Origin of the sequence: Companilactobacillus metriopterae (assembly GCF_002762335.1) — a bacterium.
GTDB lineage: Bacteria > Bacillota > Bacilli > Lactobacillales > Lactobacillaceae > Companilactobacillus > Companilactobacillus metriopterae.
This window is the reverse complement of record NZ_CP024610.1, coordinates 461,372-576,714: the sequence shown is the minus strand read 5'-3', so window position 1 is coordinate 576,714 and position 115,343 is coordinate 461,372. Positions and strand designations below refer to the sequence as shown.

Below are 115,343 nucleotides of genomic sequence, written 5' to 3'. Positions count from 1 at the left end.
ACTAGTCATGGCTGCTGTTGAACTGGTTTGTAATTGCCAATTTGATATATTCAAACCGTACTTTTGAATAGCAGTTTGTGTAGTAGCCATGATACCAGCCCCCGCGTCTATACCTGTGATTGTGTAATTGACTTGTGGACCTAGCTTTTCATTGGCATCATATTTTTTCAATGTAGTAGTACATCCTGCCAATATAGGTAGTATCAATAATAATAAACCTGATAGAATAATTGCTTTTTTAAATTTCAAAGAATCACCCCACCCATATTAATTTTCTCGTTGCTTGATCAACGATTGTGTCAATCTATCCATAATGATTGCCAAAATAACAATTGCCAAACCAGCAGTAAATCCATTACCAGCATCATTTCTACCAACGGCAAAGTATACTTTGGTTCCTAGTCCCATTGCTCCAATCATTGAAGCAATAACAACCATTGAAAGTGAAAGCATCATACTTTGGTTGATACCTGCCATCAAGCTATTTCTAGCCAATGGCAATTGTACTTTGATTAGTTTTTGCCATTCAGTAGATCCGTAAGAATCAGCGACTTCAATAAGGTCACTAGGAACATCACGAATTCCCATATTAGTCATACGAACTGTTGGTGGCATTGCAAAGATAACTGAAGCAACAATACCTGGCACCATTCCAATACCGAATAATGCAACAGCTGGAATTAGATAAACAAACGCAGGCATAGTCTGCATAAAATCAAGAATTGGTTCTAAGATAACCTTAGCAATGTTACTTTTTGCCATCAGAATTCCTAATGGAATACCTATTACCAAGGCGATAAGACTAGATGTCAAAACCAATGACAAAGTCTGTGTCATATCACGCCAAAAATCCAAATTCCAAATAAATAACATTCCTAATAATTCAAAAATCAATAAACTCCATCTTTGGTGTTTACGATTAACAAAATAAGTTACCCCGATAACTATTATCATAAATAGCCATATAGGTAATAAATCAAATATGAATTGGAAGGTACTATTAATAGCACCTATAAAATTCGTTAGTCCATTAAAAAATCCTGTAAATTGTGTTAACCATGCTACAAATTTATCGATCCAATCTGCTAATGGTAATTTTGGTAAATTATTCAAAGTCACTTACCTCCATTCCTGAGAGTACACCTAGAACAGCACCTCTAACAATAATTCCCTGAAGTTGATTTTTATCATTAGTTACTGCAAAAGGTATTGTAGAAGTAGATATATCATCCATAATATCTGATACTGGTGTATCAACATCGGTTTTTGGAATATCAGTTTTTACAATTGATTTCATGTCTGTACTTTTGGATCTGATCAATTCAATCATATCCGTAGCATCTACAACACCAATTAATTCACGCTTATTATTTACAACATAACCATTGGAAACTTCATTATCACGCATTTGTTTTAATGCAGTTCTTGGTCCTTGTTTATCAATATTGATCATAACTGGTCGAATCATAACATTTGAAGCAGTCAGAACCTTACTACGATCAACATTTTCAATAAATGCTTCCACATAATCATTAGCTGGTTGTGTCAAAATTTCTTCTGGTGTACCAGTTTGAACAACTTCTCCATCACGCATGATCATGATATGATCACCTAATTTCAAGGCTTCATTCAAATCATGACTAATGAAAATAATTGTCTTATTTAAATCTTCTTGTAGATCAATCAATTGATCTTGCATTTCTGTTCTATTCAAAGGATCAAGAGCAGAGAAAGCCTCATCCATCAATAAAATCTCTGGTCCATTAGCTAATGCACGTGCTAAAGCAACACGCTGTTGCATACCACCTGAAAGCTGATCTGGGTATTGATCATCATAGCCATCAATTCCTACTTTGGATAATGATTTTCTAGCTTTATCGTATCTTTCTTCTTTAGAAACTCCTCTTATTTCCAAACCGTACTCAACATTTTGAATAACAGTTCTATTTGGTAACAAACCAAAATCTTGGAATACCATACCCATCTTGGTACGACGAGTTTCGCGTAGAGCTTTCTTATCAAGTTTTGTTAAATTTTCACCATCAATAAAAATATCTCCGTGTGTTGGTTCGATTAAACGGTTAATCATTCTAATTAATGTTGATTTACCACTACCTGATAAACCCATTATTACAAATATTTCGCCATCTTCTATTTGAAAGTTAGCTCTGTCTACACCTACTGTAGCACCTGTTTTCTTTAAAATTTCTTGCTTACTTGTCCCCTTCAGCAATAATTCTCCAGCTGCATTTGAGCGGTTTCCAAAAATTTTTGTTAGATTTCTAACTTCAACTTTTGCAGTCATTAAATCCTCCCACTAAATTTTTTACATGAAAATTTTGATTTCATTTGTAAAAATCTATAACTAAAATGCTAACAAATAAACGGGACACTATCAAATGGAGTACTTGAAAAACCCGATTTTAAGGCGGTTACACGGCGTCAGCCTGCTAGAAATGCCATCTTAAGGAATTCTTAACATTTAACTAGTTCTTAACTTTTTTGTCCCATAATTTGAATATTAACTTGTAGAATGGGGGTAATAGGCGTGAGAGAACGAAATCATCGAGTCACTTACTTTGATATTTTAAAAATTCTAGCAATGTCTGGTGTTATCATGGCTCACGCTGGATCAAATCAGTGGTCCCATCCTTCCTTTAATACTAACTGGATGTTGGCGAATACTTTCATCAGTATATCGCTACCAGCCGTCCCTATTTTCTTGATGGTCAGTGGTGCTTTAATTCTTAATAGTCCACGAACAAAAAGTCTTACTTACCTATTCTTAAAAAGAATACCCAGGCTAGTAATCCCATTTTTAATTTGGTCAATTGCAACATTATGGACCACTATGCAAATCGATCATCATTTTGGCATTATAGATTTTTGGCATAGTTTTTGGCTGATTCTAACAAAACCTGTTACTCCAGCGTACTGGTTTGTCTATCCCTTGATAGCTTTTTATCTGATTTCTCCATTTTTAAAAGCTGCCATAGATAATATAAGTATGAAAACTTTAGACTACATATTATGGTTGTGGTTGATAATTTTTATCCTAATTCCATTCTTCTCCAGTTCATTACCAAAAGATATTAGCAAATACTTCCATATATATACTTTCGGAAGTCCACTTCTTGGTTACTTCCTACTGGGATATCGACTATCAAAGCTTAAAAACACCTATTTCCAAGGTAACTCACATTTAGTTATTAGTTTGATGTTAATAGTACTGATTGTATACGAAAACTTCTTTAAATTTCTTTATCCAGAATTACAATTTGCAACGGTTAGTGTGGAACAAGATCCACTTGTCTTGCTTGCATCTATGGAGATCTTTTTATATTTCCAATCATTGGAAGACTCCTATCCTAATTGGATGAGAAGTACAGGTAAATTGGTAGCTCCTCTGAGTTACGGAATTTACTTAATACATGGAATAGTTATTGAAATTGTTTTATTATTCGTTCATCCAAATGATTTCCTATGGATATTTGTAATTACTCTTGTCATTTCAACAGCAGTAGCATTTATTCTAAGTAAAATACCTATTATTAATAAGATACTCGTATAAAAAAATCATTATTAATATTGATAATACAAATATAAAAATAAACAAGTATAACCATGGCAACCAAAATGTTTTCATTGTTAATTGATATTCATTTTCCTTAAGGTTTTGAAATATGTTTAAAACATAAAATCCAATTACTATAACTAGTATGAACGCAAATGTCATTAAAATTGCAAGATCTAAGCCCATGACACTATCGTCCTTAAGATACATTCCCATAGCCAAAACACTTAAAATAAGTACTATTTCAATATACCTAGTAATTTTTTTCTTCATAAATTTCCCCTCACACATCAATATTAATATAGCTACATATAATTCCCGAAAAATATATAACTATTTTAATATTACTTAGAGCATGTAAAAAAGGATGATCTCAAATTGAGATCATCCTTTTCGTTTACTATACAACAATTAAAAATTGAATTATAAGTGGTAACAACATCATGATTGCCAGAATCACCAAGAGTGGTACTACGATTACTTTACTTACTGCTTGATTTTGTTGAGCTTTATATCTCGGCATTTTACTTATAAAATAAATCCCAAAAACTATAATTAAATTTAACAACATCATAGTTAGTGATATAAGACTTGAACTTAAAACATTCTGGTTCTCAAGATACATCCCACCAATAAATACTATCAAAATTAGCGCCATTGCAATACATCTAATAGTTTTTAATTTCATAACATTACCCCCGCAATGTTAATGATAACCTACTAATCGTTTTCTTCAATATCTAGTTTCTTATCAATTTGTTTTTGTCGTCTATTATTTATAACGTAAACTAACGTGAAGATTATACCCGTTAATATAAATGAACTTAAGAACATGATGCCTAAAACGAACCAAAATGTTGAGAAGTTATTTTGAATATAAAAAGAGTGATACTTTGAATAACTGCTAATACCACCAATAGCTGTCACTAAAATACTGGTTATAAAAATTCCCCCAAATATATAACTACCTTTAACCTGAATTAGATCATTCCCAGCAATCAAATAACGAATAATAATATATAACGTAACGCCTAGTAACATATATAGTTCAGATATATAGCTTTGAAATTCAAAGTTTGTAAAAAAAGACTTATAAAAAATATCAATTACGAGAAAAGCTAACAATATAGATAGCACTTCTCCTGAAACCTTACCCTGAAATAATTTTACTCGTTCATCTATTTTCTTAATCATTATCATTCCCCCAAAATAGTTCATCTAGTGTTCTATCAAGTGCCTTACAAATTGCAATGCACAAATTCAAGCTAGGATTATAGTCTCCCGACTCAATCAATCCTATGGTTTGACGTGTAACTCCAACTATACTTGCCAAATCATTTTGATTTAAATCTTTTTCTAATCGTGCTATTTTCATTTTCTTGTTTTTCATTTGCCCTCCCCACATGTAAGATATATATGTCTTTTTGCAAATTATAACTCACATTGATGGATTGTCAACAAAATAAAAAACACTTTTATTAACTAAAAGTGTTTTAAATAAAATATATAGACTATTTTAATAATCACCATATGAATAAATTAGGAAATGAATTTAATTTACAAGACTCTATAAATTAAAAACCTCTATACAAATGTATAGAGGTTTTTTTATGATCCCTCCCGGAATCGAACCGGGGACCTACTGCTTAGGAGGCAGTTGCTCTATCCTACTGAGCCAAGGGACCAAGTAACAAAGTGAATACTTTATCACTTTGATTCTGTCGATGGTTTACGACGTTTACCTTTGTTCTTCTGATCACGCAAGCGCTTCTTTGCCTTAGGTTTATCACCTTTAGAAGTTTCAGCACGTTTCTTACGTTTTTTGTTATATGTTTCTTTATCACTAAAAGAGCCATCAGCGTTCAAGAATACTTTTTCTATCTCAGAATCTGTATAACTCTTTAAATTACGATAATCATGAGTATTACCAAAGGTAACAACGCTACCTTCTTTACCCATACGACCAGTTCTACCTGCACGATGAGTATACTCATTTTTATCTCTAGGAACCATATAGTTAACGACATTAGTTACGTTATTGATGTCCATACCTCGTGCGGCAACATCTGTAGTTAACATCAAATTCACTTTTTTACTTGTAAATAATTGTAGTGCTTCTTTTCTAGACTGTGAGGACATCTTACTATCTAAAGCTACAAAGTTGGTTTTATTGTGATCCAAACTACTTATCACTTTGTGTAAAGATCGAGAATTATTAAAGAAAACCATACCTAGGAATTTTCTATTATGTGCCATTTGACGAATAAGCATATCCTTCATGCCATCATCAGTTGTGTTAATAAAATAATGCTTAATCCCTGTGGTATAACTTTCGTCACTTCTTTGATCGATTACATTAAAATCAACGCCAAACCATTTCTTCATATCATTAAATATGTCATTGGCAGTGGCTGAGAAAAATGTCAATTGTATATCCTCAGGCATATCAGAAAGTAACTCACGTACTGACTGAAGTTTAGTACTGTTCAACATTTCATCTGCTTCATCAACAACAACAGTCTGAACCGTAGCCAACTTAATTTTTTTTGCTTTAACTAGATCATCTAAACGACCTAAAGTAGCTACAATAATCTCTGGTTTTTCTTTTAGTTTGTCCAGTTGACGTTTAGGATTGGCTCCACCTGTAATTGATTGTACCTTGCAGCCAAACTCTTTAGCTAAAGGAGCAATTACATTACGAACTTGTACTGCGAGTTCCTGTGATGGTTCCAAAATAACAACTTGAAGTCCATCATTCGGTGTAATATTTTGAAGTATTGGCATAGCAAAAGCCAATGTTTTCCCTGAACCTGTGGGTGCCATAGCGACAAAATCTTCACCATTAATAAAAGGTTCGAAAACCGTCTCTTGAATAGTTGTCATTTTTTCAAAATTATTCTGTTTGAAATAATTTTGGAATTTTGTAGGTATTTCCAATTTTAATATTCCTTATCTGATTCAAATATAATTCCTGCAGTAATTCTGGCTTGTTCTAGTAATTTATTAACTGTACGAGAATAACCTAGTAATTTTTCAAATGCAGCTTGATCATTTTCTTCAATAATTCTGGCAAATTCAACTGCTTCTGCATCCATAGGGTTAGAACTCTTTTCATTACTAATTAGATCTTCGCTGTTACCATTTACCAATGTAACATTGGTGATATCTCCACCATTATCCATTAATAATAATGTCTTTTTACCAAAATAAACCTCTGATGGTATGTGAGAATTCTTTGTTTTACCAACGATTAAGTTAGCATCATAATCAGGATAGCTAAGTGTTAGCACTCCACTACCGTCGATTCCACCTTCTAAGATTTCAGCATCATAATTGATTTTATCTGGTCGACCAAGCAATACAACGGCATCATAAACTGCATAAACGCCTAGATCATACAATGCTCCACCTGAGAACTTAGTAGTAAATACGTTAGGAATTTTCTTTGCCAAGAAATCATCATACTTACTAGAGTACTTCATATATGAGAATGTTCCACCAGTTAATTCAGAGCGGTTCTCATTCACATATTTTTCAGCACTCTTAAAAATTGGTTCATGTATATGTCTAGCTGCCTCTAAGAAATAAACATTATTTGATTTAGCTGTTTCTTCAAGAATAGTAAATTCACGAATATTGGCAGTCGAAGGTTTTTCTACAATTACGTGTTTACCATGTTCCATTGCTAGTTTTGATTGTGAATAATGCAATGAATTTGGTGATGCTATATAGACAACATCAAAATCATCACTACTGAAGAATTCTTCCAAATCAGTACTAATTTTGGCGTCAGCTGCGTTAACTGAACCTGCAAAATCCTTTGCTTTTTCTTCAGTTCTAGAATATATATGAGTTAACTTGAAGCTATTTGTTTCATCTGAAGCTTCAATGAATTGCTTTGTAATCCAGTTGGTTCCAATGATTCCTAAGTTTAACATAATATCACCTCATTAATATTTTACTTATTTAAATGATTAATTACCACAAAAAACAATACAGCATTAGCACTTTATATCATATAATTAAATATATTAAAATTTTGGGAGCAATTATATGGAGAATAATCAAAAATTTCTAAAGAAAGAACTTGGTTTCTTTCATGCATTATCTACCGTAATGGGGTTGGTTATCGGTGGAGGTGTCTTTTTCAAAATATCTAGTGTCACAGAAGCAACTGGTTCCGCTAGTTTAACTGTTTTTGTCTGGATATTGGCAGGTTTCATTACTATTAACGCAGGATTAACCGTTGCTGAACTTGCTACAGCATTGCCAATTGCTGGTGGTATTTTTAAATACATCGAACATATTTATGGAAAAGTTCCAGCATTTTTACTAGGTTGGGCACAATCGGTAATTTATTACCCTGCTGGGATTAGTGCTCTCTCAATCATCTTCGCTACTCAAACCCTTAACTTACTGGGTATAACTGATGGCCGATGGACTGTGCCAATAGCTATCGCTATTGCTGTATTTTTATTTGCAACTACCTTACTAGGTGCTAGAGTCAGTGGATCGATTCAATCAATTGCTCTCATTGCAAAACTGATTCCTATTATTTTAATTATTGTAGTAGGACTATTCACTAAATCTACAAATGAATTTTCTTTATTCCCTATTACATCTGGATCACACTCTAATTTCTGGTCATCCCTTGGTGGTGGATTATTAGCTACAATGTTTGCCTTTGATGGTTGGATGAACGTTGGTAACATGGCTGGTGAAATGAAAAAGCCTGAAAAAGATTTATCCAAATCTATTATTGTCGGTATCTTCTTAATCACACTAGTGTACGTTTTTATTAACTTTGTATTCGTAAAATTTTTGCCATTCAATTTGATTCCTGGAAATGAAAACGCAGCTTCTGATGCTGCTGTGAGAATTTTTGGTAACATCGGGGGAAAAATTGTTACTATTGGAATTTTAATATCTGTTTTTGGTTCTATTAATGGCTATTCTATGACTGGTATTCGTGTACCTTTCGTATTAGGAAGTGATGACCAATTAATTTTTTCTAAGTTCTTTTCAAAACTTACAAAGAAAACTATGATTCCTGTTAATGCAGGTATTGTTCAAACAATCATTGCAGTACTGATGATATTGATGGGATCATTTGATTTTCTAACTGATATGTTGGTATTTGTTATGTGGATATTCTCAATGATGTTATTCTTTGGGGTATTTATCTTGAGAAAAAGAGAGCCTGATTTAGAAAGACCTTACAAGATAAACTTCTACCCAATTCCCCCTATTATTGCAATTTTAGGTGGAGCATTTATTCTTATTTCTACTTTATTCAGACAACCTGTACTTTGTATTACAGGAATAGGAATTACATTGTTAGGGTTACCTGTTTACTACATTCATAAATATAATAAAAAAAGCTGACAATATATTGTCAGCTTTTTTATTTTAAATATTCAACAAATCAAATGTCATCTGAGCAGCATTTCTAAGGTTACTTTTTACATTTTTAATTGCTTCCTCTAATGTCGATATATCTTTAACAATTGGGACTATTGCATTAATTCCAGACTGTCTAAATTGTTCGCGGTCCCCTTGAAATGAACCCACAAAAGCAATTACAGGAACGCCATGTTTTTTTGCGTAAGCAGCAATAGATACCGGAACTTTACCCTGAAGACTTTGATTATCCATTTTACCTTCTCCAGTTATTATCAAATCACTTTGTTCAATCTGTTCTTCTAGATGTGTATATTTTGCGAGTAAAATTAGACCTGGTTCAATATCAGCATTTAGCATAACTCTCAGTGCCATACCTAAACCACCAGCAGCACCATCACCTGGTTGCGATTCCTCAGAGTTTAATAATAATTTGCTAAATTTTTCCATATCTTTTTCATATTCTGAAAGTTCTAAATCTGTTATCCCTTTTTGTTTACCAAACATATAGACAGCACCTGTGGTACCTGTAATAGGGCTCTTAACATCTGCAGCTAAAATAAATTCAACGTTCTTCAAATTATTATCAATACCAGATGAATCTAACTTTGAAATAGAACCTAAGTTTTTGGGGATAGGATCTAGTTCAGAATAATTATCATCATAAAATCTAACACCTAACGCAGACATCATACCTAGTCCAGCATCAACAGTCCCTGTACCACCCAAACCAATAATAATTTTATCAGCACCATGGTTAACAGCGGTTAATATCTGCTCTCCTAATCCATAACTGTTAGTCATTCTAGGATGAGTTTGCTCAGTATTATCTAAAAACTGTATACCTGATGTAGCGGAAGATTCAATCACAGCTAATTTTTGATCGGGTATCCACGAGTAACTTGCAGAAATTTTATCACCCTTTAAATCATGACAATCAACAGAAACGATTTCAACATGAAGATTTTGAGCAAATGCTTCAACTGTCCCTTCACCACCATCAGCAATAGCAAAATTGGCAACAGATGTTTTATTATTTTCAAATACATCTTTAATAATTTGATTTGATTCAATACTAGTCATCGAGCCTTTCATTGAATCAATTGCGATCAATATTTTCATGATGATATCCCCTCTGAATTTTAAGATTAATACAGGCTCATAAATATAATTAAACACCGGGTTAATCGATTTACAACATTCATAAATATAATAAGGCAAAAAAGTGTGATTCTTAGTGTCTTTTTAACTTTTAGGATTATAATCAAGTTAGACTGATTACTGGGAGGATAACCTTATGGATGCTATATTTTCAAACAAATTAGAGAAATCAATTGCTACGATTACGATCAAATTGCAAAAAACTTTAATTTATAAAGTATTTAGAAAGTCAATTTTATCTACATTACCCTTTGTTATTTTGGGAAGTTTCCTGAAGCTTTTGCAGATTCTTTTTCTAGAAAAAGGTTCTCTTTTGATGACTTTTTTCCCACAAGTAGATAACTTCAATTGGCTTATAACTTTCGATAGTATAGTAAATCTCATTTATGGGTTAACCCTCGGAATAATCTCGCTTATGGCTACATTCTCATCAGCCAATTTCACGGCAAGTCATTTTGACCGTGATGGTCAGATGGCGGGTACTACTAGTTTTGTATGTTTATTGTTACTTTCATACACATTTCCAAATAATAGACTTATCTCCTTTAATCCTGATATTTTGGGTCTTAGAGGATTATTATTTGCACTGATAGTTGGTATGGTTGTTGGATGGATTTTCTCTAAAACTTCCAAGAAATTAACCTCAGATAGTTCCAAAGATCTTTTGAATCGCTATCTTAACTCATTTTGGTCAGTAACATTAGTCATTGTATTAGTTAGTTTAGTAAGTTTTTCCATAGAGATATCTCTAAATTCAACCAATTTATTTAGTAATCTCATAACCAACAGTATCAATAATAAGTCCCAATTAGCAGAGTTATTTAAGACACTCCTTCTTAGTTTCTTTTCAATCATTGCTGCATTCCTTGGCTGGCGTGGATTTTATACTCAACCAATTGGAATGGGTGATCCTACAGTACTAAAGAATTTAAATTATGCATTCTCTCACCACAGCGCATGGGGTGCACCTAATGTTTTTAATGGCGACACTTTGTATTATGCATTTGGTTCTTTTGGTGGTGTAGGATCAGTTTTAGCTTTAATTGTAGCCATCATGCTATTTTCAAAAAATAAAAATTATAACAAGATTTCTAAAATATCAATTGTCCCAAGTATTTTTAATATAGATGCTCCTATGATGGTAGGACTTCCATTGCTATTTAACCCGATCTTCATAGTTCCTATGATCTTGGCTCCCATTTGCAGTATGTTAGTTGCAGCATTGGGATTGGCTATTCACTTAATGCCTCCATCAGTTTATCCGATACCTGTTGGAACACCAGGTTTCTTAAATGCATTTATTGGAACCAACGGTAGTTGCCAGGCTTTGGTATTTACTATATTGACTTTCATTATTTCTGTTTTAATTTATATACCATTTGTTAAATTAGCCGATAAAATTAATGATTATACAGATTCAGAGGTGAATACTCTTGAATAAAAAAAATCTAAAATATATCTCTTTGGCATTCATTATTATTCTATTGTTGGGGATCCCTATTTTCTCTTGGACTAGACAAAATAATAGTCATCTTGCCTCCAAATTCAACTCTCCTCTTTCTCCTATTATCATGATCCCTGGTAGTAGTGCCAGAGCTAATAGGTTTGAAGATCTAGTTAAAAATGTCAACAAAACTTACAATCAAAAGCATAGTTTACTTGAAGTTACCGTCCATACTGATAATAAATTAACCTATTCAGGATCTATCAAAAATGGTGACAACCGACCTATTATTGTTATCGGATTTGAGAACAACAAAGATGGATATAACAACATTAAAAAACAAGCCAAGTGGCTTTCAATTGCTTTTGATACACTTCAAAAAAGATATCAATTCAATAACTTTAATGCTTTTGGACATTCAAATGGTAGTTTGATATGGACATATTATCTAGAACATTATTTTGATAGCTCTGAATCAACATTGAATCAGTTCCAAACTGTTGGTGCACCATTCAATTTTGAGGAATCATCTAGTACAAAACGAACTCAAATGCTTAATGACTTTATAAAATATAAAAACAATATTCCTAAAAATATTACTTACACATCAATTGCTGGTACCAAAAAATTCTCTGATGATGGTATTGTTCCACTAGCAAGTGTGGATTGTGGTAAGTACATATACGAAGGAAATATCAAGAGTTACACTTTAATAACTTTAACTGGTGGCGACGCTGAACATTCTGATATGTTGGATAACAAACAATTCATATCATTGTTCCACCACTACATTTTGAATAATGGTTCTAATACTGATCCAGAACAAAATAAAAAACCACAATTAAATTCTAATAATTAAAAAAGCTAACTTCGAATTTATTTATCCGTTGCTAGCTTTTTATTTAAAATTAAATATTAGAACATAATTCCCACTATTGAGAGAATAATAGTTGCTACGCTTAAAATAGCAATATATACAGATTTTTTATTATTATTTTTCCTTGCTTGAAGCAAAAAATTTATAGAAATAACTATTAAAAACAGAAGAAATATATATTGAAATATTTTCATTTGTCTTTCCCCCTAGAATGTTGATTAAGCACTAAAAATACTTTAACATCAAAATTAGACGAATGATTAAAATAATTATAAACGTATCAATATTCGATATAAACGTAAAAAACCGTCAGTTAAAATTTCACTGACGGTTTTTTACGTTTATTTTAAATTCAATGATATGACTGTCTCAATGTGATTTGTCATTGGGAACATATCAACTGGTGTTGCGTCTGAAATATCATAATCTTCACTAAGTAATTGTAAGTCACGTGCTAATGTTGCTGGATTACAACTGATATAAACAATACGTTTAGGTTTGATATTTGTAATTGAACTGATCAAAGAATTTGCCAATCCTTTACGTGGTGGATCAACTAGAAGCACATCAATTTTTTTGTTATCTTTTGCCCATTCATTTAGGACATCTTCCGTTTTACCAACGACAAATTCTGCATTCTTAATATTATTGATTTTAGCGTTATCACGAGCATCTTTGACAGCTTCATTGACAACTTCAATACCCGTAACAACTTTAGCGTTATCGGCTAATGATAGCCCAATAGTACCGATTCCAGAATAAGCATCAACAACATTTTCTGTTCCTGTTAGCTGAGCGTTCTGAATAGCTAAATCATATAATTTTTGTGTTTGAGTAGGATTTACTTGATAGAAAGAGTTGGGTGAAATATGGAAATGTTTACCCAAAATTTCATCATCAATATATGGCAATCCTGCAAGAAGCATCATTTTTTTACCAAGAATAACATTAGTTTTCTTCTCATTGACGTTGATATAAAGTGATTTTACATTACTATTAGACATAATGTCGGCAGCAATTTCTTTATAGTGAGAAATATCTTGGACACGACTAACAAGGACAATCATAATTTGACCTGTAAAGTATGCACGACGAATCATAATTGTTCTTATCTGACCTTTATGAGTAGCTTCATCATATCCACGAACATTATATTTACGTAAAATGTCGCGGACACGAACTATCTCTTCATCAATTATAGGATCTTGAATTAAGAAATCTTCCATTGGTACAAGGTCATGCGAGTTTCTTCTGTAGAATCCTGTTGTTAATTTTCCATCAATTTGACGAACAGGAACTTGAGCTTTATTTCTATAGTGAAGTGGATCATTCATCCCTATAGTGTCATTGACCTCGATACCATCAAGACCCATTTTTTCAAAATCAATCTTAACTTGTTTTTGTTTGAATTTTAATTGCTCACTATATTTCAAATGACTTAGTGGAGCAATTCCTGTTTGTGTATAGATACGATCAATATCTTCAACACGATCAGGAGATTTTTTTATAATTTCAGTTGCTTTAGCAAATCCATAACTCTTACCCATTTTTAAGATTATTACTTTGACTACTTCACCAGGTAGTGCATTGTCTACGAATAATGTGAAATTATTAACCTTTGAAACACCTTTTCCTTCATAGGAAAGGTCAGAAATTGTTAATTCTAATTCGTCATTCTTTTTAAAATTTGGTTTATCCATTTTTCACCTTTTGAAAGAAAAAACAGCCCTTCGGACTGTTTAATCAGATTCTTTTTTTATATTTACATTTTCTGGAATAGACTTGTCAGGCATTGAGTCTATATTAGCATAGATAGTTAAATGATTATGTAAATTGACTAGATCCATAGGGGCATCGCCACCATATTCACCATCAAGATTAATCATTATTTTGCTATCGTTGTTTGCCTTAACAGATAATTTCTTAGTCTTAGTATAGATGACTTTAGGATTATCAACATGTCGACCACCATTAATAACCAATGCAATCAAATGTACTAGATCTCGAATATTTGTTTCCTTAACAATAATTAGCGAGAATGTTCCATCTCCAATAACAGAGTCCGGAGCAATCTGTTCCATACCACCAATTGAGTTAGTCAATCCTATCAAGAAAAGAGTAGCTTTGCCATCGAATACACCATCATCGTACTCAATGTGCATATCGATAGGACTATTTTTTGGCAATAGTTCAGCACCCTTTAGCAAGTATGCCAAGTATCCTAAGATAGACTTATAGGCTGATGGAACTTCATAAGTCAATTCAGTCATAGAGCCACCACCGGCGATATTCATAAAGTACTTATCACCAGCTTGACCGATATCAATTGGGAGCTTTTGCTTTTTCAAAATAACCTTAGCAGCTTCTACAACATCATCTCTCGGGATTTTCAGAGCTCTGGCAAAATCGTTAGTTGTACCTGCGGGAATGATAGCAATTTCTGGGCGTTTTTCCAATGGAGAAATACCATTAACTACTTCATTTATTGTACCATCTCCTCCAGCTGCGATTATTAAATCAAAGCCTTCCTCTGCTACACGTCGCGCTTCATGCATAGCAGAATCTTCTTCTGGAGTAGTACGAAAAGCGCTAGCTTCATAGCCGGCTTTTTCTAATATATTTAATATGTCTCCAACATTTTCTCTTAATGTTTCATGACCTGAGGTTGGATTATAGATAAGTCTGGCTCTCATTTATAGCGTTCCCTCTTTTAACTTTTAACGATTGTTTAATTCTTGCATCAAAATACTATTTACGATCTTAGGATTTGCTTGACCCTTTGTCTCTTTCATAATTTGTCCAATTAAGAAACCAACAGCACGGTCCTTACCATTTTTGAAATCTTCAATTGATTGTTCATTGTTATCCAAAATAGCTGTGATAATTGGTGTAAGAACAACGGGATCTGATTCTTGAACCATACCCTTTTCTTTGACCCAAGCCTCTGGCTCTGTACCATTACTTATAGTTTCTTGGAATACCTTTTTGGCAATTTTTGATGAAATAGTACCATCTGAGATTAAGTTGATCATCTTAGCTAGATGCTCTGGTGTTAATTTTGTTTCAAGTAATTCCAAGTGATTTTCATTTAGATAAGCGTTAACTTCACCCATCAACCAGTTTGATACTAGTTTTGGATTGGCATTGAATTTAACAGTTTCATCAAAGAAATCTGACATTTCCTTGGTATCAGTAAGAAGACCAGCATCATATTCAGGGATTTTTAAATCATTGATATAACGTTTGCGACGCTTGTCTGCAGTTTCTGGAAGTTCTGACTTAATTTGTTCAATCCACTCATCAGAAATCTCATAATTTGGTAAATCTGGCTCTGGGAAATATCTATAATCTTCATTACCAGATTTAACACGCATCAAAATTGTTTCCCCAGATTTTTCATCAAAACGTCTTGTTTCTTGTTGAATCTTTCCACCAGTTTTTAAAATGGCAGCTTGACGTTTTTCTTCAAAAGCTAGACCCAAACGAGCAAAGTTAAATGAGTTAATATTCTTCAACTCAACTTTTGTTCCATATTCACTTGAACCAACTGGTCTAATTGAAATATTACAATCGACACGCATTGATCCTTCTTCCATCTTAACATCTGATGCACCAGTAAATTGAACGATTTGACGTAGTTGTTCTAGGTATTGATAGGCTTCTTCTGGAGAATGCATATCAGCTTTAGAAACAATTTCAATCAATCCAGTACCTTGACGGTTAAGATCGACATATGAGAATCCATCGTTACCGTGGGTATTCTTACCAGCATCTTCTTCAACGTGAAGTTCTTCGATACCAATTTTCTTTGTTTCGCCATCTACTTCGATTTCAATATATCCATCATGAGCTAATGGTCGATCATGTTGTGTTAGTTGGTATGCTTTGGGATTATCTGGATAAAAATAATTTTTACGGTCAAAGTGAGTATGATTTTCAATATCTGCATTTAATGCTAGAGCAACCATAACTCCTAAGCGATAACCATTCTTATTGACTGTAGGAAGTGTTCCCGGAAATCCAAAATCAATTACGTTAGTATTTGTGTTGGGTTCTGCACCGTATTCAACTGGTGAAGGACTGAACATTTTTGAAAGTGTTTTTAGCTCAACGTGGACTTCTAGTCCAATAGTTGTTTCAAAGTTCATTAATTTGCCCCTTTCATTGCAGTTGGAATTTGTTCATAAAATTTGTTTTCTTCTTGTAATGCATATGATGCATTAAGAACTTTTTGTTCTTCAAATGGTTTAGCAATTATTTGTAAACCTACTGGCATACCATCTACTAAACCTGCAGGAACAGATGCAGCAGGCAAACCTGCCATATTAGCAGGAATTGTTAGTACATCATTCATATACATTGCCAATGGATCATCAATTTTTGCACCAATACCAAAGGCAGCAGAGGTAGTAGAAGGTCCCATGATGAAATCATAGTCCTTCAAAACAGCATCCATTTCTTGAATAAACATAGTTCTAACTTGAGCAGCCTTTTTGAAGTAAGCATCGTAAGAACCTGCAGAAAGAGCAAATGTTCCTAACATTACACGACGTTTGATTTCATCTCCGAAACCTTCTGAACGTGTTTTTACATACATATCACTGATATTCTTAATATTTTCAGCACGGAAGCCATAACGAATACCATCATATCTTTGAAGGTTAGAAGATGCTTCACTAGATGCCAAAATATAATAAACTTCAACCGCATGTTTAATAGCTGGAATACTTACTTCTTCAACAGTAGCACCCATTTTTTCATATGCAGCAAGAGCTATATCAATTTGTTCTTGAACTGCTGAATTTGTTCCTTGATCTTTAAATTCTTTAGGAACGGCAATCTTCATACCAGACATATCCTTATTCAAGTTAGCACGGTAATCCGGTACTTCCTTTTCAGAACTTGTTAGGTCATGTTCATCCACTCCAGCAATGACAGAAAGCACTTCAGCAGAGTCTTCAACACGTTTTGAAAGAACTCCAACTTGATCCAAACTTGAGGCAAAAGCTATAACACCCCATCTTGAAACACGTCCATAAGTAGGCTTAATACCAAAAATACCATTAAAAGCAGCTGGTTGTCTGATTGAACCACCTGTGTCAGTACCTAGAGCGGCAATAACTTCACCAGAGGCAACTGCTGCTGCGGAACCACCTGAAGATCCACCAGGAACTTTTGTTAGATCCCATGGATTAAATGTTTTTCCAAAGTGAGATGTTTCAGTAGAAGATCCCATGGCAAATTCATCCATGTTTGCTTTACCAATATTGATAGCTCCAGCTTTTTCTAATTTTTCCAAAACTGTAGCACTATAGACTGGTACAAAATTAGACAAAATCTTACTTGCGGCAGTTGTTAAAATACCATCAGAAACAATATTATCTTTGATAGCAATTGGAATTCCTGCTAGACGATCGTTGATGCCACTAGCATCTACTTTTTTTGCATCATCAACTGACTTTTCGTTCACTGTGATGAAAGCATGTACTTTTTCTTCTGTTTTGTTGATATTTTCTAATGTTTGCTCTGTTAATTCTTCAGCCGTAATTTCTTTAGAAGAAAGTTTTTGGTGTAGAGAATCAATGGTTTCATTTAAATAATTCACTATTCTTTCTCCCCATTTCCAAGAATTGACGGAACCTTAATTAGGTTGTCTTTTGTTTCTGGAACATTTGACAACAATTGTTCGACTGTTTGATCGTGCTTACCTTCATCTTCACGGAAAACAGTTAATCTATCTCCCATGCTGTATGTAGGTTCAACGCCTGTTGTATCTACAGATGCTAGTTTGTCTTCCATTTCGACAATTTGACCAATTTGAGTAACAAAACCGTCTACTTCAGCATCATCTAACTCTAGATTTGCCAATTCAGCAACATGTAAAATCTCTTCTTTTGAAAGCATATTTTTCTCCTTTATTAATGTCCATTGTAAACATGGGATGTATATTTATTATTAACTCGCGAAATGAATGATTGTTGTGCATCAACTGTTTGAATACTGATGTCCAAATCTACACCTGATGGCAAATACTTAGAAGAGCTATCCTGTACAAATTGAGTAAAACTACTTATTTGTGATAGTCCATCAAATTGTGTATTGATTGTAATATCCATTGATTTCAAACTGCTGTTTTCATAATGTGCTTGAGCTGTTACACCTGATAAATTAGGGAAATAGCTTTGTATATTTGATTTGAAGTTAGAGAAATTATCAGCATCATTGCTGTTTATAGGTTTTTCATCATTCACAACTGGTAGCATTTGATTTTTATAATTCAGATTTGAGAACTTGTCCAGACTACCACTCTTACTTACACCATATTGGAAATATGTTCCCCCAACCAAAGTGTCTTGAGGAGCTACTGAATACAAGCCAACAAGGATAGGAGTATCATTTCCGACATTCTTCATTTTACGAAGACGTTTAACAACTTCTTTGGCAATACGTTCGCCTTGTTCTTTTTGTTGGTCAGCAGAAATTTTTGTACTATAAGTAGCACCGTATTGTTCTTTTTGATAATAATCAGTTGAATTTATAGCGATACCAATAGAAATTCCCTGAATTTTGTACTTACCATTTTCTTTTTGCAAATAATCTTGTTCCATCACTTGTTGAAGATAAATAGGTGTTCTCTTATCTGGATCAGTGGAATCATTGGCTTTAGGATTTAACCCATCTGGATTTTTTGAAGATTTTCTACCTAACCAATTATTTACAGTATTTGCAGATAACAATTGTCCTTCTTGGAATACATATGAATTAGTTGAAAATTGGTCTTGAGAAAGATTAGTTAGACCACTTTCAAAACTTCGACCATTGAATTCATTAGTATTAGTAGTTGCTGAAAGACCTGAGATAGGACTAGTTTTATATTTTCCTTTACTCATAAGGACATCATAAATACCGGTATCACTGGTTGAACTAGTTTGTACTGAATTATTACTACCACTTCCACCTGAAAGACTAGAATCTTGTAAGTTACCACATCCTGTTAAAATTAGAGATACCATTAGTAATAAGGATGCTGCTTTTAAAATTTTCTTCACTGCTATTTCTCCTATTTATCAACGTCTTCTAAATATGTTGATAATGTTGCTTCATCAATAATTTGAATACCTAGATCTTGTGCTTTGGTTAATTTACTACCAGCTTTTTCACCAGCAATAAGAATATCAGTTTTTTTAGTAACAGACCCTGTTACCTTGGCTCCCATATGTTTTAACTTGTCAGCCAATTCAGAACGCTTATACGAATTTAACGTTCCAGTTATAACAACTATTTTATCAGTAAAATGCTCATTTGTTTCATTAGAATTTGAAGTATCTATAAATTCTGTGTTAACTCCTGCATTTTTTATTTCATCAATCAAAATTAAGACATCTTTATTAGCAAAATAAGTTTTCAAACTATTTACTATAGTCCCCCCTATTGTGTTGACTGCAAGAATGTCTTCACTAGGTGCAGCAATGATATTATCTAGTGAACCAAATTCTTCACTTAACAATGTAGCTGCCTTTAACCCAACATGTTGAATTCCTAAACCAAAAATTAGTCTCTCGACTGAATTTGTTTTTGAATTTTCAATAGCATTTAGTAGATTGTTTATTGATTTTTCTTTAAATCCATCTAGTTGAGATAATATTTCTTCATCCAATTTGTATAAATCCGCAACATCTTTAATTAATTTCTTGCTAAATAGTTGCTCGATTATTTTAGGTCCTAGTCCGTCAATATTCATTGCATTTCTAGATGCAAAATGTGTCAATTGTTCCTTAACTTGGGCGGGACATTTAGGATTGATACAACGTATGGCTACTTCATCTTCTAAATGAACCAACTCCGATCCACAAGATGGACAATGCGTAGGAATTTCCAGTTCCACTGAATCTTTTGGTCGTTTGCTTAATACCACTTGTGATACTTCGGGGATGATATCTCCTGCTTTATGAAGTAGTACTGTATCTAGTAGTCTTACATCTTTTTGGCGAATCATATCTATATTGTGTAAAGTAGCTCGAGAAACTGTAGTACCTGCTAAACTAACCGGATCCATAACTGCTGTTGGTGTTAATACACCAGTACGACCAACTGTCCAAGTTACTTCACGTACTACTGTCTCTGATTGTTCTGGTGGGAATTTATAAGCTATTTCCCACCTAGGAACTTTGACAGTATTACCTAACTGTTGTTGTGTCTCCAGATCGTTGACCTTTAAGACAACTCCATCAATACCATAATCCAGATTATCTCGATTGATTTCATACTTCTCGATATACTCATTTACAACTTCCAACCCTTTAGAAACTTTGGCAGTTTCATTGACCATAAAGCCTAATTTTTCAAGTGTTTGAAGTGCCTGTGATTGAGTAGAAACATTCAAAGTATCAAAGGTAACAATTGTATACATGAAGGCATCCAATTTACGATCTGCTGTAATTTGGGGATCTAATTGACGTAATGATCCGGCTGCGGCATTTCTTGGATTAGCAAATACTTGCTGTCCTTCTTTTTCACGTTCTTCATTAATTCGCAAGAATTCTTTTTTAGACATGAAACATTCACCACGAACTTCAATATTCAGAGGCTGCGGTAATTGCTTAGGTATGCTACCAATTGTCATGATATTAGCCGTTACATTCTCACCAGTTGTACCATCTCCACGAGTTGAACCTTCGACTAATTTACCATTTTCATAAATTAATGAGATTGCCAAACCATCGATTTTTAGTTCGACATTGTAATCTACAGGACTGCCTACGTTTTTTACAATCCGATTATCATACTCTTGTAATTCTTCATATGAAAAGACATCCCCCATAGATAACATAGGAATATCATGGGTAACTTTTCCAAGTTTGTCATCAGTAACATCCCCAACTAATTGTGAAGGAGAATCAGGCGTTACTAAATCAGGATATTCGTTTTCAATTTCCAACAAGCGATTATACAAATTATCATAAACATTATCTTCCACCAATGGTGCATCTTTGGTGTAATAAGCATTACGATATTCATTCAGTTGATCTTTTAATTCTGATAATTCTTTTTCAACTTGTTTTTTAGTCAATCCAGCCACAATTTTCCTCACTTTCGTTTGTTACTGTACTTTTGTAATTGGTGCAAATTCTGCTAAGAGACGTTTAATTCCTTGAGAATCAAATGCTACATCTAATTCAGCACTAGAAGCATCTCCTTGAACTTTAACAACTGTTCCAATGCCCCATTTTTTATGTTCTACTTTGTCGCCAATGGCCCAAGAAACTTTTTCTGCTCCTTGTGCACCACTAGCTTTTTTAGCCATGGTAGCTCTTGGACTAGATATATGAGCACTTTCACGACGGCGTTTCATAAATGGTAATTCAGAATTATTAGTACGAGTTGTTCCTAGATTTCCAGCATTAGGATTAGCTTGTTCCAATTTGTCATCATGAATTTCTTCGATAAAACGAGATACTGGGTTATTTTGAACACGACCGTACAACATACGACTGTAAGCATTTGTTACATACAATTTTTGTTCCGCACGTGTTATTCCTACATAAGCCAAACGACGTTCTTCTTCAAGCTCATTTTCATCCATCATTGCTCGAGATAGTGGGAAAATACTTTCTTCCATACCTACTAAAAATACAATTGGAAATTCTAGACCTTTGGCTGCATGAAGGGTCATCATTGTAACTTCTGTCTGACCTTCTTCCAACTCATCTTGATCACTAACTAGAGATAATTCAGTAAGGAACATGTCCAGTCTAGTTTGATCTGCTTCTTCATCTGGTTCATAAGTTTGATCAAATTGTCTTGTAACTGTCAATAATTCTTCAATATTCTCTAATCGTGATTCTGATTCAAGGGTAGCTTGATTCTTCAATTCAGAAACGTAGCCAGAATCGTCTATCAAATCTTGAAGTAATTCTGTCATAGAAAAACTAGCTGCTTTTTTCTGCAATGTTTCTATTAATCTAGAAAAATCACCTAAAGTTTTTCTAGGTTTTGCAGCTAATGAAGATAGTTCAATATTATTTGCTGCTTCTAATAGTGACCAACCGTGCTCATCTGCGTAAGTTTGTAATTTATCAATGGTACCTGGGCCAATACCACGTTTTGGTGAGTTAATAATACGTTGAAAACTCATTGAATCAGCAGGATTAGCTATCAATCTCAAATAAGCCATAATATCTTTGATCTCTTTACGATCATAGAATTTATGTCCACCAATGATTTTATATGGGATATTAGCTTGTAACAGTTTTTCTTCAAAAGAACGAGATTGAGCATTGGTTCTATACAAGATAGCAAAATCACCATACTTATAATTTTTGGCTTCTAATTCTTTAATCTGACTGACAACGTATAGCGCCTCATCAGACTCTGATTGACCTCGATAATAAGTGATTTTTTCTCCAACCTTATTATCTGTCCATAATGCTTTGTCTTTTCGATTTGTATTATTGTTGATAACTTCGTTTGCTGCATCAAGTATTGTTTGTGTAGAACGATAATTTTGTTCAAGTTTGATAGTTTTAGCTTCTGGATAATCATCTTCAAAATCAAGAATATTTTGCATATTAGCTCCACGCCAACCATAGATACTTTGATCCGCATCACCAACAACACAGATGTTGCGATTCTTTGCAGCTAATTGATTTACTAGCTTATATTGTGCGGCGTTAGTATCTTGATACTCGTCAACGTGAATATATTGAAATTTATTTTGGTAAAACTCTAAAACATCTTTATTTGTATCAAAAAGTATACTTGTCTGCATGATCAAATCATCAAAATCTAGAGATTGATTTTTTTCCATTTCTTTGGAATATGCATCATAACAAGTAGCAACTATTTGTTCAAAGGGTGAACCATTCTTCTTAGCATAATCTTCAGGTGTCAATAATTCATTTTTAGCATTGCTAATAGCACCCAAAATTGCTCGAGGATCATACTTTTTCGGATCAAGATTTTTTTCCTTCAAGATCCTCTTCATAAGAGTTCTTTGTTCTGCAGGGTCTGCAATGGTAAATGATGTATTTATACCTAATTTATCAATGTCTCTTCTTAAAATACGGACACACAATGAGTGAAATGTTGAAACCCAGACATCATTTGCACCATCCAAAAGATTGCCGATTCTCTCTCGCATTTCTTTTGCTGCTTTGTTTGTAAAAGTAATTGCCAAAATACGCCATGGCATAACATTTTCATGTTCGATTAAATACGCAACTCTATGAGTTAGTACTCGTGTTTTTCCACTTCCGGCACCTGCCATAATTAGTAGTGGACCTTGAGTTGTTTGTACTGCTTTTTTCTGCTGATCATTCATACCAGTCAATAGATCATTATCCATTTTTATACAACCTCTAATCCTTATTAAATCAACATTTGTAAAAAAATCATCTACTTAATATATTACCAAATTTTCAATAATAATAACACCAATAGAAAAAGGTTGAAGCAATTGCTTCAACCTTATTTGATGCCTACTCTATTAAAAATGTCATCTACATGTTTTAAATGCCAATTGTAATCAAAGGCATCGTCCAAATCTTTCTCGGATAGTTTTGAAGTAACACGCTCATCATTTTCCAATAATGTGCGGAAATCTTTTTGTTCATCCCAAACCTGTGCTGTCTTTGGTTGAACTAAATCATAAGCTTCTTCACGACTATATCCAGCTTCAACTAACTTCAAAAGAACACGTTGAGAGAAGATAAGTCCATGTGTTTTATTCATATTTTCTAGCATCTGATCTGGGAAAACAGTCAAATCCTTAACTATTTTGGTAAATCTAGTCAAAATATAATCCAACAATGAAGTTGAATCAGGAATGATAATTCTTTCAGCTGAACTGTGTGAAATATCTCTTTCATGCCACAATGGAACATCTTCCAAAGCAGTTATTGAGTTCCCTCGGATAACTCTAGCCAAACCAGTCACATTCTCTGATCCAATAGGATTCCTTTTGTGTGGCATAGCTGATGAACCCTTCTGACCAGCTGCAAAAAATTCTTCAGTTTCACGTACTTCGGTTCTCTGAAGATGTCTAACTTCTAAGGCAAATCGTTCTATCGATGTAGCTATCAATGCCATAGTTTGGACATATTCAGCGTGTAAATCACGAGGCAACACCTGTGTTGAAATCTCTTGAGCATTGATTCCTAATTTTTTACAAATGATTGCTTCAACTTCAGGGGAAATATTAGCAAAACTACCCACTGCACCTGATATTTTACCTGTCTCAACACCCTTAGATGCATGATCAAATCTTTTGATATCACGTTTTATTTCTGAATACCAATTAGCTAAAACCAAGCCAAATGTAGTTGGCTCGGCATGAACCCCATGAGTTCTACCAATCATTACAGTATCTTTATATTCTAAAGCTTTATTTTTTACTACTTCTAAAAAGTTTTGTAGGTCCTCACGGATAATATCATTTGCTTGCTTGATTAAGTATCCATAAGCAGTATCTACAACATCAGTCGATGTCAATCCGAAGTGAACCCACTTTCGTTCAGCTCCTAGATATTTGGAAACATCTCTAGTAAAAGCAACTACATCATGCTTAGTTTCTTTTTCAATTTCCAAAATTTCTGCAACATCAAATTTAGCGTTCTGAGCTACCAATCTTGCATCTTCAGCAGGAATTTCTCCTACCTCACTCCACGCTTCAACGGCGGCTATCTCAACATCTAGCCAAGCTTGATACTTGTTCTCATCTGTCCAAATTGGTGCCATCTTCATAGTAACGTAGCGATCGATCATTTAATCCACTCTCCAAATTTTAGTTGATGAAATATCTGAATCCAAGTCTTCGGAATTATCTGCAACTACTGAGATAAATCCAACATCTCGATTATCTAAATTCATTTCTTTAAAACCGGTGTAATAATTAAATTTCCATTGTTGCTTTGTTTCTAACAATTCCAAACTTTGAGCAAGAGTTCCTTCAATGATTTTTAGAGTAGCAGCGTCTACTCGTGGATATATTTCAGGGATAGGCCAATCACAAATAGCTCGCAAATGTATCTCAAATTGAGAAACTCCTGTAGCCTCATTGTAAACATTGGCTGAATAATTAATTCCAGGATAGATTCTCTTGACATAAAGGACATCATTATCAGAAATAATAAAACCTATCCCAAATATACCTACATAGTCGATGTTCTCTGCAATCTGAATAGCCACTGATTGTATCTCAGCTTCTAGACTGGGATCATTCTTTTGGTAAAGAAGAGAACTCATTAGAGTCTTGCCATCATAAATATCCTTAATCATAGGGAAAGTATGAACTTTTCCATCGATACTCTTACTAATCATGATAGAAAATTCTTCTTTGGTAGAAATCCATGCTTCTAGAATATAAGTTCCAGACTTCAATAAATTATCTACTTGAGACAAATCTTGCTCTCTATATAAGATTACGTTTTTTAGTTTAGATTGGTACTTGCGAATTGGCTTTAATATACACGGAAAACCGATCATCGATACTGCTTTTTGAACGTCATCTTTTGATGCAACAGCAAAAAAAGGTGGTACATTGACGTTCAATTTGTTCAAAAAAGTTCTTTCAATATATCGATCTTGAACAATAGACAATAAATAAGAACCCTGTGCAACATTATATTTTTTCTCCAATTGAGACAATATAACACTGTCAAAGTCTTCATCCATATACAACAAAATATCTGATCTTTGACCTATTTCGTCTAGGTTATTTATATTTTCTAATTCTCCAATTAGGAAAAAATCGGCTCCGGTTGTTGCTATATCATTTTCATCTTTAGTCAAAAGAACAGTTCTAAAGCCCATTCTTTTAGCTTCAATTTCCAATAGATATGTTTCACTACCGCCACCAATTATTCCAAGGGTCTTACCAGGTGTAACAAATGCCATACGCAACCATCCTTACTCTTCTTCAAAAATTACTTGACCATCTTTAAACTCTTTAATTCTAGCTAGAGAATACACTGGTATTCCTTGATCATCAATTAATTTACGTCCGATTTGGAATGTCTTTTCGATTACAATTCCGATCCCAACTAGGTTAGAACCCGCATCTTTAATGATGTCATTTAGTCCATTGACAGCTTGACCATTTGCCAAAAAGTCATCAATGATCAATACATTATCATCTGCAGACAAATATTTTTTAGCAATACTAATATGATTAGATGTTTTCTTTGTGTATGAATACACTTCAGCTGTATACAAATCATCGTTCAAAGTAACAGATTTGTGTTTACGGGCAAAAACTACAGGAACGCCAAATTTTAGTCCAGCCATGACAGCTGGTGCAATCCCTGATGATTCCACTGTCAAAATTTTATCTACTTTTTTATCACCAAAATGTTGATAAAATTCTTCGCCCATTCTTTCCATAAGCATTGGATCTACTTGATGATTTAAAAAACTATCTACTTTTAAAACATCTTCACCTAGTACTTGACCATCTTTTTGAATTCTTTCTTCAAGTTCTCTCAAAATCACATCTCCCAGATTATATTAGTTAAAGTCTATCATACTTTGATTTTCACTTTATATCGACATCATATTTTTTTAAATTATATTTTTGTATCAACCTAATTATCTTAGTTGTATACGTTGGATCTGTTGCATATCCGTCTGTCTGTAACCCTACTGCTGCAGAAATATAGTCCTGTGCTCCGGTCACATGTTGATACTGGTTGGCATTCCATGTAGTTCCATTTGCGAGCAAAATAGCATGAGCTTTCATAGACTCTCGATAGTCTGAATAAACTCTGAATCGACCATTTACTTCTATCCATTGGCCATTTTCAAATTCTTTTGTCTTCAAAACAACACTATCCGAATCCGATGTGCCTTTTATACCAAAATAGTTATTGTACTTACTTGCTAAAGTACTGTTACCCCAGTCACTTTCTAAAATAGATTGTGCAATTGTGATACTCGGTAATATACCGTACTCTTTACCCAGTTCAATCGAATATGGTGCTGTTTTCTTAATGAAAGCATTGCGTTCTTCTCTAACTAACTCTGCTTGATTTTCTTTGTTTTTTTCTTGGTATTTATTAAAGCCAAAAAAGATTAATAAAATGGCAACAAAAAAAAGAACAATAGATATTATTGCTACGTCTTTTTGATGTTTGCTTTTTCTAGTTGATTTTCTTCTTTTAGCCACTTAGTATTTCCTTTTTTCTTTATTGATTTCTATCTATTATAAATGATTAATCAGTTTGATGGGATTTTTTATATAAAAAAAAGACCAACTCTGCGAGTTGATCTTAAAAAACTAAAAATTAGTCTTTATTTACGTTTGAAGCTTGTGGTCCACGATCTGAATCTTCGATATCGAATGATACAGCTTGACCTTCTTCAAGAGTTTTGTAACCATCACCTTGGATAGCTGAGAAGTGAACGAATACGTCACTTCCATCTTCACGAGTTAAGAAACCATAACCCTTTTCTGCGTTAAACCATTTTACTGTTCCATGTTCCATCAGACTATTCCTCCTGGGAAAAAAATAAATTTGTGCATCATACGTGGTACTTTATGGAAGATAGCCATCAAAACCATACAACCCCATCAACTAACCAACTACAATACAAGATATATAATATCATGTGTAACGGGTCTTTACAAACATAAACGCCTAATTTTTTAAATCAATTTTTTTATTAAAAATTAATTTTACTTTTATGAGGTATTGAGTTTTGTGCACCTTGTTCTTGTACCGTGATTGACGATGCTTTACTTGCTATTTTCATAGCTTCCTCAATATTACTCATATTTTTTTCAAGGTTAGCTGATAGATAACCAATGAATGTATCTCCAGCTGCAGTTGTATCAACTGCCTTAACTTTAAAGGCGTCAACAAATCCACTCTTACCATCTTTGAATGAATAGAATGATCCTTTGTCACCAACAGTAATAACAACTGTTCCCACACCCATTTCGTGCAATGCATCAGCTGCTTTTTGCATTGAAGCTTCATCTTCAACTTTTACACCAGTGATGATTTCTGCTTCTGTTTCATTAGGTGCAATAACATCAGACAATGCAATAAGTTCTGCAGGTATTTCTTTTTTAGCAGGAGCAGGATTTAAAATTGTAACAACTCCATTATCTTTAGCAACTTTAAATGCTTCTGTAATAGTTTCTAAAGGAACTTCAAATTGAGCAATGATACAGTCAGCTTCAGCGATAAAATCCTTTGTATCATCAATTTCTGCAGGTGTAATTGCTTGATTAGCTCCACCATATACCAAAATACTATTTTGACCATTTTCGTCTAAGAGAATATAGGCTTTACCTGTACCAACATTCTCATCAACAATAACGTGTTCCATATTCAAACCATCCTTTTTGAATGTTTCAAACATGAAATCAGCGGCGTGATCACCACCAACTTTAGAAATAAATGATGCTTCCGCACCTGCTCGAACGGCAGCAATTGCTTGATTAGCACCCTTTCCACCACCAGCGACTGAACGATCTGTCATTGCCATAGTTTCTCCTGGTAAAGGTAATCTTTCAATATTTAAAATAGTATCAACATTAGTTGATCCTAAAACAACAATTTTTTTCATTATTTTCTCCTTAAAATACTACGCCACTTTCTAGCAAAATATTTGAATATGGTGTTTCTTCACCTGTTCTAATGAAAGCTTTTGATTTGCTCAAATCTTTCTTCATTTGTTCATGTGGTATGAATTCAATTTCTACTTTATCGCCCATCAATTTCTTAACAGCCGCTAATTGTTCTGGGTTTTGTGTTTTCATTTCTTCGGCTAAGAAAATTCTTTGTACTTCTAATTCACTGATTACATTTTCTAAAACTTGCATAAAACTAGGAATACCAGCTTCAACTGCTAAATCAATACGTTCTGTATCATCTGGAATAGGCATACCCGCATCACCGATACCTAAAGTATCGAAGTGGCCCATTTGAGAGATAACTCTTGATATATCTGAATTAATTACTCTTGAATTCTTCATAGTAAAATCCTCCATTGAAATCGTTTACAGTGATAATATAGCATTCGTGAATTAATTAGTAAACACCAATTTTAAAATTAGTACGGTCCAATTCGAAAATAGTTTTATCGCATTGTAGATAAATTTATGGATAAAATAAAAAAATCACACAATTGTGTGATTTTAAAATGACATTGTTACTGATTCTGATCTAACATCTGGAGCTTGTATAAATTCATCTGTTGCTACACGGAAATAATGATGACCTCTTGTGTTCATTAGTTGATCAGAATACCAATATGTATTTGCAGATAACATTCTATTTGGAATCTCTTCTCCCTTAAAGTTATACAATTTTGTAGTATCTTTTAGTGATGTTCCCAAAACTTCAATTCTCTCTTGATACAAATATGATTGCTCAGAGCTTGTATATTCATCTTGCCCTACTTGATAGAAGAATAACCCACCATCTACCAGTTGGTCCCCTAATTTCCACTGAGTATTTGCAGGGATAGTCAAATTTGTTAATTCTTCAGAATGGTCATATATTTGAGATGGAGAACTTACAGTATCTACATAATAATCATCTGAAGTAATGCTTTGAGCTTTCACGGAGGTTAAACTAAATATAAATCCCGCTAAAAGACAAGATATTAAAATTAAATATCTATATCCTTTTTTCATTTTCTTACTCTTTCCGAGATTCCGCCTAAAGTGTACAATCGACAATTTACATTTTCAATTAACTAAATTTATATAATAAAAAAAGAAGCTCTATTCATTAATTTAAGGGCTTCTTTCAAGTATTTTTGTTTAGTATATCTGAACATTTAATGATTTATATCTTTAACAAAGATTAGTTTGCCACCACATTTACCACAAACATATCGCTTAGTATCTATCTTTTTTACACGTAAATACTCTAGACCACAGTTTGAGCAAATATACTGGTGTCTTGTCCTCGATTTAACCGTAGATTTCATAGGTGGTGCATACCTTGATCCACCTACTTTTTTCAAAAGATGTTTAAATTCTTTATCTTTATGTTGTGATGGTAAGCCACTGATATACAAATGATAATGTACTAATTCATGCTTAATCACACCAATCAATTCATCTTTACCATACTTGTCTAAAATTTTAGGATTTATATCAATATGTTTATCTTTTAAATGGAATCTTCCACCAGTAGTTTGTAGTCGATTGTTAAAATTTGCCTTATGAATAAAAGGTTTCCCAAAGTAGTTTTGGGAAACCTTTTTTATTAATTCTGTTAATTCTTTATCTGTCATTAATTACATGTTTTGAGTCAACTTTTGGATTTGATATGAGAACTTGTCCATATACTTATCTTGAGTTGCTTCAGACTCTCCAAATTTCTTTTTATTTACTTTTCTGCCTTTTCCTAAACTCTTAGTCATTTCTGTACATCCTTCAACATATGAACGGAAAGAGTTTACTAGAGACATATGTGTTCCCATCATTCTTGCTGGTGCCTTCGCATCTTCTAAGTTTTGCAAAACTGTTTTGTATTCTTTTGTTCCAGCAGAAAAGTCCTTACGAATTTTTTCGTATTCTATTTCATCCATTTCTGCCAAAGTTCCAGCTTCGACTTCTTTTTTGATAACTTCGAATTCTGGATTTAAGATGTCTTGTTGTTTTTCAATAACAGCAATTGCATCATTGATAGCTTGACCATATTTCATTGCTTTTAGTTGTGCTTGATTCATTTTTTTAATTCTCCATGTTTTTCTTTTCTAAATATATGTCACGTTCAATTGTATAGCGGGGACGATTCTTTACTTCACTGAATATTTTACCAACATATTCACCGATGACACTTATACAAATCAATTGTACTCCGCCTAGTGCCCAGATGGATATCATTAGAGATGACCAGCCCGAAACAACTTGTCCTCTTACTTTGCTAACGATTGTATAGATTAATAATATGATACTTATTATAACAATTGTAAATCCTAGTCCCATGATCATCTTAATTGGAACAATAGAAAACGAAGTAATTCCATCAACAGCAAATTTTACCATTTTACGTAGTGGATATTTTGATTCTCCTGCAAATCTCTCTTTTCTAGCATAATAGACTTTTGAAGATTTAAATCCCACCATGGGAACAATGCCACGTAAAAATAAGTTTTGTTCTTTATAACTTAGAAGAACTTCCACAGCACGTTTGCTCATCAATCTAAAGTCAGCAGAATCCGGAACCATTTTGACTCCCAGCCAACCCATTATTTTATAAAACAATTCTGCTGTATTTCTTTTAAATGCTGTATCCGTATCACGATTATTCCTGACACCATATACTACTTCATTGCCCTTTTCGAACTCGTCAACCATCTCAATAATTGCATTTACATCATCTTGTAAATCAGCATCAATAGTTACAACAGCATCAGAGTCACGATATACAGAATCTATACCCGCTAATAAAGCGCCTTGATGACCAAAATTGCGGCTCAACTTCACGCCAGCAATATTAGGATAATCCCTTGAAAATTGTTCAATCATTGGCCATGTTTGATCCTTGCTCCCGTCATCAACATAAACAATTTTACTATCACTACTGATTTTTTGACTATTTAGTAGTTTTTCATATACACCATTAAGTTCCTTGGTTGTTTCTCCTAGGACCTCTTCCTCGTTATAACAAGGTACGACAATACTTAATTTAATCAATTTGTTTCTCTTTTCTGGTCAAATTATTTTTTATAATCTGTATAATACCTTCAATACCTACACTAGCTATAATAGCCAGGACTGGCACAAATTCTATACGATAACGTCCTTGAACTTCAATCAATAGCTCAATAACAACATATGCCATCAATGGCAAAATCAATAAGTACATCCCTTTATGATTATATCTTAATTTAAATAAGCGCAAAGAGCCAATAAATGAAAATAGAATTATCAAAATACTTCCCAAATACGCAACATAATTAGTCCAGTTAATCGTCTCTAACTTATGACTATCATAATACCCAGTAAAGTCAGTGGCGTTAGATCTTTTGGACCACATAATTGCATTTTTATTCCAGAATAATGGCAACCATTTGTTATTATCGGTCAACCACTTGGATTCTTGCTTTACTATTCTCTTTTCTTGCTTAGCCATTTCTGCACGGCTATCTTTCATATTAAATTGGCTAGCTAATACAGAATCGTATGCACCCGCAGAATTATAATCTAACCCAACTACAAATTTCCATTCTGAATCTCGATTGGATAAACCATATTCATTTAGTCCACTTGATTTTATAAGTGCTGAAGCACCATTAAATATAACTAAGTATAGTAGCAAGGTAATAGCTAATTTATAGAGTGAAGACAAATCGAACTTAGAATCTTTGAACATCTGATAAATTAATACAAATACTACGATTCCAGCAATAATAACTGGGCCAATTGGCCGAACAACACTACCAACTCCAAGAGTTATACCAGCAACTGCATAGCTCCAATATTTATTTTTAAGTATTAGGTAAAAAGTTAATAGGAAAAACATTGTTCCTATATATTGATTGTTAGTTTGACTAGATAAAGCAAGCCAATCAAGATCAATCATCAAAATAAATGTCGCAATTCTAGCCATTTTGATGTTATCAAAGATTTCAATAACCAACAAATATACCAGAACCAGAATAACTACCTGATAAAAAACATTTAACAACTGAATTGCTAAAATATGAGCACCAAAAATTTTAACAACTAACATTACATATGTTAAAAATCCCGTTTGGTATGCCCATTTAGCAAAGTAATCATTATCCATAGAATATAATTTTTCGCCTTTTAAAGCTCCTGGTGCATTTGACCAAAAACCTGCAAAATCACTAAATTGCTGTTTGGGTACAAAGCCTAACCACCAAATAGAAATTCCCACAAAAATTAGCAGAATAATTCCTATTATTGTCCAGTTTAGCCAAACAGAATCAATTCTTATTCTATACAAAAAGTAGCTAACAAATAGTACTGCCAATATAGCAAAGATAAAAACTATCCAATAGTTTCTTGGTGTTGTAGTCAAATAAACTTTATACAGATATTGTGCAGATCTCACTAGAACAGCTGTTGTAAATAAAAAAAGACAAGCTAATACAATATTGCTGATAATATTCTGAGTTTTTTTTAACATTCCCTTGATACCTAACCTTACAATTTTCAGTAACTAACAAAATTATATTGAAAATCTTTATTAATAAACAGTGATTTGTATAAATTAAAATACTTTCTTAAATGATTGCCTTTTCCAAATAAAAAAAGACATCTTACGATGTCTTTAAATATCAAAAACTGTATAGGGTTGATCTCTCTTGTGAGATGTCTTTTGATACCAATTTTCTATAATTTCAGCGTCATGTTCAGAAACATCTTTTCCTTCAAGATAATCATCAATTGCTTTATAACCTACCCCTAAGGCAACATCATCTGGTAATGAAGGGCGATCTTCTTCAAGATCAGCTGTTGGTGTCTTTTCATATAGATATGAAGGAGCATTTAATTTTTCGAGCATTGATCGACCTTGGCGCTTGTCCAAACGGAACAATGGCAAAATATCTGCAGCTCCATCACCATATTTAGTATAGAAACCAGTAATATTTTCGGCTGCATGATCAGTACCAATGACAACACCCTTTGTATCTCCGGCTATAGCAAACTGAGCGATCATTCTTGATCGAGCTTTGATATTTCCTTTGTTAAAATCACTCATATTCAAACCGCTAACTTCAATGGCTTTGACCATTGCATCAACGCTTTCCTTGATATTTACACGTACAGTTTCATCCGCTTCCATCCATTCGATAGCTGCCATAGCATCTGACTCGTCAGCTTGTTCTCCGTATGGTAATCGCATTGCAATGAACTTATATTCAGAATCTCCAGTCTCTTCACGTAATTCAGTTATAGCGATTTCAGCAAGTTTACCAGCTAATGTGGAATCTTGACCACCTGAAATTCCCAAAACTAGTGTTTTGAGAAATGAATTCTTTTTTAGATAGTTTTTTATAAAATCTATTGATCGGCGAATTTCAGTTTCCGGATCAATAGTTGGTTGTGTCTTTTCATAAGCAATAATTTCTTTTTGCATAGGTCTCATTATTATTCACCTGATTTTATATTATTAACAGAGTTACGAATTTTTTCGATATATTTCATTTTGTGACTATACAAGTTAGATGACAAATCTACTGGATATGTTTGTGGATTTAAAATTCGCTTATACTCGTCCCATAGTGAATCCAAGTTTTTAGCGCAATATTCTTTAATTTCTTTAACTGTTGGCAAATCATAAATCAATTTACCATCTATATAAATATCTTGTAGTACTGGTGTTGCAGTGAAATCTTCAACAGTTTTATTGATATATGTATATTGAGGATGGAACATAAATAGCGACTCGTGATCTCTTGGATCTTCATTACCAAATGTAATATAGTCCCCTTCGGATTTGTCGTCCTCCAGGTTATTAGTAATTCTCCAAACCTGTTTTTTACCTGGTGTAGAAATTTTAGCAGCATTACTTGAAAGCTTCAAAGTATCCATCATATTGCCTTTTTCATCTTCAATACTTACAAGCTTGTATACGGCTCCAAGAGCTGGCTGATCAAAAGCTGTGATATTTTTGGTCCCAATACCCCAAACATCTATCTTAGCTCCCTGCATTTTCAAGTTTTGGATAGTATCTTCGTCCAAGTCATTAGAAGCATAAATTTTAGCATCTGTAAATCCTGCTTCATCTAGTTGTTCCCTAACACGCTTTGAGATGTATGCCATATCACCAGAATCAATACGTACACCTTGAAAATTGATTTTGTCACCCATTTCTTTTGCTACACGAATAGCGGTTGGTACACCGCTCTTTAGAGTGTCATAAGTATCAACTAAAAATACACAATTTTTATGAGTTTCAGCATACGCATTAAAGGCTTCATATTCATCTTGATATGTTTGAACTAGAGCATGTGCATGTGTTCCTGAAATTGGAATCCCAAACAATTTACCTGCCAAAACATTACTAGTAGCATCAAATCCCGCGATGTATGAGGCACGACTACCCCAAATAGCTGCATCTATTTCTTGTGCACGGCGTGATCCAAATTCTAAAACAGGGTCAGTCCCACTGACTGCTTTAATACGAGACGCTTTAGTAGCAACCAAAGTTTGATAATTGATAATGTTCAAAACAGCAGTTTCAATCAGTTGGCACTGTGCTAATGGTCCCTCAACTTGGAAGATTGGTTCTTCATTGAAAACCAGATCTCCCTCTTTAGCAGATCGAATGGTACAACTAAAATTAAAATCTTTCAGCCATTTTAAAAAGTCTTCATCAAACTCACCGTATTCACGTAAGTAGTCAATATCTGAATCTGTAAATTTAAGATTCTTTAGGTAAGAAACTACATGTTCAAGCCCTGCAAAAACTGCAAAACCATTACCAAAGGGTATATTTCTGAAATAACATTCAAAGACTGCATTTCTCTTATGTAATCCCTTTTTCCAATATGTGTACATCATATTTAATTCATAATAATCTGTGTGTAGAGTCAAATCAGAATGCTCGTATTGGGTCATCATATCTTCCTTTAAATACAATTATTTCTTGTTATTATAACATTTATCATCTAGATAGTAATTTACTGTACCCTTGATCAAATTTTTGAGCTAATTTATCAATGGAGAAATTATTCTTTACATCATCAAATAATTTAAATCCTTTATTATCTAAAGTACCATTTTGATAGCTAGCATAGGCATCATTCAAAGCTGCAACCAATTCATCAACGTTTTCCGATTCAACTAACCATCCGTTATTGTTGTTAATAAGTTTTGATGTAGCACCAACATTTGTGGCAATAACTGGACGTGCATATTGTGCTGATTCAAAGTAAACTGCTGGCAAACTTTCTGATTTTGAAGTCAAAATAGTAATGTCATTTGACTGATAGTAGTCACCAGTATTTTCGTGGAATCCAGCAAAATCGACCTTATCAGCGATATTCAATTCTTTAGAATATGCTTGTAATTCTGCTAACATTGGCCCGTCACCAACTAAAGTTAGCTTGGAATCAAAATTAACTTTACTCAATGCTAATAATAATAATCTATGATTTTTTATTTCAACTAATCGTGCAACTTCCAAAATACTAAATATCTTTTGTTTAGTAGGCTTAATTCCTAAATTTTTAAATTCAATTGCATTAAATACTTCAAATAAATTATCTTGATTAATACCATTGTCTTCAAAATATTCAACCAGATCAGGATTAATATAGAAAATAAAATCTGCTTTTTTTAGAGCGCTCATATTTAACTTGATCATAATGGAGCCCTTTAATCCTGAAAAATCGATCCTAGGATCAGAATGGACAGTAATCGCCCATTTAGCTGATATTTTTTTAGAAATTCTAGATACTAAAAAATTTGCTCTAGGTCCATGAGTAGTAACAACATCAAAATTATTCTTATTAATATAATCTTTCATACGACTTAATATCGACAAATCAAATCGTTGTTTCTGAGGTAATACAATAACATCTAAGCCATTATCTCTAGCCATTTGAGAAACTGGCCCTTCTTGAAATGTCATCAGAGTAGCATCAACTCCAATATTTTTTTGGCCCTTCATCAAATTAATAATATATGTACGAGCTCCACCGTCTTCATTTCCAGCGTTAATATGTAATACTCTCATGAATTTATACCTCTCATTAAACTTTCTTGTGTATAATAAATGATATCGTAAAGGAGAATTATATGCACAATAATAAAGTAAATATTTTAGGAACTTATTTTGACAATTTTACAGTTGAATCATTCCACCAACAACTAATTGATGATATAAAAAATAAAAATAATCGCTTTATCGTAACTCCTAACCCTGAAATTGTCTTAAATGCTCGTGATGACAAGAATTTTCAAAATATAATTAACCAAAATGCTGACTACGTTATCCCTGATGGTATCGGAATAATCAAAGGTGCCAACAAATTAGGAACCCCTCTACCAGAAAGAATCACTGGTTTTGATACAACAATGTTCTTGATAGAGGAAGCTAATAAACAAGGTCTAAAACTTTACATTCTAGGTTCTACCAATGAAGTTATAACTGCCAGTGCTAACAGAATTAAATCTGAATTTTCAAACGTAAAATTAGTTGGTTACAATGACGGTTACTTTAAAGATGAACAAAAAATCGTTGACGAAATTAAAGAAAAACAGCCAGATATTGTTCTTGTTGCCTTAGGATCACCTAAACAAGAAATTTTCATCAATAATCATCGAGATGTAAGTGACGCTATCTGGATTGGTATTGGAGGATCATTTGATGTATTTTCTGGTACTAAGAAAAGAGCTCCTAAACTTATTCAGAAGCTTGGATTAGAGTGGTTCTATCGTTTTGCAATTGAACCCTCAAGATTCATAAGAATGCTAGCTATCCCAAAATATTTGAGATTAATTAATCAAGAAAATAAAAAAAACATGTAGGAAAATTCCTACATGTTTTTTTTATTTATTTATGATTCAACATCTATAGATATTGGATCTTCATTTTTTTCTCTATAAAGTTTTGCGTTATATAGTGCAAATGCCAAAATCGATACAAAGTAAATACTTACAGAAGGTGCCTCTATAACGTGACCTGTCAACATTGCCATACCAAAGCCTAAACAGACACTAGCAACCAACATCGACCACTTATATGACCACATATGCTTAAATCTACTGAAGAACAAGATAATAAGCATGATTAAACTATAGATTAACGGCAACATATAGATTATAGAACCTAAAATACCAAACTGGAAGAAAATATCAACGTAGTCCATTTCGACCAATTTTGCCTTCTTGGCATTCTTGTAGTTAGTTGCATATCCCATTCCAAATGTCTTTTGGGCAGGAGTAGCTTTAGAAAAATGATTTGCAGCATCTTCAAAATATATCGTACGTCCACTAAAGATATAAGATACAAACTTATTAGTTTTTACGTATCTTTCTTGTTCAGATGTAAGCTTCTTTTTTCCAGCTTTCTTACGATACTTCAACATTTCATTGTGCAGTTCATTTGTTCTAGAAACAGCCATTTGTGGATATGAAACTCCTACTCCTACAAATGTAAGAATCAAAAGAAGAATCATACCACTTTGTAATTTCTTTGATCCGCCATTTTGGAATCTTTGGACAATTGCTGCAATTATTGCAATACCAAGACCCAAAAGAATAGCTATAAATGAACCCTTAGTACCAATTAGGAGTGCTGAATAAAGAGCAATTACTACTGAAATCCAGTAATACCATTTTGACCATGAATTAACTTTTTTCAATGCATACCAAAGCATTATTGGGAACATAATTGAAACAAAGGCACTTAATTCATTAGCAGCATAGAACCAGCCACTTTCCCCAAGATTATAATATGAATATGAGCTAAATCCTGTATGGGTAAAGTGAGCAATTATCATAATAATACTGATAATATTACCCGCAATAAAGATTACCTTTGGAAAATATCTATTGACAGTTCTATCTCTTATAAGTTCTTCAAATGCAAAGTAATATGTTACTAGCATGATTGGATAATACAAACTTTTAGCTAGAGCCTGAACTTCTTCAGAGACTATGAATACTTTTTTAGTTTTATAATTTATTATAAGACTTATTACTGATACCAACGCCAGTATTACAAAATATCCGATAATCAAAAAACCTTTTTTATTATCCCTATTCATTAACAAATAAATTAAAATAAAAACTGCAGATATTGCCATAACTATCATACGTATAACAACACCAAAAGTTACATCCATGTGCATTCTTGCCATTAAACCAGTAACAGAATCAAGAACCGGCTGTATGGCTATAAATATCATCAAAAAGATACTATATCTTTTAATAAAACTCTGCATAAGTGACTCCCATTAAGTAGTTTGTAATTGATTATACTATTATTTTAGCAAAATTACGTATTTATCTCTCTAGATAAAACTCAAATCTATCTCCAGCATACTGAGATCTAACATATTCGAAGGGTCTTCCATCTTCTAGCTCAGTAATTTGACGGAGTCTAAGAATGGCAGAGCCTCTTTTAACATTTAATAGTGTCGCAATTTTTTCAGAGGCTAGCATTGAAGAGACAGTTTGCTTCGCATTTCCTAGCTTGTAGTTTGCCTTAGTTTCAAGAGCTTTATATAACGATGAAGTAATATCTTCTTTGCTTAAATCTTTGATTAAATCAACAGGAATAGTTGTTACTTCAAAACAAATTGGTTGCTCATCGGCGTAACGAATTCTTTCCATTCGCAACACTAAATCACCTTCGTTCAAATTAAGTTGTTCCATCTCACTCACCGTGGGATCTACAAAATGATATGAAACTGTTGTACTGGAAGGTTTTTTACCCTGTTCTTCAGTCAATTCAGTAAAACTAGTAGTTCCGCTCATCTTCTCTTGAACCTTACTACTTGAAACATACGTACCTGAACCTACTTGTCGTTGAAGTATTCCTTCATCAACCAATGTTTGAACCGCTTGACGGAGAGTCATTCTACTTACACCAAAATCATCAGCAAGTTGTCTTTCCGAAGGTATACGTTCACCAACATCCCACTTACCTTTTTCAATTTGCTCTTTAATTTGATTATGAATTTGGATATAAATTGGAACTTTCATATACAAATCTCCTTAAATAAACGATTGCCAATATAGAAAAAGGACCGATGATATCGGTCCTTTGTATATTGGGCTAGCTGGATTCGAACCAGCGCATGACGGAGTCAAAGTCCGTTGCCTTACCGCTTGGCTATAGCCCAATAATGGAGGGGAGAGGATTCGAACCTCCGAACCCGAAGGAGCGGATTTACAGTCCGCCGCGTTTAGCCAAACTTCGCTACCCCTCCATATATGTCTTTTGACCTAAATTATATTACAGAACATCTGTAACAAATTCAAGTTTCAAAAGACATTTTAATTTTAATGTAATATTACAAATTTAATTTACACCTTGCATTTGTCTCTTAATCATAGGTACCAAGAAAATCAACACGATTGAGAATACAATTGCAACAGTACCAACACTAGTAAAGAAGATTATTTCGTTCTTAGGATTACCAGCGTCAAAGTATTTAACAATTTGCGCATTTATTGCTTGTCCGGCAGCATCTGCCAAGAACCACATACTCATCATTTGAGAAGAAAAAGCTTTAGGTGCAAGTTTTGTTGTTGTTGACATTCCAACTGGAGAAATCAACAACTCACCTATCATCATTATTGCCCAAGTAGCAACTAACCATACAGGATTAACTAATTCGTTCTTGCCCAATCCAATAAGTGGGATAGAGATAAATAAGTATGATATACCAGCTATCATAAGACCCATCCAAAATTTAGTTGGTGAAGAGGGTTGTCTTTTACCAAGTTTTGTCCATAAGAAGGCAAAAATTGGAGAATAGATTGTTATGAATAAAGGATTAAATAACTGGAAGTTCGCAGGGTTAATATTGAATGTTCCAAACTGTAGCTGTGTTTGATTAGCAGCAAATAGTGCTAACACAACTGATCCTTGTTCTTCAATTGCCCAAAAAATAACGGCAATAATGAACATAGGAATATATGCACGAACACGTGATTTTTCAATCTTAGTAACTTTGTCACTCCTTAACATAAGAACGAAGTAGGCAATTGGTAAAACAACACCCAAGATTGAAATTAAAGTAATAACATTTTCTATATTAAAGTTTTTTGTAAGAATCAATAGTACAACAATAATTGCTACAGCAATTAATGAGTAAACAAGTCGCTTAATAAATCTTGTTTTTTCTTCACCTTCAAGAGGATCTGGGGCAACAAGGCTTGCTTTACTTAGGTATTTTCTACCATCAATCAAGTAAACGATTAATCCAAAGAACATACCAATAGCTGCCAATGAGAATCCAGCATGATAATTATAAGCTGATTGAACACCACCAACTGCTATCGGTGCAATTAGTGATCCTAAGTTGATTCCCATTACATAGATACTAAATCCTGAATCACGACGTGGGTCATCAGCGGTATATAATCCACCAACCATTTCAGAAACGTTGGGTTTCAACATACCTGTACCAATAGTGATCAAAATAATTGATCCAAATAAACCAGCAGTAGCGATTGGTAATGAAAGTACGATATGACCAAGCATGATCAAAACCCCACCCCAGAAGACAGTTCTTCTTGTACCAAAAATTCGGTCACTCAAAAAACCACCAAGAACTGACGTCATATAAACCAACGAACCATAAATGGCCATAATTGAAGCAGCAGTAGTTTGGCTCATGCCCAAACCACCATCTTTTACAGCAGTGTACATATAGTAAATTAAGATCGCACGCATACCGTAATAACTGAATCTTTCCCAGAATTCAGTTAAGAATAAAGTACGAAGTCCCAATGGCTGACCAAGGAACTTTCTTTCTTTTTTGTTATCCATCAATAATTCTCCTCATAATATAAAACACAATGTAATTATATTAATAGGATTATTCTTTCATGTCAAAGTTTTTTTAATTTTTCTTTACTTACCGTTGATATAACAGCAAAAAAAAATAAGAATCTTTTAAAGAAAAGATTCTTATTTAATATTATTTTGTGTGTTTAAACATCATTGTTGCTTCAACTGCATTTTTCCATCCAAAATAAAGATCATCTCTTTGATCTTCTTTCATAGTAGGAACATATTCTTCACCATGTTTAAATACTGTTCTAATTTCGTCCAAATCTTTCCAGAATCCAACAGCCAACCCTGCCATGAAAGCTGCTCCAAGAGAAGTAGTTTCCATTTCATTTGATTTTTGAATTGGAATACCTAGAATATCTGATTGGAATTGCATCAAATATTCATTTTGAGAAGCGGATCCATCAACACGAATTGATTGAATAGGAATATTTGAATCAGAACTCATTGTTTCGATGATATCTTTAGATTGGTAAGCAATTGATTGTAGAGTTGCTTTTACTAAATCAGCGTCTGTTGTACCACGTGTAAGTCCAAAAATCGCTCCACGAGCCAAATCATCCCAATATGGAGCACCTAATCCTGAAAATGAAGGTACAACATAAACTTCGTTTTGATTTTCTGAATTTTGAGCCATCTCTGATGATTGTTCTGATGATTTAATTAATTCCATTTCATCTTGTAACCATTGCAAAGCTGCACCGGCAACAAAGATACTACCTTCTAGCGCATAATTAACTTTATCACCTATTTTATAAGCAACAGTAGTTAATAATCTATTATCAGAAATAGCTTTAGTTGTACCAGTATTCATAACAGCAAAAGCACCTGTACCATAAGTGTTTTTCACCATACCTGGTTCAAACGCCATTTGCCCGAATAATGAAGCTTGTTGTGATCCCATCATTCCTGAAATAGGAACAGTAGCACCATAAAATTGATTATTTTCTGAGTAACCAAAAATTTCAGAATTTGATGTTACTTCTGGCATCATTGCCTTAGGAATGTTAAACATTTTTAGTAAGTCATCATCCCAATCCAATGTATCAATATTAAATAACATTGTACGACTAGCATTAGAAACATCTGTTTTGAAACTCTTACCATCAGTTAATTTCCACAATAACCAAGTATTGATTGTCCCAAACATCAGTTGACCAGCCTCAGCTTTTTCCTGAGCTCCTGGCACAGTGTCTAATATAAAACGAATCTTTGTTGCTGAAAAATATGGACTAACAACCAAACCTGTTTTATTTCGAATAATTTTCAAATCTTCACTATTTATTTTATTTGCAAGATCTGCTGTTTGGCGACTTTGCCAGACAATTGCATTATAAATAGGTTTTCCGGTTTCTTTGTCCCAAATAACCGTAGTTTCACGTTGATTGGCGATACCAATAGATTTGATTTCGTCAGGTTTAACCCCAGATTCAATCAATGACATTGCAATTGTTGATTGAACCGCATTCCAAATTTGATTAGGATCTTGCTCAACCCAGCCTGGATTGGGCAAAATCGCATCAATAGTTCTTCTAGAAGAAACTATTTTATTGCCGTCATGATCGAAGATAATAGCTCTGGTAGTTGTGGTACCTTCATCAATTGACAAAATATATTCATTCCCCATTATTAATCCTCCTAATTTAAAGTACAAAAAAAAGACATTTCTGTCTTTTTCATTGTACTATGGAAGCGCTGTAAATAGCAATGCCGCAACTACCGCACCACAAATTGGTGCAAATACAGGAACCCAACTGTATGACCAGTCAGATGTACCCTTGTTAGCAATTGGTAAAATTTGATGTGCAATTCTTGGTCCCAAATCACGTGCAGGATTGATTGCATAGCCTGTTGTACCACCCATTGAGAAGACAACAGCCATGATCAACATACCTGTAACTACTGGTGCAAGACCTGCAGAAAAGCTTGATCTTGAGAATGCAAGTACAGTAAACATCAAAATTACTGTACCAATAAATTCACTCAAGAAATTAGATGGGAAGTGACGAATAGCAGGAACAGTTGAGAAACAAGTTCTGATTTCTTCAGCATCTTTTGTTTCTTTCCAGTGAGGCATGTAGTTTAGCCATACTAAAATAGCACCACAGAATGCTCCTAAAATTTGTGCTCCGATGAACGGGATAACATTACTCCATTCAAGTGAGCCTGCAACTGCCATACCAATTGTAACGGCAGGATTTAATAGTCCAGGACTGATGTAACTTACACAGTAAACACCGATCATTACTGCAAGACCCCAGCCGATTGAGATAGCAACCCAACCGTCACCTTTGGCCTTTGATTTGTTCAAGATATGTCCTGAAATTACACCATTACCAAGTGTAACCATAACTAATGTACCTAGGAATTCTCCTAGAAGTTGAATAGGTAAACTATAGCCCATTATGTACTCCTTAATATAATTTTGAATTATAAAATTCAATTGTTACTAAATAAATTTCAGCACAAGTATTAATTATACATAATTTTTAGGCATTATTTGGACCTTTTTTTAAAAATTTAATAAATATCGCATATCCGATAAATAAAATTAATGAAATTAGTGAGACCAACCAGCCTAATTTCAGACCTGGTACTGAGTAATTAAACGATATATTATGCTTTCCTTTGGAAATATCTATCGATGACAAACTATCAGCTGATTTTTGTACTGGTACTTTTTTACCATTGTCATAAGCTGACCACCCCTTGTCATAGGGAACAGATACTAACAATGTAGAATCCTTATCTGCTGTGATTGTTCCAGCAATCTTATCATGATTTAGATCAGACTGAACATCTAAAGAATTATTTTTCAAAGTATCAGCAAATTGAGAAAATTTATTCATATCTAAAGTTTGGAAATACGTCGGATCCGCAAACAAACTATACTTTGTACGAATCTTAATTTTAACCTTCTCATCTGCTTTAAATTTACCCAAGTACATGATTGTAGCTTTATTCATTTGTGAGCCTTTACCCACTCTTTTACCGTTTACAGTAATACTAATTCCCACGTATGACAGTGGTTTTCGGTAGAAATATAGTGGACCATCATCTTGTGGAGTAATTTCATAGGTAAAATTATTTTTCCCATGAGATGTGGTCTGTTGATAATTTGTCATTATAGCTGATGAAAACAAAGTATCTTTATTACCCGTCATATGTTGATACAAACTATTTTGATTATTAAATGGTTTACCTTTACTCATCTTATAATCTTTAATCTTGCTATCTACTAAGTAACCTAAACCTGGAGAGTAAGGATTATTAATTAGTACTTGTTTACCTTTTTTGACAGTAACTCTGTCATGAATTCCTAATATTGATGTTGAAAATTTAGTTCCTCCACGATTACCAATGCGTCGGACATTCTTTGAGAAGAATCCCAAATTATTCAAAAACTCCATAGTATCTTGGTTCAATGTTGAACTATATAGACTAATTCCATTTACATTAAACATTATTGGGTCATTGTAGTTATTATAATTTTCAGTAAAGACTTCATTTAGTCCAGATTGCGTAATCATTGTTCTTTGTGCAGTAGAACGTTGCTTTTCAATTGATTGGAAATATTTTTCTTCTTTATTGAAAGCATTGCTATATTCAGTTTGGTTGCCTAATGGCGCATTCCCCAAAACCGAATTAAAGTTAGCTATAACTTCGAAGGCTATCACTGCAAATAATAAATATCCAAATTTTTTATTCTTACCTATTAGGTAAATAAGGAATCCAGAAAGTATAAATGTTATTAAGGATAGAATCAGATATCTAATATGGTTAGAATTACCTTCTGATATGAAATACATCTTTGTTAGCAACTTAGGAATAGCTAGTTCAACAGCGTAACCAACTAATAGGGCTAAAACCGCGATTACAGAAGCTCTTAGTATTGCCTCTTTCTCTTTATACACTCCTGCATTAAAACTCTTATATGCAATGAAAATACAGATAAAAGAAAAGATAAAACTATCTCTAAACGGAAATCCTGCCGGATTTTGGAACATATGCCAAATTGTATTAAAAATGGTCACTATCATTGTTATAAATAGGAAGAATATTAATATAAATGAATTCTTTTTGTCTTTTGCTTCTATATTATTGCTAAAGAAATAAGCAATAACTAAAATCAAAACTGTAGAAGTCATAAATATTGCAGGACCATGAACTAATCTTTGATTAAAATTATTTGCCCCAATTCCAAATTGAGTCAAAGCTTCTAAACCAAACCTTGGAGTTGGAAGATAGTACCCAATATTGAAAGTTCCTTTTGCCGTTTTCATCATTCCAAAAAGAGTAGGAACAAGAATTACAGCTGAACTCAATCCTGATAAGATTGAAGTCACTGCAAAATTGCGTATAACTTTTTTTCTACGATCACTTTGCCAAACATTGTTTTCAATAAATAAATAGATAAAGAAACAAAGTGAGAAGATACATAGCATATAGCCAAGATAATAGTTAACAATTATAGAAACTAGCAAGACTACATAATACATTATGAACTTATCACGTTTCACTAAATTTAATAGTGCAACGGCGATTAACGGTAACATAATCAAGGCATCTAGCCACATCAAATCATAGAAATATGTTGCTACGAAACCACAGAAACTGTAGGCTACTGTAAATAGATAATTGAAGTAAGAATTATTATTAAAGTACTTCTTCAAAAAATAGGCCATGGTAATACCCATTGTGGAGATTTTGGCCATTATAATAACATTTGCTGCCACAGGAACATTACCTGCACTAAAGAATGTCAAAATAACATTAAATGGTGATAATAAATAATAGCTTAATATTGGGAAAAAATTGTCTCCAAGGGAGAGACTAAATAAGTATAAATGTACATTTCCTTGAGTTAACTGACGTCTAAACTCAGTCAGAAACATTATGTATTGTGTTCCTAAATCACTAGTCAAAAAACTAGAATGTCCAAAAGGTGCCATTCCAGAAATAGCAAAAATTATGGATATTAATATAGCATTTATAAAAAATGCTCCTAGATAGTATAGCCAGTTTCTTATATTCTTCATAATTACCCTCAAGCGTTAATAGTTAACTATAATAATATCAAACTATAGTAAAACATACAGAAGATAAAAATATTTATTTTTTATATAATTCAAAAGAAAATAGATTTTTTTTGAATTATGATCGATTTTTACATTCATCTGTTCTATAATAGGTTTTGTGCTAAGGATTAAGAATGTTTTAACTAAGTTCAACCCCATGGATTTAGTTAACCCCCCCGCATTTAATTCCAAATTTTAAATAATAACATACCCCAATATGTATATTACTTAATCCGACACTAAAACCCCAAATCACTTTTGAGAATATCAAAAGTGATTTTTATTTTACTCAACAAAAAAGATCAGCCTAATGGCTGATCTTTTTTTATTTCTCACTAGCAGCAATTGCTGCTGCACTGACATAATTTATAGGTTTATCAAAGTTTGGTTGGAATAGAAAATCAACCATAGCTAGTTCATCAATAGTTACTTTCTTTTGAATGGCTAATGAAATTAAGTTAGCTGATTGAGAAACATCATACATACTTGTCAATGCTCCCCCTAGTATTTCTCTAGTTTCAGGATCCCATATAAGGTTTATAGTTACCTTTTCAGTGGTAAGCATAAATTCTGGACGATAGTTGTCCTCGTATGTAATAGAATCAACCTTTTTATTTAAAATATTAGCGTGAACTGCTGTTAATCCAGAAGCAGCGTATGTTCTTCCAAATAGTTCAACAGCAGAACTTGATTGTGTACCTATATAAGGAACAACATCTTTTTCAATATTTTTTCCAACTAGAATTCCCTGGCGTACTGAATTAGTTGCAAGCGGAATGTATTGGTTATTATTTGTAGGATTATAGTGGACCGATGCTGCATCTCCAGCAGAAAATACATCAGGTTTACTTGTATGCATGTACTTATCAACAATCAAAGCACCATTATCAAGTGTTTCAAAATTATCTTTGAACATATCAGTATTAGGTTTAAAACCAACACACATGACAGCTATATCAGCAGTGTATTCGCTTTTATCAGTGATAACTTTTACTGAATCTCCATTGTCCTCAAATGAAACAACTTTTTCGCTCATTCCAAGCTTCACACCATGATCTTTAAAATCTTGTTCTGCAATTTTAGACATATTTTCATCAAAGTTTTTTGCAAGAACATTAGGTAGAGCATCGATTAGAGTAGTTTCTTTACCTAAGGTAGAATATCCTTCTGCCAATTCAGCACCGATATATCCAGCACCAATTACAATAGCACTCTTAATTTTAGGAGCATTATCTTTCAATTCTTTGGCATTTTCCCAATTTTTACATAAGAATACTCTATCAGAATCAATACCTGGGATATTAGGAACTATAGGTGCTGATCCAGTTGTAATGACCAACTTATCATATTCTTGTTCAAATTTTTCACCAGTTGTTAAATTTGTAACATTAAGTTTTTTATTATCAAAATTGATATCCGTTACATCATGTCCCATGTACATGTGTGCTCCAAGTTGTGACAAGTCCTCTGGACTTGAGTAAAACATCTTATTAGGATCTGATACTCTATCACTTACCCATAAAGCAATACCACATGATAAAAATGATAAGTTGTCATTTCTTTCAAATACAGAAACTTCCCAATCAGGATGTTCCTTTAGTATATTCATTGCTGAAAATGTTCCCGCGTGTGTACATCCAATAATGCTAACCTTCATAACATTCACCTTCTTTGTGAATTTTTTATTTATATATAAAATTTAACACTCACATATCGAGAACACAATAGTTTTATTTATAATTTTCGGATTTTTGATAAATGTAAATTTAGTTTGTTTATATTGTTGAATTTTTGATAAATAAAAACCTCTACCCTTATGGGGTAGAGGTTTTTAAAATTAGTCCTCTATAGAAATATAAAAGTACTTGTCAATAAGATCTCCCAGTTCCCCATTATAGCTAGTATATTGAGAAATAGACATATATGGAAAATACCAGAAAAAGCTATAAAAGAAAATAATTACATAAGCAACTGTAGACATTAAAAACAAAATGACATTTCCATAACTTATAAGAATATCTATTCCAAACCAAATTAGAAATATCATGACTAAATTAACAATAAATACTGCAATAAATCCACCCCAAAATTCCTTATTCATAAGTTTGGGACGTAATTTTACGCTAACTAATTTACCTTCTTGTTTAGCAAATTTTTTCTTTAATATAAAAGCAGTAATAACTCTTATCATTACTATTATCAATACATAAATTAACATAAAGATATATAAAGTTGTTTGAGGTGAGGATATAGTTAGAACAAGCTTGGACAAATATATACCTATAATCGATCCTATAGCTCCATATGTGTAAGTACTTATACTACTTTTTTTAATATCTACATTAGGAACATTAGTACTTATTACTTTAGCTTTTCTGGGTAAGAGCCAAGATATAAAGAAAAAAACTGTTGGTATCAACGGTATCAATGTGAAAACCTTTAAATTAATATCATCAGATTTAATTGTAACTATTCCTGGATTATTTTGAGCTACAGGTACATATGTAAAGTTATCTAATTTTTTTCCATTGTTTATCCTTAATTTGTTAAATTAAATACATCTTCAGTATAATAACCGCCATTAATATCACCGGTTGTAGCCCTAAACACTCAACAGTAAAAAATAACAATGAAAATCATAAAGAGACAAAAATTAATACCGATTCTTCCTCAGAAACTGAAGAAGAACCGGTATCTAAATATTATTTACCGTTCAAAGATTCTAAACAGATTAAAACTGACAACGTTAAACAACTAATTGGAAAAGATTTAGGTTTTATTTATAGCCAATATGAAGGTGGGTATCTGCATTTTTATGAAGATGGAACATTTGTATTAAGAGATTCTAACACTTTCGGAGATTCGGCAGGATACGTAGAATTGCCATTATACCCTGACAGTAGTCCTCCAGGTCAGACATTTCGTGACACGGTATATTACGGTAAGTATAATATGACCAGTACAGGTTACATTGCTATGGATTATCAATATAGCATATTATTTTTATACGGATTTGATAATTATAATAAGCCAAAGTCATCAATCAATAAAGACATCGCACTAATAACAGTATATGGTAACGCAGAATTATTAAAAACTATCGAAGAAAACTACAGTAATCTACGCATCACCGGCAGTGGTAAAGACGACATAACTTTTAAGGTTGAAATAAATGATAAAAATCAAGCAACTTTCACACAGAGTAACAAATCTAAAAATAAGTATATTTTATTAGAAAGTGATAATAGAAGAATGGTTACTTCACTTGATGACATGCTTCAATTAAATATTTCTAACTCTGATCTTACTATCTATTAGATGCAACTATTCTTTGAATACATATTTTGTTATTAAGTTAACTTTTTTAACAGTATAAATAGCCAAATATAAAACGATAGATAATATAAATACATCAATTACAGTGCATGCCATAGTTTTTAACATCGATTCTGAATCATATATAAGATATATACCGATCAAAAAAAATACAGTAGAACCTAAAATTCCTTTTAAAAAGTAATTTTTATAGGCTTTTCTCAAATAATTCATACGAGTTTTTTCGTCATTATCAAAATACCATTGATTTTTAAACTCTATAAAAGAAGCTATAAGGTTCATCATCATTTATTTTAAAATCAATTTCCCCAGCTCTCTCAAATCCATTTTCAAACCATAAGTGATACAGAGGCGCTACTAAAATACCAGCTACTATAATAAAAATCGTTATTTGATTACTATACCTAGCCCAGGGATTACTACCTAATCTGAATATAGCATTTATCATCATATATCCGCTCTCTAAAAAAATACCTAAAATTACTAGTGCAATAAATACATACTGAGCACTTTTAGTCATTTTTGTAGGTATCTTATATACTAGAATTTTTTTGTGTCGCATATCATATATGTATCTACAATTATTCTTGCTATCATCTGCTAAAAAATATCGTGTAAAATATCCCAATGATTAAATTCCCCTAACTGCTTTGAATTTATTTATTACTCTCTATGTAGTCTGTTAATTCAAGACTATAGATACAACTTTGAACTTCAACTTTATTATTTTCATCTAGACCTAACATCATCTCAAAGTGGAATTTTTTATTCTTCATTTTTTCTCCAAAATAAAACGTCTTATTCAACAAATAGAATAAGACGTTTTTATTTACTGAATTAGTTTTAATCTTATGCCGTCTACAGGAGTCGAACCTGCGACCCACGGTTTACGATACCGTTGCTCTACCAACTGAGCTAAGACGGCGAACAGCACATCAGTTATTGTATTATTTTTTATAATCTATGTAAATAATAAATCTACCTACAAAAGTAGGTAGATTTATTTGTACTCCGGTTGTCAGACTCGAACTGACGACATCCTGATTAACAGTCAGACGCTCTACCAACTGAGCTAAACCGGAATAATAATAGTTCACTAAGGAACCATTAAATTTTATCAATGACAGAAATTATCGTCAAGATATTTTAAACTAAATTGCGTTTTCTTTTGTAATTTTTGTTACTCCACCCATATATGGTACTAGTACTTCTGGGATTGTAACTGAGCCGTCTTCGTTTTGGTAATTTTCCAAAATAGCTGCAACGGTACGTCCTACAGCCAATCCAGAACCATTTAGAGTATGAACTAATTGAGTTTTACCATTTTCATCACGATAACGTATTTGGGCACGACGAGCTTGGAAGTCTAAACAGTTAGAACAACTTGAGATTTCACGATATCTGTCTTGTGCAGGTAACCATACTTCCAAATCGTATGTTTTAGCTGATGAGAAACTAGCATCCCCACTAGCCAAAGTTATAACATGATATGCAAGTCCCAATTTTTGTAGAATATTTTCAGCATCGCCAACCATTTTTTCTAATTCGTTATAAGAATTTTCAGGTTTAGAAACTTTTACCATTTCTACTTTATTGAATTGGTGCATTCTTATCAATCCGCGAGTATCTCGACCTGCTGAACCTGCTTCTGAACGGAAACTTGGTGAAATTGCAGTAACATATTTTGGTAGTTCATCTTCTGACAAAATTTTACTAGCAAAATAATTTGTCAATGGAACTTCAGCAGTAGGTATCAATGTCAGTGGATTTTCATCTACTTCAACTGTGTATACATCTTCTCTAAATTTTGGAAATTGACTTGTTCCAAACATTGCTTGGTCATTAACCAAGTATGGTGTAATCATTTCTGTATAGCCTTCTTGTTGATGTTGATCCAACATAAAGTTATAGATAGCTCTCTCTAATCGAGCACCCATCCCTACATAATAAACAAATCTTGCTCCTGAAACTTTAGCAGCTTGTTCGAAATCAAGGATTCCCAAATCTTCACCAATTTCCCAGTGATTTTTAGGAGTGAAACCAAGTTCTGGAATTTTACCTACCTTACGTGATTCAACATTAAAACTTTCGTCTGGGCCAACAGGAACAGAATCATCCGGAAAGTTAGGCAATCGTACTAAGATATAATTCATCTTATCTTCTGTCTCTTGTAAATCAGAATCCAACGCTTTGATGTCACTACCGACCTTTTGCATATCTGCAATTTCATTATCAGCGTTTTCTTTATTACGTTTCTTCTCAGCAATGGCTTGAGATACAGTATTACGTTTTCCTTTTAGATCTTCAACTTGAACTAATATATCACGTCTTTTTTGGTCTAAACCTATTACTTCGTCAATCTCTTCTGGTTTAACACCACGTGATTCAAGTTTTTGTTTTGCCCAATCTGGATTATTTCTAATGACTTTTATATCTAACATTTAAAATTTCCTCCTAAAATATAAAAAAAAGACTGACTTGTCCCAATAATGGGACGAATCAGTCATTCGCGGTGCCACCCAAATTCAGTAAATAAAATATTTACCACACTCTAGTCAACTATAACGGATTGAACCCGGACAGCATTACCTGTCGCTAGTGTACTAGAAGTTGTTAAGCCTTAACGATTCTCACCAGTTATCGTCTCTCTGAAAGGCTCATTATAGGTACACTTTAAGCGTAATATTATCTACAAATTATGTTATAAGATTCGTTTGATAAATTCAACTATTATGTATATGTTGTTCTCTTATTTTTTCAACATCAATATCATCTAATTTTAAGTATTTAGTTTTGTATCTTAATTTGTAATAAATCCAAAATACAAATAATAGGATAAGACCACTGTAACTTACAATTAGTTTAACAAAATCGAAGTGAATTATTGAAGGAATATCTTGAGCAAAAATAATAATAATTCCCAAAATAATAGCTAGTATTGGACCAAGTGGGAACCACTTAGCATGATACTTCAAATCATCTATTTTATAACCCTTATTTAAATAAGCTTTTCTAAATCTATAATGTGAAAATGCTATTCCTAACCAAGCTATAAATCCTGTTAGTCCACTGGCAGCGACTAGTATTCCGTAGAAACCGTCTCCGAATAAACTAGTTAGAAGTGCTGCACCACCAATAATGGCAGTTAGTAGCAATGCAAATACTGGCACACCGTGATTATTAGTCCTAGAGAAGATTTTTGGTGCCATATCAGTCTTACTCATTGACCAAAGCATTCTACTTGCAGCGTAAAGTCCTGAGTTAGCTGCAGATACAACTGATGTTAGAATAACAGCATTCATAATACCCGCAGCAAGAGGAATACCAACTCTCTGGAAAACAATAGTAAATGGACTGATAGCAATATCTCCAGCACCAGATCCTAATAAATTAGGACTTGTATAAGGAATAATAGCTCCAATAACTGCAATAGAAAGAATATAGAATAAAAGAATTCTCCAAAATACTTGTTTGATTGCTTTTGGTATACTCTTTTCCGGTGTTGCAGATTCTCCGGCAGTAATACCTACCAATTCTGTTCCTTGGAAAGAAAATCCTGCGATAACAAATACACTAAATATAGCAGGCCAACCACCAACAAAAGGAGCATCTCCTATAAAGTAATTACTCAAACCATGTATAGGTTGCGTTAATTCCCGAGGTCCGTGAGGTCCCATATGATGTGGACCCATACCCATTCCTGGATTTACCGGACTCTTACCTAAAATTCCAAGAATAGTTAAAATACCAAAAATCAAGAATACAATTACTGCAATAACTTTAATAGATGATAGTATATACTCCGTTTCTCCAAATGATTTAACAGAAATGAAATTTATAACCAAAAGTAAAATCAAAAATACAAAACTAATTTTCCAAGTTTCCCACATCGGGAACCAATATTTTAAAACAATTGAAATTGTCGAGAGATCAACTGCGAGTGTAATGGCCCAGTTAAACCAGTAATTCCAACCCAATGAGAATCCTAATGCAGGATCAATAAACTCAGTAGCGTACGTTGAAAATGAACCAGATACTGGCATGTAAGTAGCCATTTCTCCTAAACTGGTCATCAAAAAGTAGACCATTATACCAATTGCAGAGTATGCTACCAAAGCACCACCTGGCCCAGCAGTAGATATTGAACTACCACTAGCAACAAATAGACCAGTTCCAATAGAACCCCCTAAAGCAATCATCGAGAGATGTCTAGTCTTCAGACTCTTCTCCATTTCATTATTATTATCCATCACGTTTCCCCTATCCGAATTCAAAAAATCCTTAATAAATCAGAAGGAAACTACTGATTATTAAGGATTCACTGATATATTCAATCAACCGAAATATTCAATAGCTCACCGCAAACACATTGCGACAGTCCACTACCTGTTAAGCAGCAGCCCAACGTTGCAACCGTAGGCTTTACAACATTTCGGCAAATTTCCCTTTTGCAAATTGTCAAAGTACCCTACATACTCAAATTTGCTACTAATAAAATTCGCGCCTCTATCTAATTACGTTCATTATATTAAAAAATATTAAAGCAATCAAGTAATTATAAATTGGTATAGTATAATAAATCTATAACAAATTTAATTTATATAGGGGAAATTATGTTAGAAGAAGTATTTTTAGGAAGACCTGAAGTCGAAAAATACAAGATGCTAACTGTCATTAAGTCCTTGCCAGAACATGAACTTAATTTAAATAACATCAGTATAGAACTAGACTTTACATACCAAAAAACATACAATATTTTTCAATCATTAATCCAAGATTTGATGATTATGGATGAAAAACTTGATGTCGCAAATAACAAAATTGAAGATATAGATTTTGACAATATTTCAATTAATAAATATAGGTTGTTCTTAATTGAAGACTCTGTTGTTTTCCAAGCATTTAATTATGGGATGTCCACAAGTAAACCGAGCTTTGATAATTTTAGTACTTTACATTTTACAAGTAAGTCTACTTTAAATAGAAAAATGGCTGGTCTACGAAAAATGCTTAAAGGATTCGATCTGAAGATTTCTAATTCCACATTAGAAATCAGTGGCGATGAAAAGCGCATTCGATGGGTCGCATATTTGATTTACTGGCGAATTTTTCACGGAGAAATTTGGCCATTTGATATTGTAAACGAAGCTAATATTGAGCAAATTTTACATAGATCAGAACAAATTGTTAATCCTGTTACATTCATTCAAATGAAATATCTAGTTGCTATTTCTCGTATGAGATTAATCAAAAAAAACAACCTTGATAATATGAATTCATACAAAGAAATATTCGATAATTACCCAATTGGAGACGATATAATTTTACAGAGTGATTACCCATTGATTTCTCCTTCAGATATTATAAATGAAAATAAATTCCTAAGTGTCTTCAATAATCTAAACTTTAGATCAAGATCCACTAGTGATGATGACTATAAGATTTTCAGTATCTACGATATTTCATCAGAAAAGATAAAGGGATTAGTTGATTCATTTATCGACAGCTTGCTAGGCAAGTATAAAATTAATGTCCGCGTGAGTATTTCCACCGATATAGATACCATAAATTATTTAAAGGAATACACCGCTAGAATATTTGAATTCTTTTACATTATGTCTGATAGTTCTGTAACTAGCTGGCAAAATTTCAGTGAAGGTGATGACAGCGTTAGCGCATATACTTCACTCTATAAATTTATATCTGATTTTATAAAAGGGATTGATCATGATGAATTTCTAGGAATATCTAACTCAGTTGATACAATTAGTCATGTCCTAACACAAGTCTTACCTAGTTATATCAATGCTATTCCTAAATCCGATAAAATCAAGGTTAAACTAATAGTTGACTCCGGAAGTACTACAGAATCCGAATTACTCAGAAATATCACTATGACTAGTTATGTAGAACTAGCAAATTATAATGAATTCGAAGACGTTGATTTAATTTTAACGACGTTGGATATTTTTCCAACTGAAGAAGAGCTCAAGAAATATCCTAAAAATGTCAAGATACTCTCTTGGAATCTTCAATCAACCAGACTTGATTACTTCTGGCTATTAAAGAGAATTGACGATATACAATATGAAAATAAAAAAAGGTAAGTCATAAATGACTTACCTTTTTTTATTTAGTTAGCAAACAATAACCAAAAAACAAATACTACTATGACTAAAAGAACACCTGCTAACATGACATATGTCCATGTTTTATCGTAGACCAAATCTTTACTCTTATTATTGATTTCCTGAGCTTGTTTTGGTGATATCGTGTACTCATGTTCAAATTTCCAAGCAGCCTTGCCCGATCTAGCCTCGGCTTGAACATGGTATTTACCAGCCTTTATAGGTGACTGTGACTGATTGAACACGAGTGGAATTCGAGAATTAGGTGCAACTTGTGGATATTTTTGATCAGTCTCTTGTTCCTTATCCCCTAGCCCAATTTTGTCCAGCCACGATTCTCTTTTAATAGTTCCATGGATAATCAAATTTTTCATCATCCCTGGTTGGGTGTTAGATAGATTCAAAATAATATTCGGCTGACTATCAATAACTTGTAATCCTAAGGAGTGGATTTTTAGTATCCCACCGATAGACTCATTGCTCTCTGTCAGCCAAACAGGAACGTCTGAATGCGCCTGGTTAGGTTTATTCACATTAAAGACATTGAAACCACCGATTATCACACCGGAGAATTTTTCATTTGGTATTTTAATTTTAAAAGCTACATCTTTTGTTTCTTGAGGACCTAATTCAATAGTCTTAGCTTTTGTCATATCTGCAAATGCATATTTTAGACCAAAATCACCTTTTTTAGTCATATCAGTGAAGGCAATTTTTCCATCTTCAGATGTAGTAGCATTAGTAGGTTGAAGTTTTATTTTGACATTATTATTTTCAAAATTACTTACAGATACTTTTATTTCTCTGGTTTCACAAGGTTTTACAATCAACTCAAATCTGTCAGTAATATCAGAATCTCCAACCAAAGGAGTGACATTGATGTTCTGTATTTCAGCTTGAACAGATGTAGGTTTTATAAAAATTATCGCAAAAAATGATACTAACGATAATATAATGACTGCCGCTCTTTTCATTTTAGACTCCTGTATTCTGAATTATTGATTTGAGAACAAAAAAGCCATCATTAGATGGCTTTTTATTAACGTCTTCTTCTTGGTCTAGGACTACCGTTGCTATTATCGCCGTTGTTGTTCTTATTTCTTCTTCCTAGGTAAATTCCTAGTCCTAAGATAATAATTACTACTAGTACACCTATTAAGATGTATAGCCATGTATAGTTTGGTTTGATTCCTGCTAGTTTGTTGTACTTAGCAGCATCAGCATTAGTTATAGTGAAATCTTTCTCTACAACCCATGATTGTGTTTTATCTTCTGAAGTATAAGTTATTTTTGCGTGATAATCTCCAGCTGTTAGTGATTCATCACCCCAACCAACTGGGTAATTATAATTAGTTGTAGGAGCAATGTTTTGACCATCAGCTGATGATGTTACCTTGAAATTACTGTCGTTTTTCTTGGTAATAACAGCTTTTGATGATAATGCTCCAGTATATGTATTCGCAGCATTGTGAACATTTATGTTTACACCAACAGTTTGTCCTTTATTAGATGCAACTAATTGAGGTACAACTCTAGTAATAGAGTATTTAGGGTCAACTCTTTGATAATTAGTTTGTCTTATTTGAATGGGAATAGAGAAGCTAAATTTATTTTTAATTAATGTACCATTAGATGAAACAGTACCTTTACCAGCTTCTTTGTATGGTTTAACGTTAACACCACCAATTAGAACACCTGAATATGATTCAGAAGGAACAGTTACTTTAACAGTTACTGTTTTTTCTTCCCCTGCACCTAGAGTAACAATTTGAGAGTTAGGACTAAATTGATCTCTTGCTTGGCTCTTTAATGCAGAGTCAGTAACTTTAGTCTTATCAAAACTCAATGTACCACCGTCAGCTGTATAGGCAGTATTAAAGTTTACTTGAAATTTACGAGATTTGTTTTCTTTATTCAAAATTTTTACTGAGAGGTCAAATGTTTGTCCGGGATCACCACACACTATATATGATCCTGAAGAATTGTCTACATTTGCTGTGCTATCACCAGCAGGTGCTACAGAGTAGTCTGCAGCAGTGGCAGCATTAGCCACTGTGGGCATTGCTAAATTAGCTATACCCACAGTGAACAAGGCTGCAATGGCTATAAGTAATTTTGAAAATATTTTGTTCATCTTAACTTTCCTCCGTTAGATATATACGGTTATTATTATAAGCTTATTTACATAAGAAAAGCCACTACATAATTAGTAGTGGCTAATTCTATTCAACAATAAAAGTTTAATTAAATATTAATAATTAAGCCTTTGTAGTATTTGCAGTTAAAGTCCATGTAATTGTTGATGTATATGATTTAGCTGAACCCTTTGTAGCTGCATTATCAGGAACTGAAAGAGAAGCGTCTTTTGAGTCAACAAAGTTAGCACGTGCTGAACCGTATGAGTTGTTTGCAAGAACTGTCTTAGCTGAACCTGCTTCTAGAGTAGCAGCAGTTGTCTTACCTGCAAGAGCATTGTCAACTGAATCTCTTAGGTTAACTGAAGCTAGGTTCAATACGAAACCTGTAGCATCTGCTGTACCGTCATTAAATGCAGACATGTTAGCTGTAACAATATATCCTGCTGTCTTTCCATCAGTAGATGTACGTGAGTCAGTTACTTGTAGAAGACCTTTAGCGTTACCATCGTTGTTGATAACTGAGTCATTGTTAGCAAGTGTAGCAGTTGTACCTGCAGCAACTGTACCGAAACCGAAATCAGGAACAGCGTCAAGTGTTAGCATATCTGAAGCAACTGTAACGTTAGCTTCTGATGTAGCTGTTTGTGGTGTTGTTGAAGCATTTGTAGCTAGAGCTGCGTTAGCTGTAGCTGCTGGAGCTAATGATCCAAGTACGATAGCTGCTGTAGCAGCTGATGCGAATAGTGATTTTTTCATGTGAATATTCCTCCCGAATATAGAAACAAAATATGTAATAAATATTACGTTTATTATAGTAACAAATTCTAACGCTTTAATAATCCACAATTTGTAAATTATATTTTTAGAATTTAAACTAAAACATTATACTAATTAGCAGGCTGTCTCCATACTTTCTTAGTGTAAAAAGTCATAAGACCAAAGATCATTGCAAATCCAAGAACAACTAAACCATACTCATGCACACTTCCCGTTTGTGGATAAGATGACATGTTGTTTAAGTTAACTGACGGTGTAGAAGTGTTGCTAGAACCACCACCAGTATCAGTACCAGTATTATCACTTGTAACAACAAGATGTGATGTAGAAGTTCTAGCATCACTTCCTGAAGCACTAGCAACAACTGGAGCTGACCTAGTGACAGCACTACCAGTTTGGTTATCCAAAGCTAAAGCTTGTTTAACTCCGAAGCCACCAACTACTCCAATCAAGATAACAGCGACTGCAAGGATTCCGATCATACGCTTTTTAGTTTTGAGACTTTTGTTAGCACCTTTTCTCTTAAACATATAAAAACCTCTCATAAAATAAGAATATAATCTCCTTACCTGAATAATATTATCATTTAGCAGGTAGTTATATTTCCAAATTTTCAAAATATTTCTTACATATAGTGATTATAATTTATTTCGTAGATAATAATCAACTAATTTACTTTCATCAAACGGATTTAAAATATCTTCACTCACTTGATAGACATATTCAAAGCCAAATTTTTTAATAATTATCTTAGGTAATTCGTTACCTGGTTTTACCGCTGCCCACAGTTCTCTAATTCCATTTGCATCTGAATATTCTACCATAAGTCTCATAGCTTCGGTAGCGTAACCCTTTTGTCTAAACTTGTCAGCAATAATAAAGCCTATTTCTCTAGTATCTATCAGTCCATCAGATAGTCCCCGCTCGTTTAGTTCAATTATTCCTACCATATTATTATTGGAATCTGCAATTACGTCTGATGTTTCCACTTTTTTATAGGACTCAAATAGTAATCTTGCCTTACTTTCATCTGGTTGATACTCAATACCAGATTTGTCATGATTTTCTTTATTACTAACAATACTGAAGAATATTTCAAAATCACGATCTTCGAAATTTCTAATTTGAACTTTTTTACCTATTAAATGCATTGACAAAGACCTACACAATCTTATTATTAGTTATAAGTATATTATTACATTATAATATATCTATTAAATCATTGGAGAAAGAAGCGTGTTATTATGCAACTAGACTTTGGAGGAAACACTGTTTCAACTATAGGAGAACCACTTAAGGTTACTCAAATCCTTCCCGATTTTACAGTTGAGGGTAAGAATGGTTCTGTATCAATAAAAAATTTATTAGATAAGCCATTGCTGATTAGTGTTGTTCCTGACATTAATACTCGAGTATGTAGCATCCAAACTAAGAAGTTCAATGAACAACTTGATATACATAATGAGATAAACTTCGTAACTATTTCAGTTAATACTGTAGAAGAACAGTCAAACTGGTGTGCTGCTGAAAATGTTAAAAACATGCAAATACTATCTGATGTAAATCATCATTTTGCCAATGCTAGTCACTTACTTATGGAGCCTGCAAACTTACTTGCACGTTCTGTTTGGGTAATTGATACTAATGGACAAATCATTTATTCAGAGATTCTAAAGAGTCAATCTAATGAACCTGACTATGACAAAGTACTTAATTTCCTAGATGAAGAAATTATTTAAAAAGAGAAGCCTTAAGGCTTCTCTTTTTTTAGTTGTCATTGAATTTACCCATGATACCAATAGTTGGTTGTATGTTGATAAAGGCGTTGGGATCTATTCTAGTAACAGTTTGTTTAACGAAGAATAATTGATACTTAGTTAATACTATTGTAATTGATCCAATTTGATCGCCAGAATAAGCACCCTTCAAATTGTGATCCATCGTAATACCACGATTGATTCCTTTAATTAATTCTTCAGAAATTTCGTCAATATGTTTTGAATAGATAACAGCTGTAATTTTTTGTTGTTGAATATACATCTTATCAACAACCAAATTACAAACATAGATAGAAATAATACTATAAAGAGCTGGTTTCCATCCGAAAACAATTCCTGCAATTAAAATGATAACTGCATTTACACCAAAACTGATTTGTCCAACTGTACTACCTGTCGTTTTTTGAATGAACAAGGCAATAATATCAGTTCCACCAGTTGAAAAATCATATCTAAAACAAATTCCAATACCTACACCCGTAAGTATTCCACCAAAAATTGAGGCCAAAACTGGATCCTTAGTAATGGGTGTTAGAGGAATAAACAAAATAAATAATGATGCAGAAAGAACAGCTAATATAGTAAAAATAGTAAATTTCTTACCTAGTCTTTTCCAAGCTAGTATAACTAGCGGAATGTTAATTAAGGCATACCATACATAAACTTCTGAATTTATATTGGCAAATCTTTGAAGTAGGTTGACTATCAACTGTGCCAAACCCATAACACCACCCGTATATAACATTGATGGTTGCAATAACAATTGAATACCAAGAGCTGAAGTAATTCCATAAAATACAGCTATTAGTACATTACGTGTATATTCTTTTCCTTTAGACATCAGAACATACCTCCATTAATCGATAAGTTTAGGATAACGTGATTTTTCATTTTGAGGTAGGCATAGTAATACTACTAGTATTATGAAACCTATCGTAGGTATGAGGAGGAGTAACGCCCACCAAGCATTAAAATTAATATCATGTAATCTTCGGATCACAGCATTCAATAAACCTATCAAATAAAAACCATCAATAGCCACTAAAATTAATCCAAAAAATAAACTAGTTAAATAATCGTCGACTGGAATAATTCTTGTAATAAGTAGAAATAAAAGCCACATTGCAAGACCCATAACTACAGAAAATCCTAGTATTCCCCACCAAAAGTCTTTTCGGCTCATACGTTTTGCACCGACAAATAAATCAGCAAAATATAATCTTGTTGATGAGATAATGTTTGGATTTTCGTTTTCATTCCAAATTGTGTTTTGCATAATTTTACTCCTATACTTTATAACCCATTATAAACGCAAATATTCCTAATATATATGTAAGAATTAAATAAATTGTCCAACGATAAAACTTCTTTTGAAACCACAAATCAGTAGCTTCAAGATTGAATGTACTAAATGTCGTAAATCCACCACAGAATCCTGTTCCTAAAAACAGCAACCAGTTATTACCTGTCTTAACTGTAAAAATTCCTAAAAGAAATGAACCTACTATATTAATTAACATCGTACCCAGAGGAAAATCTAACTCCCTATTACCAAACCAACTACTGATCTCTGTTCTAAGGTATGCTCCCAATCCTGAACCAAGTCCGACCAACATAACACTCCAATACATATTAGTCATTCTCCTGACTACTTAGCTATTAATTTTGTTGAGAGAACAACACTTAGTTCTGCTAGTAAAAATCCACCTATTATTGTCAATAATAGATAAATTGTCAAGCTTAGAAACTGATGATTCAGATACAACATTACTGAATCTTTTGTAAATGTTGAAAAAGTCGTATAAGCCCCCAATAAACCTGAACTTATGATTTTAATATGATCACTATCAATATGAAACTGATATTGAACATAAATCACTACGATCGGTAGCAAAAATGCTCCCGACAGGTTGGCTATAATTGTCCCGATGGGAAATGTTCCAGCTGGTTCTGGTAGAAATCCTAGAGCATATCTTAAATTTCCACCTACAAATGCGGCAATCATAATGTATATAAATTTTTGCAATTTTGTCATTTGATTTACCTCGAGATAAAAATACCTAGAACTCAATATTACATCATATTCATAAGTAATTAAATTAAAATTATCTATTATTATGCAAATATATTTGGTTACTTAAAAGTTCCTATCCCACTTTAAAGTGCGTTATTGTATCCTATTTAACTCTAGTTATAATTCTTACTTGTGACTTAACAAGGGAGAATAAATTATGGAATCAAAAAAAATATCACCTGCATGGACATTAATGGCTTTAGCTATCAGTGCCTTTGCAATTGGAAGTACTGAATTTATAAGTGTTGGTATTATGCCACTGATTGTTGAATCATTCGGAGTATCTTTATCTACCGCTGGTTTGACCGTTTCACTTTACGCTTTAGGGGTAACTATTGGTGCGCCATTATTGACGCTACTGACCAATAGATTAAATCGAAAAACGCTACTCATTTACATCATGCTAGGTTTTGTTATTGGAAACATTCTAGCTGCCAGTGCTCCAAATTTTACAATACTATTAATCGGTAGAATTGTTACTGCACTTTCACACGGAATATTTATGGCTGTATCTTCGGTCATTGCGGCAGATGTTGTTGAACCAAATAAGCGTGCTTCTGCTATTTCTATTATGTTTACTGGACTCACAGTCGCAACAGTTACAGGTGTTCCTCTAGGAACATTTATAGGTCAAACATTTTTCTGGCGTGGATCTTTTATATTCCTAATTGTTTTGGGATTAATTGGATTAATTAGTAGCATTTTGCTTGTACCAAATAATCTTCCTTTACCACTGCATACTGACTACAAAGGTATTTGGAGAATTCTAAAACAACCTCAATTGTTATTAATAATAATTATTACTGCTTTAGGATATGGTGCAACTTATCCTGCTTATACCTACATCTCTGAAATTTTGCACAATAATATGAGCTGGTCTAGCTCTGCTATTGTCGTTATTCTAATCGGATACGGTTTTGCCGTTGCTGTTGGAAATACTCTTGGTGGAAGATTTGCAAACAAGAACCCTCTTTCCGCTCTAATTTACATGTTTGGCGGATTAGCAATAGCATTATTCTTCTTGATATTTGCTATGAATAGTCATTATCTAGGCCTGATTGCAGTATTATTACTTGGTATTTTTGCATTCATGAATGTTCCAGGATTACAACTATACATGTTGCAACTGTCAGAAAATTACACTCCAGAAGATGTATCTCTTGCATCTTCTTTGAACATTTCGGCATTTAATATTGGTATCATGTTTGGCTCCACAATGGGTGGACAGGCAGCTTCAGCCAATTTATTATCTTTAACCCCACTAATAGGAATTATTATGTTGGTAGTAGGAATATCACTTACATTTATTCTAAAGTTTAAAGAACAACGTTAATTCTTGTTTTTAAATTATATCAATGCTAACCTTTTATTACTTAATTAATGGAGGTCGGTGCATGTCTAAGACTTACAATATTGGTGTTGAAGCTGCTATTGATGTTATTGGTGGAAAATGGAAAACAATCATCTTGTGCCACCTAAGAACTAAAACAATGCGCAACGCTGATTTGCTCAAAGCAATTCCAAATATAACTCAGAAAGTTTTGACTGAACAATTACGAGAGTTAGAAAACTCAGATATTATAAATCGCAAAGTTTACAATGAAGTACCTGCAAGAGTTGAATATTCACTGACAGAGTATGGTAAATCTTTGAACAGTATTTTGCACGAACTTTGCTTATGGGGACAAAACGATATTGACCGTCGCCGTGAAAATGGTGAAGAAATAAGACTTATAGATGAAGAAGGTCAACTAGATCCGACCAAATAAAAAACAACCACTATGTGGTTGTTTTTTTGTTTATACAAAAATACTTAAAATTAAAACACATACTATACCAACAATTGAGATCAGTGTTTCTAGTACTGTCCATGTTGCTAATGTTTCTTTAACTGATAGATCAAAGTATTCTTTGAACATCCAGAATCCTGCATCATTAACATGTGATGCTGCAAGTGATCCAGCACCGATTGCCAAAACCATTAAGGCTGGATTAACTCCTGCTGAAGTCATCAATGGTAAAACCAGTCCAGCTGCTGTCAAAGAAGCTACAGTTGCTGATCCAAGTGCGATACGTAGTACCACAGCTATCAACCATCCTAAAAGAAGTGGTGAAATGTTTGCATTACTGAATAGATGCATAACTGAATTACCAACTCCACCGTCAATTAGAACTTGTTTAAATGCACCACCACCACCGATTACTAGTAGTAGCATTGCAATTGATTTAACGGCAGATTCAACGGTACTCATGATTTCAGGTGTCTTAATTCTACGTGCCCAACCCATTGTGTACATTGCAACTAGCAATGAAATAGTCATTGCTATTGCTGGTGTACCTATAAATGCAATTATAGAATCTAATGTTGTTGGGTGTTTTGGAAAGTGTCCTCCATTGAAGGCCATTTGATAAATTGTTGTAATAGCCATCAATATAACTGGGAATAATGAAGTTAAAACACTGATACCAAAACTTGGTGTATCTTCCAGTTTAAATTCCTTTTGTGGACCAAGAGCAGATAGATTTCCCTTACGCTCAAATGCTTCTGGAACAATTCTTCTAGCAAATCTTGTGTATACAGGTCCTGCAATAATAACTGCAGGAATAGCCACAATAATACCAAGTACTAATACATGTCCTGGATTTGCTCCCAAAACAGCACTAATTGCAGTTGGTGCTGGATGTGGTGGTAAAAATCCGTGGGTTACTGATAGTGCAGCTGCCATAGGTATTCCTAGGTATAAAATTGAAACACCTGCTTCCATAGCAATTGCGAATACGATTGGAACCAACAATACCATACCAACTTCGAAGAATAGTGCTATACCAATAATAAATGATGCTAGAACTATAGCCAATTGAAGTCGCTTTTTACCAAATTTTTCAATTAAGGTATGTGCTATACGATAAGCACCACCAGCATCTGCAACCAAACGACCTAACATAGCTCCAAAACCAAAGACTATAGAAAGTTCCCCTAACTGACTTCCAATACCATCTTGTACACTAGTAGCAATCTTATCCAAAGGCATTCCTAGCCCTATACCCACTAGTATAGAGGTAATAATAAGTGATACAAATGTGTTCATTTTAACTTTTATTATTAAAAATAGCAGTAGAGCAATACCTAAAACTAAAATTAAAAAATCCATAAATTTATCCCCTCTTCATAATGTTATCGCTTACTTAACTTTTGAAAATAAAACTCGTATATTTACGAGTTAATTTTTCATATATTTATTTTGAAAATCTGCAATACTCTTATATTCAGGTTCCAAAACTTTTGATAAACGGATCCAGATAGGTAGCAATTCACGATAAACTTCAAAATTTTCAGAATTTGGTTTATGTACATTTGTTACACCAACCATATTCTTAACTTCTGATAAATCGTCAATATATCCCAATGAATACATCCCTAATACAGCAGCACCTAGACATGAACTTTCAAAACTCTCTGGGATTGTAACATCTTGTTCAAAGATATCCGCTAACATTTGGCGCCACAATTCTGATCTAGCAAATCCACCTGTTGCTTGAATGCTCTTAGGTTTGCCCGCAACTCCTTCTATCATCAGCATAACCATGTACAAATTGTAGACAATACCCTCCAAAGCTGAACGAACCATGTGAGCTCTAGTATGTTGTCTAGTTAAGCCAAAGAATGATCCTCTTGCATAAGCGTTCCAAATAGGTGCACGTTCACCACCTAAATATGGATGGAATAATAGACCATCTGATCCAGCTGGAATCTTTTCAGCTATTTGGGTCAAGATATCATAACTCGATATTTGCATTTGCTCTGCAGTAATTTTTTCAGGGGCAAATAATTGATCACGAACCCATCGGAAGACAATTCCACCATTGTTAACTGGACCACCTACAACCCACTTATCTTTTGTAAGTGCATAACAGAACAAGTTACCATTAGGATCAACTACTGGCTTATCAACTACTACACGGACAGCCCCACTGGTACCAATAGTTACCGCCAGAACACCCGGATCAATAGCGTTAACTCCTAGATTTGATAAAACACCATCGCTTGCTCCATATATAAATGGAACATCTGCTGTGATGCCGGTAACCTTTCCATAACTTGGATCAATTCCAGAAATTTTATCTGTAGGTTCAACTAAGTTAGGTAATTTATCTTCTGATAAACCTAACATTTCTAGAGCTTGTGGTTCCCATTTTAGTTCAAAGATATTGAACATTCCTGTTGCTGATGCAATAGAATATTCCATGTTATATTCACCGAATAACTTGAAAAATACATATGTCTTTAAATCAATAAATTTCTTAGTTTTAGCAAATAATTCTGGTTTTTCATTTTTGATCCAAAGTATTTTTGATAGCGGAGCCATAGGATGAATTGGTGTTCCTGTTTTAGCATAAATTTCTTTGCCAAGTCCATTCTCTTTTAGCTGATCGCTATACTTTGCGGCTCTGTTATCTGCCCATGTGATGGCACGTGTTAGTGGTTCATCATTTTCATCCATCAATATTAAACTGTGCATCGCTGAACTAAAAGATACACCCTTCAATTCATCTGGTTTAACTTTACCCTTACGCATAACTTGAGATAAAACATCGATTATCGCTTCAAAAATATCATCAGGATCTTCTTCAGCCATGCCCGGTTCATCTTGATACAACTGGTAACCCTCATTTGCGTATGCAATAACGTTACCTTTCATATCATATAAAACTGCTTTTGTACTTGTTGTTCCTATGTCAGCACCTATGATATATTCCATTAATCTATCTCCTATTTTTTATCAACTTCATGACCACCGAATTCATTGCGCAATGCTGCAACAACTTTACCAGTGAATGTATCATCTTCTTGAGAACGATATCTCATAATCAATGACATTGCTATAACAGGTGCAGCAACTTGTAGATTTAGAGATTCATCTAATGTCCAACGCCCTTCACCTGATGAGTGCATAACTCCTTTAATGTCATCTAAATTACCATCTTTTGCAAATGCAGATTCAGCTAGTTCCATTAACCAACTTCTAACTACAGACCCATTTGACCAAACTCTAGCAACCGCTTCATTATCATAGTCAAATTGGCTTTTTTCCAATATTTCGAATCCTTCACCTATTGACTGCATCATGCCGTATTCAATACCGTTATGAACCATTTTTAAGTAATGACCACTTCCAGCAGGTTCTGTATATAAATATCCATTTTTTTGAGCAATGCCTTCAAAAATAGGTTTCAAATAAGTCTCGAAAATTTCTTCTTTATCTCCACCAATCATAAAGTTACCATCATGATTAGCACCACTCATTCCACCAGATGTCCCAACATCAAAGAAATTGATATCCTTTGCTGACAGAATATTATTATGCTCTAATGAATCTTTATAAAATGAATTTCCACCATCAATTACAATATCGTCTTTTGATAATAACTTGCTTAAAGATTCAATAGTATTGTTAGTTGGTGCTCCGGCTGGTAACATTACCCAAACTATCTTTGGAGTTTCTAACTTACTAATTGCGTCTTCTAAAGATTTAGCAGTAATTGCACCTTTCTGACCTGCCTCTTCTACTGAAGATTCATTTAGATCAAATGCTACAACTTCATTATTATTTCTAATCAGATTTTCTGTAAGGTTGATTCCCATTTTACCTAATCCAATCATTGCTAATTTAGCCATTAGTTCGCCTCCGTGTTCTTATAGAACTTATTATTATATACATTTGCAAAAAAAGAAAGCGCAAACAATTATAATTGTTCACGCTTTTAGACTATTTAAGAAATCTGTCCCACCAGCGACCCTTTTTTTCATCGCTCACTTGCATGTTTACTAAAGTCTTCAGATGGTTGACTCTAGACTGTTCAGCGTCTTTAGGATCTTCTTCTGAATTTTCAGGACGTTCAATATTTTTTAATTTTTCAATATAATTTTGATATTTTTCATCATCAGCTTTTTTATCATTTGACATCATAGATAGATTGTCATTTTCTTCTCGAAGCTTTTCATTTGCTGCTTGAAGTTCTTCAATCTGTGCCTTTAGCTCCTTGACTGTTGGTGATTTCTTCTTAGGAGCAGATGTAGTTTCTTTTGAAGGCTTAGCAGCTGCAGCTGATTTTTTGGCAGTTGTAGTTTTCTTAACTGCTTTCTTTTCAGGTTTTTCAGAAACATCATAAACTTTTTTGGCAGCATCTTCTAGCTTAACCTTTGGTTTGTGACTTTCCTTGATAAGTTTCTTAAAGTCTGAAATATTTTTCTTTGAATATAAACGATTTCTTTGACTGTTTCTTTCGAAATAGTTTTCATTATCTGTAACTTTTTCAACAATTAAAGAATATTTTCTAAGTGTAGCAACACTTATTTCAAGACTTTCTGCTGCTTCACCTGGTTTAATAAATTTCTCTTCTGATGATGTTGCCAAAATGAATCCCCCTACGTTATTAAAAATATATTTATTCTTTTTTACTATATAATAACGTTCTACAAATTGTAAATAACTTTTTCACAACGCTACATATTTTTTTATATTTTTTGATATAATTACAACTATAGAATGGAGAATATAGATGAAAAAAATCAGTAGAGTTATTACGACATTTATCATAGTTTTGGCTTTTGGAGCAAATATCTCTAGCACATCAACTGTATTTGCTGAAGATACTTCTTACACTGTCGAAGAAAAAACTCAAATTGCTGATATTCAAAATAGCTATAATTCATTAGATAATAAAACATATAACAAAGCAAATCTATATCAAACATCACCGTTGTTATCACAAAATTTTCAGCCTGGTATTCTTTCTGATAACGCTATAAATGGAACTTTAAATTGGATTAATTATTATCGTAAATTAAGTGGTCTTGACGCTGTCACTTTAAATAAAACCACATCGAACCAATCACAGATAGCTAGTTCTGTCATGGCAGCTAGCTTGTCCAATCCATTTTTAAGTCAACATTTTTTAGCCAACACTCAACAGCAAAATAATATTAATGATAAATATTGGAATCAAGCTGTATATGCAACTGGAAATAGTAACCTATATTTTGGATATCCAAGAACATTATCTGAACCTATCAAGGAACTGGTCATCGATAATACAAACATCGATGGGCTAGACACGGGACATCGTGCATGGTTCCTTTCTCCACAATTGAGCAGTGTCGGTATTGGTATCACAATTGCAAACAATGGTAGACAATACGAAAACATCTTCGTTAATAATGTGGCTGATACATTCAATGATTTACAAAAAAATATCGTTACATATCCCAATAATGGTGTATTTCCATTTGAAGAGTTAGAAGATGCCACTGGATCCACAAATATTCCTTGGTCAATCAGCTTTGCTAAAGAAAGCGGAAACATTGTTACAGATAATACTGAAATTACAGTAACTAATCTGTCAGATGGAACTTCTGGAACTGTAAAACCAATTAATGATAAATCGTATGTTTTTGCATCTGATGTTATCAGCTTTTTACCACCAAATAATGTTACAATTGACTCACATTCAAAATATCAAGTTACTATTAATAATTTAAATTCTGAAGAACATCCTAGCTATAGCTATACATTCAAGACATTCTCAGAATCTAAATAATTTTATAAAAACCGACATTGTCGGTTTTTAATTTGGTGTATAATGCATAAATAATCACAATTAAGGAGATTTATAATATTGTCTAGTTCGACGATAAGCATCAACCTAATAATTATTCTAATAACCTTTGCTTTTGCATTCTTCTTCGTAGCTGCTGAGTTCGCACTTGTGCAAACTCGCCATAGCCAAGTAGAAGATGCCATTGCAACTAGTGGTTCCACAAAAAAATTAGAACGCGCTTTACACATGATTGATAATCTAAATGAGTATCTTTCAACAACACAGGTCGGAGTTAGTATCTGTGGTATTATCCTAGGTTGGATTGGTGAAAGCACCATTGAGTTTCTACTTGTTGATCTCTTTGGAATTATTCACTTATCTTCTTCCGCTGGTGGACTTCATGTAGTTGGATCTATCATTGGTGTTCTTTTACTTACATATCTAGAAGTTGTTTTAACAGAAATTGTTCCCAAGAATGTGGCTATTGATATGCCGATGAGAACACTTATGTGGGTAGTAAATCCACTAAGATTGTTCCATCTGGCATCATACCCATTTGTTTGGTTATTAAATGTTTCAGCTAGTGGAATTATTCGTTTGATAGGATTAAATCCAGATGCTCCAGAAAGTGAAGCATATACTCAATCTGAAATTTTGAGATTGTCTAAATCTTCTATTCAAAATGGTGACATGGATCAAAATGATGTTCTTTTCATGCAACGTGCATTTGAACTAAATGACAAAGTTGCCAAAGATATCATGGTTGATCGTACTAGTCTATATGTTGTTGATATCACCGATAAAGTAGATGACGTATTGAAAGACTATCTACAACAAGGATTCTCTCGATTCCCTGTTGTGGCTGATAATGATAAAGATAAAATCTTAGGATACATTTATTCATATGATATCGTTCGACAACATCAAGTAGATGGTGACATTGGTATCAGTAGAATTTTAAGATCAGTTAATACTGTTCCAGAAACTATGCCTATCCAAGATATTCTTGAAAAAATGATTCAAAAACAAACTCCAATTGTTATCGTTGTTGATGAATACGGTGGTACAAGCGGTATTGTTACTGATAAAGATATCTATGAAGAGTTATTTGGAACCGTCAACGATGAAATCGATGATGTTTCTGATGAATACATTATTAAAAATGATGACGGTACATACAACGTTTCAGGTAAAACAACGCTATACGATTTTGAAAGATACTTTAAGACAAGTATTCCTGAATTCCAAGAATCAGACATCATCACAATAGGTGGTTACTTAATTGAAAAGTATTCTGATTTGGATATGGATTACGAAATTAAAATTGATAATTTTGATCTTAAAGTAATCGATTTTGATCATGGATTTGTTAATTGGTTTAAGGTCAAAGTTAATACTAAGGCAATTATTGATGAAGACAATCTTGTTTCGTTAGATGACAATGAACAATAAAAAAAGCTAACTGAGAATTCTCAGTTAGCTTTTTTTATTTGACAGCTGCAATATCTACAATATTTACAGCGTTATCTAATGTTTCAAAATCACTCTTCAAAACAAGCAATTGATTTTTTGGATTTACTTCTAATTTCAAATCAGATTTCAAAAAATCACTAGCAGTTGATTTGAAATATATAGTACCTAGGTCACTATCCAGTTCAATAGGATAGTCAGTTAAATCTTCGTTCTTATCGACAATAATAACTCTAAATTTTGTAATAAGTGCACAATCACCTGTCCCTGAAAATTTACCCAAGCCATCGTCTAGGTCAATAAGGATATTTTTGTCATCTCCATATTTAGCTAACTTTGTTTTTGCTTCTTCACTTATATTAATTTTCATAATCATTATGCCTCTTCTTTTATTTAATAGATTAATTATAGTAGTAAGCTATTTTAAAACAAAAGATTCTGCTCAAACGAAAGGTTATTTTTTAAATACTTCAGGTACTTCTAATGGTGAATTAACGATCCACTCAGAATGTGCTTCTGACAACTCTTCAGCATTTCCAAAACCATAGGTAACTCCTATGGCTTTTAGATCATTTTGATGTGCACCAATAATATCACTTGATCGATCACCAACCATTACTAAGTTTTCAGAATTAAGGTCCACAGATGTTTTTCTCATACCATATGAAATTACATCAGCCTTTAGAGAACGTGTCTTTTCATCGTCTGTTGCACCAAATACGTGACGAATATATTTTTTCATATCTAGTTGATCAATAATTTTCTTAGCTTCCACTTCTGGTTTGGATGTCGCAATGAAAATTTCTTTGTCTTGAGATTTCAAATTTTCCATCATTTCATAAACACCGTCATAGACAGAGTAATCAAATACTCCTTTTTCTTGATAGTATTCTTTGAAAGCTTTAAATCTCTCTTGAGAAAGAGGATTGTCAAAGTCTAAATTATCATATTTTTTTAATGATTCTGACAAAGTTGGTCCAATGAAAGCTCGCAATGTATCATCATCATGAGGCACAAAACCGTCAGTTTTTGTATACATATACTTTAGAGCACCCATGATTCCTTTTTCAGAATTAATAATTGTTCCATCTAAATCAAAAAATATGTTATTCATTTTTGTCATCCTCATTTCACTTTTTTTCAATTTACATATATTATAAGAGTATAATATATTTTCAAAATAAAATCACTATGTGGGTACTTCTATGTCAGAAATTCAAAATAAGACTACTCCAACAAATTTGAAAACTGGTCTAACAACTGACCAAGTAAAACAAAAAATTCAAGATGGTCAAACTAACGTTCAAATAAAAAATGTTTCCCGATCGATTCCACGTATCATTGGTGACAATGTTTTTACGCTATTTAACTTCTTGAATCTGTTTATTGCTGTCTTGATTTTTTGGACAGGTTCATACAAAAACCTGCTATTTTTAGGGCCTGTTTTAGCTAATATACTAATAGGTAGTTTTCAAGAAATCCGTGCGAAGATTACTGTCGACAAGATCAACTTAGTACACAAGCAGATGTACGATGTAATTCGTGATGGTAAACAAATACAAACATCTATTGAGTTACTAGTTAAGGATGACTTAGTTCTATTGCGTCGTGGCGATATAATCCCTGCTGACGGAATAATCAGAACTACTAACGGATTCCAAGTTAATGAATCTAGTATTACAGGTGAATCTAACTCAATTATTAAACAAATAGATCAAGAAGTATTTTCTGGAAGTTTTGCAATTGCAGGAAATGCTACTATTCAACTTACAAAAGTTGGACACGATAGCTTTGTTTCTAAAATTTCTTCAGCCGTGGGTAAAGAAAAACGTGAAACCAGTGTACTGATGAAAATGATCAACCGTATCATTAAGGTCTTAACTTACACAATAATTCCTCTAGGATTGATTTTATTTATCAGAACGTTTGTCAAAAATGGCGATATTGCTCAATCAATAATCAGTACCAGTGCTTCAGTTATTGGGATGATTCCAGAAGGACTGGTTCTATTAACATCAATAGCTCTGGCTACAGCAGCATATAATTTAACAAGAAAAAAAATAATTGTCCGTTCGCTATCAGCGATTGAAACTTTAGCTAGAGTTGATACCCTATGTCTGGATAAGACAGGAACAATTACTACAGGAAATTTAAAAGTAACTAAGTTAAAAACATTTAATAACTACTCTGAAGTTGAATTAAAACAAATTGCCACTAAGATCATTGAAGTAACCGACGAAACTAACGCAACAGCAGCGGCTATCAAAAAATTAAATTCAGAAACTAGCAGTATAATTTCTACAGAAAGTATTCCATTCTCATCAGAAACAAAATTCTCAGGTTTTGAAACAACCCCTACCCAAAGATACATAATGGGAGCGCCAGAGTTTATCATCAAAAATATGGATAGTAATCTAAGATCAGAGATAGAACAATATACTTCTGATGGTCTTCGAGTAATAGCCGTATTATACGAAAACAATGATGTTCAAGATTTACTGGGATTAATAATGATTGCCGACGAAGTTAGAAAGAGCGCCGCCTCTACATTCAATTATTTGGTAAATCAAGGAATTAATTTGAAAATAATTTCTGGAGATAACCCAGTAACAGTCTCCAACGTTGCCAAACAAGCAAAAATTAAAGGTAGTGACAAATATATTGATATGAGCAGTGTCACTGATGAAGACTACCACGATTTAGTAAAAGATTATCAAGTATTTGGACGTGTTAAACCAGATCAAAAAGCTGATCTGATTTCTGCTATGCAAGATAATGGATTAACTGTTGGTATGACTGGTGATGGTGTCAATGACGTTTTGGCAATGAGAAAATCTGACTGTAGTATCGCTATAGCTGGTGAAAGTGAAGCAGCAGAAGCCAGTGCAGATTTTGTTTTACTTAACAAAAATTTTGACTCAATGATTTTCATGCTCAATGAAGGAAGACGTGTTATTAACAACGTTGAGCGTGTTGCTTCTCTTTATTTAATAAAAACTATCTATTCTGTCGTGCTAACATTGATCTTTATTGCTATTGGAACTGGATATCCATTCCAACCAGCTCAACTAACCCCAATAAACGCACTGACAGTAGGAATACCTAGTTTTCTACTTGCACTAGAACCAAACTACACACCACCTGCCGGAAGATTCATGAGAAATGTTTTAGAAATTGCCCTACCTGCTGCGCTATGCAATATTATTTTAATCACTCTGATTAACACGGTAGGTAGACACATAGGATTATATTCCTTAACAACCTCTACACTTTCTGTATTTACTATAGGAATAATTGGTTACTGTGCACTACTTGCAATTAGTACACCGTTAACAAATAGAAAAAAGACGATGATTGGTTTGTCCATGATTCTATTCTTAGTAACCTTCACTTTTGAAAATCGAATATTCAATCTTCAATCTATTACAGATTTAGCCTACACATTCCTATTCATATCTCTATCTTTAATTGCTTGGCCATTATTTGTATTTATGAGAGAAACATTAGGAAGACGTGTTTTTTCTAGAATTAAACTATAAAAAAACCTACAAGTAAAGGTACTGCAACTATAATTTGAAACAAATATAAAAAGGCATTTTAATTAGGCCATTAATTCGCGGTATTGAACCGGTGATAAATTACCTAATTTTGTTAAGATTCTAGATTCATTCCAATCGCTAATGTATTCTCTAACGATATTTTGTACAATGGTATTGGAGAAATGTTGATTCTCCATGTAATAAAACGTTTCTGACTTTGGTGAGGAATGAAACGATTCTATGATGGCATTATCTGATGGTGTCCCTAATCGGGACATACTTCGGGTAATGCTTTTTTTGCGGCAACATTCAAAATATATTTCCGAAGCAAACGTACTTCCTTGATCACTGTGAAGAATACAATCTTCAGCTAAATCTGTTACTTGCTCAAGTGTATCAACGCATAGTTTGGCGTTTGGATGGTTACTAATTTGATAAGCAATAACTTCGTTATTGAAGGTATCCATAATAGAACATAGATACTGTGTAGAACTACCAAAAGGTAAATAAGTAATATCTGTTGTTAATAATTTTCTAGGACTAGTTGATGTCCAATTACCAGATACTAAGTTATCAAATAATTGAAATGGATTTATTGAACGTTTAAACCGTTTAGGTTTAACACGGCAATTCCATCCTTGTCGGCGCATAATTCTGCGAACTTTGTTCAGTCCACAAGAAATTTTTTATTGACTAAGGCATGAATCTTTCGGTAGCCATATTTAAATTTCGTTTTAACACAAGTATCATGAATTAGCTTTTCAAGATTTGTGGGTTCAAATATAGGTTTATTAATTGCCCTATAGTAGGTTGATCTGGATATTTTCAATATCTCACACAGTCGAGTAACTGATATTTCTTTCGTTAATTCAGTTAGTAAGTGGCGGTTATCGTTCGTAATCATCACCTTTCGTTTAGTAGAAATTTTTTTAAAACTAATACCTCTTCAGTCAGACGTTTATTCTCAATCTCTAGTTGTTGTTGTTTCGGAAGTTCCACTAGCCCTTTTCCAAATGAATACTGTTTACCTACTGGTTGCGATAGACGGTTACTTTCTCCTCGTTTGAACCACTTAACCCAAGTTTCGACCTGACTTCTATTCTTAATACCATATTTTTCCATGATTGACCTTGTGGTCAATCCAGCGAGCTTATCATTAACAACAGCCATCTTAATTTCAATAGAGTAACGATTTTGTTTAACCATACTAAAAAACACCTCACTTTTAAGTTTTATAATACTAAATCTTAACTAATGAAATGCCTTTTTTATTCTGTTTCATATTATAGACTCAGTGCCTAAACCTGTAGGTTTTTTTATTTTAGCTTGATGTATTTATCTTCAACTTCAAATAGTGGATGAATAGATTGATCTGTTTCCACGTTATGGATGGCATCTCCCAAAAGTTTTGTAACTGATAAGATTGTCAACTTATCAAATAGACAATCATCAGGAATCACAATTGTATCTGTTACTACAACTTCTTCCAGTTTTGAATCCTGTAGTTTAGATGCAGCACCTTGTGAGAAGATAGGATGCGTTGCAGCACCCTTGACACTCTTAGCACCAGCTTTTACTAGAGCGTTGGCACTATTGATCATTCGAGTACCTGTATCGATAAGATCGTCCATAATAACACAATCCTTACCTTCAACCTCACCAATAATATTAGGAACATCTATAGATTGATTTGATGATCTCTGGTCAATGATAGCTATTTGTGTACCAAATAGTTCAGCAACTGATCGAGCTCTCTTTGTTGAGTTATGATCAGGTGCTACAAATACAATATTATCTGTATCAGCTACCTTATCATCAAAATATGAAGCAAAGATAGACATTGCGCGTAAGTGATCTACAGGGATATCGAAGAATCCTTGTATTTGATCAGCGTGCATATCCAATGTAACAACTCGATCAACCTTACCCATTTCTAGTAAGTCAGCAAACAACTTAGCTGAAATTGGTTCTCTGGATCTTGATTTACGGTCTGAACGTGTATAAGCAAAATATGGCAAAACACATGTTATATCGGCAGTACTAGCACGGCGAAGTGCATCTACAGCAATCAATAATTCCATCAAATTATCATTAACAGGATCTGAAACAGAATGGATGATGTAGACACTCTTACCTCTAATAGATTCGTTAATTTGAATATTGATTTCACCATCGCTAAAGTGTGATACAGAAGCATCTAAAAGTGGAATTCCCATATACTCAGAAATTCTCTTAGCCAAAGGCTGATTTCCGTTTAAAGAAAGTAATGCAATACTATCTAATTCAGATATATTTGACATCAGGTTCCCTCCGAATTGAATTTAAACTGATACTTATATTTTACACTTTTTTAGTACTTTTTGACTACAAACTACACTTAATTTAAAAATAATACGGGACTCATATTCGTGCACTTTTTTTTTTGTAAAATGAGTTAATAATTCTTGATTTTATATTAAAATTAGAGTTCTGTGTAAATGATACATAACAAAAAATAAATTTTGGGGGCTAGCTATGAATTATAAAGACTTTTTTATTTTCATGATTAACTATCGCTACGATTATTTTTGCCATGTTTTATCAATTGATTATGGCAGTTATTTATCTACCTGCTTATAACACATTTAGAGATAACCTAGACGATCTACATATATCTATTGTCAATAAGGATACTTCTAAATCTGGTAAGACACTTGTTAATCAACTGGAAGATACATATAACAAGCAAAAAAAATGTTCCTAAGGTTAAAAATACATCTTCATTGAAAGATGCCAAGAAAGATCTAAAGAACAACGATACAACAATGATCTTAGTAGTTCCTAAGAATGCGTCAACTAACATTGCTAATGGTAAAGCAATTAACCTTCACTTTTACCAAAACTCTTCAAATAACCAAACAACAAATAGTGTAGTTTCTGAAATCAAAACTTCAGTAACTGACAGTCTTAACAAGACAGTTGCTAATAAGACTAATATTGCAGTATTAACTAAAGTTTTGATGCAAGAACAAGGTACTGCCTCAGTTACACAAGCTGTACAAAAAGAAGTAGCTGCTAATCCAGCGATAGAACAAAGCCCAACTGCTATGGCAGAAGTTCAATCCAAAGCTACTTCAGCTGTAGAAACACAAATTGAAAAACAAGCTTCATCTCTAATTGTTTCTGACTCAGTAACATCTACAAATACAAATATTAATAAAAATGAATCAAAATCATCTGAAATATTGGGTGCCATGTTTATATCACTAGGTGCATTTATCTCAGTTGTAACAAGTACACTTCTATTACGTTCACAATTTAATTCATTCATCGATATGGGTAAATCAAAATGGAAGACATTTGGTTACTATGAAACTACTTTAGCTATAATTGCTATCCTAGCACCAACAATCGGAGTACTTACATTCAAACTAATCACAGGAATTCCTGCAAGTGACGGATGGTTATTGTATCTACAAACGGTATACATGACCTTCATATCAGGTCAAGTAGTAAGTATCTTCACCTTACTACTCGGTCAAATAGGTATCGTAATAAACTTACCGCTTGCATTGGTACAAACAGTTATTTCTGGAGCTATTATGCCAATCGCAACACTTCCAGTATTCTATAAATTTATTTCATACCTATTACCAATGACATACAACTATTCAGTCTCTATAAATATTTTGACGGGTATCCATGCAGATATTCTTAAAAACGAATTAGGACTATTAGCTGTTGGTGGTATTGCATTTATTATCATATTAATCATGGTTTCTGTAAGAACATTTAACAATACATTCAGTATGGAAAAACTTTAATATAAAAACCTCTACAAATTGTAGAGGTTTTTTTGTTTTAAATTTCACAAAAGTATCCTGAAATTGCTATAATGAAACTAAGAAACTAAAAGGAGTGATTATTATGACTGAAAGAGTATTTTTCAATCCCGGAGATGCAATTGCCAATTCTCATGATTTTGAAGGTGCAATGAAATCAGCAGAAATTTTTAAAATGAAAAATCCCACATCTTCAACAATAATTGTCGCTAAAGATGTTAATAACGATAAGAGTTTTTCTATTTACTTTGAAAACGACAAAAAAGAGAATTCAGATGATACAAGTACTATTCCTTACAATATAGAAAAGAAACTATAAAAAGACTAACTTTATAAAAAGTTAGTCTTTTTATATATCATACATTAATGAAAAATGAGCAAAGTGTAAAATAACTATTTATTTGTAAGCCCTTTAGAAGTATAATTGTCTTGTATAAAATTTCACATAAAGGGGTTTATCATGAAAGAAAACTTTGATTTCCTAATGCCTAGTGTTAACTTTTTTGGACCAGGTGTTATTGAAAAAATTGGTGATCGTGCCAAGATGCTAAATATGAAAAAGGTTTTGATTGTTACTGACAGCTTTCTAGAAAAAGTTGAAAATGGTCCAGTACATCAAACTCTAGATTCATTGAATAAAGCTGGAGTGGACTACGTTGTCTTTAACGGTGTAGAACCTAATCCTAAAGTTAGAAACATTGAAGCTGCAAAGAAATTATATCTAGATAACAATTGTGACAGCATTATCACTGTCGGTGGTGGTTCAGCTCATGATTGTGGTAAAGGTACTGGTATTATTCTTAGCAATGGCGACGATATCACTAGTTTAGCTGGTATCGAAACACTAGAAAATCCCCTACCTCCTCTAATGGCTGTCAACACAACTGCTGGTACAGCTTCTGAATTAACACGTCACTGTGTTATTACAAATGAAGAAACACATCTTAAATTTGTTGTTGTTTCATGGAGAAATGTTCCATTAGTATCATTTAATGATCCAAAACTTATGCTTGATGTTCCTAAGGGACTAACAGCCGCTACTGGTATGGATACATTCGTTCAAGCCATCGAACCTTATGTTTCTGAAAACCGTAATGACATTACTGATGGTCAATGTCTACAAGCAATTCGTCTTGTTGAAGAAAGTTTGCGTGAAGCTGTTGCTAATGGTCACAATCTAGAAGCTAGAACAAAAATGGTCGAAGCAGAAATGCTTGGTGGTATGGCATTTAACAATGCTGACCTTGGCTATGTTCATGCCATGGCTCATCAATTAGGTGGACAATACGACGCACCACACGGTGTATGTTGTGCTATCCTACTTCCAATCGTTGAAAGATTTAACATTATCGCATGTCCTGATCGTTTTGCTGACCTTGCTGTGGCAATGGGAGAAAACATTGATGGACTTTCAACTAGAGAAGCCGCAGAAGTAGCTATTGATGCCATGCAACAAATGAATGATGATGTTGGTATTCCTCGTAGTATTAAAGAAATTGGTGCCAACCCTAAAGATTTCGAACTAATGGCAGAAAATGCTCTTAAAGATGGAAATGCCTTTTCAAATCCTCGTAAATCCTCAAAAGAAGAAATTGTACAATTATTCCAAGAAGCATACGACGCAATGTAATAAAAAAACCACAGATTAATTTTCTGTGGTTTTTTTTGTTAGTTGATATACCTTCAATTTTGCCAAACCAACATCTTTAACATTATCAACTGCAAATTTTTTGGTAATGCTATCCTTACGATTCACGTAGTGATATAGAGGAATGCTACTTATATAAAATTCCTGAGCATTGTTACTATACTCTACATTAAAAACTTGATCTTCCATCAAATTCAAGTCTGTACTGAATCTAAGATTATTTTCTTGGATAATACTCATTTTGTAGACTTTATTCCAAGTGTACCCCATAACAATATCTGATATTTTTGTTATTCTCTTTATCATTTCTTCTCGATCTATAATCTCAGATATTTCTTTTGTGGATTTAGGTTTACTCTTCCCTAGTCCATTTTCTATGGTAAAACCGCAAGTAACCATATCTACATCATTATCTTGAAATTGTTTCAAAAAGTAGTCTACATAATTTTCTTCTACCCAATCATCACTATCAACAAAAGTAATAAGTTCTGTCTCTACATTATCCATGCCCGTGTTTCTAGCTGCCGAAACACCTCTATTTTCAGAATGTTTTATAAGTTGAATAAAATCATACTTGTCTGCGTATTTTTGTGCCAATTCTGATGATCCATCGGTAGAACAATCATCAACCATAATTAAGTTAAAATTTGAGTTATTTTGATTTATGATAGACTCGATAGATTTTTCTAAATAATCATGAACATTGTAAATTGTCATAATTATAGAGATCTTTATATTTTCCATAATTTCACCTTGTACTTATTTTATTCGAAAGCTTAGATTCAAGCAAACCGGAGGAATATTAATGAAACGAATTTTGAACATCTCAGGAGCCATAAATCTTAGAGAACTGGGAGATTATCAAACTAAAGATGGAAAAACAATTAAAAAAAATAAATTACTTCGTTCTGGAGACATCAGTCGATTGGATGATGATTCTTTGAATTTCTTAAAAAATTACGGATTAAAGTATGTTGTTGACCTTCGTTCTGATCAAGAGCAGTTAACTAGTCCTGATGTGGAAACTGACTTTTATAAAATTTTTTACGATTCAGTTTACCCTTTGCAGGGAAATGGTGATAAATTAGCCTCGGCTCTTAATAATACTCCATCATATTTAGGTAACATCTATCAAAGTGTAATTTTGGACAAAAAAGGGCAACAAGCTTACAGCTACCTATTTGATCTTCTTTTAAAAAATGATCAGGAAAATCAAGCATTACTATTTCACTGTGCAGCAGGTAAAGATAGAACTGGTATCGCCGCTATGCTTATATTACGTGCACTCGGCGTTGACAGTGAAACAATTACCAGAGATTACCTACTAACTAATTTGATGTACTCAGATACTGCAACAATCGCAAAATTATTGAATGATGAACATGGAAATGAAGATATAAGTAAAATGAATATGACAAAGGCAGATTGGGACAGTTTCCGTTCTGTTTTTGATGCAATTGATCATTATTATGGCTCATTTGAGGAATACTTAGATAAAGCATTGAACATTAATCAAAATAAACTAAATAAGTTAAAAAATATTTACTTAAATTAATAAAATAGATATAATATGCTTTCATAAATAGTTTTACTCATAGAGGAGAAAAAATGACTATATTAGAGCTTAAAAACGTCCAAAAATCTTTCATGCTCGGTAAGAAAGAGTTCAAAGTCCTAAAGGGAATTGATCTTAAACTAGACCGTGGCGAATTTGTTTCTATCTTAGGAGAATCTGGTGGTGGTAAAACTACCCTACTAAATACTATTGGTGGATTAGATTCTCAATTTGAAGGTGATGTTTTAGTTAATGGAAACTCACTGAAGAAAGGTTCTGACAAGGCACTCGATGAATATCGTAGTAAAACTGTCGGATTTATTTTCCAAAGTTTCCATTTGATTAGTCATTTAACAGTTTTAGAAAATGTGTTAGTTCCTTTGGAGATGTCCTCACTTTCCAGAGCTGATAGAGTTAAACGTGCCAAGGAATTGCTTGATAAGGTTGGTCTTTCAGAACACATTGAAAAGCACCCTAACCAACTTTCAGGTGGTCAAAAACAACGTGTAGCTATTGCTCGTGCTCTAGCAAATGACCCTGAAATTATTATTGCTGATGAACCTACAGGCGCTCTTGATTCAAAGAATACTGAAGAAGTATTGAAGATACTAGATGACATCGCAAAGGAAGGCAAACTTGTTATTGCCGTTACTCACTCACAGCAAGTGGCTGACTACGGTACAAGAATTGTCCACCTGGCTGATGGACAAATTGATTCTGACGAAAATATCAGAGACAAATATGAAGCTACTGAAAAAACTTCTGATCACAAGATCAGTCACCTGAACTTTGGTGATACTTTCAGACTTGCTTGGGAGCATATGCTTTACACCAAAGGTAGAAATATTTTAATTATCATTGGTGCCGCTATAGGTATATTTTCAGTCATATTCATGTTAGGACTGGGAAATGGTATAACATCTTATATCAATGACCAAATTACAAGTCAGATCAATCCTACTGCTGTGCAAGTAACAAAAAATGTCAACCAAACTTCAGCAGATGCTTCATCTATAAATATGTCTAATAAAGATATTAAAGAATTAGGCAAAATAGATAATGTATCTAAGGTTGAAAAATCTTACTTTGCTCAATCACCAAAAATTTACTATGGTAAGAAAAATACAACAATGCAATTCTTCCAAACATGGAATGCTGTTGAAAAAACTTCTGATATAAACGCAGGTAAAAAACCTGGAAAGAATGAAGTAATCTTACTAACATCTGACGCCAAAAAGTTATTTGGTAAAGATTACAAGAAAAAAGCTATCGGCAAGACAGTTACAATGTACTTGAATACCATGGATAACAGTGGTAAACCAACTCAAATTAAAGTAGACGTAAAAGTTTCAGGTACAATTAAATCAGGATCCTCAGCTATCAGCTTTGATACATTACAAGCAGCTGGTAAAAAAGTAGACACTGATATAAAACCTAACTTTGTAACTCTTTCAGTTGATAAAACTCAAAATGTTAAAGCAGTACAAAATAAAGTTAAATCATTTACACACACAGAAAAAGGCAAAGAAAAACAATCATACACAATTACAGGTGCAGGTGCTATCGTTGATACACTAAATACTTATATCTCATTAGCATTCTATGTACTTGCAGGTATTGCTGCCATCTCACTAATAGTTTCAGCAATTATGATTATCGTAGTTCTAAATATTTCTGTTTCAGAACGTACACAAGAAATTGGTATTCTGAGAGCAATTGGTGCTCGTAAGAAAGATATTAGAAATATGTTCATATCTGAATCATTCCTAATCGGTCTTTCATCAGGACTATTTGCCACGATTATTGCATTCCTACTAGAATGGTTGATTAACTCAATTACAAACGGATCTTCAATCAACGCTTCAATCGTTGCTATCAGTGCAGGAAATGCTATATTTGGTATTGTAGTCAGTGTTATTATCAGTCTCATAGCAGCATTATCACCATCAAGACGTGCAGCTAAACTAGACCCTCGTGACTCACTAACTGGTGAATAAAAATAAAAGCTCAGCAATTGCTGAGCTTTTTTTGTATAATTAAGACTCTATATATATTTTTACAAAAGATTTATAATATATAGTATTCATAAAAATTGGAGGTATGACATGGTATGTCCAAATTGTGGTCACCCCATTACCGCGGAACAAAAATTCTGTGATAACTGTGGTCTCCCGCTCAAAAAAGGTATAAATAATAAACAAGATGATAAAACTGATTCCGTAGTCTCACTTAGCGCTTTAGAAGAAGAACTTGCACATGAAAATGACAGTCAAAAAGTAACCTCTGAACCTGTAAAAACGATTCTTCAACAAGCACCTGCGCAAAAGATGGCACAAGAAAGATCAAAACAACAAAATCACAACAATCCTAATCCTGATTTAGATGCTACACGTGCTTTTGTACCAAATGATTTTAACAGTAATAAAAAAGTTCATCTAGAAGCAGAACCAACAAAAGAAAATACTGCAACACCTGAAAATACCAACGAAGATAGTGGCTTAATAAAAAATATGTGGAATTTTGCAACAGCTAACGGCTATATATCATTGTTTACAGTAGTTATCGCAGCTGTATTAATGCTAGTTCGTAGAAACTATGGTTATGTTTTTATAGCCGCCGCAGTTATCGCATGGTTCTTATTTGCACAAATATCTCATGGTAAAGAAACAAGCATTAACAAACGTTTCAAACAAGATAAGCCAAAAAAGCAGAAGAATAATAACGATTCAGCTGCCAATGATTATCAAAATGGCGAACAACATATTGAAGAAATCAAAGTAGACAGAAAGAGATCTATCTATCAAAAAATCTCTATTGTTCTTGCAATTATTGGACTAATTGCTTCAGTAACAGGACCATTTTTAAATGGGGTTTCAATAACAAATATTATAACTAACGTTTATAACGTTGGCGTAAATTTAGGTATTAATCAGGCTACTGCTCAAAATATAACTTCAGCTCTTAGATTAATTTGCTTTATTTCTCCAATGATAATAATTATGTTTGTAGGATTTAATAGTAAATTTAGTATTAGAATGGTAAAAATATTTAGCTTCTTGCCAACTGTTATTTATATAATAATTTATGTTATATTTGCAACACACCGACTTGATGCCAATATATTTACAGGTAATCCAGTTCTCAATAGTCCAGAATTTGGATTCAGTTATTATATTTTATTAGCCACCTCATTAATTACATTTGTATTTTCATTTACTATTCATCGAAAAATTAAAAAGCAAGCCTGATGGCTTGCTTTTTGCTTTAATCAAATGACTTTACTACTTTATTATATGAACTATAATTTTTCTTGAAAGATGAGTATATGGCTGATACCCATCTTTCAAACCCCTAAAATACAAGATATACATTCTACTTCTACCAAAAACCTCAACACATAAGTGCAAGTCTAGGTAGCAGTGGACTGGCACCAAAGAAAAGAGAGCAACTAAGTTGCTCTCTTTTTTTATGCTTTGTAATGTGACACACCGTCTAAATATGTTTCCTTTAAAATCATATCTTCATCTAAAACGATAAAATCTGCATCTCTGCCCTCTTTTATCATTCCACATTTATCATCTATTTGGCAGCTAACTGCTGGAGTTTGTGCCCCCATGCGTACAGCTTCTTCAGGAGTTGAAATATTCCAATCTACAACATTTTTTATAGCTTGCTTCAACTGTAGAACACTTCCTGCTAGATTATCACCGTCTTTCAAGCGAACTTGACCATCGGCAACATATACAGGTAATTCTCCAAGAACGTAGTCACCATCTGGCATCAAACCAGCTCTCATACAGTCAGTTATTAATGCAATGTGCTCTGAATCTTTCAATTCAATAATTGCACGTGCTGCATCAGGATGAACGTGGTGTCCATCACAAACTAATTCATCATAAATTCCGTTAAGTGTCATAGCGGCTCCTGCCATGTTAGGATCTCGGTGAGAGAATCCACTCATACCATTAAATGCATGAGTAAACATAGTAGCTCCTGCTTCGATTACTTCTTTGGCTTGATCAAATGTAGCTGATGAATGACCTAGTGAAACAACCACATCGTCAGAAGCTACAGCTTTTGTAAACTCAGCTGAACCCTTACGTTCTGGGGCAATTGCTATTTTTTTAATCATACCATTAGCTGATTCTTGCCATTCATTGAAAGCATCAACGTCAGGATCAGTGAAGTATTTAGGATTTTGAGCACCCTTATGTTCTTCTGTAAAGAATGGTCCTTCAAAATAAATTCCTTGTATCTTGGCACCAGTGGCAGATTGATAATTATCACCAATAGTTCTACATACATCATTAAGTTGTTCTCTTGTTGCTGTCAAAGTTGTAGGCAACCATGATGTAACACCTGCTTGCAATAAACCTTCAGACATTTCGTTAATCATATTCCAATCATTATCCATGACATCATTGCCAACTAATCCATGAATATGAGTATCAACTAAACCTGGTGCAATCATTTGGTTAGAGTAATCAACGATTTCACCATTTGGTTTATTATTTTCTGTGAAGTATTGGCCAAATTTACCAGAGTCAGTTACCTCTAAATATCCGCCAACTTCTGTTTTATTTGGTAGAAAGAATTTTTTCGCGTGAATATAATATGTCATTACGGTTCTCCTTCTAAATTGTCTAGTAATATTATAACAGCTTTCAATGGTCTATACCACAACGAACCTTTATAAATTTTTGGATAAAATAAAAAAGTCGCATTTCTGCGACTTTGATTTATTTTGATGCGTAAATTTTAACTTTGCTATCTATTATTCTTTCACATAAATCAGCATATGAGATGCCTGCAGCTTCAGCTTCACGAGGCATCAATGATAATGGAGTCATACCTGGTAGTGTATTTGCTTCCATTACATAAATTTCATTATCCTTCATTAGGAAATCAACTCTACCATAGTTTTCCATACCAAGTGCTTCAAATGTATCCAATGCCATTTGTTGCATTTCCCTATGTAAGTTTTCATCCAATTCTGGAGGAGTTATAAAGTGAGTAACTGAATTCTCAACAAACTTGTGTTGGAAATCGTACCAACCTGTATCTACTGTAATTTCAACAGCTGGTAATGGTTCGCCATCTACTACTGCAACAGAAAATTCACGTCCTTCGATGAATTCTTCTAGTAGAGCTTCCTTATCAAATCGAAGTGCATCTGCAACTTTTTCTTTTAGTTCAGATTCATCTTTAATAATATGTGTACCAACACTTGATCCACCGTTTGAAGGTTTTACAACCATTGGGAAACCAAATGGTATGTCACTTGCATTGATATTGCTTGTTTTTGTTGATGTATATTTAGCTGTGCGTAAATTACTTTGAACAAAAACTTCCTTAGAAAATTTCTTATCCATAGCAATACCGGAAGCTAGTGATCCACTACCTGTATACTTAATGTTGAAAACATCGAAAACTCCTTGAACTTTTCCGTTTTCGCCATCTTCACCATGTAGTCCCATGTATACAATATCTGCCATTTGACAAATTTTTAGTACATTTTTACCGAACAATTCTGTAGAACCGTCAGTTCTTAGTGCATTAATCTTCTCAGTTGTTAAAACTTCATCTGAAATAACTAAATTAGTTTCGTCTTCAGCTTCACTTGTAAATAAACCAGTTAATTCACTTTCTGGAATATCCAATCCTAAGAATGAGTCCACATATGCAACTTTGTGACCTTTACTTCTTAATGCATTAGTAATTTTTACACCAGATGATAAAGAAACGTTACGTTCTGTACTTCTTCCACCTGAAAGAACAACAATTTTCACTTGTAAATCCTTCTTTCTTTTTTTTATAAATTCAAATAAGCGAGAAATCCTAGAACCTATAGAATAGCATATTTCAACTGAAATCACTATTTTACTAAACTAGATTTATGATAATTTTTAATTTCTATAAAAATTCACATTTTTTTGGTTTAATATCGGTATAGGAGGAATTATCATGAAAAAATTTAAAATTCTCTTTCTAGCTATGTTAGCAACAATTGCACTTTTTGCCCCACTTACTCAGGTAGCAAAAGCTGACAGTTTAGATGAACCAGTTATGACACTAGGTACTTCACTTACATCTAGCCAAAGACAAGGAACTATTGATGTATTGAAGTCTCAGATAAGTTCAAGTAACTATAATACTCTTACAGTTACTGGTAACACTCTAGTTACATACCTAAATCCTAGTGGAAGTAACTTTAATTCTAACTCTGGTGTCTGGTCTTCAGCTGTTATTGAAAAAACATCTTCCGGCTCAGGTATCAACGTCTCAATAGTTAATTACAATGGTTCAAACAATATAACTACAATCACCGCTGACCAATACCGTAATGCTGCGTTAACAGCTGGTATTACTGATGCAAATATCTACGTAACATCTGCAACAAAGATTGATGGTTCAGGTGCTTTAGCAGGAATATATGCTGCCTATGCACAAAATGGTAATTCATTGAATCAATCTCAAGTCAATGCTGCACAAAAGGAAATTGGTGTTTTAAGTTCTATTACCCAAGCAAATGATGGTAAAGATGGTTACACTGATGAACAACTAAACAATGCTATCGCAGGAATTAAATCTGACATGGCAAAACAAGGTAGCAACATTACAGTTAACCAAATAACAACAATTGTTAATAACAATCTTCAACAAAATAACTTACAAAATATTATTACTGATAACCAAAAGCAACAAATAATTAATTTGATGGTTCAAATTAGAGATTCTGGTGCTTTAAAAGATTCCAACTTTAAAGATCAAGCTCAAAAATTAAGTTCTGATATTACTAGTCAGGCAAAAAACATTTTCAATAAATTAAATACTCAAGAGAATCGAAACTTCGTTCAAAAAATGTGGGACGGTATCGTTTCATTCTTCAAAGGACTATTTAGTTAAAATAAAAAACCCTAGCATATGCTAGGTTTTTTTATTTTTCTAAATCTAAGTCTCCTCCGTCTAGAGAAATAACTAATTTGACACTATTATCAGAATCACTTTCTTTATATTTACCTGTCAAATCTCCACCACTTAAATCGTAATCCGATGATACTGTTCTATTTTTTTTATTCATCAAATCTACATCACCACCTGATGAATCAATGTTCACGGAATCCACAAGAGGATTATCTATTGGCATAGTTACATCTCCACCATCAGTTGAGATATCAAATTTTACTTTATTTGATTTTGTAGCATTACTACTTGTTTTATCCACAACTTCAACATCTCCACCCATAGTTTGAATAGAAATCTTATTTAGTTCCTCTTTATCTACTGGAATAGTTATTTTTAATCGATTATCTATCTTTGTTCCAAATAGAAATGTTCCCTTTTTAGGCACTGGGAAATTTAATTTCATTGTGGAACCTTCAACTTTTTTATATGAATCATTTTTTATAGTATTTTCATTGAAATAACCACTTATATCTAAATTGGAATTCTTTTTATTATCAACAAGAGTGATTAAAATATCAGAACTATCACCATCTATAGATATATCGTTAGTGTTTTTTGTTAAAGATGTACTTAAATTATGATATTTAACCGATGTATCCTGATTTCCATAAACATAACTTAAAGAACCTACTATAAGCAATATAATTAACACAAAAACATTGATAATTATGTTTCTTTTTTTCATATCCCCATACCCCTTAATTATTATATTAATAAGTATAGATCAATTAAGTTATATTTTACATTCTATCCATAGTTAAATTTAATAATTCGTCAACTCGGTTATTCCCCGCATCATTGGCATGCCCTTTTGTCCATTCAAAACTTTTGTTGGGAATGGTTGGAAGTAATTCATCTAGTTCTTTCCAAAGTTCCAAGTTAGCAGGTACTTTGCCATCAGATTTTTTATAACCATTTGCTTTCCAGCTAGCTAACCAACCTTTGATAATAGCATTTAAAACATATTGAGAATCTAGAATGAATATTACTTTTTTGTCGTTTAATTCTAGATTATTTATTTTTTTGATACTTTCAATTAGTGCGGTAATTTCCATTTTATTATTCGTTGCACCAAATTCCCCGTCGCTATCTTCTATTTTTTCGTTAGAAGTTTTTATTAAGTATGCCCATGCAGCTTTATCTGATGATAATACATGACCACCCTTAACATTACCGTGATTTCTAGAACCACCATCGGTATAAACAACCAACTCAAAATCGTCCAAGTTAGAATATTCAAATTTCTTCGATGTTTCTTTCTTAGTTTTTGGAGTATACGTATCGTTCTTTATAAAGTCTTCCGCCTCTGATAAGCTTGTGAAGCTTTTATATCTTGCTCCAACAAAACCATCTACTTGTGCCTTACATTCTGCCCAAGTGTTATAAATTCCAGAATTCTTTCCTATTCTGACTGCATAATATTTTTGCATTTTATTTCCTCTATTGATTCATTTTCTGTTTATTCGTATATAATAATATAATAATTATAGGGGTGACGGTATGAAAATTAATCAATACCCTGTTCTTTATGTTCATGGATTTCGCGGTGGCGATTATACAACGGAGAACTTGGTAAAATCAGCTTTAAAATATAACAACAAAGAAGAATATTTGAAAGCAACTATTAATACTTTAGGACAAATAACTTATGAGGGAAAATGGACCAAAGATAAATATCCAATTGTTCAAGTTGTTTTCAAAAACAAAATCATAGGTAGCAACCTAATGGCACGATGGCTCTCAAATCTTGTTTTTGATTTAAAAAAAATATATAGCTTTGAAACTTATCATGCTGTGGGTCACTCACTCGGTGCAGTTGCACTTGTCTTGGCAGAGATGCGTGAAAAAAAGCTTACATATCTTCCTAAAATAAAAAATCTGGTTCTTATTGCTGGTCCATTCAATGGCATAATTGGCTTAGGAGATTTACCTAATGTTAACCAGTTAGGTCAAAATGGTCGACCTGCCTTTATGAGCCCCACGTACATGAGAATGTACATAAATAGAAAAAATATTTCTAATGAGATGAGAGTTCTCAATATATATGGTAATTTAAAAAATTACTCTAACAGTGACAAATATATCTCTGTAACATCTGCCAAATCAATCAACTACATCCTATCACCTAAAGTTATGGAGTTTGTAGATTATCCAGTTTCTGGAAAAAATGCCGAACATTCACTACTTCATGACGATTCAAACGTCTTAAGACTGATTAACAAATTTGTTTACTAAAAATTCACATTTATAAGTTATTATATATAATTATGGAAAATAAACTTAGTTCATATCATCCAATCATCACTGACAACTTCACTTGGGAATTCCCTACTTCATACAAATTGATAGATGTAGAAAAATTCCTCAATTTAAACAAAGATGCTACAATAAAATTTATAAGTCAGCGCTCCAAAACCCTAATGAGAAAAAAATCTATCACTTGGATTGTTGCCAAAAAAGAATCTCAAGTTATTGTTAGTTTAATCGATCTAACAAATGTGGATTTCTCTACAAAGTCTGGAAATTTATCGATAATTTTAAGCAGTAGTTTAAATTACGATGAGAAAAACGAAATTATTGATCGACTTATTTATTTTTTAAAAGAACAAATTTCCATCGTCAATATTAATTTAATAAACAGTAGTGAAGAATCTAAAGAACTACTTTCAAACAATTTAAATATAAGGAGTTAATTACTATGGGATATTATGGATTTGGATTTTTTGATCCAACTTATATTTTGGTTATCATAGGTATCGTTATATCATTATGGGCCTCAATATATGTACGAACCACTTTCAATAAATATGATAAGTTTAAGAGTAAGCAGAATATATCAGGTGCTGAAGCTGCTCGATACATTCTGGATAATGCTGGTTTACAAGACGTTGAAATAAACGAAATTGCTGGTGAATTAACAGATAACTATAATCCCCGTGATAAAACATTAAACCTATCACAGTCAACACATGATTCTACTTCAGTTGCTGCAATTGGTGTTGCTGCTCATGAATGTGGACATGCTATCCAAGATCAAAAGAACTATATACCTATGAGACTTAGATCTTTCTTAGTACCAGCTGTAAATATTGGAAGTACTGTTTCAATTCCACTTATTTTTATCGGTGTTTTATTCAGCATGAATATGACTTTGATAACTATTGGTATCTGGCTATTTGCTATTGTGGTATTATTCCAAGTTGTTACACTACCCGTTGAATTTAATGCTTCAGGTAGAGCTGTCAGAATATTGGGTTCTAGTAGTCTGATTGATAACGAAGAAGTATCACAGGTTAAAAAAGTTTTAACAGCTGCTGCACTTACATACGTTGCAGCGGCACTATCAAGTATTCTTCAATTATTGAGACTAGTTTTATTATTTAATAATCGTGATTAAATATTTATACAGGACTTGATGTTTTCAACCAAGTCCTGTTTTTTATAGGGTGTATTAGGGGAGAAATTTATGATTAGCTTATGGATCATTGGAATTATTGTCGCATTACTTATTATCAATACGGTTGTTGCTTTAATAACTGTTTTTATTAAACCAAGAAGCACTGTTACAGTTTGGGCTTGGATTCTGGTCTTAGTTTTACTACCAGGTGTTGGTTTTATTTTATATGCTTTTTTTGGACGTGGAATTGCTCGAGAAAAGCTATTTAACTTTACTAGTCAGGAATACTTGGGTGTTCAACAAGTTAAGAAGATGGCTGTTACTGATCAGAACAGTATTCAATTGAATTCTGCAACGGATCAAACAAAATATGCTAGTTCTGTTGTTAATTTCTTCAATAAAACTGAAACAACACCAATTACACATCACAATGAAGTTGAATTAATTTTTGATGGCAAAGAAAAATTTAAGAAAATGTTTGCTGATATTCGTGCTGCTAAAGAAACAGTACACGTTGAATATTATGCCTTTATCGATAGTGATATTGGTGATCAACTTTTATCTTTACTAGTAGATAAAGCCAATGAAGGATTAGAAGTCCGCGTGCTTTATGATCCATGGGGATCTACACATACAAAACCTAGTTACTTCAACCCTCTAAAAGAAGCCGGTGGTGAAGTAGTACAATTTATCACTGCAAAAAACTCTATTTCAAAAACTCGACTAAACTATCACTTACATAGAAAAAATGTAATAATTGATGGTTATATTGGCTACATTGGCGGATTTAATGTTGGTGATGAATACCTTGGTAAATCTCCAAAATTTGGATATTGGCGAGATTCTCATGCTAGAATTTCTGGTACAGCTGTATTACTACTTCAAGAAAGATTTTTTATGGATTGGAATGCATCATTATCTAGAAGAGATAAGAAACTACCTTTCTCAGAAAAATACTTCCCTAGAGATCGCTCTAATAAAAATTCAAATATACCAATTCAAATTGTTGCCGATGGCCCTGACAACAACGAGGAAATTTTAAAAGATGGTTTCATTGATATGATCATGAAAGCTAAGGAAAGTGTTTGGCTTCAAACTCCATATCTTACACCTGACGATGCTGTATTCACTGCTTTGACTATTGCTGCTAGATCAGGAATTGACGTTAGAATCATGATTCCATGTATGCCTGATCATGCGTTCATCTACCGTGCAACACAATACTATGCAAATTTGTTAATTAGATATGGTGTAAAAGTATATACTTACGAAAATGGTTTTTTACACGCAAAAACTTCTGTGATTGATGGGAAATATGGTTCTGTTGGATCAATGAACCATGATTATCGAAGTTATCAATTAAACTTTGAGATGAACGCCTTTTTCTATGATACAAATGTTGCGCAACAAATTAAGAATTCATTTTTAAAGGATCTCGAAGTGTCTCATGAATTAACTCAAGAAATTGTCGATCAACAAAGTCCATGGTTAAAATTCAAACAAAGATTCTCAAGATTGCTGGCTCCAATACTTTAAAAAAAAGACATCCCATCGGGATGTCTTTTTTATATTATATTATCGATTATTTCAACTTCTACGTCTTTGTTTAACTTAGTATCTAAGAAAGATCTGATTTCTTGATATGAACGATTAAAGCTTAAATTAATTTGTCTTAATCTGCTAGTTTGAAAAATAACTGATGATTTTGGTTTATCATTTAAATTAACACTGATAATAGTTACTCTTTGAATATCAGAGTAGTTTATAGCACCCGAAAAGAGGCCGCTGGCTATAATTTTTCTTGTTCCTAAGCCACCTATGCCACCTACCAATGCTGATGCAAGGAATTCAGCTACCATAATTATATATAGTATATTCGCATCAATACCTACTAATAGGAAAGCACCTATAAGAACAGTGTATATTAAAGCTGATATTTTATATATTGAACGTATCTCAATTTGAGACTGCCAATAGACACTATATAAACCACCGAGTAAGAAAAATATATCAATTACGATTAAAAATATTGTCATGATTAATCTCCTCTTTAATCCTTATTCTAAATGACTTAGTAACTATTAACAATAAATTTACCAATAAAGTCTGATTGATTGTTACAATTTGAACATTCGGATAAAATTTCATAATCTAAATAGTATAGATAAATAATATTTACGATTAAGTTAAGCAAGCCTAATTTTTTTGTTTTATATATTTAATTATCTTTAACAAAGTGTTATTATGATAGAGGTTAAAGGAGGGGACAACCTTGAGTGAAAATAAATCAAAACACGAAAGTATTATTCAACATGCTAATGGCCCATCTCTAGAAGAGATAAACAACACTGTTGAAGTTCCAACTGATGCAAGTTTCTTCAAAACTTTATTAGCATACAGTGGACCAGGAGCTCTTGTAGCTGTTGGATATATGGATCCTGGTAATTGGGTTACATCAATTGCCGGTGGTGCACAATATAAATACACATTACTATCCGTTATCTTACTATCCAGTTTGATAGCTATGTTACTACAATACATGGCTGCTAAACTCGGTATTGTAACTGGTAAAGATCTTGCTCAATTAACAAGAGAGCGTACATCAAAAAATGTTGGTATTATGCTTTGGATAGTCACAGAGCTCGCAATTATGGCGACAGATATCGCCGAAATTATTGGTTCTGCCATTGCCCTCAAGCTGTTATTTAACATCCCTATTCTGTGGGGTGTAATAATTACCGCATTCGATGTCCTACTCCTACTTGTTCTTATGAAATTGGGATTCAGAAAAATCGAAGCCATCGTTGCCGCACTTATCGTGCTAATTTTAGGAATTTTCCTATACGAAGTACTACTTGCACAACCTAAATTTGGTGAATTAATGACAGGTTTTATCCCTGAACCCAAGATTTTCCAAAACAAAGGTATGCTTTACCTATCACTTGGTATTGTTGGTGCTACTGTTATGCCCCATAATCTATACCTACATTCATCAATATCTCAAGCTAGAAAATATGATAAAAACGATGAAGATAGTGTAAAACGTGCAGTTAGATTTTCAACATGGGATTCTAACATTCAACTTACATTAGCCTTCGTAGTTAACGTCTTATTACTTCTACTTGGTGCTGCTTTATTCTATGGTACAAACAGTGACCTTGGTCGTTTTGTAGACTTGTACAATGCTTTACAAAACCCTAAAATTGCAGGTGCTGTTGCTAGTCCATTGTTGAGTACATTATTTGCCATTGCCCTACTAGCATCTGGTCAAAATTCAACAATTACAGGTACCCTATCAGGACAAATTGTTATGGAAGGTTTCATTCACTTAAAAATGAAGCTTTGGGTAAGACGTGTGGTTACTCGTCTACTTTCTATTATTCCTGTTATAGCCTTTGCTATTATTTTCAGAGGAAATGAAGCCAAAATTGAAGAACTACTTACATTCTCACAAGTATTTCTAAGTATTGCTCTTCCATTCTCAATTTTCCCTCTTATCGCTTTTTCAAGTAATGAAAAATTAATGGGTAATTTTAAAAATGATGCTTGGATGAAATACCTTGGTTATGCTGTCGCAATTATTTTGACAATATTGAACGTTTGGTTAATTTATTCAACATTTATGCCATCATAATAAAATATAAAATTTGAGCAGAACTTCTTCGGAAGTTCTTTTTTTATAGTAAAATATAGACATTACTATAAAAGGAGCACACTAATTGAATGCAATTATAGATATGTATTCTCCATTTTTTGATTTACAAAATTGGAAGACTGTTATTGAATCAGGGAATGACTGGTTAATTATTTTATCATTGGTTATCATGGAATGTATTTTATCCGTTGATAACGCCCTGGTACTAGCAACCCAAACTCAAACTCTTAAGACAAAAAGTGAACAAGAAAAATCACTGTTCTATGGTTTGATTGGTGCTTATATCTTTAGATTTTTAGTTATCGGTATCGGTGTTTACTTGATTAACTTCTGGTGGATTAAGGCCTTTGGTGCACTATACCTATTTTACCTATTTGTTAGTCATTTTATTCACCGTAACAAAGAAGTTGATCCTGCAGATATAAAGCCTCATGAACCAAAAGGTATTTACAAATATCTAAAGATTTCTCACTTCTGGCAAGTTGTTATTTCAATCGAACTTATGGATATTGTTTTCTCAATAGATTCTGTTCTGACTGCACTTGCTATTTCTGATAATCCTGTAATTGTCTTGTTAGGTGGTATGATCGGTATTCTAGCAATGAGAGGTATCGCTGAACTTATTATGGGTCTTATGCGTAGAGTACCCGAATTACAAGGAATGGCATACTTCTTAATTTTATTTATTTCTATCAAATTGTTCTTATCAATTCCAATGATTGATATTGAAGTTCCGAACATGTTATTTGTTGGTGTACTAGTTGTATCAATTATTATTACTATAATAATTCACCAAATTAATAACCGTAGAAAAAAATAAAATTCATAAATAATTCATATTTTCAAAATAATTACTTCAAACTATTTCATTATTATAGTAACCATAGATAAGAGATACACAAGCACCTCTTTCTATGTAATATTCCCCCCTATAATAATATATTCCCCTAAAAATACCTTTCCCCTGAGGTATTTTTTTATTGGATTAATTATATTTACAATCTTCACAAATTATTCACATTTATTATATATATAATTCATAGTTAACCTGTATATTAATAACCATAGAAGAGCTAATAACTCTTCTACCCCCCCTATAACATATTTAATCCCAAATACAATTTATATATTATATATTTAAAAGAACACCACTCCCCTTGGTGTTCTTTTTTCGTTTTGTTGACAATGTTTAAAAAATTGTCTATAGTTAATTAAAATTACATAGTCCTTTAACGTAGTCCCGTGAGACTAACAAGGAAAACACTTAGGCCTTTTATGTCGTATTTTCACGGGATAAAAGGCTATTTTTTTACACTTTTTGAGGGAGATTTTAACTATGGACACAAATGATAAGAATTATCGTAATCCAGATGCAGTTCTTGATATCTATGATAAGCCACCACTAGGCAGTTGGTTTATCCTATCTCTTCAACATTTATTTTCTATGTTTGGTTCAACAGTTTTAGTTCCACTGTTGGTAGGATTAGATCCAAGTATCGCTTTATTTAGTTCTGGTGTGGGAACAATATTGCATATTCTAATTACAAAACGAAGAATTCCTGCATATATGAGTTCCAGTTTTTCATTCATTGTTCCTAGTATTGCATTGATGAAAACTGTTGGATTTCCTGCAGTTGCACAAGGAACGATTGCCGTTGGTGCTGTTTACTTGATTGTTGCATTACTTGTTGGTTTTGTTGGATATGGTTGGATAGATAAAGCTCTACCACCTATCGTTGTCGGTCCGATAGTGATTGTTATTGGATTAGCATTAGCTGGATCCGCTGCCACAGATTCTACAATGAATAATGGTACTTACGATTTAAAATTCTTCGGTATTGCCATGTTCACGCTGATAACAACAGTTTTTTTCAACATGTACTTAAAGGGATTTTTGAGTAACATCGCTATTTTATTAGGTATTATCTCAGGATATTTACTATCAGTGATACTTGGGGTAGTTAATTTCTCTAAAGTTGCTAGCTCTCCTTGGTTTGCATTACCAAGTTTTGAAATTCCTTTTATTAACTACACTCCCCATACAATTTATTGGGGTGCAATTTTAAGTTTTGCTCCTCTTGCTTTTGTCACAATGGCAGAACATCTGGGACATATCATGGTACTTGATGAATTGACACATAGAAACTTCTTCAAAGATCCTGGATTACATAGAACATTAGCCGGTGACGGTACTGCCTCTATTGTTGCTGGATTACTTGGTGGTCCTCCTATTACGTCTTACGGTGAAAATATTGGTGTTATGGCCGTCAATAAAATATACAGTGTATATGTAATTATCGGTGCCGCTGTTTTTGCAGCAGTATTTGGTTTTGTTGGTAAACTAAGTGCATTAATACAGACAGTTCCTGGACCAGTAATTGGTGGTATCAGTTTCGTACTATTCGGTGTTATTGCTTCAAATGGTCTAAAAATACTAATAGACAACAAAGTAGATTTCTCTCAAAAACGTAACTTAATGATTGGTTCCGTCATTCTAGTTATTGGTATTGGTAATGCAATGCTTCAAATTGGCTCATTCCAATTTAGTGGTATTGGTGTTGCTACAATAGTTGGAATCGCTCTTAACCTAATACTTCCTAAAGAAGCTAGATCAGAAGAAAAAGAGTAACCTTAAAAGGTTACTCTTTTTTTATTGCCAATAAATTAATTAATTCATCAACTTGTGCTTTCAATTTCTTACCATTATCAGTATCACTAACGGTCTTCATTTTAACAGATTGTTCTATCACTCTTTTAGTTGATACAACATCAGTCATGTTTTGAATTGCCTTTTCGCGTGTTGTAAATGGCTCATGCGTTACAAGTTGTAATCCAAAGGAATTAGATAATAAGGTATATCCTCCAATTCCCGTGGTTTTTTGATATGGTTTCGACATACCACCATCGATAACAAAAATTTTGCCATTTGCCATGATTGGTGAATTACCAATTTTTACAGGTGTATGGCCATTAATAATATGCCCTTGTTCTTTATCCAAATCAAATTCATCAAACAAAATATCAGCGAACCATTCTTCTTTTCTCAATGAATAATAGGAATTCTTATGTTCTTTATGTAAATCCTTATCCTCTATAAAGTATCTCTCAAAAGTAGTCATAGCTGATTTGCCAAACAATGGCGATAACTTCCCAGTCCAAAGATACCAAATCAAATCCGATTGAATAGAATCATCGACTGAGGGATGTTCAAATTTATTAAATATATTTTGTTCAAAATAATCGAATAGTTGTCGACCTGAGTAAACTTGATTATTCATTTGGAATTGAAGCATATTTCCAGATTTATCCACTGGAACACAACCATGAATTAGAAGATTGCCGTTATTTTTTAAATACATAGAACCATGCTCTACCATGTACTGTAAGTGTCTGCGCAAACTAACTGAACTAATAAATTGCTTAGCTAGATCATCAATTATCTCTTGTTCACCCTTTGTTAATTGATAAGGGTTATCAGGATCAACTAATTGAAAGCAGCCATTTTTTATATAATAAATCCTATCAGCAATCTTAATTTTTTGACCGTCATCAAATAATTTTTCCAATAATTTACGGTCTTCCATTTTAAATTCAGGTCTACGGTCTATTGCCTGACCCTCTAGCTTAAATTGAATAATAGCCATAGCTTGCTGAACACAATTATCAATGTTTTGTATTTCTGCATCGATAGTCTTACCTGTATCTGATTTTGGATTGAATGAATCCAAAGGTTTATAATTTTCTACAGCAAATTTTTCCAATTTTGACGTATCGATTTTATAAGCTTCATTTAACAGATTTAAATTATCATATCGTGAACTAATTCTGACAAGATTGGCTAAACAAAGCTTTGAACCTGATGCACTACCAAGCCAGAGAATATCATGATTACCCCATTGAAAATCGACTTTAACATTTCGATGGATTAGATGCTCAATAATGAGATCCGGATGAGGACCTCTATCATAGACATCCCCTATGATATGAATATGATCAACTACTAGTGCCTGAATTGTATGGCAAGTGGCAATGATGAACTGGTCTGCCATACCCAATTTGATAATACTATCCATTACATCAAAATAATATTGATTCTTTGTTGCCTCAGCTCTATCAACATACAATAATTCTTCTGTGATATAGACAAAATCTGCATCTAGAGCCTTTCTAACCTTAGAACGTGTGTATTTTTTGGCAGTGTACTTTAATAACTGTATTAGTTGATTAAAGGTATCTAGATACCACTGAACTAATCTATCCTTTGATGTAAATTCACTTTTTGTTTTAGATAAAATCTCAGATGGATAGTAAATAAGAAAGGCTAATTTCTTCTGGTTTTCCTCAGTTAATTGTCCTGTAAATATCTCAGATATTTTTTGTCTTGTATTACCTGAACCATTACGAAGAATATGAACAAATTCATCATACTCACCATGAACATCACTAACAAATTCTTCAGTTCCCTTTGGTAAGTTTAAAATAGCCGAAAGATTGATTATTTCAGACTTTATCTCATTATCATTTAAAAATTGTTGTTTCATGAACATACCCTTCCTTTCAAATATAGAAAGCACTTACATAATAGCATTATCAAGGCTAATTTTATATTTAATTATTCTAATTATTATTTGAGGATAATTTTTTATGAATTATTTGAATATTAATGTAGAATTAAGATATCAAGGAGGATATTCATATGTCATTATCAATTGATTCAAAAGTAACTTTAAATAACGGTGTGCAAATGCCTCAATTTGGCTTGGGTGTTTGGCAAACAAGTAATAAGAATGCCTCACAATCTGTCCAATGGGCAATTGCCAATGGTTATCGTGCCATTGATACTGCCAAGCAATACGGAAATGAGTCTGGTGTAGGTGATGGTCTTAAAAGGGCTATTGCGGATAATAATCTAAACCGTGAAGATATATTTTTAACAACAAAAATATATGACGGTGATCAAGGTTACGATTCAGCTATAGAAAACTTTGAAGGACAATTGAAAGCACTGCAAGTTGACTATGTCGACCTGCTTTTGGTTCACTGGCCAGTAACTGATAAATATCTTGATACTTGGCGAGCTTTAGAAACAATCTACAAAGAAGGCAAAGCCAGAGCTATAGGTATATCTAACTTTGACATTATTCGTATGAAAGATATCTTAAAACATGGCTCTATCAAACCTGCAGTTAATCAGATGGAATTCAATCCACTATGCCAAGAAGATGATATCAAAGCATTCTGTGATGAAAACAATATCTATCTTGAAGCATGGTCTCCACTAGGCAGTGGATCTGTTCTTAATGATTCTCGTCTACAAAAATTTGCAGATAAGTATAACAAGACAGTTGCTCAAGTAATTCTTCGTTGGGATTTGCAACGTGGAATTATTACAATTCCTAAGTCAATTCATGAAGACCGTATCAAACAAAATGCTGATATTTTTGACTTCGAATTGTCAGATGAAGATGTTCAAGAAATTAACAATTACAATATAGAAAAACGTGCAATCTGGTATGGTGATTTCTATTGGTATGGAAATCCTGAGGGATATCGCGATTCAGTTTCACATATTGAAGACTAAAAAAAAGATCACCTTCTAGGTGATAAATAGTGATATTTAAAAACATTTTAAGATTTTAAAATGCCTTAAAACATTGATTTATCAAAGTTTCGTATTTTTGATTGTTTATAGAATTTGTATAAATAAATATATTTGTCCCACAAATTGCCCACAAATATATTTATTTGACTAATAAACATTAGCATTTTATAGTAGTAAGTATAGGTAAGACACAACCCTTTAATTATTGAGTTTGTGTCTAAACCGATAATTGTATAATTAGTTCAAATTTATCGAGATAGACATGCCCGTGTCTATCTCTTTTTTTATGCAAAACAAAAAAGCCCCTACTAAACTTAATTAGTGGGAGCTTATTTTATAAATTCTTAAATTTATTAACGGCTTCTTCAATTGTTCTACCGCTTGTAAAAACATTTGTATTGTTCTTATCTACTACAGTAAACAATTGAGAGTCCGTATTTAATTGAATACGATAACTCATCATTATTTACCTCCTACTTAATATAACTACAGTGGCAAGTATTTTTATTTTAGTTTTGTTTTATTTAAACTTCAAATAAAAAGTACTAACATTATTTATCTAATTTTAGAATTACCTTTTTAGGTACCTCATCTACTTCATTTCTAACCAGATAACTATTTATATGTAATTCCCCTGCGCTCTCCTTAATTAGTTTATGCATGGCTTCCCATTCCATTGGACTATGCTCAAATAAAATCAGTGATGTGTTTCCGCTGCATTCTAAAAAAATGGTACTTACATCTTCCAATGTATTGTTTACCAATAGTAAGTGGTCAAACTTTAAATCATAATAATAACTAAGTGTATGTTTAATTCTCTCTGCAAGTTTATTCATAATAGAGAACATTATACGAACATATGTTCTGATTGTAAAGAGGAAATAAAAAAGCCTCTACCAATTAAGGTAGAGGTTATTTTATTGCTTAATAGCTTTGAATATACCTATTGATATTATCGCCAAATTAATAAATCCCCATTGAACAATAAGATACGCAGATAATAAGTTAAGAGCATCGTTTCTAATGCCAAACCAATACGATATAAAATAACAAATTGGAAATATAAATGAAAACCATTTTACAATTGATAAAACTTTAGATTCTATATTTTGCATGTAATTTTCTCCTTAAATAAACAATGTAATTGTTTGTGTAACCCACCACGCGACATCATTGCTCATACCAACGTATTTGCATGCGTTATAAATAACAGTCCACTCTGTCCCTGTGAAGTGATCAATTGCTCTTAAAAAACCATCAAGTCCTGTATAGCCCCCAATTGCTTTTCTTACAGGTGCAGGTAATTTTTTCCAAACTTTTAAAACTGCTTTAGCGGCAGTAGAGTATCCAACTCGTGTATTAGCGGCAGGACCATCCAGTACAATATTATTATCAACTGATTGATCTATTGGTAAGGTATTATCTTCCAATTCCGAATCACTTAAATTATAAGTAACTGTATCAGCCTTAATACTAGTCAACCCAACAGCACTACTTCCAATCATCAAACCGGCTGCTAAACTTACCCCTAATTTTACTATAGATTTTTTCATAAAAAATCCCCCCGTGTATATTTATTTCCGTGATGTTTATCACATTTATAGATTAACATTGAATTATACTTCACAAATAAAATAAATATAAACGTATCGATTTTTTATATGAACGTAATTATATTTACAAATTGTCAATAACATAAAATTATATGATTTATAATATGAGTTATTGCGATAGATAGAACTTATGAATTAATTATTTTCACAAAATAAAAAAGCCCCTACTCGATTTGAGTAAGGGCTTCTTTATAACGAATAATAGGTAATCTGTACTAAAGGAATATCTAGTACAAGTTAAATGTAATCCTTGCCATACTTTTTAGCAATTATATTGCTCATTTGCCTGTATATCCAGAACCTTGAGCAAACTGAACAGGTAAATATAGATTAGAAGCAATCTTATATGCTATTACTCCATTTTTCATTGGATAAAGAGTGCCATCATGTTGCCAAGATGAACCACCAATTAATGAGTTATCTACTTTATCTCCCGTCTTTTCACCTAAATCATTAACAGTGTATGCATGTTCTGATTTAGGTAAATTAATCACTACAACATCTTTAAAATTAGTAATCTTTTGAGGAATAAAGATATTAGTAGCTATTTGATAGAATGGTAAGTTTTCATTTGTTAAAGCAACAATTGAATTTGATACCCATTCTGAGCTAGGTGTGATATCTGTACCTACATTAGGATTACCGTTTTTATCGTATGTAGTAAATGCTTTAAATCTATTATCTGTTACTTTAACTATGTTATTTACGGTATTTTCTTTAGCCACTTGTCCATCCACTCCATTCATTAAGTCTTTTGCTAATTGCTCTTTAGTAATGCCCATTTCTGCAAAGTAAGGGTATGGATCAACGTGATCACCACCAAAGTTTTTAGTGACCCACGAATGAGTTTTAATACCTGGTGTGTTAACTCCTCCTTGGTCTAAAGTTAATGGAATACCATATAAATTAGCGTAATATCTAGCTAAATTAATATATGCTCGATAAGCAATTTTAAAAGTTTCTGGACTAGTAGATCTTGCAAACTCAATTTGAACCGGTGCATATGGATTAGCATTTAATGCTCCCCAAGATACATAGCCAGGTTCTCCGATTTGATAAATCTTTTCTTTTGCATCATAAGCACCAACAAAATGAGTTGTATATGCATTACCGAAATTATCATGCATGTAAGATGCTTCATTTTTAACAGCTCGTTCATTTTTTCTATCTGAGTCATTACCAGATTCATGTAGAATAATAAAACGTTTTTCTGCAATTCTACTATCGCCTTGATTACCTGTTAGAGCATATGTTTTATCAATTGTATTTAAATCCATAGGTTAGTCCTCTTTTCCTTTATTATTTTGCTGTTCATTTGTGGGTTTCCAAACAGAAACATCTTCCGTTGTAGTATTAACTTTATTAGTATCATAGCCACCTGCTATACCTTTAAATCCTGTGAACAGTCCAGCTGTAGCTGATCCTACTAAGAATCCTGCAATAGCTGACTTACCTAAATCTGCCTCATGCATAAAATATCCAACTAATAAGCCGGCAATAATACCAACTATCATTGATACAAAAGGTAAATATTTATTAGCCAACTTAATTTGAGACAGCTTTATCGCTTGTGTTACTACGTAACAACCTAACGCCATAATTAATAAACTGACTGTAGTTACTAAATTCATTGCTGATATTAATTCCATTTATTAATACCAACTTCCCCAATCTTTATAGTTCATTATCTGAATCCTCCTTGTGTTTAATTTTTCTTTGTAGTTCTTCGACTATATTTTTTAAAATTCTTATTTCTTCTTTTAAATCAGCGATTTCATCATCACGACCTTTAACGCGATCAATTTGGGCATTTAACTGTTCTATGTAATTGACCTTGTCTGTTGTTTTGGCAATCACCGCAGTTACAACTCCAAATATTCCTGACACAAACAGTCCTAAAAACACCCATACTTCAGGTTTCACATCTTACCACCCCTCGCAAATGCAAGAATCATCAATACAATATATAAAGATAATCCTGCGCCGATACTAACTTTTCCAAATATCATATCTACCTGAACGAAGGCAAAGAAAAAGAGCAACCAGATTGTCTCCAGTGCTCCAATTAATATATATTTTGCCCCGAAAAGGGTTATATTCCAAAGAGATATAAAGATACCTAAAACAGAAACTGTAAATACCACTATTAACATTGGTGTAGTATCTAAAAATCCTACTGATATGAAATGAGGAGATTCACTAATAACGTGTCTCTGTTGGTATAGAAATATACCTAAGAAAAAAGTGACTACTGAAATTGACAACCAATTAAAATTTCGATGATAATGACGTTTTAAATGGCTCAATCTTTCTTTCATTTTATTCATCTCCTCTCTACAATACAGTTATTCCTTTAATCGTGAAATTCGCTGTATTTGTTGCTTTTATTATTTCATCAATACTCAATGTTCCATCATTATTATTAGGAGTTACATAAAAATGAACATCAGTAGCATTATTTTTACCGTAAGAACTACCATTACTTACTTTCAACCAGTTTATAGATGTTCCATTAGGAGTATTAAATTTCAATTGTGAACCAGCCGTAAGTTGATCTTTAGTTATAGTTATCTTCCCTTGAGGAGCAAAAGTAGCTGTATCAATTGTTTTAACATGTACATCAGCACCAGTTATAACAAGCCCTACATGAACAGTAGTTGAATACTCATTCAATTCAATTACTATTCCATCTTTAATATTGTGGAATGAATCCTCTACACCACTTAATTTTACTGTTCCAGAGGCTGAAGATGAGCTACCACTATATAAAGATGTTCCAGATTGTAAATAATTAATAGGCGGTGGAGCAGGGAAATCATCAGACAGATCTAACAGACCTGTACTATCTGGTGTTCTGGTTTTAACTTGTCCGTCTTTAGTATATTGAAATTGTGACATTGTTTTGTCTAAGGCTTCACCAAGATATCCTAAATGATTCATTATGACATTTCCCCCAATCTTATTGCGCACCCGTCAGTAAGACTGATATATGAATTTGTTGATTTATTTCTAACGTTAAGAAAAACCCGCATTTCTAACTTTCCACCGGCTTTTTTGTTATACAGTGCATAACACCAAAAGTTATATAAATCTATAGTTTTTGACGCAATAGTCCCGCTTGGACTTACATATACAAAACTAACGTTTGAACCGCTTGGAGTAGCTGAATTATAATTGAATATCATATGTGCGGGACCGCCCGAAGCGTTTGCCTGTACGTTTGCTAATACATCGGACTTTTTTAAAGCAAAATATACTTGTGGGATAACATCGTCTTTTGTATCTTGGTCTATTTTCAACTCTGGTATTTTCCCAATCATTTTGGATAAATGGAAATCACACCCAACTGTATATTCATTACTATCATTCAAACTAAAAGTGCCTTTGGTCCGTGGAAATTGAATATATATTGTGTCTGGTAAATTGCTAAAATCTTCTTTTACGCCATAGAGTATGGGCTCATACCCTAAATTAGAAGTTGTATCTTCGTCTTTAAAATCCACATCACTACCGCTACTAATTTCGCCGACATCAATTTTTCCCAAGTTGTCAGGAGTGTAGGTATTACCATTCATAACAATCTTGCTTATTGTTTTATCTAGCGCTTGCGCACTAGTCGTTAAATCATTAGCCATATTAAGCACCTGCCCTTGCTTTGATTCTTGCCAACAATTCAGGGTCTTCAATGTGGTCATCTGTATCTATATCCATTGACTCTACAATAGATTTAATGATTGATTCAGCCTCAGATTTTTTAATGACATCATTACTATTAATAAGATCTTCGATTTCTTTGATCTTATTTTCTGTATTAGTGACTACTTCTGCTAAGTGATCCTGTACCTCTTGAAGTTCTTCTTTAATAGCGTCAATATCGATACTTTTTAACAATTCTTCAATAAGCTCATGATCATGTCTGGCGTGTTTTAATATTTCCTCTAATTCAATAATGTAAGAATTACTTTCTACATAACCATTGTCACCTGCTTCTCTAGATATTCGAATAGTAAAGTTTGATGTACTTGTACCATCTATTCTAAAGAAAGTAGATGTGGCTTTACCTGAAGCTTGATAAATTTCTTTTGGTAATTTATACGTAAAACCAACAATTTTATCTTCCCCATTTACTACGTCTGTAAATGTAGAGATATCCACTTTATCAATCGCTATTAATTGCTTATCTGGTTTTGTACTAAAAAAGCCCACTACACTTGATGTAGTCAGCTTTAAGTCGTCATCACAATAAACTTTCAACGTATCTTGAGTATCGTTTTGTCTGATATCTACTTTATCAGGTGCATAGGTTACAGACTTGTTAGAACTCAAATGAACAATAAATTCACTCATATATTTTCTCCTTAACTATAATATTTAATCTTATTTTTAATACTTCCAATATAGCCGCGGGCTAAGTCCTCTGGTGTTCCTGCAAACGTTGTACCAAAGGTTACCTTACTATTGTTAGGATTCGTATAATCACGATCAATTTCAGTGGCACGTTCTTCAGCGTAGATATCTAACGCTTCATCATATAAAAATATAGTGTCACCTAAATTGATTTGAGTACCTAAGTTCCTAAAGTTAGTTTCAACTTTCCTAGCTGGTGTACATACTTTTAATAAATCTTTGTAAGCTGCACTAGCCAATTCATACGAATCATAGATATTATCATATTTTTTAACTAGTTCTCTCGGTTGACCATCTGCGTAACCATAGTTCGCAGTAGCCTCTGGAATTTCAATATTTGGATAGCCTTTAGGCTTATTTACTGGATTACCAGAAGAAACAGACCATTCAATTTGTGATATATCAACGACTACTTGTGCTGGATCTTCGGGACTGGTTGTATTCCCGTGCCCATCATCGACCGTGTCACCACTGAAACTCACATCTAAACCTCTAACCCACATATTTGTAGCTACCTGATAGAAAACTTTTGACTCATCTTCATCACCGTTGCTATCAATGTAATACATCTTTAAATTAGTTTTCCATTCAGAATTTAATTCAAAACCAGTACTACCACTTGAATATCTGTTTCTATTGTCATCGTATTTGTAGGCAGGTATTTGAGTTATTTTAACTGTTCCATAGGCACCAATCGTATTCCACATTCCACCAGTATTTTGATCCTCATGTTCAGGTGTATAAGAACCTCCATAAGGAATGATGGAAGTATAAATACCACTTCTATCTTCAGTTAATTTAGTTCCGTTAAAATCTTCAGTAGAACTAAATCTTAGATTATCTCTAACCTTCCCCTGCTGGGTATATGCATTAATAATACGTTGAGAAATTTTGTTTTGTGATATTACATATATAAAATCAAACTCAAAACCCCAAGCGTTAACCGCTTTACTCATGATCTCAGTAACTGTTAAATCTTCATCAGGTATGGCTAGCGGTTCATAGGAACTATTATCTGGAACTACACCCAAAGACCAAGTCTTAGGAAATGGCAAACTACCAGATATGTAACCAAGTAAACTATCCATTTGTACTGTATTCCATACTTTACCAACTATACTTGATTTCATATCTTCATAGGCTGTTTCAAAGCCGCTTATAGTTATCTCATTAACCGATGCAGTATAGCTTACAATTGAGTATACATGTCCACTTACTTTGAAATCATCACTATCAACTGGTAATAAAATGTACATGGATTTGTCTAACAGAGATTTATTGATATCAGTAAACGGTAAAGTAATACTCAACTCATTAGATTTATTGATATATTCTTTTTCAATCATTGATTTTTGATAATCAATAATACCAGTTATATTCTGTTTTACATCCATTGTATAGAAAATCATAGGAGCATCTCCCTATAATAGATCGTTACATTAGCGTTAGAACTAGCTACTATTTCATTGCCATTTTCTAAAGTGAAACTGTCAATTCTAGCACCGGTATCTAGTCTTTCTGGGGCTTTGGTCTTAAAGAAATAAACAAAACCTTTTTCTGGGTCTCGAGGTACCACTGTTATTTGATCTCCACTACCGAACTGCCCTACAATAATAATTTCATTGTTTCTAGCCGTTCCATCTTGAATATAAGTAGCTGAAGATGAACCTGTAAAATCAAATACAATTTTTTCTGGTTTAACTGAATACAATAAATTGAAATCTTCAAACTTAAAATGACCTTTTCCAGTTATAGATTTAAGTTCTACACTCTTTTTATACGGATCTAAACACGTAATAGTAAACTTACTAATAACTTGATTAGTACCTGTCTTAACACTATCAGCTGAACTAACAACACCAGTATAGTAATACTCTGTTTCGTCATAGAAATAAAAATCAAATGGCTTCTTACTTTGTAAGATTGCATTCAATCTATTAAAAGCTAATCTGAAATCTCTATCATTAGCTGCAGTTAAAACGTATGTAATTGTAATCTCGCGAGACCCAAAACGTTTATTGGTTAAATGTGCACCGTCAATAACATCATTTTGATCTAAAGTAACTGATGGCGACATTAGCTCACGATTTTCAACATTGGCAGTCATGTAACCATCTACCATACTTTCGATATTCTTACCTGTTTTAAGGAAGAACAGACTTTCGTTTGGTATATATTCTTCTTCATTTATTAATTTTTCTGTGTTGTGATATTCATACATAATTAAAAACCTCTTCCGAAGCGTTGTTGTAGAATTGCATTTCCTGCTTGGTTAATATTATCTACAAAGGCATTATATGATTGATCACCCATATTTAGAGTAATATTTGCAGGTTGTGCATTAATAGTCATTTCACTATTAACATTTGCACTTAATCCTTTTTGGATACGCTTGTTGGCAGCGCTCATTACATTTGATATGTCGTTATTTTTGATGTCAGGAATTGCAGCGTTTGCTAAATCCGCAGAAGCAGAAATAACACTACCTGAATACTTTTCAATACCCGCAGCCATACCCAATGAAATATATTTACCTACCTCATCTCTGAATACTCTGGAAGGTGAATGTATACCTAACATTCCTTTGGCGGCATTCAATGCTCCTTTGGCCATATTAGCAGCAGCTTGAGCGGCTTGACCTACCCAACTGTTTATTCCATTCACAAATCCCTTAACTAGATCTACACCAACACTAAATATTCCTGCAATGCCATTTTTAACTCCATCTTTAGCACTTTTACCATTCTTTTTACCGCCACTCAAAGAATCAGATAACCCTTGTATTAGACCTTTAACAAACATACCTATTAATTTAAATCCTTCACCCGGCATTCTTCCAATTGTATAACCAATACCCTGAATAACAGACTCTACTAGTTTTATACCAGCGTTAACTATTTCTGGTATTCTTTGAGCAATTCCCATAAGAAACTTAGATACAAGATTAATTGCAGCATCTAAAACCCTACCTAAGTTGCTTGCAATCCCGTTTACAAAACTAACAATTAAATTAACGGCAGCGTTAACTATTTGTCCCATATTTGAAGCAATGGTATTAACAAACTTCACAATAATTTCAATTGCCGTAGTTGTTATATCTTCAATGTGTGAGTTTATACCATTTAATAAACTTTGAATTATTGTTAAACCAGCTTCTACAAGAATTGGAGTTAGTACAACAATCTCGGCTACTAGTGCTTTGATTAAGGTATCCATAAACAATATAAATTGTGGAATAACCGCTGTTAAAGCAGCTAATATTTGTATGACCGTATTTTGAATTAATGTAATTATTTGTGGTAACAGTGTACTTATTGCTGTTAATATACTAGTGCCAATAGTTACGAAAGCCTGTGTCAAAAGTGGTGCAAGGGTAATGATTGAGGTTAATATTGCCGTTCCCATTCCAACAAATGCTGCAGTTATTAATGGAATATTCGATACAACACCTTGAAGCAAAATTTTCATCATTGCTGTAAATCCGTTACCTATTGAAACAAATGTAGGAACTATCATTATTGCTACTTTAGTTAATGAAACAAATGAGAAAACTAATAGAGCAATACCAGCTGCTGCAAGACCTATCCCCGTTCCAACTCCAAGTGCAGCCACACCTACAGCGATTAATCCGGTTGAATTGGCTTGCAAAATAGGACTTAATAAGGCCAGCACTGCTACAACGGCGATAATACTAAACGTCATCGCACCCAATGCTTGTGTTCCTTTGTCACCTTGCTTTGCCAATGCTGCAACTCCAAACGCAAATATACCTAGTCCTGCTGCCGCAGCTCCGATACCTACACCGATTTCTAAAATACTCTTTCCAAGTTGACTTGTTCCTTTAGAAGCAGGAGTTATACTCTTACCTAATGAAGAAATTCCACTATTGAATGGATTTAGCTTACTTAAAACCCCACCAAAACCTCCACTCATGGTAGCCAGTCCCCCTACTACTAAACCGATACCTGAGCCTAATAGAGTTAACTGTCCTATAGGAGTACTAATAAAATCATTGAATTGTTTCAATAAATCTTTTGCTGATCCGACATGAATGCCAAATGATTCTAATGTATCAGAGGCAAATTTGATAGCTTGGTTAAATCCTCCTTGCAAAGCTTTAACAATATTATCCACCGTACTTCTAAATGGTTCACTTGTTGTATATGCTTTATAGAACGCCAAGGCTATCAAGGCTAATCCAGCTACAATTAGTGTCATTGGATTCATTGCTGCACTTAATGCTCCTGCAAAAAGTTTGAGAGATTGAACAACTGCGTTTATTCCTGGGGCAACCTTACTTAACGCCATCAATCCCATAATCCCTACAGCTACACCACCTAATAATCCAGATAAGGGCTGTAAACTAATACCGAATTGCGCAAATTTATCAATAACAACAGGAATACTTTTGTTTATTGCTAAAAATGCTTTATCGATCATTCCGGCCGCCTTTTGAATGGTTTCGGCTATAGTAGGTAATTTGTTTTTTGATAATCCATCGTCAATGGCTGTTAAAGAATTGGCAAGTCCCCTAACAATGGCAGTATGCATATTTTCAAATGATGTTTTAATTCCACCGGAAGCAACTCGGGCTTGTTTGGCAAAACCATTAACGCCGCCATCTAGCTCAATGAATTTATCGTTTAATTGATCCATTGTTATTGATCCACTCTGGAGGGCTGCGTAAAGATCATTTGTTGCACTTTTACCTGCAAATCCAAAAGCTTCAGCTACCTTTTTCAGTGAGGAAGGCATAGTTTCTTGAAGAGTTTTCCAAGCTTCGAGGTCAACTTTGCCTGTTGAAAGCATCTGAACATATTGCTCTAATCCACGAGCCGCATCTGCAGTACTAGATCCGCTGGCAAGAAACGCATCATTTAAGGCAATAGAGGCTTTAGATGCACTATCTAAATCACCAGTTATAGAAGCCATTCTTTTCGCTGATGATACAATTCCATCAAGTGATGTAGGTAAACCAACTATTCCGCCCTTTAATGTATCCATAGATTTAGAAACATCTTTAGTAGAATAACCAAGCTGTTCCATGACTTTTGGATAATTGTTTAAGGTATCAAATCTACTTACAGCATCTCCTACGGAATCTTTAACTGCACCAAATGCCTTGCTTAAAGCATTGGCCGCAACTACACCTAAAGAAATCTTACCTATTGATGATACAGCTCTTTCAGAAGCACTGGATACTCCGTCTAAACTGTTACTGGCACCTTTCATTCCATTTTCGGTATTTTTTCCTAGTTGACCTACAGCCTTTGCGGCATTACCTAAAGTATTGGAAAAGTTCTCATCGGTAATTGAAAGAATACCCTCAATATTAAAATTTTGAGCCATATCTTCTCCTTTCCAAAAAAGAGGGCAGTCAACCTAATGACTACCCTCAATTTGTTTTTTTCTTTGCCATATATTCCACATAGCGTTTATTACGTTCCTCGGCAATCCTCTTCTTCTTTTCAGTTTCAGATTCTACCTGAGGTACATAATCTTTATTAAATGTTTTATGAATATTGTTTTTAACATCAACTGAATTAAAGAATTCCTCAAACTTAGTATATTTAGGTTTTGGATTCTTTTTTGATCCAGTTGTAGCTTGAACTGTTTGATTCAACCAAGCCTGTAAAGCAATATTCTCTTGCATATTTACTTGTTTAACTTGATATGCTTCTAAACGTAAAAAATACTCATATAAGCTCATCTTACTAATCTCAATAAGATCATTCATATTAAAACTAGAAAGAGCTGTGACAACCATTTCTCTATACTGTTGCTCGCTGGGTATAGGTATCTGTTCTATTGAGCCATCTTGTTCATTTGGAAGCGAGTTACTGGTGACTTTTTTAGTTCTTTCACTACATCTGTAAATAGTTTTTCTACGTCTTTATCTTTCAAAGTTCCAATATATTCTTCGATATCTTGAATACCTGGTCTAGGGTTACATGCGTGTGTTGCGGAATAAATGACGTTAATAAGTGCCAACATATCGTAAGATTGGATAGCTGGTAATGTTTTAGACATTCCCATACCCATTGACACACCATTAACATCTAATCCGGCTACTTTATCAATTTCTCTTAGAAAACCAATACCAAAGTTTAATTCATAATCTTTATCGTTAATATTAATATTCATAATTACCTCTAATAAAATTTTTATTCCATCCGCCACCAGTTTAAGGAAACCATACCTTTATTTAGTTGTTATTTTGTAGTGGATGCTTTTTTTACAGTTACTGTTGACTTAGCTGTTTTACCGCCATCGTCAGTCGTGACTGTAATTTCTGCAGTTCCTTCTGCAACACCAGTTACTGTTCCATCAGATGTAACACTTGCTTTAGCTGTATCTGATGACTTATATGTAACTTTTTTATTTGTTGCATTTGCCGGACTAACCGTAGAAGTCAGCTTAATTGCTTTACCAACCTCTACATCGGTTGAAGTGGGTGTAATACTAACCCCATTTACTGCTATTTCTTCGCTACTACTCACTCTATTAGCACCATCGACAGTAGAATCATAATCAATTCCACCACCCTTATCAGTTTCGGACGCTGCTACATCAGTTCCTGCAAAGATATAATCAATTAAACTTTGTGTCTCTTGATCTAGAGGTGTCCAACCTTTTTTAGGTGTACCATCAACTGTAATAGTGATAGAACGTGTCGCTGCTGCGTCTGCGTCACCTGAAACATCATCTTCAGTGTTGTAACCACGCATATACCAACTGAAATAAGTATCTTTTCCATCCGCAGTTTTCTTGCGATCTCTTGATAATAGCCAGAATTCAAATAGTTCACCATTAATTACGGCATCTTGTAGATCGTCCG

115 protein-coding genes, 5 tRNA genes and 1 riboswitch (2 of these 121 running past the window's edge) are annotated in these 115,343 nt (G+C 33.2%); of the genes, 29 read left to right on the top strand and 91 right to left on the bottom strand.

What is annotated here, in order from left to right; all coding sequences use genetic code 11:
- The 3 genes in view from CS873_RS02775 to CS873_RS02765 are tightly spaced (at most 18 nt apart) and all read right to left on the bottom strand, a layout consistent with a single transcriptional unit that may run on beyond the window.
- Positions 1-249, bottom strand: partial view of a glycine betaine ABC transporter substrate-binding protein gene (locus CS873_RS02775; protein ID WP_218924902.1) — the beginning only. The gene continues 654 nt to the left of window position 1, outside the view; the window shows 249 of its 903 coding nt (coding positions 1-249); its start codon is at positions 247-249; its stop codon lies beyond the left edge, outside the window.
- Between the two features lie 18 nt (positions 250-267).
- Positions 268-1,113 carry an ABC transporter permease gene (locus CS873_RS02770; RefSeq protein ID WP_099974362.1) on the bottom strand — a complete coding sequence of 282 codons (846 nt, stop codon included), beginning with the start codon at positions 1,111-1,113 and terminating at the stop codon, positions 268-270.
- Entirely contained in the window at positions 1,106-2,305 is a 1,200-nt protein-coding gene (locus CS873_RS02765; protein ID WP_099974361.1) for a quaternary amine ABC transporter ATP-binding protein, read from the bottom strand. The genes CS873_RS02770 and CS873_RS02765 overlap by 8 nt, the downstream gene beginning before the upstream one ends.
- Before the next feature lie 243 nt (positions 2,306-2,548).
- Here CS873_RS02765 and CS873_RS02760 point away from each other — a divergent pair, with 243 nt between their 5' ends.
- Positions 2,549-3,571 carry an acyltransferase gene (locus CS873_RS02760; RefSeq protein ID WP_169922438.1) on the top strand — a complete coding sequence of 341 codons (1,023 nt, stop codon included), beginning with the start codon at positions 2,549-2,551 and terminating at the stop codon, positions 3,569-3,571.
- On the opposite strand, the gene CS873_RS02755 is transcribed toward CS873_RS02760, so the two are convergent.
- From CS873_RS02755 to CS873_RS02725, 7 genes are all read right to left on the bottom strand, one after another.
- Positions 3,533-3,847, bottom strand: a complete 315-nt coding sequence (locus CS873_RS02755; protein WP_099974359.1) for a hypothetical protein — start codon at positions 3,845-3,847, stop codon at positions 3,533-3,535. The genes CS873_RS02760 and CS873_RS02755 overlap by 39 nt on opposite strands.
- 127 nt (positions 3,848-3,974) lie before the next feature.
- Positions 3,975-4,262, bottom strand: coding sequence for a hypothetical protein (locus CS873_RS02750; RefSeq protein WP_099974358.1), 288 nt, complete (start codon positions 4,260-4,262; stop codon positions 3,975-3,977).
- A 32-nt stretch (positions 4,263-4,294) separates the two neighbouring features.
- Entirely contained in the window at positions 4,295-4,768 is a 474-nt protein-coding gene (locus CS873_RS02745; protein WP_099974357.1) for a DUF6773 family protein, read from the bottom strand.
- Positions 4,761-4,964 carry a helix-turn-helix transcriptional regulator gene (locus CS873_RS02740; RefSeq protein WP_099974356.1) on the bottom strand — a complete coding sequence of 68 codons (204 nt, stop codon included), beginning with the start codon at positions 4,962-4,964 and terminating at the stop codon, positions 4,761-4,763. The genes CS873_RS02745 and CS873_RS02740 overlap by 8 nt, the downstream gene beginning before the upstream one ends.
- Positions 4,965-5,185: 221 nt before the next feature.
- Positions 5,186-5,259: transfer RNA gene (locus tag CS873_RS02735), tRNA-Arg, on the bottom strand.
- A gap of 22 nt (positions 5,260-5,281) precedes the next feature.
- Positions 5,282-6,511, bottom strand: a complete 1,230-nt coding sequence (locus tag CS873_RS02730) for a DEAD/DEAH box helicase (RefSeq protein WP_245823072.1) — start codon at positions 6,509-6,511, stop codon at positions 5,282-5,284.
- A gap of 2 nt (positions 6,512-6,513) precedes the next feature.
- Entirely contained in the window at positions 6,514-7,512 is a 999-nt protein-coding gene (locus tag CS873_RS02725; RefSeq protein ID WP_099974354.1) for a Gfo/Idh/MocA family protein, read from the bottom strand.
- 115 nt (positions 7,513-7,627) lie between these two features.
- Here CS873_RS02725 and CS873_RS02720 point away from each other — a divergent pair, with 115 nt between their 5' ends.
- The gene (locus tag CS873_RS02720; RefSeq protein ID WP_099974353.1) at positions 7,628-8,959 is read left to right on the top strand and encodes an APC family permease; all 1,332 of its coding nucleotides are present in this window, start codon (positions 7,628-7,630) and stop codon (positions 8,957-8,959) included.
- Positions 8,960-8,983: 24 nt separating this feature from the next.
- On the opposite strand, the gene CS873_RS02715 is transcribed toward CS873_RS02720, so the two are convergent.
- Positions 8,984-10,096, bottom strand: coding sequence for a glycerate kinase (locus CS873_RS02715; protein ID WP_099974352.1), 1,113 nt, complete (start codon positions 10,094-10,096; stop codon positions 8,984-8,986).
- 175 nt (positions 10,097-10,271) lie between these two features.
- Between CS873_RS02715 and CS873_RS02710 the strand changes: the two genes are divergently transcribed.
- A complete protein-coding gene (locus tag CS873_RS02710; protein ID WP_099974351.1) occupies positions 10,272-11,576 on the top strand; it encodes a PTS transporter subunit EIIC in 1,305 nt (434 codons plus the stop codon).
- The gene (locus tag CS873_RS02705; RefSeq protein WP_241685220.1) at positions 11,569-12,438 is read left to right on the top strand and encodes an alpha/beta hydrolase; all 870 of its coding nucleotides are present in this window, start codon (positions 11,569-11,571) and stop codon (positions 12,436-12,438) included. The genes CS873_RS02710 and CS873_RS02705 overlap by 8 nt, the downstream gene beginning before the upstream one ends.
- Positions 12,439-12,797: 359 nt before the next feature.
- Here the strand turns inward: CS873_RS02705 and rlmD are convergent, their stop codons facing one another.
- The 23 genes from rlmD to CS873_RS02590 form a co-directional block, all read right to left on the bottom strand.
- A complete protein-coding gene (gene rlmD, locus CS873_RS02700) occupies positions 12,798-14,156 on the bottom strand; it encodes a 23S rRNA (uracil(1939)-C(5))-methyltransferase RlmD (RefSeq protein ID WP_099974349.1) in 1,359 nt (452 codons plus the stop codon).
- A 39-nt stretch (positions 14,157-14,195) separates the two neighbouring features.
- Positions 14,196-15,149, bottom strand: a complete 954-nt coding sequence (locus tag CS873_RS02695; RefSeq protein WP_099974348.1) for a diacylglycerol kinase — start codon at positions 15,147-15,149, stop codon at positions 14,196-14,198.
- A gap of 24 nt (positions 15,150-15,173) precedes the next feature.
- Positions 15,174-16,604, bottom strand: coding sequence for an Asp-tRNA(Asn)/Glu-tRNA(Gln) amidotransferase subunit GatB (gatB, locus tag CS873_RS02690; protein ID WP_099974347.1), 1,431 nt, complete (start codon positions 16,602-16,604; stop codon positions 15,174-15,176).
- Positions 16,604-18,061, bottom strand: a complete 1,458-nt coding sequence (gatA, locus tag CS873_RS02685) for an Asp-tRNA(Asn)/Glu-tRNA(Gln) amidotransferase subunit GatA (RefSeq protein WP_099974346.1) — start codon at positions 18,059-18,061, stop codon at positions 16,604-16,606. The genes gatB and gatA overlap by 1 nt, the downstream gene beginning before the upstream one ends.
- Positions 18,061-18,360 (bottom strand): Asp-tRNA(Asn)/Glu-tRNA(Gln) amidotransferase subunit GatC, encoded by a 300-nt coding sequence (gene gatC, locus CS873_RS02680; RefSeq protein WP_099974345.1) that lies wholly within the window; start codon positions 18,358-18,360, stop codon positions 18,061-18,063. Before gatC ends, gatA begins: the two co-directional genes overlap by 1 nt.
- 14 nt (positions 18,361-18,374) lie before the next feature.
- Positions 18,375-19,505 carry a CamS family sex pheromone protein gene (locus tag CS873_RS02675; RefSeq protein ID WP_099974344.1) on the bottom strand — a complete coding sequence of 377 codons (1,131 nt, stop codon included), beginning with the start codon at positions 19,503-19,505 and terminating at the stop codon, positions 18,375-18,377.
- Positions 19,506-19,516: 11 nt separating this feature from the next.
- Positions 19,517-21,547 carry an NAD-dependent DNA ligase LigA gene (gene ligA / locus CS873_RS02670; protein ID WP_425435964.1) on the bottom strand — a complete coding sequence of 677 codons (2,031 nt, stop codon included), beginning with the start codon at positions 21,545-21,547 and terminating at the stop codon, positions 19,517-19,519.
- A 9-nt stretch (positions 21,548-21,556) separates the two neighbouring features.
- Positions 21,557-23,800, bottom strand: coding sequence for a DNA helicase PcrA (gene pcrA, locus CS873_RS02665; protein ID WP_099974342.1), 2,244 nt, complete (start codon positions 23,798-23,800; stop codon positions 21,557-21,559).
- Positions 23,801-23,922: 122 nt separating this feature from the next.
- A complete protein-coding gene (purB, locus tag CS873_RS02660) occupies positions 23,923-25,218 on the bottom strand; it encodes an adenylosuccinate lyase (RefSeq protein ID WP_099974341.1) in 1,296 nt (431 codons plus the stop codon).
- Complete coding sequence (locus CS873_RS02655; protein ID WP_099974340.1) at positions 25,219-26,349, bottom strand: ATP-grasp domain-containing protein; 1,131 nt, start codon at positions 26,347-26,349, stop codon at positions 25,219-25,221.
- Between the two features lie 12 nt (positions 26,350-26,361).
- Positions 26,362-26,937 carry a xanthine phosphoribosyltransferase gene (locus tag CS873_RS02650; RefSeq protein ID WP_099974339.1) on the bottom strand — a complete coding sequence of 192 codons (576 nt, stop codon included), beginning with the start codon at positions 26,935-26,937 and terminating at the stop codon, positions 26,362-26,364.
- Between the two features lie 49 nt (positions 26,938-26,986).
- Positions 26,987-27,616: a glycoside hydrolase family 73 protein gene (locus CS873_RS02645; protein ID WP_099974338.1), complete on the bottom strand. Its 630-nt coding sequence runs from the start codon at positions 27,614-27,616 to the stop codon at positions 26,987-26,989.
- Between the two features lie 118 nt (positions 27,617-27,734).
- The gene (locus CS873_RS02640) at positions 27,735-27,935 is read right to left on the bottom strand and encodes a cold-shock protein (protein WP_099974337.1); all 201 of its coding nucleotides are present in this window, start codon (positions 27,933-27,935) and stop codon (positions 27,735-27,737) included.
- 178 nt (positions 27,936-28,113) lie between these two features.
- The gene (rbsK, locus tag CS873_RS02635) at positions 28,114-29,025 is read right to left on the bottom strand and encodes a ribokinase (protein ID WP_099974336.1); all 912 of its coding nucleotides are present in this window, start codon (positions 29,023-29,025) and stop codon (positions 28,114-28,116) included.
- A gap of 10 nt (positions 29,026-29,035) precedes the next feature.
- Entirely contained in the window at positions 29,036-29,434 is a 399-nt protein-coding gene (rbsD, locus tag CS873_RS02630) for a D-ribose pyranase (protein WP_099974335.1), read from the bottom strand.
- Between the two features lie 162 nt (positions 29,435-29,596).
- A complete protein-coding gene (locus tag CS873_RS02625) occupies positions 29,597-30,097 on the bottom strand; it encodes a hypothetical protein (protein WP_099974334.1) in 501 nt (166 codons plus the stop codon).
- Positions 30,098-30,243: 146 nt separating this feature from the next.
- Positions 30,244-30,705 (bottom strand): SprT family protein, encoded by a 462-nt coding sequence (locus CS873_RS02620; protein WP_099974333.1) that lies wholly within the window; start codon positions 30,703-30,705, stop codon positions 30,244-30,246.
- A 3-nt stretch (positions 30,706-30,708) separates the two neighbouring features.
- Positions 30,709-31,143: a hypothetical protein gene (locus CS873_RS02615; protein ID WP_099974332.1), complete on the bottom strand. Its 435-nt coding sequence runs from the start codon at positions 31,141-31,143 to the stop codon at positions 30,709-30,711.
- Between the two features lie 4 nt (positions 31,144-31,147).
- Entirely contained in the window at positions 31,148-32,110 is a 963-nt protein-coding gene (locus CS873_RS02610) for a glycosyltransferase family 2 protein (RefSeq protein WP_099975327.1), read from the bottom strand.
- A complete protein-coding gene (locus CS873_RS02605; protein WP_099974331.1) occupies positions 32,106-33,572 on the bottom strand; it encodes a glycosyltransferase family 39 protein in 1,467 nt (488 codons plus the stop codon). The genes CS873_RS02610 and CS873_RS02605 overlap by 5 nt, the downstream gene beginning before the upstream one ends.
- A 144-nt stretch (positions 33,573-33,716) precedes the next feature.
- Positions 33,717-34,535 carry an NAD(+) synthase gene (nadE, locus tag CS873_RS02600; RefSeq protein ID WP_099974330.1) on the bottom strand — a complete coding sequence of 273 codons (819 nt, stop codon included), beginning with the start codon at positions 34,533-34,535 and terminating at the stop codon, positions 33,717-33,719.
- 2 nt (positions 34,536-34,537) lie between these two features.
- Positions 34,538-36,010, bottom strand: a complete 1,473-nt coding sequence (locus tag CS873_RS02595) for a nicotinate phosphoribosyltransferase (protein WP_099974329.1) — start codon at positions 36,008-36,010, stop codon at positions 34,538-34,540.
- 46 nt (positions 36,011-36,056) lie between these two features.
- Positions 36,057-37,130, bottom strand: coding sequence for a glycosyltransferase (locus CS873_RS02590; RefSeq protein ID WP_099974328.1), 1,074 nt, complete (start codon positions 37,128-37,130; stop codon positions 36,057-36,059).
- Between the two features lie 62 nt (positions 37,131-37,192).
- Between CS873_RS02590 and CS873_RS02585 the strand changes: the two genes are divergently transcribed.
- Positions 37,193-37,924: a WecB/TagA/CpsF family glycosyltransferase gene (locus CS873_RS02585; protein ID WP_099974327.1), complete on the top strand. Its 732-nt coding sequence runs from the start codon at positions 37,193-37,195 to the stop codon at positions 37,922-37,924.
- A 29-nt stretch (positions 37,925-37,953) separates the two neighbouring features.
- On the opposite strand, the gene CS873_RS02580 is transcribed toward CS873_RS02585, so the two are convergent.
- The 10 genes from CS873_RS02580 to CS873_RS08095 all read right to left on the bottom strand — a co-directional run bounded on the left by CS873_RS02580 (position 37,954) and on the right by CS873_RS08095 (position 49,421).
- Positions 37,954-39,342, bottom strand: coding sequence for an O-antigen ligase family protein (locus tag CS873_RS02580; protein ID WP_099974326.1), 1,389 nt, complete (start codon positions 39,340-39,342; stop codon positions 37,954-37,956).
- Positions 39,343-39,403: 61 nt separating this feature from the next.
- Positions 39,404-40,105 (bottom strand): GntR family transcriptional regulator, encoded by a 702-nt coding sequence (locus tag CS873_RS02575; RefSeq protein WP_099974325.1) that lies wholly within the window; start codon positions 40,103-40,105, stop codon positions 39,404-39,406.
- 68 nt (positions 40,106-40,173) lie between these two features.
- Positions 40,174-40,245, bottom strand: a tRNA-Gln gene (locus CS873_RS02570).
- Between the two features lie 4 nt (positions 40,246-40,249).
- A tRNA-Tyr gene (locus CS873_RS02565) sits at positions 40,250-40,332 on the bottom strand.
- Positions 40,333-40,424: 92 nt separating this feature from the next.
- Positions 40,425-41,900 carry a peptide MFS transporter gene (locus tag CS873_RS02560; RefSeq protein ID WP_099974324.1) on the bottom strand — a complete coding sequence of 492 codons (1,476 nt, stop codon included), beginning with the start codon at positions 41,898-41,900 and terminating at the stop codon, positions 40,425-40,427.
- Positions 41,901-42,051: 151 nt separating this feature from the next.
- Positions 42,052-43,551: a glycerol kinase GlpK gene (glpK, locus tag CS873_RS02555; protein WP_099974323.1), complete on the bottom strand. Its 1,500-nt coding sequence runs from the start codon at positions 43,549-43,551 to the stop codon at positions 42,052-42,054.
- Between the two features lie 57 nt (positions 43,552-43,608).
- The gene (locus CS873_RS02550; RefSeq protein WP_099974322.1) at positions 43,609-44,328 is read right to left on the bottom strand and encodes an MIP/aquaporin family protein; all 720 of its coding nucleotides are present in this window, start codon (positions 44,326-44,328) and stop codon (positions 43,609-43,611) included.
- An 85-nt stretch (positions 44,329-44,413) separates the two neighbouring features.
- A complete protein-coding gene (locus CS873_RS02545) occupies positions 44,414-46,963 on the bottom strand; it encodes a YfhO family protein (protein WP_099974321.1) in 2,550 nt (849 codons plus the stop codon).
- A gap of 364 nt (positions 46,964-47,327) precedes the next feature.
- On the bottom strand, positions 47,328-48,659 hold the full coding sequence (locus CS873_RS02540) for an FAD-dependent oxidoreductase (protein WP_099974320.1): 1,332 nt from the start codon (positions 48,657-48,659) through the stop codon (positions 47,328-47,330).
- Positions 48,660-48,839: 180 nt separating this feature from the next.
- Positions 48,840-49,421, bottom strand: coding sequence for a DUF443 family protein (locus CS873_RS08095; RefSeq protein ID WP_245823087.1), 582 nt, complete (start codon positions 49,419-49,421; stop codon positions 48,840-48,842).
- Between the two features lie 461 nt (positions 49,422-49,882).
- On the opposite strand from CS873_RS08095, the gene CS873_RS02530 reads away from it, so the two are divergent.
- A complete protein-coding gene (locus CS873_RS02530) occupies positions 49,883-50,320 on the top strand; it encodes a hypothetical protein (RefSeq protein ID WP_099974318.1) in 438 nt (145 codons plus the stop codon).
- Between the two features lie 268 nt (positions 50,321-50,588).
- Here CS873_RS02530 and CS873_RS02520 read toward each other — a convergent pair whose 3' ends face one another.
- From CS873_RS02520 to CS873_RS02500, 5 genes are all read right to left on the bottom strand, one after another.
- Complete coding sequence (locus CS873_RS02520) at positions 50,589-50,966, bottom strand: hypothetical protein (RefSeq protein ID WP_099974316.1); 378 nt, start codon at positions 50,964-50,966, stop codon at positions 50,589-50,591.
- 224 nt (positions 50,967-51,190) lie between these two features.
- A tRNA-Thr gene (locus tag CS873_RS02515) sits at positions 51,191-51,263 on the bottom strand.
- Between the two features lie 84 nt (positions 51,264-51,347).
- A tRNA-Asn gene (locus CS873_RS02510) sits at positions 51,348-51,420 on the bottom strand.
- A 69-nt stretch (positions 51,421-51,489) separates the two neighbouring features.
- Positions 51,490-52,779: a serine--tRNA ligase gene (gene serS / locus CS873_RS02505; RefSeq protein ID WP_099974315.1), complete on the bottom strand. Its 1,290-nt coding sequence runs from the start codon at positions 52,777-52,779 to the stop codon at positions 51,490-51,492.
- A gap of 282 nt (positions 52,780-53,061) precedes the next feature.
- A complete protein-coding gene (locus tag CS873_RS02500) occupies positions 53,062-54,588 on the bottom strand; it encodes an amino acid permease (RefSeq protein WP_099974314.1) in 1,527 nt (508 codons plus the stop codon).
- Positions 54,589-54,681: 93 nt separating this feature from the next.
- Positions 54,682-54,855, bottom strand: a riboswitch (Lysine riboswitch).
- Between the two features lie 96 nt (positions 54,856-54,951).
- Between CS873_RS02500 and CS873_RS02495 the strand changes: the two genes are divergently transcribed.
- Complete coding sequence (locus CS873_RS02495; RefSeq protein WP_099974313.1) at positions 54,952-56,445, top strand: helix-turn-helix domain-containing protein; 1,494 nt, start codon at positions 54,952-54,954, stop codon at positions 56,443-56,445.
- Positions 56,446-56,471: 26 nt separating this feature from the next.
- Here the strand turns inward: CS873_RS02495 and CS873_RS02490 are convergent, their stop codons facing one another.
- The 5 genes from CS873_RS02490 to CS873_RS02470 form a co-directional block, all read right to left on the bottom strand.
- Complete coding sequence (locus CS873_RS02490) at positions 56,472-57,440, bottom strand: DUF916 domain-containing protein (RefSeq protein ID WP_099974312.1); 969 nt, start codon at positions 57,438-57,440, stop codon at positions 56,472-56,474.
- Positions 57,441-57,505: 65 nt separating this feature from the next.
- Positions 57,506-58,600, bottom strand: a complete 1,095-nt coding sequence (locus CS873_RS02485; RefSeq protein WP_099974311.1) for a DUF3324 domain-containing protein — start codon at positions 58,598-58,600, stop codon at positions 57,506-57,508.
- Between the two features lie 124 nt (positions 58,601-58,724).
- The gene (locus CS873_RS02480; protein WP_099974310.1) at positions 58,725-59,360 is read right to left on the bottom strand and encodes a WxL domain-containing protein; all 636 of its coding nucleotides are present in this window, start codon (positions 59,358-59,360) and stop codon (positions 58,725-58,727) included.
- 131 nt (positions 59,361-59,491) lie between these two features.
- A complete protein-coding gene (locus tag CS873_RS02475) occupies positions 59,492-59,911 on the bottom strand; it encodes a hypothetical protein (RefSeq protein ID WP_099974309.1) in 420 nt (139 codons plus the stop codon).
- 108 nt (positions 59,912-60,019) lie between these two features.
- On the bottom strand, positions 60,020-60,532 hold the full coding sequence (locus CS873_RS02470) for a GNAT family N-acetyltransferase (RefSeq protein WP_099974308.1): 513 nt from the start codon (positions 60,530-60,532) through the stop codon (positions 60,020-60,022).
- A 93-nt stretch (positions 60,533-60,625) separates the two neighbouring features.
- On the opposite strand from CS873_RS02470, the gene CS873_RS02465 reads away from it, so the two are divergent.
- Positions 60,626-61,120: a thiol peroxidase gene (locus CS873_RS02465; protein WP_099974307.1), complete on the top strand. Its 495-nt coding sequence runs from the start codon at positions 60,626-60,628 to the stop codon at positions 61,118-61,120.
- A 28-nt stretch (positions 61,121-61,148) separates the two neighbouring features.
- Here CS873_RS02465 and CS873_RS02460 read toward each other — a convergent pair whose 3' ends face one another.
- The 4 genes from CS873_RS02460 to CS873_RS02445 are packed head-to-tail and all read right to left on the bottom strand — an operon-like array spanning position 61,149 to position 63,194.
- A complete protein-coding gene (locus CS873_RS02460) occupies positions 61,149-62,000 on the bottom strand; it encodes a YitT family protein (protein WP_099974306.1) in 852 nt (283 codons plus the stop codon).
- A 15-nt stretch (positions 62,001-62,015) separates the two neighbouring features.
- Positions 62,016-62,435 carry a DUF805 domain-containing protein gene (locus CS873_RS02455; RefSeq protein ID WP_099974305.1) on the bottom strand — a complete coding sequence of 140 codons (420 nt, stop codon included), beginning with the start codon at positions 62,433-62,435 and terminating at the stop codon, positions 62,016-62,018.
- A 10-nt stretch (positions 62,436-62,445) separates the two neighbouring features.
- The gene (locus tag CS873_RS02450; protein ID WP_245823071.1) at positions 62,446-62,799 is read right to left on the bottom strand and encodes a fluoride efflux transporter FluC; all 354 of its coding nucleotides are present in this window, start codon (positions 62,797-62,799) and stop codon (positions 62,446-62,448) included.
- 8 nt (positions 62,800-62,807) lie between these two features.
- Complete coding sequence (locus CS873_RS02445) at positions 62,808-63,194, bottom strand: fluoride efflux transporter FluC (RefSeq protein WP_099974304.1); 387 nt, start codon at positions 63,192-63,194, stop codon at positions 62,808-62,810.
- Positions 63,195-63,390: 196 nt separating this feature from the next.
- On the opposite strand from CS873_RS02445, the gene CS873_RS02440 reads away from it, so the two are divergent.
- Both CS873_RS02440 and CS873_RS02435 read left to right on the top strand, forming a co-directional pair.
- Positions 63,391-64,566 carry an MFS transporter gene (locus CS873_RS02440; RefSeq protein ID WP_099974303.1) on the top strand — a complete coding sequence of 392 codons (1,176 nt, stop codon included), beginning with the start codon at positions 63,391-63,393 and terminating at the stop codon, positions 64,564-64,566.
- A gap of 61 nt (positions 64,567-64,627) precedes the next feature.
- Positions 64,628-65,002: a winged helix-turn-helix transcriptional regulator gene (locus CS873_RS02435; RefSeq protein ID WP_099974302.1), complete on the top strand. Its 375-nt coding sequence runs from the start codon at positions 64,628-64,630 to the stop codon at positions 65,000-65,002.
- A 30-nt stretch (positions 65,003-65,032) separates the two neighbouring features.
- Here CS873_RS02435 and CS873_RS02430 read toward each other — a convergent pair whose 3' ends face one another.
- The 4 genes from CS873_RS02430 to CS873_RS02415 form a co-directional block, all read right to left on the bottom strand.
- A complete protein-coding gene (locus tag CS873_RS02430; RefSeq protein ID WP_099974301.1) occupies positions 65,033-66,385 on the bottom strand; it encodes a gluconate:H+ symporter in 1,353 nt (450 codons plus the stop codon).
- 69 nt (positions 66,386-66,454) lie between these two features.
- Positions 66,455-67,993 carry a gluconokinase gene (gene gntK / locus CS873_RS02425; protein ID WP_099974300.1) on the bottom strand — a complete coding sequence of 513 codons (1,539 nt, stop codon included), beginning with the start codon at positions 67,991-67,993 and terminating at the stop codon, positions 66,455-66,457.
- 11 nt (positions 67,994-68,004) lie between these two features.
- The gene (gene gnd / locus CS873_RS02420) at positions 68,005-68,910 is read right to left on the bottom strand and encodes a phosphogluconate dehydrogenase (NAD(+)-dependent, decarboxylating) (protein WP_099974299.1); all 906 of its coding nucleotides are present in this window, start codon (positions 68,908-68,910) and stop codon (positions 68,005-68,007) included.
- A gap of 91 nt (positions 68,911-69,001) precedes the next feature.
- Positions 69,002-69,649 (bottom strand): hypothetical protein, encoded by a 648-nt coding sequence (locus CS873_RS02415; protein ID WP_099974298.1) that lies wholly within the window; start codon positions 69,647-69,649, stop codon positions 69,002-69,004.
- A gap of 145 nt (positions 69,650-69,794) precedes the next feature.
- On the opposite strand from CS873_RS02415, the gene CS873_RS02410 reads away from it, so the two are divergent.
- Together CS873_RS02410 and CS873_RS02405 are read left to right on the top strand one after the other, a co-directional pair.
- A complete protein-coding gene (locus CS873_RS02410) occupies positions 69,795-70,832 on the top strand; it encodes a CAP domain-containing protein (protein WP_099974297.1) in 1,038 nt (345 codons plus the stop codon).
- Between the two features lie 78 nt (positions 70,833-70,910).
- A complete protein-coding gene (locus CS873_RS02405) occupies positions 70,911-72,284 on the top strand; it encodes a hemolysin family protein (RefSeq protein WP_099974296.1) in 1,374 nt (457 codons plus the stop codon).
- 34 nt (positions 72,285-72,318) lie between these two features.
- On the opposite strand, the gene CS873_RS02400 is transcribed toward CS873_RS02405, so the two are convergent.
- Both CS873_RS02400 and CS873_RS02395 read right to left on the bottom strand, forming a co-directional pair.
- Positions 72,319-72,672, bottom strand: coding sequence for an iron-sulfur cluster biosynthesis family protein (locus CS873_RS02400; protein ID WP_245823070.1), 354 nt, complete (start codon positions 72,670-72,672; stop codon positions 72,319-72,321).
- 84 nt (positions 72,673-72,756) lie between these two features.
- Positions 72,757-73,416: an HAD hydrolase-like protein gene (locus tag CS873_RS02395; protein WP_099974294.1), complete on the bottom strand. Its 660-nt coding sequence runs from the start codon at positions 73,414-73,416 to the stop codon at positions 72,757-72,759.
- Between the two features lie 91 nt (positions 73,417-73,507).
- On the opposite strand from CS873_RS02395, the gene CS873_RS02390 reads away from it, so the two are divergent.
- Positions 73,508-75,841 carry an HAD-IC family P-type ATPase gene (locus CS873_RS02390; protein ID WP_099974293.1) on the top strand — a complete coding sequence of 778 codons (2,334 nt, stop codon included), beginning with the start codon at positions 73,508-73,510 and terminating at the stop codon, positions 75,839-75,841.
- A 62-nt stretch (positions 75,842-75,903) separates the two neighbouring features.
- Here CS873_RS02390 and CS873_RS02385 read toward each other — a convergent pair whose 3' ends face one another.
- From CS873_RS02385 to CS873_RS02375, 3 genes are all read right to left on the bottom strand, one after another.
- Entirely contained in the window at positions 75,904-76,512 is a 609-nt protein-coding gene (locus CS873_RS02385) for an IS3 family transposase (RefSeq protein WP_281252447.1), read from the bottom strand.
- Between the two features lie 232 nt (positions 76,513-76,744).
- Complete coding sequence (locus tag CS873_RS02380) at positions 76,745-77,047, bottom strand: helix-turn-helix domain-containing protein (RefSeq protein ID WP_099974291.1); 303 nt, start codon at positions 77,045-77,047, stop codon at positions 76,745-76,747.
- 110 nt (positions 77,048-77,157) lie between these two features.
- Positions 77,158-78,141 carry a ribose-phosphate diphosphokinase gene (locus CS873_RS02375; protein ID WP_099974290.1) on the bottom strand — a complete coding sequence of 328 codons (984 nt, stop codon included), beginning with the start codon at positions 78,139-78,141 and terminating at the stop codon, positions 77,158-77,160.
- A 272-nt stretch (positions 78,142-78,413) separates the two neighbouring features.
- Between CS873_RS02375 and CS873_RS08090 the strand changes: the two genes are divergently transcribed.
- From CS873_RS08090 to CS873_RS02360, 4 genes are all read left to right on the top strand, one after another.
- A complete protein-coding gene (locus CS873_RS08090; RefSeq protein WP_169922437.1) occupies positions 78,414-78,584 on the top strand; it encodes a YhgE/Pip domain-containing protein in 171 nt (56 codons plus the stop codon).
- Positions 78,535-79,644 carry an ABC transporter permease gene (locus CS873_RS02370; protein WP_099974289.1) on the top strand — a complete coding sequence of 370 codons (1,110 nt, stop codon included), beginning with the start codon at positions 78,535-78,537 and terminating at the stop codon, positions 79,642-79,644. Before CS873_RS08090 ends, CS873_RS02370 begins: the two co-directional genes overlap by 50 nt.
- Before the next feature lie 103 nt (positions 79,645-79,747).
- Complete coding sequence (locus CS873_RS02365; protein WP_099974288.1) at positions 79,748-79,981, top strand: hypothetical protein; 234 nt, start codon at positions 79,748-79,750, stop codon at positions 79,979-79,981.
- 141 nt (positions 79,982-80,122) lie between these two features.
- On the top strand, positions 80,123-81,292 hold the full coding sequence (locus CS873_RS02360) for an iron-containing alcohol dehydrogenase (RefSeq protein ID WP_099974287.1): 1,170 nt from the start codon (positions 80,123-80,125) through the stop codon (positions 81,290-81,292).
- Positions 81,293-81,307: 15 nt separating this feature from the next.
- Here the strand turns inward: CS873_RS02360 and CS873_RS02355 are convergent, their stop codons facing one another.
- Complete coding sequence (locus CS873_RS02355; RefSeq protein WP_099974286.1) at positions 81,308-82,054, bottom strand: glycosyltransferase family 2 protein; 747 nt, start codon at positions 82,052-82,054, stop codon at positions 81,308-81,310.
- Between the two features lie 61 nt (positions 82,055-82,115).
- Between CS873_RS02355 and CS873_RS02350 the strand changes: the two genes are divergently transcribed.
- The 3 genes from CS873_RS02350 (at position 82,116) to CS873_RS02340 (ending at position 86,113) form a co-directional block, all read left to right on the top strand.
- Positions 82,116-82,865 (top strand): tyrosine-protein phosphatase, encoded by a 750-nt coding sequence (locus CS873_RS02350; RefSeq protein WP_099974285.1) that lies wholly within the window; start codon positions 82,116-82,118, stop codon positions 82,863-82,865.
- 53 nt (positions 82,866-82,918) lie between these two features.
- Positions 82,919-84,862 carry an ABC transporter ATP-binding protein/permease gene (locus CS873_RS02345; RefSeq protein ID WP_099974284.1) on the top strand — a complete coding sequence of 648 codons (1,944 nt, stop codon included), beginning with the start codon at positions 82,919-82,921 and terminating at the stop codon, positions 84,860-84,862.
- Between the two features lie 108 nt (positions 84,863-84,970).
- On the top strand, positions 84,971-86,113 hold the full coding sequence (locus CS873_RS02340; protein WP_099974283.1) for a zinc ribbon domain-containing protein: 1,143 nt from the start codon (positions 84,971-84,973) through the stop codon (positions 86,111-86,113).
- Positions 86,114-86,331: 218 nt separating this feature from the next.
- Here CS873_RS02340 and nagA read toward each other — a convergent pair whose 3' ends face one another.
- A complete protein-coding gene (gene nagA / locus CS873_RS02335; RefSeq protein ID WP_099974282.1) occupies positions 86,332-87,486 on the bottom strand; it encodes an N-acetylglucosamine-6-phosphate deacetylase in 1,155 nt (384 codons plus the stop codon).
- Between the two features lie 118 nt (positions 87,487-87,604).
- Positions 87,605-88,654, bottom strand: a complete 1,050-nt coding sequence (locus tag CS873_RS02330; protein WP_099974281.1) for a D-alanine--D-alanine ligase family protein — start codon at positions 88,652-88,654, stop codon at positions 87,605-87,607.
- A 175-nt stretch (positions 88,655-88,829) separates the two neighbouring features.
- Between CS873_RS02330 and CS873_RS02325 the strand changes: the two genes are divergently transcribed.
- Positions 88,830-89,771: a DUF1002 domain-containing protein gene (locus tag CS873_RS02325; protein WP_099974280.1), complete on the top strand. Its 942-nt coding sequence runs from the start codon at positions 88,830-88,832 to the stop codon at positions 89,769-89,771.
- 31 nt (positions 89,772-89,802) lie between these two features.
- Here CS873_RS02325 and CS873_RS02320 read toward each other — a convergent pair whose 3' ends face one another.
- Together CS873_RS02320 and CS873_RS02315 are read right to left on the bottom strand one after the other, a co-directional pair.
- Complete coding sequence (locus CS873_RS02320; RefSeq protein ID WP_099974279.1) at positions 89,803-90,516, bottom strand: DUF4097 family beta strand repeat-containing protein; 714 nt, start codon at positions 90,514-90,516, stop codon at positions 89,803-89,805.
- Positions 90,517-90,571: 55 nt separating this feature from the next.
- Positions 90,572-91,261 (bottom strand): ribonuclease H family protein, encoded by a 690-nt coding sequence (locus tag CS873_RS02315; protein WP_099974278.1) that lies wholly within the window; start codon positions 91,259-91,261, stop codon positions 90,572-90,574.
- A 70-nt stretch (positions 91,262-91,331) separates the two neighbouring features.
- On the opposite strand from CS873_RS02315, the gene CS873_RS02310 reads away from it, so the two are divergent.
- The 4 genes from CS873_RS02310 (at position 91,332) to cls (ending at position 94,764) form a co-directional block, all read left to right on the top strand.
- Complete coding sequence (locus tag CS873_RS02310; protein WP_099974277.1) at positions 91,332-92,066, top strand: alpha/beta hydrolase; 735 nt, start codon at positions 91,332-91,334, stop codon at positions 92,064-92,066.
- Between the two features lie 32 nt (positions 92,067-92,098).
- On the top strand, positions 92,099-92,524 hold the full coding sequence (locus CS873_RS02305; RefSeq protein ID WP_099974276.1) for a hypothetical protein: 426 nt from the start codon (positions 92,099-92,101) through the stop codon (positions 92,522-92,524).
- 5 nt (positions 92,525-92,529) lie between these two features.
- Complete coding sequence (locus CS873_RS02300; RefSeq protein ID WP_099974275.1) at positions 92,530-93,228, top strand: zinc metallopeptidase; 699 nt, start codon at positions 92,530-92,532, stop codon at positions 93,226-93,228.
- Between the two features lie 69 nt (positions 93,229-93,297).
- Positions 93,298-94,764, top strand: a complete 1,467-nt coding sequence (cls, locus tag CS873_RS02295; protein ID WP_099974274.1) for a cardiolipin synthase — start codon at positions 93,298-93,300, stop codon at positions 94,762-94,764.
- 29 nt (positions 94,765-94,793) lie between these two features.
- Here cls and CS873_RS08085 read toward each other — a convergent pair whose 3' ends face one another.
- Positions 94,794-95,264, bottom strand: coding sequence for a hypothetical protein (locus tag CS873_RS08085; protein ID WP_099974273.1), 471 nt, complete (start codon positions 95,262-95,264; stop codon positions 94,794-94,796).
- Between the two features lie 236 nt (positions 95,265-95,500).
- Between CS873_RS08085 and CS873_RS02285 the strand changes: the two genes are divergently transcribed.
- The 3 genes from CS873_RS02285 to CS873_RS02275 all read left to right on the top strand — a co-directional run bounded on the left by CS873_RS02285 (position 95,501) and on the right by CS873_RS02275 (position 99,512).
- Positions 95,501-96,862, top strand: a complete 1,362-nt coding sequence (locus CS873_RS02285) for an Nramp family divalent metal transporter (protein ID WP_099974272.1) — start codon at positions 95,501-95,503, stop codon at positions 96,860-96,862.
- Positions 96,863-96,947: 85 nt separating this feature from the next.
- On the top strand, positions 96,948-97,703 hold the full coding sequence (locus CS873_RS02280) for a MeeY/MeeF family manganese export membrane protein (RefSeq protein WP_099974271.1): 756 nt from the start codon (positions 96,948-96,950) through the stop codon (positions 97,701-97,703).
- 516 nt (positions 97,704-98,219) lie between these two features.
- Positions 98,220-99,512 (top strand): uracil-xanthine permease family protein, encoded by a 1,293-nt coding sequence (locus CS873_RS02275; protein ID WP_099974270.1) that lies wholly within the window; start codon positions 98,220-98,222, stop codon positions 99,510-99,512.
- Positions 99,513-99,522: 10 nt separating this feature from the next.
- On the opposite strand, the gene CS873_RS02270 is transcribed toward CS873_RS02275, so the two are convergent.
- Positions 99,523-101,430, bottom strand: a complete 1,908-nt coding sequence (locus CS873_RS02270; protein ID WP_099974269.1) for a fructose-1,6-bisphosphatase — start codon at positions 101,428-101,430, stop codon at positions 99,523-99,525.
- 149 nt (positions 101,431-101,579) lie between these two features.
- Here CS873_RS02270 and CS873_RS02265 point away from each other — a divergent pair, with 149 nt between their 5' ends.
- A complete protein-coding gene (locus CS873_RS02265; protein WP_099974268.1) occupies positions 101,580-102,464 on the top strand; it encodes an aldo/keto reductase in 885 nt (294 codons plus the stop codon).
- Positions 102,465-102,819: 355 nt separating this feature from the next.
- Here CS873_RS02265 and CS873_RS08290 read toward each other — a convergent pair whose 3' ends face one another.
- The 17 genes from CS873_RS08290 to CS873_RS02185 all read right to left on the bottom strand — a co-directional run.
- The gene (locus tag CS873_RS08290; protein ID WP_277750443.1) at positions 102,820-102,948 is read right to left on the bottom strand and encodes a hypothetical protein; all 129 of its coding nucleotides are present in this window, start codon (positions 102,946-102,948) and stop codon (positions 102,820-102,822) included.
- A gap of 88 nt (positions 102,949-103,036) precedes the next feature.
- Positions 103,037-103,321: a hypothetical protein gene (locus tag CS873_RS02260; RefSeq protein ID WP_099974267.1), complete on the bottom strand. Its 285-nt coding sequence runs from the start codon at positions 103,319-103,321 to the stop codon at positions 103,037-103,039.
- Positions 103,322-103,402: 81 nt separating this feature from the next.
- Complete coding sequence (locus CS873_RS02255; protein WP_099974266.1) at positions 103,403-103,600, bottom strand: hypothetical protein; 198 nt, start codon at positions 103,598-103,600, stop codon at positions 103,403-103,405.
- Between the two features lie 12 nt (positions 103,601-103,612).
- Positions 103,613-104,038, bottom strand: coding sequence for a hypothetical protein (locus tag CS873_RS02250; protein ID WP_099974265.1), 426 nt, complete (start codon positions 104,036-104,038; stop codon positions 103,613-103,615).
- A gap of 338 nt (positions 104,039-104,376) precedes the next feature.
- Positions 104,377-105,375, bottom strand: a complete 999-nt coding sequence (locus CS873_RS02245; RefSeq protein ID WP_099974264.1) for a peptidoglycan recognition protein family protein — start codon at positions 105,373-105,375, stop codon at positions 104,377-104,379.
- A gap of 3 nt (positions 105,376-105,378) precedes the next feature.
- Complete coding sequence (locus CS873_RS02240; protein ID WP_099974263.1) at positions 105,379-105,747, bottom strand: holin; 369 nt, start codon at positions 105,745-105,747, stop codon at positions 105,379-105,381.
- A 25-nt stretch (positions 105,748-105,772) separates the two neighbouring features.
- A complete protein-coding gene (locus CS873_RS02235) occupies positions 105,773-106,021 on the bottom strand; it encodes a PilN family protein (protein ID WP_099974262.1) in 249 nt (82 codons plus the stop codon).
- Positions 106,018-106,416 (bottom strand): hypothetical protein, encoded by a 399-nt coding sequence (locus tag CS873_RS02230; protein ID WP_099974261.1) that lies wholly within the window; start codon positions 106,414-106,416, stop codon positions 106,018-106,020. The genes CS873_RS02235 and CS873_RS02230 overlap by 4 nt, the downstream gene beginning before the upstream one ends.
- 16 nt (positions 106,417-106,432) lie before the next feature.
- Positions 106,433-107,038: a hypothetical protein gene (locus CS873_RS02225; protein ID WP_099974260.1), complete on the bottom strand. Its 606-nt coding sequence runs from the start codon at positions 107,036-107,038 to the stop codon at positions 106,433-106,435.
- Entirely contained in the window at positions 107,038-107,733 is a 696-nt protein-coding gene (locus CS873_RS02220; protein ID WP_099974259.1) for a hypothetical protein, read from the bottom strand. The genes CS873_RS02225 and CS873_RS02220 overlap by 1 nt, the downstream gene beginning before the upstream one ends.
- Position 107,734: 1 nt before the next feature.
- The gene (locus CS873_RS02215; RefSeq protein ID WP_099974258.1) at positions 107,735-108,445 is read right to left on the bottom strand and encodes a hypothetical protein; all 711 of its coding nucleotides are present in this window, start codon (positions 108,443-108,445) and stop codon (positions 107,735-107,737) included.
- An 11-nt stretch (positions 108,446-108,456) separates the two neighbouring features.
- Entirely contained in the window at positions 108,457-109,914 is a 1,458-nt protein-coding gene (locus tag CS873_RS02210) for a phage tail protein (RefSeq protein ID WP_099974257.1), read from the bottom strand.
- Positions 109,911-110,726 (bottom strand): distal tail protein Dit, encoded by an 816-nt coding sequence (locus tag CS873_RS02205; RefSeq protein WP_099974256.1) that lies wholly within the window; start codon positions 110,724-110,726, stop codon positions 109,911-109,913. The genes CS873_RS02210 and CS873_RS02205 overlap by 4 nt, the downstream gene beginning before the upstream one ends.
- 2 nt (positions 110,727-110,728) lie before the next feature.
- Positions 110,729-113,854: a tape measure protein gene (locus tag CS873_RS02200; protein ID WP_099974255.1), complete on the bottom strand. Its 3,126-nt coding sequence runs from the start codon at positions 113,852-113,854 to the stop codon at positions 110,729-110,731.
- Positions 113,855-113,900: 46 nt separating this feature from the next.
- Positions 113,901-114,215 carry a hypothetical protein gene (locus tag CS873_RS02195; RefSeq protein ID WP_169922436.1) on the bottom strand — a complete coding sequence of 105 codons (315 nt, stop codon included), beginning with the start codon at positions 114,213-114,215 and terminating at the stop codon, positions 113,901-113,903.
- Between the two features lie 95 nt (positions 114,216-114,310).
- Complete coding sequence (locus CS873_RS02190) at positions 114,311-114,649, bottom strand: tail assembly chaperone (RefSeq protein WP_099974253.1); 339 nt, start codon at positions 114,647-114,649, stop codon at positions 114,311-114,313.
- Between the two features lie 68 nt (positions 114,650-114,717).
- A protein-coding gene (locus tag CS873_RS02185; RefSeq protein ID WP_099974252.1) for a phage major tail protein, TP901-1 family crosses the window boundary here: on the bottom strand, positions 114,718-115,343 show its 3' portion. 229 nt of this gene lie beyond the right edge of the window; only the last 626 of its 855 coding nucleotides appear in the window; its start codon lies off the right edge, out of view — the gene reads right to left on this strand; it ends in the stop codon at positions 114,718-114,720.

Excerpts from the sequence above, each read along its gene's own strand:
- CS873_RS02320 (WP_099974279.1), bottom strand. The coding sequence starts at position 90,516 with ATGAAAAAAAGAAACATAATTATCAATGTTTTTGTGTTAATTATATTG.
- CS873_RS02545 (WP_099974321.1), bottom strand. The coding sequence starts at position 46,963 with ATGAAGAATATAAGAAACTGGCTATACTATCTAGGAGCATTTTTTATA.
- CS873_RS02740 (WP_099974356.1), bottom strand. The coding sequence starts at position 4,964 with ATGAAAAACAAGAAAATGAAAATAGCACGATTAGAAAAAGATTTAAAT.
- CS873_RS02605 (WP_099974331.1), bottom strand. The coding sequence starts at position 33,572 with ATGTTAAAAAAAACTCAGAATATTATCAGCAATATTGTATTAGCTTGT.
- purB (WP_099974341.1), bottom strand. The coding sequence starts at position 25,218 with ATGATCGATCGCTACGTTACTATGAAGATGGCACCAATTTGGACAGAT.
- CS873_RS02755 (WP_099974359.1), bottom strand. The coding sequence starts at position 3,847 with ATGAAGAAAAAAATTACTAGGTATATTGAAATAGTACTTATTTTAAGT.
- CS873_RS02225 (WP_099974260.1), bottom strand. The coding sequence starts at position 107,038 with ATGAATCATTTAGGATATCTTGGTGAAGCCTTAGACAAAACAATGTCA.
- nadE (WP_099974330.1), bottom strand. The coding sequence starts at position 34,535 with ATGAGACCTATGCAAAAAGAAATTATTGCTTATGAAAAGACACAACCA.
- CS873_RS02640 (WP_099974337.1), bottom strand. The coding sequence starts at position 27,935 with ATGGAACATGGAACAGTAAAATGGTTTAACGCAGAAAAGGGTTATGGT.
- CS873_RS02450 (WP_245823071.1), bottom strand. The coding sequence starts at position 62,799 with ATGACTAATATGTATTGGAGTGTTATGTTGGTCGGACTTGGTTCAGGA.
- CS873_RS02360 (WP_099974287.1), top strand. The coding sequence starts at position 80,123 with ATGAAAGAAAACTTTGATTTCCTAATGCCTAGTGTTAACTTTTTTGGA.
- CS873_RS02345 (WP_099974284.1), top strand. The coding sequence starts at position 82,919 with ATGACTATATTAGAGCTTAAAAACGTCCAAAAATCTTTCATGCTCGGT.
- CS873_RS02540 (WP_099974320.1), bottom strand. The coding sequence starts at position 48,659 with ATGAAGGTTAGCATTATTGGATGTACACACGCGGGAACATTTTCAGCA.
- CS873_RS02220 (WP_099974259.1), bottom strand. The coding sequence starts at position 107,733 with ATGGCTAATGATTTAACGACTAGTGCGCAAGCGCTAGATAAAACAATA.
- CS873_RS02580 (WP_099974326.1), bottom strand. The coding sequence starts at position 39,342 with ATGCAGAGTTTTATTAAAAGATATAGTATCTTTTTGATGATATTTATA.
- CS873_RS02480 (WP_099974310.1), bottom strand. The coding sequence starts at position 59,360 with ATGAAAAAATCACTATTCGCATCAGCTGCTACAGCAGCTATCGTACTT.
- CS873_RS02595 (WP_099974329.1), bottom strand. The coding sequence starts at position 36,010 with ATGACCCAATACGAGCATTCTGATTTGACTCTACACACAGATTATTAT.
- CS873_RS02325 (WP_099974280.1), top strand. The coding sequence starts at position 88,830 with ATGAAAAAATTTAAAATTCTCTTTCTAGCTATGTTAGCAACAATTGCA.
- CS873_RS02395 (WP_099974294.1), bottom strand. The coding sequence starts at position 73,416 with ATGAATAACATATTTTTTGATTTAGATGGAACAATTATTAATTCTGAA.
- CS873_RS02455 (WP_099974305.1), bottom strand. The coding sequence starts at position 62,435 with ATGCAAAACACAATTTGGAATGAAAACGAAAATCCAAACATTATCTCA.
- rbsK (WP_099974336.1), bottom strand. The coding sequence starts at position 29,025 with ATGAAAAAAATTGTTGTTTTAGGATCAACTAATGTTGATACTATTTTA.
- CS873_RS02465 (WP_099974307.1), top strand. The coding sequence starts at position 60,626 with ATGCAACTAGACTTTGGAGGAAACACTGTTTCAACTATAGGAGAACCA.
- CS873_RS02720 (WP_099974353.1), top strand. The coding sequence starts at position 7,628 with ATGGAGAATAATCAAAAATTTCTAAAGAAAGAACTTGGTTTCTTTCAT.
- CS873_RS02275 (WP_099974270.1), top strand. The coding sequence starts at position 98,220 with ATGGACACAAATGATAAGAATTATCGTAATCCAGATGCAGTTCTTGAT.
- CS873_RS02240 (WP_099974263.1), bottom strand. The coding sequence starts at position 105,747 with ATGGAATTAATATCAGCAATGAATTTAGTAACTACAGTCAGTTTATTA.
- CS873_RS02655 (WP_099974340.1), bottom strand. The coding sequence starts at position 26,349 with ATGGCATTTGTTACACCTGGTAAGACCCTTGGAATAATTGGTGGCGGT.
- CS873_RS02710 (WP_099974351.1), top strand. The coding sequence starts at position 10,272 with ATGGATGCTATATTTTCAAACAAATTAGAGAAATCAATTGCTACGATT.
- nagA (WP_099974282.1), bottom strand. The coding sequence starts at position 87,486 with ATGACATATTATATTCACGCGAAAAAATTCTTTCTACCAAATAAAACA.
- CS873_RS02495 (WP_099974313.1), top strand. The coding sequence starts at position 54,952 with ATGTTAGAAGAAGTATTTTTAGGAAGACCTGAAGTCGAAAAATACAAG.
- CS873_RS02310 (WP_099974277.1), top strand. The coding sequence starts at position 91,332 with ATGAAAATTAATCAATACCCTGTTCTTTATGTTCATGGATTTCGCGGT.
- serS (WP_099974315.1), bottom strand. The coding sequence starts at position 52,779 with ATGTTAGATATAAAAGTCATTAGAAATAATCCAGATTGGGCAAAACAA.
- cls (WP_099974274.1), top strand. The coding sequence starts at position 93,298 with ATGATTAGCTTATGGATCATTGGAATTATTGTCGCATTACTTATTATC.
- pcrA (WP_099974342.1), bottom strand. The coding sequence starts at position 23,800 with ATGGATAATGATCTATTGACTGGTATGAATGATCAGCAGAAAAAAGCA.
- CS873_RS02490 (WP_099974312.1), bottom strand. The coding sequence starts at position 57,440 with ATGAAAAGAGCGGCAGTCATTATATTATCGTTAGTATCATTTTTTGCG.
- CS873_RS02585 (WP_099974327.1), top strand. The coding sequence starts at position 37,193 with ATGCACAATAATAAAGTAAATATTTTAGGAACTTATTTTGACAATTTT.
- CS873_RS02350 (WP_099974285.1), top strand. The coding sequence starts at position 82,116 with ATGAAACGAATTTTGAACATCTCAGGAGCCATAAATCTTAGAGAACTG.
- CS873_RS02255 (WP_099974266.1), bottom strand. The coding sequence starts at position 103,600 with ATGCAAAATATAGAATCTAAAGTTTTATCAATTGTAAAATGGTTTTCA.
- CS873_RS02475 (WP_099974309.1), bottom strand. The coding sequence starts at position 59,911 with ATGTTTAAGAGAAAAGGTGCTAACAAAAGTCTCAAAACTAAAAAGCGT.
- CS873_RS02260 (WP_099974267.1), bottom strand. The coding sequence starts at position 103,321 with ATGAATAAACTTGCAGAGAGAATTAAACATACACTTAGTTATTATTAT.
- CS873_RS08085 (WP_099974273.1), bottom strand. The coding sequence starts at position 95,264 with ATGACAATATTTTTAATCGTAATTGATATATTTTTCTTACTCGGTGGT.
- CS873_RS02380 (WP_099974291.1), bottom strand. The coding sequence starts at position 77,047 with ATGGTTAAACAAAATCGTTACTCTATTGAAATTAAGATGGCTGTTGTT.
- CS873_RS02410 (WP_099974297.1), top strand. The coding sequence starts at position 69,795 with ATGAAAAAAATCAGTAGAGTTATTACGACATTTATCATAGTTTTGGCT.
- CS873_RS02245 (WP_099974264.1), bottom strand. The coding sequence starts at position 105,375 with ATGGATTTAAATACAATTGATAAAACATATGCTCTAACAGGTAATCAA.
- CS873_RS08290 (WP_277750443.1), bottom strand. The coding sequence starts at position 102,948 with ATGATGAGTTATCGTATTCAATTAAATACGGACTCTCAATTGTTTACT.
- CS873_RS02460 (WP_099974306.1), bottom strand. The coding sequence starts at position 62,000 with ATGTCTAAAGGAAAAGAATATACACGTAATGTACTAATAGCTGTATTT.
- CS873_RS02745 (WP_099974357.1), bottom strand. The coding sequence starts at position 4,768 with ATGATTAAGAAAATAGATGAACGAGTAAAATTATTTCAGGGTAAGGTT.
- CS873_RS02625 (WP_099974334.1), bottom strand. The coding sequence starts at position 30,097 with ATGAAAAAAGGATATAGATATTTAATTTTAATATCTTGTCTTTTAGCG.
- CS873_RS02620 (WP_099974333.1), bottom strand. The coding sequence starts at position 30,705 with ATGACAGATAAAGAATTAACAGAATTAATAAAAAAGGTTTCCCAAAAC.
- CS873_RS02250 (WP_099974265.1), bottom strand. The coding sequence starts at position 104,038 with ATGAAAAAATCTATAGTAAAATTAGGGGTAAGTTTAGCAGCCGGTTTG.
- CS873_RS02205 (WP_099974256.1), bottom strand. The coding sequence starts at position 110,726 with ATGTATGAATATCACAACACAGAAAAATTAATAAATGAAGAAGAATAT.
- CS873_RS02765 (WP_099974361.1), bottom strand. The coding sequence starts at position 2,305 with ATGACTGCAAAAGTTGAAGTTAGAAATCTAACAAAAATTTTTGGAAAC.
- CS873_RS02400 (WP_245823070.1), bottom strand. The coding sequence starts at position 72,672 with ATGAAAATTAATATAAGTGAAGAAGCAAAAACAAAGTTAGCTAAATAT.
- CS873_RS02470 (WP_099974308.1), bottom strand. The coding sequence starts at position 60,532 with ATGCATTTAATAGGTAAAAAAGTTCAAATTAGAAATTTCGAAGATCGT.
- CS873_RS02715 (WP_099974352.1), bottom strand. The coding sequence starts at position 10,096 with ATGAAAATATTGATCGCAATTGATTCAATGAAAGGCTCGATGACTAGT.
- gatC (WP_099974345.1), bottom strand. The coding sequence starts at position 18,360 with ATGCTTTCAAAAGAAGAGATTTTACATGTTGCTGAATTGGCAAATCTA.
- CS873_RS02215 (WP_099974258.1), bottom strand. The coding sequence starts at position 108,445 with ATGAGTGAATTTATTGTTCATTTGAGTTCTAACAAGTCTGTAACCTAT.
- CS873_RS02695 (WP_099974348.1), bottom strand. The coding sequence starts at position 15,149 with ATGAGAGCCAGACTTATCTATAATCCAACCTCAGGTCATGAAACATTA.
- CS873_RS02390 (WP_099974293.1), top strand. The coding sequence starts at position 73,508 with ATGTCAGAAATTCAAAATAAGACTACTCCAACAAATTTGAAAACTGGT.
- gnd (WP_099974299.1), bottom strand. The coding sequence starts at position 68,910 with ATGGCTAAATTAGCAATGATTGGATTAGGTAAAATGGGAATCAACCTT.
- glpK (WP_099974323.1), bottom strand. The coding sequence starts at position 43,551 with ATGGGGAATGAATATATTTTGTCAATTGATGAAGGTACCACAACTACC.
- CS873_RS02725 (WP_099974354.1), bottom strand. The coding sequence starts at position 7,512 with ATGTTAAACTTAGGAATCATTGGAACCAACTGGATTACAAAGCAATTC.
- CS873_RS02265 (WP_099974268.1), top strand. The coding sequence starts at position 101,580 with ATGTCATTATCAATTGATTCAAAAGTAACTTTAAATAACGGTGTGCAA.
- CS873_RS02445 (WP_099974304.1), bottom strand. The coding sequence starts at position 63,194 with ATGACAAAATTGCAAAAATTTATATACATTATGATTGCCGCATTTGTA.
- CS873_RS02315 (WP_099974278.1), bottom strand. The coding sequence starts at position 91,261 with ATGCAAAAATATTATGCAGTCAGAATAGGAAAGAATTCTGGAATTTAT.
- CS873_RS02270 (WP_099974269.1), bottom strand. The coding sequence starts at position 101,430 with ATGTTCATGAAACAACAATTTTTAAATGATAATGAGATAAAGTCTGAA.
- CS873_RS02300 (WP_099974275.1), top strand. The coding sequence starts at position 92,530 with ATGGGATATTATGGATTTGGATTTTTTGATCCAACTTATATTTTGGTT.
- CS873_RS02340 (WP_099974283.1), top strand. The coding sequence starts at position 84,971 with ATGGTATGTCCAAATTGTGGTCACCCCATTACCGCGGAACAAAAATTC.
- gatB (WP_099974347.1), bottom strand. The coding sequence starts at position 16,604 with ATGAACTTTGAAACAACTATTGGACTAGAAGTCCACGTTGAGCTAAAA.
- CS873_RS02485 (WP_099974311.1), bottom strand. The coding sequence starts at position 58,600 with ATGAACAAAATATTTTCAAAATTACTTATAGCCATTGCAGCCTTGTTC.
- CS873_RS02440 (WP_099974303.1), top strand. The coding sequence starts at position 63,391 with ATGGAATCAAAAAAAATATCACCTGCATGGACATTAATGGCTTTAGCT.
- CS873_RS02430 (WP_099974301.1), bottom strand. The coding sequence starts at position 66,385 with ATGGATTTTTTAATTTTAGTTTTAGGTATTGCTCTACTGCTATTTTTA.
- gntK (WP_099974300.1), bottom strand. The coding sequence starts at position 67,993 with ATGGAATATATCATAGGTGCTGACATAGGAACAACAAGTACAAAAGCA.
- CS873_RS02500 (WP_099974314.1), bottom strand. The coding sequence starts at position 54,588 with ATGGATAATAATAATGAAATGGAGAAGAGTCTGAAGACTAGACATCTC.
- CS873_RS02590 (WP_099974328.1), bottom strand. The coding sequence starts at position 37,130 with ATGAGAGTATTACATATTAACGCTGGAAATGAAGACGGTGGAGCTCGT.
- CS873_RS02550 (WP_099974322.1), bottom strand. The coding sequence starts at position 44,328 with ATGGGCTATAGTTTACCTATTCAACTTCTAGGAGAATTCCTAGGTACA.
- CS873_RS02190 (WP_099974253.1), bottom strand. The coding sequence starts at position 114,649 with ATGAATATTAATATTAACGATAAAGATTATGAATTAAACTTTGGTATT.
- CS873_RS02195 (WP_169922436.1), bottom strand. The coding sequence starts at position 114,215 with ATGAGCTTATATGAGTATTTTTTACGTTTAGAAGCATATCAAGTTAAA.
- CS873_RS08090 (WP_169922437.1), top strand. The coding sequence starts at position 78,414 with ATGTTTTATCAATTGATTATGGCAGTTATTTATCTACCTGCTTATAAC.
- CS873_RS02230 (WP_099974261.1), bottom strand. The coding sequence starts at position 106,416 with ATGAAAGAAAGATTGAGCCATTTAAAACGTCATTATCATCGAAATTTT.
- CS873_RS02750 (WP_099974358.1), bottom strand. The coding sequence starts at position 4,262 with ATGAAATTAAAAACTATTAGATGTATTGCAATGGCGCTAATTTTGATA.
- rlmD (WP_099974349.1), bottom strand. The coding sequence starts at position 14,156 with ATGGATAAACCAAATTTTAAAAAGAATGACGAATTAGAATTAACAATT.
- CS873_RS02615 (WP_099974332.1), bottom strand. The coding sequence starts at position 31,143 with ATGAATCAAGCACAACTAAAAGCAATGAAATATGGTCAAGCTATCAAT.
- CS873_RS02375 (WP_099974290.1), bottom strand. The coding sequence starts at position 78,141 with ATGTCAAATATATCTGAATTAGATAGTATTGCATTACTTTCTTTAAAC.
- rbsD (WP_099974335.1), bottom strand. The coding sequence starts at position 29,434 with ATGAAGAATTCAAGAGTAATTAATTCAGATATATCAAGAGTTATCTCT.
- CS873_RS02560 (WP_099974324.1), bottom strand. The coding sequence starts at position 41,900 with ATGGATAACAAAAAAGAAAGAAAGTTCCTTGGTCAGCCATTGGGACTT.
- CS873_RS02305 (WP_099974276.1), top strand. The coding sequence starts at position 92,099 with ATGGAAAATAAACTTAGTTCATATCATCCAATCATCACTGACAACTTC.
- CS873_RS02575 (WP_099974325.1), bottom strand. The coding sequence starts at position 40,105 with ATGAAAGTTCCAATTTATATCCAAATTCATAATCAAATTAAAGAGCAA.
- CS873_RS02365 (WP_099974288.1), top strand. The coding sequence starts at position 79,748 with ATGACTGAAAGAGTATTTTTCAATCCCGGAGATGCAATTGCCAATTCT.
- CS873_RS02210 (WP_099974257.1), bottom strand. The coding sequence starts at position 109,914 with ATGATTTTCTATACAATGGATGTAAAACAGAATATAACTGGTATTATT.
- CS873_RS02200 (WP_099974255.1), bottom strand. The coding sequence starts at position 113,854 with ATGGCTCAAAATTTTAATATTGAGGGTATTCTTTCAATTACCGATGAG.
- CS873_RS02435 (WP_099974302.1), top strand. The coding sequence starts at position 64,628 with ATGTCTAAGACTTACAATATTGGTGTTGAAGCTGCTATTGATGTTATT.
- CS873_RS02355 (WP_099974286.1), bottom strand. The coding sequence starts at position 82,054 with ATGGAAAATATAAAGATCTCTATAATTATGACAATTTACAATGTTCAT.